This window comes from Pantoea sp. EABMAA-21, assembly GCF_030053335.1.
GTDB classification, from domain to species: Bacteria; Pseudomonadota; Gammaproteobacteria; order Enterobacterales; family Enterobacteriaceae; genus Pantoea; species Pantoea communis.
This window is the reverse complement of sequence record NZ_JASGBX010000012.1, coordinates 1-115,343: the sequence shown is the minus strand read 5'-3', so window position 1 is coordinate 115,343 and position 115,343 is coordinate 1. Positions and strand designations below refer to the sequence as shown.

102 protein-coding genes, 3 tRNA genes and 1 pseudogene (1 of these 106 running past the window's edge) are annotated in these 115,343 nt (G+C 54.7%); 56 read left to right on the top strand and 50 right to left on the bottom strand.

Annotated elements, in window-relative coordinates:
* The 5 genes in view from cheY to QMZ65_RS17690 are tightly spaced (at most 6 nt apart) and all read left to right on the top strand, a layout consistent with a single transcriptional unit that may run on beyond the window.
* On the top strand, positions 1–22 hold the end of the coding sequence (gene cheY, locus QMZ65_RS17710; protein ID WP_034826392.1) for a chemotaxis response regulator CheY. Its footprint begins 365 nt before the window's first position; only the last 22 of its 387 coding nucleotides appear in the window; the start codon falls outside the window, past its left edge; the stop codon is at positions 20–22.
* Between the two features lie 5 nt (positions 23–27).
* The gene (cheZ, locus tag QMZ65_RS17705) at positions 28–666 is read left to right on the top strand and encodes a protein phosphatase CheZ (RefSeq protein ID WP_034826394.1); all 639 of its coding nucleotides are present in this window, start codon (positions 28–30) and stop codon (positions 664–666) included.
* Positions 667–672: 6 nt separating this feature from the next.
* Positions 673–1,824, top strand: a complete 1,152-nt coding sequence (flhB, locus tag QMZ65_RS17700) for a flagellar biosynthesis protein FlhB (RefSeq protein ID WP_097118234.1) — start codon at positions 673–675, stop codon at positions 1,822–1,824.
* On the top strand, positions 1,817–3,904 hold the full coding sequence (flhA, locus tag QMZ65_RS17695; protein ID WP_211729341.1) for a flagellar biosynthesis protein FlhA: 2,088 nt from the start codon (positions 1,817–1,819) through the stop codon (positions 3,902–3,904). The genes flhB and flhA overlap by 8 nt, the downstream gene beginning before the upstream one ends.
* A complete protein-coding gene (locus tag QMZ65_RS17690; protein ID WP_160833930.1) occupies positions 3,904–4,311 on the top strand; it encodes a flagellar protein FlhE in 408 nt (135 codons plus the stop codon). Before flhA ends, QMZ65_RS17690 begins: the two co-directional genes overlap by 1 nt.
* 218 nt (positions 4,312–4,529) lie before the next feature.
* On the opposite strand, the gene QMZ65_RS17685 is transcribed toward QMZ65_RS17690, so the two are convergent.
* Positions 4,530–4,614, bottom strand: a tRNA-Leu gene (locus tag QMZ65_RS17685).
* A 266-nt stretch (positions 4,615–4,880) separates the two neighbouring features.
* Between QMZ65_RS17685 and QMZ65_RS17680 the strand changes: the two genes are divergently transcribed.
* Positions 4,881–5,393, top strand: a complete 513-nt coding sequence (locus QMZ65_RS17680) for a YjjA family protein (RefSeq protein ID WP_283216436.1) — start codon at positions 4,881–4,883, stop codon at positions 5,391–5,393.
* A gap of 215 nt (positions 5,394–5,608) precedes the next feature.
* Here QMZ65_RS17680 and pdxR read toward each other — a convergent pair whose 3' ends face one another.
* Positions 5,609–6,985, bottom strand: coding sequence for a MocR-like pyridoxine biosynthesis transcription factor PdxR (gene pdxR / locus QMZ65_RS17675; RefSeq protein ID WP_283216435.1), 1,377 nt, complete (start codon positions 6,983–6,985; stop codon positions 5,609–5,611).
* A gap of 169 nt (positions 6,986–7,154) precedes the next feature.
* On the opposite strand from pdxR, the gene QMZ65_RS17670 reads away from it, so the two are divergent.
* From QMZ65_RS17670 to QMZ65_RS17650, 5 genes are all read left to right on the top strand, one after another.
* Entirely contained in the window at positions 7,155–7,595 is a 441-nt protein-coding gene (locus QMZ65_RS17670) for a GNAT family N-acetyltransferase (protein ID WP_283216434.1), read from the top strand.
* Positions 7,592–8,197: an FMN-dependent NADH-azoreductase gene (locus QMZ65_RS17665; RefSeq protein WP_283216433.1), complete on the top strand. Its 606-nt coding sequence runs from the start codon at positions 7,592–7,594 to the stop codon at positions 8,195–8,197. Before QMZ65_RS17670 ends, QMZ65_RS17665 begins: the two co-directional genes overlap by 4 nt.
* A 14-nt stretch (positions 8,198–8,211) precedes the next feature.
* Positions 8,212–8,691, top strand: a complete 480-nt coding sequence (locus QMZ65_RS17660; RefSeq protein ID WP_097118227.1) for a carboxymuconolactone decarboxylase family protein — start codon at positions 8,212–8,214, stop codon at positions 8,689–8,691.
* Between the two features lie 95 nt (positions 8,692–8,786).
* Positions 8,787–9,422: a Mic1 family protein gene (locus QMZ65_RS17655; RefSeq protein ID WP_034826425.1), complete on the top strand. Its 636-nt coding sequence runs from the start codon at positions 8,787–8,789 to the stop codon at positions 9,420–9,422.
* A gap of 82 nt (positions 9,423–9,504) precedes the next feature.
* Positions 9,505–10,182 (top strand): MarC family NAAT transporter, encoded by a 678-nt coding sequence (locus QMZ65_RS17650; protein ID WP_034826427.1) that lies wholly within the window; start codon positions 9,505–9,507, stop codon positions 10,180–10,182.
* 30 nt (positions 10,183–10,212) lie between these two features.
* On the opposite strand, the gene QMZ65_RS17645 is transcribed toward QMZ65_RS17650, so the two are convergent.
* From QMZ65_RS17645 to QMZ65_RS17635, 3 genes are read right to left on the bottom strand one after another with little or no spacing between them, the layout of a single operon-like run.
* Positions 10,213–11,469: a c-type cytochrome gene (locus tag QMZ65_RS17645; RefSeq protein ID WP_283216432.1), complete on the bottom strand. Its 1,257-nt coding sequence runs from the start codon at positions 11,467–11,469 to the stop codon at positions 10,213–10,215.
* Positions 11,470–11,473: 4 nt separating this feature from the next.
* Positions 11,474–13,243, bottom strand: a complete 1,770-nt coding sequence (locus QMZ65_RS17640; RefSeq protein WP_034826431.1) for a GMC family oxidoreductase — start codon at positions 13,241–13,243, stop codon at positions 11,474–11,476.
* Positions 13,244–13,282: 39 nt separating this feature from the next.
* Positions 13,283–14,014, bottom strand: coding sequence for a gluconate 2-dehydrogenase subunit 3 family protein (locus QMZ65_RS17635; protein ID WP_038649342.1), 732 nt, complete (start codon positions 14,012–14,014; stop codon positions 13,283–13,285).
* Between the two features lie 533 nt (positions 14,015–14,547).
* Here QMZ65_RS17635 and QMZ65_RS17630 point away from each other — a divergent pair.
* The 3 genes from QMZ65_RS17630 (at position 14,548) to QMZ65_RS17620 (ending at position 19,175) form a co-directional block, all read left to right on the top strand.
* Positions 14,548–16,119, top strand: a complete 1,572-nt coding sequence (locus QMZ65_RS17630; RefSeq protein ID WP_283216431.1) for an ABC transporter substrate-binding protein — start codon at positions 14,548–14,550, stop codon at positions 16,117–16,119.
* A 117-nt stretch (positions 16,120–16,236) separates the two neighbouring features.
* Positions 16,237–17,739, top strand: a complete 1,503-nt coding sequence (locus QMZ65_RS17625; RefSeq protein WP_283216430.1) for a helicase HerA-like C-terminal domain-containing protein — start codon at positions 16,237–16,239, stop codon at positions 17,737–17,739.
* A gap of 158 nt (positions 17,740–17,897) precedes the next feature.
* Positions 17,898–19,175 (top strand): DUF445 domain-containing protein, encoded by a 1,278-nt coding sequence (locus tag QMZ65_RS17620; RefSeq protein ID WP_283216429.1) that lies wholly within the window; start codon positions 17,898–17,900, stop codon positions 19,173–19,175.
* Positions 19,176–19,244: 69 nt separating this feature from the next.
* On the opposite strand, the gene lptG is transcribed toward QMZ65_RS17620, so the two are convergent.
* Positions 19,245–20,321, bottom strand: coding sequence for an LPS export ABC transporter permease LptG (lptG, locus tag QMZ65_RS17615; RefSeq protein ID WP_034826451.1), 1,077 nt, complete (start codon positions 20,319–20,321; stop codon positions 19,245–19,247).
* Positions 20,321–21,421 (bottom strand): LPS export ABC transporter permease LptF, encoded by a 1,101-nt coding sequence (lptF, locus tag QMZ65_RS17610; RefSeq protein WP_283003811.1) that lies wholly within the window; start codon positions 21,419–21,421, stop codon positions 20,321–20,323. Before lptF ends, lptG begins: the two co-directional genes overlap by 1 nt.
* A gap of 267 nt (positions 21,422–21,688) precedes the next feature.
* Between lptF and pepA the strand changes: the two genes are divergently transcribed.
* The 4 genes from pepA (at position 21,689) to QMZ65_RS17590 (ending at position 27,291) form a co-directional block, all read left to right on the top strand.
* Positions 21,689–23,200: a leucyl aminopeptidase gene (pepA, locus tag QMZ65_RS17605; RefSeq protein WP_034826455.1), complete on the top strand. Its 1,512-nt coding sequence runs from the start codon at positions 21,689–21,691 to the stop codon at positions 23,198–23,200.
* Between the two features lie 201 nt (positions 23,201–23,401).
* A complete protein-coding gene (locus QMZ65_RS17600; protein WP_097118221.1) occupies positions 23,402–23,863 on the top strand; it encodes a DNA polymerase III subunit chi in 462 nt (153 codons plus the stop codon).
* Between the two features lie 2 nt (positions 23,864–23,865).
* Positions 23,866–26,721 (top strand): valine--tRNA ligase, encoded by a 2,856-nt coding sequence (locus QMZ65_RS17595; protein ID WP_283216428.1) that lies wholly within the window; start codon positions 23,866–23,868, stop codon positions 26,719–26,721.
* Positions 26,722–26,784: 63 nt separating this feature from the next.
* Positions 26,785–27,291 (top strand): GNAT family N-acetyltransferase, encoded by a 507-nt coding sequence (locus QMZ65_RS17590; RefSeq protein ID WP_374754031.1) that lies wholly within the window; start codon positions 26,785–26,787, stop codon positions 27,289–27,291.
* 33 nt (positions 27,292–27,324) lie between these two features.
* Here QMZ65_RS17590 and miaE read toward each other — a convergent pair whose 3' ends face one another.
* The gene (gene miaE, locus QMZ65_RS17585) at positions 27,325–28,086 is read right to left on the bottom strand and encodes a tRNA isopentenyl-2-thiomethyl-A-37 hydroxylase MiaE (RefSeq protein ID WP_058959433.1); all 762 of its coding nucleotides are present in this window, start codon (positions 28,084–28,086) and stop codon (positions 27,325–27,327) included.
* Positions 28,087–28,145: 59 nt separating this feature from the next.
* The gene (gene rraB, locus QMZ65_RS17580; protein ID WP_034826466.1) at positions 28,146–28,568 is read right to left on the bottom strand and encodes a ribonuclease E inhibitor RraB; all 423 of its coding nucleotides are present in this window, start codon (positions 28,566–28,568) and stop codon (positions 28,146–28,148) included.
* 163 nt (positions 28,569–28,731) lie between these two features.
* Here rraB and argF point away from each other — a divergent pair, with 163 nt between their 5' ends.
* The 4 genes from argF to ridA all read left to right on the top strand — a co-directional run bounded on the left by argF (position 28,732) and on the right by ridA (position 31,847).
* Entirely contained in the window at positions 28,732–29,739 is a 1,008-nt protein-coding gene (gene argF / locus QMZ65_RS17575) for an ornithine carbamoyltransferase (RefSeq protein WP_058959434.1), read from the top strand.
* A 232-nt stretch (positions 29,740–29,971) separates the two neighbouring features.
* Positions 29,972–30,907: an aspartate carbamoyltransferase gene (gene pyrB / locus QMZ65_RS17570; protein ID WP_034826472.1), complete on the top strand. Its 936-nt coding sequence runs from the start codon at positions 29,972–29,974 to the stop codon at positions 30,905–30,907.
* Between the two features lie 10 nt (positions 30,908–30,917).
* The gene (gene pyrI, locus QMZ65_RS17565) at positions 30,918–31,382 is read left to right on the top strand and encodes an aspartate carbamoyltransferase regulatory subunit (RefSeq protein ID WP_034826475.1); all 465 of its coding nucleotides are present in this window, start codon (positions 30,918–30,920) and stop codon (positions 31,380–31,382) included.
* 78 nt (positions 31,383–31,460) lie between these two features.
* Positions 31,461–31,847 carry a 2-iminobutanoate/2-iminopropanoate deaminase gene (gene ridA, locus QMZ65_RS17560; RefSeq protein WP_283216427.1) on the top strand — a complete coding sequence of 129 codons (387 nt, stop codon included), beginning with the start codon at positions 31,461–31,463 and terminating at the stop codon, positions 31,845–31,847.
* Positions 31,848–32,027: 180 nt separating this feature from the next.
* Here ridA and QMZ65_RS17555 read toward each other — a convergent pair whose 3' ends face one another.
* Entirely contained in the window at positions 32,028–34,412 is a 2,385-nt protein-coding gene (locus tag QMZ65_RS17555; RefSeq protein ID WP_097118218.1) for a beta-N-acetylhexosaminidase, read from the bottom strand.
* Between the two features lie 272 nt (positions 34,413–34,684).
* On the opposite strand from QMZ65_RS17555, the gene nrdD reads away from it, so the two are divergent.
* The gene (gene nrdD, locus QMZ65_RS17550; protein WP_058959436.1) at positions 34,685–36,823 is read left to right on the top strand and encodes an anaerobic ribonucleoside-triphosphate reductase; all 2,139 of its coding nucleotides are present in this window, start codon (positions 34,685–34,687) and stop codon (positions 36,821–36,823) included.
* Positions 36,820–37,284 (top strand): annotated as a pseudogene (nrdG, locus tag QMZ65_RS17545) (anaerobic ribonucleoside-triphosphate reductase-activating protein); the annotation flags it as partial. The gene nrdD and the pseudogene nrdG, both read left to right, overlap by 4 nt.
* On the opposite strand, the gene QMZ65_RS17540 reads toward nrdG, so the two are convergent.
* Both QMZ65_RS17540 and QMZ65_RS17535 read right to left on the bottom strand, forming a co-directional pair.
* Positions 37,279–38,316 (bottom strand): permease, encoded by a 1,038-nt coding sequence (locus QMZ65_RS17540; RefSeq protein WP_160833912.1) that lies wholly within the window; start codon positions 38,314–38,316, stop codon positions 37,279–37,281. The pseudogene nrdG and the gene QMZ65_RS17540 overlap by 6 nt on opposite strands.
* 127 nt (positions 38,317–38,443) lie before the next feature.
* On the bottom strand, positions 38,444–38,884 hold the full coding sequence (locus QMZ65_RS17535; RefSeq protein ID WP_058959439.1) for a YhbP family protein: 441 nt from the start codon (positions 38,882–38,884) through the stop codon (positions 38,444–38,446).
* 80 nt (positions 38,885–38,964) lie between these two features.
* On the opposite strand from QMZ65_RS17535, the gene QMZ65_RS17530 reads away from it, so the two are divergent.
* Positions 38,965–39,252 (top strand): GIY-YIG nuclease family protein, encoded by a 288-nt coding sequence (locus tag QMZ65_RS17530; protein WP_058959440.1) that lies wholly within the window; start codon positions 38,965–38,967, stop codon positions 39,250–39,252.
* Here the strand turns inward: QMZ65_RS17530 and QMZ65_RS17525 are convergent.
* Both QMZ65_RS17525 and ubiT read right to left on the bottom strand, forming a co-directional pair.
* The gene (locus tag QMZ65_RS17525) at positions 39,236–39,742 is read right to left on the bottom strand and encodes a GNAT family N-acetyltransferase (protein ID WP_034826492.1); all 507 of its coding nucleotides are present in this window, start codon (positions 39,740–39,742) and stop codon (positions 39,236–39,238) included. The two genes, QMZ65_RS17530 and QMZ65_RS17525, sit on opposite strands and share 17 nt — an antisense overlap.
* Complete coding sequence (ubiT, locus tag QMZ65_RS17520; protein ID WP_058959461.1) at positions 39,736–40,260, bottom strand: ubiquinone anaerobic biosynthesis accessory factor UbiT; 525 nt, start codon at positions 40,258–40,260, stop codon at positions 39,736–39,738. Before ubiT ends, QMZ65_RS17525 begins: the two co-directional genes overlap by 7 nt.
* A gap of 203 nt (positions 40,261–40,463) precedes the next feature.
* Between ubiT and ubiU the strand changes: the two genes are divergently transcribed.
* The 3 genes from ubiU to QMZ65_RS17505 all read left to right on the top strand — a co-directional run bounded on the left by ubiU (position 40,464) and on the right by QMZ65_RS17505 (position 43,479).
* Positions 40,464–41,459 carry a ubiquinone anaerobic biosynthesis protein UbiU gene (gene ubiU, locus QMZ65_RS17515; RefSeq protein WP_283216426.1) on the top strand — a complete coding sequence of 332 codons (996 nt, stop codon included), beginning with the start codon at positions 40,464–40,466 and terminating at the stop codon, positions 41,457–41,459.
* Positions 41,460–41,468: 9 nt separating this feature from the next.
* On the top strand, positions 41,469–42,353 hold the full coding sequence (locus QMZ65_RS17510; RefSeq protein ID WP_097118212.1) for a U32 family peptidase: 885 nt from the start codon (positions 41,469–41,471) through the stop codon (positions 42,351–42,353).
* Between the two features lie 115 nt (positions 42,354–42,468).
* Positions 42,469–43,479: a luciferase-like monooxygenase gene (locus QMZ65_RS17505; protein WP_034826498.1), complete on the top strand. Its 1,011-nt coding sequence runs from the start codon at positions 42,469–42,471 to the stop codon at positions 43,477–43,479.
* A 3-nt stretch (positions 43,480–43,482) separates the two neighbouring features.
* On the opposite strand, the gene QMZ65_RS17500 is transcribed toward QMZ65_RS17505, so the two are convergent.
* Positions 43,483–44,400, bottom strand: coding sequence for an AraC family transcriptional regulator (locus QMZ65_RS17500; protein WP_097118211.1), 918 nt, complete (start codon positions 44,398–44,400; stop codon positions 43,483–43,485).
* A gap of 183 nt (positions 44,401–44,583) precedes the next feature.
* On the opposite strand from QMZ65_RS17500, the gene QMZ65_RS17495 reads away from it, so the two are divergent.
* Positions 44,584–45,330: an SDR family NAD(P)-dependent oxidoreductase gene (locus tag QMZ65_RS17495; RefSeq protein ID WP_058959444.1), complete on the top strand. Its 747-nt coding sequence runs from the start codon at positions 44,584–44,586 to the stop codon at positions 45,328–45,330.
* 68 nt (positions 45,331–45,398) lie between these two features.
* On the opposite strand, the gene QMZ65_RS17490 is transcribed toward QMZ65_RS17495, so the two are convergent.
* The 17 genes from QMZ65_RS17490 to rlmE all read right to left on the bottom strand — a co-directional run bounded on the left by QMZ65_RS17490 (position 45,399) and on the right by rlmE (position 63,441).
* Positions 45,399–47,282: a DEAD/DEAH family ATP-dependent RNA helicase gene (locus QMZ65_RS17490; RefSeq protein WP_097118209.1), complete on the bottom strand. Its 1,884-nt coding sequence runs from the start codon at positions 47,280–47,282 to the stop codon at positions 45,399–45,401.
* A gap of 16 nt (positions 47,283–47,298) precedes the next feature.
* A complete protein-coding gene (gene yrbN, locus QMZ65_RS25380; RefSeq protein WP_100229640.1) occupies positions 47,299–47,355 on the bottom strand; it encodes a protein YrbN in 57 nt (18 codons plus the stop codon).
* Positions 47,356–47,458: 103 nt separating this feature from the next.
* The gene (gene nlpI, locus QMZ65_RS17485) at positions 47,459–48,343 is read right to left on the bottom strand and encodes a lipoprotein NlpI (protein ID WP_008104288.1); all 885 of its coding nucleotides are present in this window, start codon (positions 48,341–48,343) and stop codon (positions 47,459–47,461) included.
* 129 nt (positions 48,344–48,472) lie between these two features.
* A complete protein-coding gene (gene pnp / locus QMZ65_RS17480) occupies positions 48,473–50,608 on the bottom strand; it encodes a polyribonucleotide nucleotidyltransferase (protein WP_097118208.1) in 2,136 nt (711 codons plus the stop codon).
* 311 nt (positions 50,609–50,919) lie between these two features.
* Positions 50,920–51,189 carry a 30S ribosomal protein S15 gene (gene rpsO, locus QMZ65_RS17475; RefSeq protein WP_034826514.1) on the bottom strand — a complete coding sequence of 90 codons (270 nt, stop codon included), beginning with the start codon at positions 51,187–51,189 and terminating at the stop codon, positions 50,920–50,922.
* Between the two features lie 135 nt (positions 51,190–51,324).
* Positions 51,325–52,269, bottom strand: a complete 945-nt coding sequence (gene truB / locus QMZ65_RS17470; protein ID WP_058959446.1) for a tRNA pseudouridine(55) synthase TruB — start codon at positions 52,267–52,269, stop codon at positions 51,325–51,327.
* On the bottom strand, positions 52,269–52,676 hold the full coding sequence (gene rbfA / locus QMZ65_RS17465; protein WP_034826517.1) for a 30S ribosome-binding factor RbfA: 408 nt from the start codon (positions 52,674–52,676) through the stop codon (positions 52,269–52,271). Before rbfA ends, truB begins: the two co-directional genes overlap by 1 nt.
* A gap of 66 nt (positions 52,677–52,742) precedes the next feature.
* Positions 52,743–55,433: a translation initiation factor IF-2 gene (gene infB, locus QMZ65_RS17460; protein ID WP_034826524.1), complete on the bottom strand. Its 2,691-nt coding sequence runs from the start codon at positions 55,431–55,433 to the stop codon at positions 52,743–52,745.
* A gap of 17 nt (positions 55,434–55,450) precedes the next feature.
* Positions 55,451–56,938 carry a transcription termination factor NusA gene (gene nusA, locus QMZ65_RS17455; RefSeq protein WP_034826526.1) on the bottom strand — a complete coding sequence of 496 codons (1,488 nt, stop codon included), beginning with the start codon at positions 56,936–56,938 and terminating at the stop codon, positions 55,451–55,453.
* Positions 56,939–56,962: 24 nt separating this feature from the next.
* The gene (rimP, locus tag QMZ65_RS17450) at positions 56,963–57,415 is read right to left on the bottom strand and encodes a ribosome maturation factor RimP (protein ID WP_034826528.1); all 453 of its coding nucleotides are present in this window, start codon (positions 57,413–57,415) and stop codon (positions 56,963–56,965) included.
* A gap of 212 nt (positions 57,416–57,627) precedes the next feature.
* A tRNA-Met gene (locus QMZ65_RS17445) sits at positions 57,628–57,704 on the bottom strand.
* A 59-nt stretch (positions 57,705–57,763) separates the two neighbouring features.
* Positions 57,764–57,850 (bottom strand) — tRNA-Leu (locus QMZ65_RS17440).
* Between the two features lie 46 nt (positions 57,851–57,896).
* On the bottom strand, positions 57,897–58,232 hold the full coding sequence (gene secG, locus QMZ65_RS17435) for a preprotein translocase subunit SecG (RefSeq protein WP_034826531.1): 336 nt from the start codon (positions 58,230–58,232) through the stop codon (positions 57,897–57,899).
* Between the two features lie 217 nt (positions 58,233–58,449).
* Complete coding sequence (gene glmM / locus QMZ65_RS17430) at positions 58,450–59,784, bottom strand: phosphoglucosamine mutase (protein ID WP_034826534.1); 1,335 nt, start codon at positions 59,782–59,784, stop codon at positions 58,450–58,452.
* 3 nt (positions 59,785–59,787) lie between these two features.
* Complete coding sequence (gene folP / locus QMZ65_RS17425; protein WP_283216425.1) at positions 59,788–60,621, bottom strand: dihydropteroate synthase; 834 nt, start codon at positions 60,619–60,621, stop codon at positions 59,788–59,790.
* An 85-nt stretch (positions 60,622–60,706) separates the two neighbouring features.
* Positions 60,707–62,638, bottom strand: coding sequence for an ATP-dependent zinc metalloprotease FtsH (gene ftsH / locus QMZ65_RS17420; protein WP_034826538.1), 1,932 nt, complete (start codon positions 62,636–62,638; stop codon positions 60,707–60,709).
* 173 nt (positions 62,639–62,811) lie between these two features.
* Positions 62,812–63,441, bottom strand: a complete 630-nt coding sequence (gene rlmE, locus QMZ65_RS17415) for a 23S rRNA (uridine(2552)-2'-O)-methyltransferase RlmE (RefSeq protein WP_034826540.1) — start codon at positions 63,439–63,441, stop codon at positions 62,812–62,814.
* 126 nt (positions 63,442–63,567) lie between these two features.
* On the opposite strand from rlmE, the gene yhbY reads away from it, so the two are divergent.
* Positions 63,568–63,861 (top strand): ribosome assembly RNA-binding protein YhbY, encoded by a 294-nt coding sequence (yhbY, locus tag QMZ65_RS17410; RefSeq protein WP_034826542.1) that lies wholly within the window; start codon positions 63,568–63,570, stop codon positions 63,859–63,861.
* A gap of 128 nt (positions 63,862–63,989) precedes the next feature.
* On the opposite strand, the gene greA is transcribed toward yhbY, so the two are convergent.
* Positions 63,990–64,466 carry a transcription elongation factor GreA gene (gene greA / locus QMZ65_RS17405; RefSeq protein WP_034826545.1) on the bottom strand — a complete coding sequence of 159 codons (477 nt, stop codon included), beginning with the start codon at positions 64,464–64,466 and terminating at the stop codon, positions 63,990–63,992.
* A 246-nt stretch (positions 64,467–64,712) separates the two neighbouring features.
* Between greA and dacB the strand changes: the two genes are divergently transcribed.
* From dacB to pmrB, 3 genes are read left to right on the top strand one after another with little or no spacing between them, the layout of a single operon-like run.
* A complete protein-coding gene (dacB, locus tag QMZ65_RS17400) occupies positions 64,713–66,146 on the top strand; it encodes a serine-type D-Ala-D-Ala carboxypeptidase (protein WP_058959462.1) in 1,434 nt (477 codons plus the stop codon).
* The gene (pmrA, locus tag QMZ65_RS17395) at positions 66,146–66,808 is read left to right on the top strand and encodes a two-component system response regulator PmrA (RefSeq protein WP_034826547.1); all 663 of its coding nucleotides are present in this window, start codon (positions 66,146–66,148) and stop codon (positions 66,806–66,808) included. Before dacB ends, pmrA begins: the two co-directional genes overlap by 1 nt.
* Positions 66,805–67,863, top strand: a complete 1,059-nt coding sequence (pmrB, locus tag QMZ65_RS17390; RefSeq protein ID WP_283216424.1) for a two-component system sensor histidine kinase PmrB — start codon at positions 66,805–66,807, stop codon at positions 67,861–67,863. Before pmrA ends, pmrB begins: the two co-directional genes overlap by 4 nt.
* On the opposite strand, the gene QMZ65_RS17385 is transcribed toward pmrB, so the two are convergent.
* Positions 67,860–70,133, bottom strand: a complete 2,274-nt coding sequence (locus QMZ65_RS17385; RefSeq protein ID WP_283216423.1) for a TonB-dependent siderophore receptor — start codon at positions 70,131–70,133, stop codon at positions 67,860–67,862. The two genes, pmrB and QMZ65_RS17385, sit on opposite strands and share 4 nt — an antisense overlap.
* 260 nt (positions 70,134–70,393) lie before the next feature.
* Here QMZ65_RS17385 and fes point away from each other — a divergent pair, with 260 nt between their 5' ends.
* Entirely contained in the window at positions 70,394–71,605 is a 1,212-nt protein-coding gene (gene fes, locus QMZ65_RS17380) for an enterochelin esterase (RefSeq protein ID WP_097118202.1), read from the top strand.
* A 32-nt stretch (positions 71,606–71,637) separates the two neighbouring features.
* Entirely contained in the window at positions 71,638–75,552 is a 3,915-nt protein-coding gene (locus QMZ65_RS17375; RefSeq protein WP_283216422.1) for an enterobactin synthase subunit F, read from the top strand.
* 208 nt (positions 75,553–75,760) lie between these two features.
* Here QMZ65_RS17375 and QMZ65_RS17370 read toward each other — a convergent pair whose 3' ends face one another.
* Genes QMZ65_RS17370 through fepD form a run of 3 tightly spaced genes read right to left on the bottom strand, consistent with a single transcriptional unit; the run spans position 75,761 to position 78,524 of the window.
* Positions 75,761–76,558, bottom strand: coding sequence for an ATP-binding cassette domain-containing protein (locus QMZ65_RS17370; protein WP_058959455.1), 798 nt, complete (start codon positions 76,556–76,558; stop codon positions 75,761–75,763).
* The gene (gene fepG, locus QMZ65_RS17365; RefSeq protein WP_283216421.1) at positions 76,555–77,538 is read right to left on the bottom strand and encodes an iron-enterobactin ABC transporter permease; all 984 of its coding nucleotides are present in this window, start codon (positions 77,536–77,538) and stop codon (positions 76,555–76,557) included. Before fepG ends, QMZ65_RS17370 begins: the two co-directional genes overlap by 4 nt.
* On the bottom strand, positions 77,535–78,524 hold the full coding sequence (fepD, locus tag QMZ65_RS17360; protein ID WP_283216420.1) for a Fe(3+)-siderophore ABC transporter permease: 990 nt from the start codon (positions 78,522–78,524) through the stop codon (positions 77,535–77,537). Before fepD ends, fepG begins: the two co-directional genes overlap by 4 nt.
* Positions 78,525–78,663: 139 nt before the next feature.
* Here fepD and entS point away from each other — a divergent pair, with 139 nt between their 5' ends.
* Positions 78,664–79,914 (top strand): enterobactin transporter EntS, encoded by a 1,251-nt coding sequence (gene entS, locus QMZ65_RS17355; protein WP_283216419.1) that lies wholly within the window; start codon positions 78,664–78,666, stop codon positions 79,912–79,914.
* Here the strand turns inward: entS and fepB are convergent.
* Positions 79,909–80,874, bottom strand: a complete 966-nt coding sequence (gene fepB / locus QMZ65_RS17350) for a Fe2+-enterobactin ABC transporter substrate-binding protein (RefSeq protein WP_097118198.1) — start codon at positions 80,872–80,874, stop codon at positions 79,909–79,911. The two genes, entS and fepB, sit on opposite strands and share 6 nt — an antisense overlap.
* Positions 80,875–81,050: 176 nt before the next feature.
* Between fepB and QMZ65_RS17345 the strand changes: the two genes are divergently transcribed.
* From QMZ65_RS17345 to QMZ65_RS17325, 5 genes are read left to right on the top strand one after another with little or no spacing between them, the layout of a single operon-like run.
* A complete protein-coding gene (locus QMZ65_RS17345) occupies positions 81,051–82,232 on the top strand; it encodes an isochorismate synthase (protein WP_045833015.1) in 1,182 nt (393 codons plus the stop codon).
* Between the two features lie 10 nt (positions 82,233–82,242).
* On the top strand, positions 82,243–83,859 hold the full coding sequence (locus tag QMZ65_RS17340; RefSeq protein WP_283216418.1) for a (2,3-dihydroxybenzoyl)adenylate synthase: 1,617 nt from the start codon (positions 82,243–82,245) through the stop codon (positions 83,857–83,859).
* A 19-nt stretch (positions 83,860–83,878) separates the two neighbouring features.
* Entirely contained in the window at positions 83,879–84,733 is an 855-nt protein-coding gene (locus tag QMZ65_RS17335) for an isochorismatase family protein (protein WP_097118195.1), read from the top strand.
* Entirely contained in the window at positions 84,730–85,488 is a 759-nt protein-coding gene (gene dhbA / locus QMZ65_RS17330; RefSeq protein WP_283216417.1) for a 2,3-dihydro-2,3-dihydroxybenzoate dehydrogenase, read from the top strand. The genes QMZ65_RS17335 and dhbA overlap by 4 nt, the downstream gene beginning before the upstream one ends.
* Position 85,489: 1 nt before the next feature.
* Positions 85,490–85,906 (top strand): hotdog fold thioesterase, encoded by a 417-nt coding sequence (locus tag QMZ65_RS17325; RefSeq protein ID WP_058962126.1) that lies wholly within the window; start codon positions 85,490–85,492, stop codon positions 85,904–85,906.
* A gap of 146 nt (positions 85,907–86,052) precedes the next feature.
* On the opposite strand, the gene cgtA is transcribed toward QMZ65_RS17325, so the two are convergent.
* The 3 genes from cgtA to rplU form a co-directional block, all read right to left on the bottom strand.
* Complete coding sequence (cgtA, locus tag QMZ65_RS17320; protein WP_034826592.1) at positions 86,053–87,228, bottom strand: Obg family GTPase CgtA; 1,176 nt, start codon at positions 87,226–87,228, stop codon at positions 86,053–86,055.
* Between the two features lie 249 nt (positions 87,229–87,477).
* Complete coding sequence (gene rpmA / locus QMZ65_RS17315) at positions 87,478–87,735, bottom strand: 50S ribosomal protein L27 (protein WP_003851093.1); 258 nt, start codon at positions 87,733–87,735, stop codon at positions 87,478–87,480.
* Positions 87,736–87,750: 15 nt separating this feature from the next.
* Positions 87,751–88,062, bottom strand: a complete 312-nt coding sequence (gene rplU, locus QMZ65_RS17310) for a 50S ribosomal protein L21 (protein ID WP_034826596.1) — start codon at positions 88,060–88,062, stop codon at positions 87,751–87,753.
* A 254-nt stretch (positions 88,063–88,316) separates the two neighbouring features.
* Between rplU and ispB the strand changes: the two genes are divergently transcribed.
* Positions 88,317–89,288, top strand: coding sequence for an octaprenyl diphosphate synthase (gene ispB, locus QMZ65_RS17305; RefSeq protein ID WP_038649473.1), 972 nt, complete (start codon positions 88,317–88,319; stop codon positions 89,286–89,288).
* Between the two features lie 272 nt (positions 89,289–89,560).
* On the top strand, positions 89,561–89,842 hold the full coding sequence (locus QMZ65_RS17300; protein ID WP_058962127.1) for a helix-turn-helix domain-containing protein: 282 nt from the start codon (positions 89,561–89,563) through the stop codon (positions 89,840–89,842).
* A gap of 65 nt (positions 89,843–89,907) precedes the next feature.
* Here QMZ65_RS17300 and murA read toward each other — a convergent pair whose 3' ends face one another.
* The 7 genes from murA to mlaF all read right to left on the bottom strand — a co-directional run bounded on the left by murA (position 89,908) and on the right by mlaF (position 94,685).
* Positions 89,908–91,167 carry a UDP-N-acetylglucosamine 1-carboxyvinyltransferase gene (murA, locus tag QMZ65_RS17295; RefSeq protein WP_283216416.1) on the bottom strand — a complete coding sequence of 420 codons (1,260 nt, stop codon included), beginning with the start codon at positions 91,165–91,167 and terminating at the stop codon, positions 89,908–89,910.
* Between the two features lie 44 nt (positions 91,168–91,211).
* Positions 91,212–91,469 (bottom strand): BolA family iron metabolism protein IbaG, encoded by a 258-nt coding sequence (ibaG, locus tag QMZ65_RS17290; RefSeq protein WP_034826599.1) that lies wholly within the window; start codon positions 91,467–91,469, stop codon positions 91,212–91,214.
* 114 nt (positions 91,470–91,583) lie between these two features.
* Entirely contained in the window at positions 91,584–91,889 is a 306-nt protein-coding gene (gene mlaB, locus QMZ65_RS17285; protein WP_034826600.1) for a lipid asymmetry maintenance protein MlaB, read from the bottom strand.
* Positions 91,890–91,891: 2 nt separating this feature from the next.
* The gene (mlaC, locus tag QMZ65_RS17280) at positions 91,892–92,521 is read right to left on the bottom strand and encodes a phospholipid-binding protein MlaC (protein WP_097118192.1); all 630 of its coding nucleotides are present in this window, start codon (positions 92,519–92,521) and stop codon (positions 91,892–91,894) included.
* A 14-nt stretch (positions 92,522–92,535) separates the two neighbouring features.
* Entirely contained in the window at positions 92,536–93,078 is a 543-nt protein-coding gene (mlaD, locus tag QMZ65_RS17275) for an outer membrane lipid asymmetry maintenance protein MlaD (protein WP_034826604.1), read from the bottom strand.
* A 4-nt stretch (positions 93,079–93,082) separates the two neighbouring features.
* Positions 93,083–93,865 carry a lipid asymmetry maintenance ABC transporter permease subunit MlaE gene (gene mlaE / locus QMZ65_RS17270; RefSeq protein WP_034826606.1) on the bottom strand — a complete coding sequence of 261 codons (783 nt, stop codon included), beginning with the start codon at positions 93,863–93,865 and terminating at the stop codon, positions 93,083–93,085.
* A gap of 4 nt (positions 93,866–93,869) precedes the next feature.
* Positions 93,870–94,685: a phospholipid ABC transporter ATP-binding protein MlaF gene (mlaF, locus tag QMZ65_RS17265; RefSeq protein ID WP_034826608.1), complete on the bottom strand. Its 816-nt coding sequence runs from the start codon at positions 94,683–94,685 to the stop codon at positions 93,870–93,872.
* A gap of 227 nt (positions 94,686–94,912) precedes the next feature.
* Here mlaF and QMZ65_RS17260 point away from each other — a divergent pair, with 227 nt between their 5' ends.
* From QMZ65_RS17260 to npr, 11 genes are all read left to right on the top strand, one after another.
* The gene (locus tag QMZ65_RS17260; protein ID WP_034826610.1) at positions 94,913–95,896 is read left to right on the top strand and encodes a calcium/sodium antiporter; all 984 of its coding nucleotides are present in this window, start codon (positions 94,913–94,915) and stop codon (positions 95,894–95,896) included.
* A 13-nt stretch (positions 95,897–95,909) separates the two neighbouring features.
* Positions 95,910–96,890 (top strand): arabinose-5-phosphate isomerase KdsD, encoded by a 981-nt coding sequence (gene kdsD / locus QMZ65_RS17255; protein WP_034826612.1) that lies wholly within the window; start codon positions 95,910–95,912, stop codon positions 96,888–96,890.
* Between the two features lie 13 nt (positions 96,891–96,903).
* On the top strand, positions 96,904–97,470 hold the full coding sequence (kdsC, locus tag QMZ65_RS17250) for a 3-deoxy-manno-octulosonate-8-phosphatase KdsC (RefSeq protein WP_097118191.1): 567 nt from the start codon (positions 96,904–96,906) through the stop codon (positions 97,468–97,470).
* Positions 97,467–98,045, top strand: coding sequence for an LPS export ABC transporter periplasmic protein LptC (gene lptC / locus QMZ65_RS17245; protein ID WP_034826617.1), 579 nt, complete (start codon positions 97,467–97,469; stop codon positions 98,043–98,045). Before kdsC ends, lptC begins: the two co-directional genes overlap by 4 nt.
* Positions 98,014–98,568, top strand: a complete 555-nt coding sequence (gene lptA / locus QMZ65_RS17240) for a lipopolysaccharide ABC transporter substrate-binding protein LptA (RefSeq protein WP_034826619.1) — start codon at positions 98,014–98,016, stop codon at positions 98,566–98,568. The genes lptC and lptA overlap by 32 nt, the downstream gene beginning before the upstream one ends.
* A 5-nt stretch (positions 98,569–98,573) precedes the next feature.
* Positions 98,574–99,299 carry an LPS export ABC transporter ATP-binding protein gene (lptB, locus tag QMZ65_RS17235; protein ID WP_034826621.1) on the top strand — a complete coding sequence of 242 codons (726 nt, stop codon included), beginning with the start codon at positions 98,574–98,576 and terminating at the stop codon, positions 99,297–99,299.
* 48 nt (positions 99,300–99,347) lie between these two features.
* On the top strand, positions 99,348–100,781 hold the full coding sequence (gene rpoN, locus QMZ65_RS17230; RefSeq protein WP_034826625.1) for an RNA polymerase factor sigma-54: 1,434 nt from the start codon (positions 99,348–99,350) through the stop codon (positions 100,779–100,781).
* A 21-nt stretch (positions 100,782–100,802) separates the two neighbouring features.
* The gene (gene hpf / locus QMZ65_RS17225; protein ID WP_034826627.1) at positions 100,803–101,090 is read left to right on the top strand and encodes a ribosome hibernation promoting factor; all 288 of its coding nucleotides are present in this window, start codon (positions 100,803–100,805) and stop codon (positions 101,088–101,090) included.
* Between the two features lie 162 nt (positions 101,091–101,252).
* Positions 101,253–101,735, top strand: coding sequence for a PTS IIA-like nitrogen regulatory protein PtsN (ptsN, locus tag QMZ65_RS17220; RefSeq protein ID WP_176505766.1), 483 nt, complete (start codon positions 101,253–101,255; stop codon positions 101,733–101,735).
* Positions 101,736–101,787: 52 nt separating this feature from the next.
* A complete protein-coding gene (gene rapZ, locus QMZ65_RS17215; protein WP_038649498.1) occupies positions 101,788–102,642 on the top strand; it encodes an RNase adapter RapZ in 855 nt (284 codons plus the stop codon).
* Complete coding sequence (npr, locus tag QMZ65_RS17210) at positions 102,639–102,911, top strand: PTS phosphocarrier protein NPr (RefSeq protein ID WP_034826632.1); 273 nt, start codon at positions 102,639–102,641, stop codon at positions 102,909–102,911. Before rapZ ends, npr begins: the two co-directional genes overlap by 4 nt.
* A gap of 6 nt (positions 102,912–102,917) precedes the next feature.
* Here the strand turns inward: npr and mtgA are convergent, their stop codons facing one another.
* Both mtgA and arcB read right to left on the bottom strand, forming a co-directional pair.
* On the bottom strand, positions 102,918–103,640 hold the full coding sequence (gene mtgA / locus QMZ65_RS17205) for a monofunctional biosynthetic peptidoglycan transglycosylase (protein ID WP_058962132.1): 723 nt from the start codon (positions 103,638–103,640) through the stop codon (positions 102,918–102,920).
* 878 nt (positions 103,641–104,518) lie between these two features.
* Complete coding sequence (gene arcB, locus QMZ65_RS17200; protein WP_058962133.1) at positions 104,519–106,873, bottom strand: aerobic respiration two-component sensor histidine kinase ArcB; 2,355 nt, start codon at positions 106,871–106,873, stop codon at positions 104,519–104,521.
* An 885-nt stretch (positions 106,874–107,758) separates the two neighbouring features.
* Here arcB and QMZ65_RS17195 point away from each other — a divergent pair.
* Positions 107,759–113,290, top strand: coding sequence for a glutamate synthase-related protein (locus QMZ65_RS17195; RefSeq protein ID WP_283216415.1), 5,532 nt, complete (start codon positions 107,759–107,761; stop codon positions 113,288–113,290).
* 66 nt (positions 113,291–113,356) lie between these two features.
* A complete protein-coding gene (locus QMZ65_RS17190) occupies positions 113,357–115,111 on the top strand; it encodes a sulfite reductase subunit alpha (RefSeq protein WP_283216414.1) in 1,755 nt (584 codons plus the stop codon).
* Positions 115,112–115,343 lie beyond the last annotated feature (232 nt).

Here is a 115,343-nt window from a genome sequence, read left to right as displayed (position 1 = left end):
AATCTTTGAAAAACTGGGGTAATCAGCATGAACTCACCCACGGATATGCCGAGTGAAAACCCGAAAGATCTGTTTATACGTATCGGGCATCTCACACGCCTGCTGCGTAACAGCATGGCTAATCTGGGTCTGGAGCAGACCATCTTTGAGGTGGCCGATGCGTTTCCCAATACGCGTGACCGCCTGCGTTACGTGGTGAGTAAAACCTCGCAGGCGGCCGATCGCGCCCTGACCAGCGTCGAGGCCGCGCGCCCGCTACAGCTGGCTTTGAGCGATGACGCCAGCGCACTGAGCGATCGCTGGGATCGCTGGTTTGCCGATCCGCAACCGCTGGATCAGGCGCGCGAGCTGGTGCACGACACCCGCGCTTATCTGCAAAGGGTGCCTGATTTAACCCAACAGACCAATGACGAACTCACCGAGATCATGATGGCGCAGGATTTTCAGGATCTCACCGGCCAGGTGCTGAACAGCCTGATGCAGGTGATCGATACCGTGGAGCGCGAGCTGATCAGCGTGTTAGTCGAGAACATGGGCGATCGTGATGCGCCTGAGGATCCGAGCGAAGTGCAGTTGAAGAACGGGCCGCAAGTCGATCCCCACGCTCAGGGGATCGCCGCTTCACAAGAGCAGGTGGATGATCTGCTGGACTCGCTGGGTTTCTGATGCGTCATGGCTGAAGAGAGCGACAACGAGAAGACCGAGGATCCCACACCCGAACGCATTAAAAAGTCACGGGAAGAGGGACAGGTTCCGCGATCGCGCGAACTGACCACGCTGGCCATGCTGCTGGTGGGTTGGGGATTGATGGCGATCGGTGGCAGTCAGCTGGCGCGAAAGCTGCAGCAGTTGATGCACAACGGACTGGCGTTTGATCGCCTGCTGGTGCGCGATCCGCAGCATATGCTGGATCAGGCCGCATCCTTACTGGGGATCGCTATGCTGGCGCTGTTGCCGCTGGTCGGCGGGTTGTATCTCACCGCGCTGACGGCGCCGGCAATCATCGGTGGCCTCAACCTCAGCGGCAAGGCGATCAAGTTCAATCCCAAAAAGCTCAACCCGCTGTCGGGCCTCAAACGTCTGTTCTCTTCACAGATGCTGTCCGAGATGGTGAAAGCGATCCTTAAAGTCTTACTGGCGGCGACCGGCGGCGGTCTGTTCCTGATGCTGAATAAAAGCCAGTTGGTCGCGTTGATGTTTGAACCCCTCAACATGGCGCTTAACGATATCAGTCAGTTACTGATGCTGTGCATGCTGATCATCATCCTGTCGCTGATCCCGATGGTGATTTTCGATGTGGTGTATCAGCTGTGGAGCAACTGGAAAAAGCTGCGTATGAGCCGTCAGGACGTGAAAGATGAGTTCAAAAAACAGGAAGGCGATCCGCTGCTGAAAGGCCGTATTCGCCAGTTGCAGCGCCAGATGGCGCAGCAACGACAAATGGCTGCCGTGCCTGACGCCGATGTGGTGGTGAATAACCCAACGCACTACTCGGTGGCGCTAAAATATCAGGAAGGCAGCATGGGCGCGCCGGTGGTGGTGGCGAAAGGCAGCGGCCTGATTGCCCTGCGCATCCGCGAACTCGCCGCTGAGAACCGCATCCCGATGCTGGATGCTCCACCACTGGCACGCGCCTTGTATCGCCATTGCGAGACCGGCGCCCCCGTGCCAACCGAACTGTATAACGCCGTGGCGGAAGTGCTGGCGTGGGTTTACGGCCTGCGCCGCTGGCGCAAAGGCTACGGCAACCCACCGTCACGCCCGATGAATTTGCCGGTCCCGGAAAAACTGGATTTTGCCCAAGAGAGTGAGAGTGATGGCTAATATCGCCACAAAATTACGTTTGCCGACGCTGAAAGAGACACAGTGGCAGGTGCTGGCCGGGCCGGTGTTGATCATGACCATCCTCGCGATGATGATCCTGCCGCTGCCGACCTTCGTGCTGGATCTGCTGTTTACCTTCAATATCGTACTGTCGATCATGATCCTGCTGGTGGCGATGTTTACGCAGAAGACGCTGGAGTTCTCGGCGTTTCCCACCGTGCTGCTGTTCTCCACCCTGCTGCGCCTGGCGCTGAATGTCGCCTCGACGCGCGTGATTCTGATGCAAGGCCACACCGGCTCAGATGCGGCGGGCCAGGTGGTGGAAGCCTTTGGTCATTTCCTGGTGGGCGGCAATTTCGCCATTGGCATTATCGTTTTTATCATATTGATTATTATAAACTTTATGGTGATTACCAAAGGCGCCGGACGTATCGCTGAAGTCGGCGCGCGTTTCACACTGGATGGCATGCCCGGTAAACAGATGGCGATCGACGCCGATCTCAACGCCGGTTTGATCGGCGAAGACGAAGCCAAGCGCCGTCGCAAAGAGGTGACGCAGGAAGCGGACTTTTATGGATCGATGGACGGTGCCAGTAAATTTGTGCGCGGCGATGCGATTGCCGGACTGATGATCATGGCGATCAACATTATTGGCGGCTTGATCATCGGCGTGATGCAGCATGACATGACCATGGGCGGGGCGGGTGAGACTTACACGCTGTTGACCATTGGCGATGGCCTGGTGGCACAGATTCCAGGGCTGGTGATCTCCACCGCAGCGGGCGTGGTCGTCACGCGCGTGGTCAACGATCAGGATGTGGGCGAGCAGATGGTGGGCCAGCTATTTACCTCTCCGCGCGTGCTGACGCTGGCCGCCGTGGTGATTGGCTTGCTCGGGTTGATTCCCGGCATGCCGAACATCGTTTTCCTGCTGTTTACCGCCCTGTTGCTCGGATTAGCCTGGTGGCTGCGCGGCCGCGCCCTGCAGCAACCGGCAGCCGGTGCTTCGCCCGTGACGCGGGCAGAGAGCGAGGCTGCGCAGGTCAACGAAGCGAGCTGGGCTGATGTTCAGCTGGAAGATGAGCTTGGACTGGAAGTCGGTTATCGCCTGATCCCGATGGTCGATCATGAGCAGCAAGGCCAGTTGCTGACGCGCGTGCGCGGTATCCGCAAAAAATTCGCCCAGCAGATGGGCTTCTTACCCCCTGCAGTGCATATCCGTGACAACCTTGATTTGCCGCCAACTCGCTATCGCATTTTGCTCAAAGGCGTTGAGATCGGCCACGGCGAGATCCAGCCCGACCGCTGGATGGCGATCGATCCCGGCTGCGCCGAAGGTGAGATTCCCGGCACGCCGTGCATCGAGCCCACCTTTGGCCTGCCCGCGTTGTGGATCGACGAGGTGCAGCGCGAACTGGCGCAAACGCTGGGCTATACCGTGGTCGACCCGAGTTCCGTGGTCGCCACCCATCTTAATCATCTGATCTCGACCCATACCGAAGAGCTATTTGGCCGTCAGGAAGCGCAGCAGTTGCTGGACCAGCTCAGCAAACATGCTCCGAAACTGGTGGAGGATCTGATCCCCGCCGTCATCAGCCTGACCTTGCTGCACAAGGTGTTGCAGAACCTGTTGGCAGAGCGCGTGCCGATCCGCGATATGCGCACTATTATCGACACGCTGGCGGAGTTTGCTACGGCCAGCAGCGATGCCGATGAACTTACTGCCCGCGTGCGAGCACGTCTGGCGCGCGCCATTACACAGCAGTGGTTCCCCGGCGAGGAGGACATTCAGGTCATTGGGCTGGATGTGTCACTGGAGCAGCTGCTGGTACAGGCCACGCAAAGCGGCAGCGCCATTGAGCCGGGCATTGCCGAGAGCCTGATGAAACAGACCGAACAAGCGCTGATGCATCAGGAAGGATTAGGTGCGCCGCCGGTGCTGCTGGTGAATCCGGCGCTGCGCCTGATGCTGTCGCGCTATCTGCGCCGCATGTTCCCGCAGATGGCGGTGCTCTCAAGCCAGGAGATCAGCAGCCAGCGCAACGTGCGGATGACGTGGCTGATTGGGGGTAAAAGCTGATGCGATGCTGGATGTGGTTTGGGCTGCTGTTATTCTCGCCGCTGGCGCTGGCTGCGGAAGGATCATGGAGCAGCCAGAGCTTTGGCGGCGTGATCACTCAGGGTAAACAAGTGTTTAAAAGCCGTCCGGTACAGCCTGTCGTGCCACCTCCTGCGGGCGCGATGGCCAGGCATCTGGCATGGCGCATCGCCGTCGATGGGCCCGTACCCATGGGGTTTCAGGTACAGGTCTGCGGTGGCGGTCGCTGCGTGAAGCTGCCGGGATTGCGTGGAGAGATGGCCCTGCCGCATGGCTTCCCGGCTGGCGGACCGTTGTGGTTTGAGTATTTTTCAGCGGTGCGCGGCACGATAGCGCCAGCGGTTACGGTGTTGAGTAATCAGGTGACGGTGGGGTATTGGGTGCGGTGAAATCGATGCTAACTATCTGAGTAAAATAATTTAAATCATCTGAGATATTACTGTTTAAGGCTCATACCTTCCATATGAATCAACAATAAAAAAAACATTGAGTTATATGTTTTCGTTACAGGATTATTGAAGATTTTTTCGTTTAGAGGGAGTGTGTATTAGTGAATTTCAGACACAAAAAAAGCCGCTCGTAAGCGACTTAATTTTGCATCAATCGATGGTGCCGAAGGTCGGACTCGAACCGACATGTATCTCTACGGTTGATTTTGAATCAACTGCGTCTACCGATTTCGCCACTTCGGCACTGAAGAGGATGCGGAAAACGTTGGCGATTATACCGTTACAAACAGAGTGCGCAACACTAATCGACAGCGCTTTGCGCTAAGCGTTGAAAAAACCAGCACTTCGCAGGTTCTGGGGGGCAAACACGGCAGCACAAGTGCCCTTTCGGCGCTTTCCTGTGCAGATTCCAGAACATTCCCAAACTCCCGCCACTTCGGAACTTTCCGTGCTTACGCCTCTCTTAACCAAAACTGACAACGTCAGATGTATAAAACAAAGAGGTTGAGATGAACAAAGCAACACAACGCATCATTTTGGGATTGGGTATCGCGGCAGCACTGACAGCAGGCAGTGCATCGGCGGCGAGTTGGCAGGATCAGCTGAGCAGCGCGGCATCGCAGTTATCTCAGCAAAACAGCGGCTCTACCACCAGCAACACGCAGAACGGCGGTCTGTCGCTCTCTTCGCTGAGCGGTTTACTGAATGGTGGTGACAAAGCGGTTAGCTCCAACAGCATGACCAACGCCGCAGGCGTGATGTCCTACTGCGTGCAGCACAACGTGGTGGATAACAATGTTTCATCAGTGAAGGATCAGGTGCTGAGCAAGCTTGGCCTGAGCAGCCCCGCCGCACAAGAGCAGAAAACCGATTATCAGCAGGGTCTGCAGGGCTTGCTGAACACCGGCAACGGTCAGCAGCTGAATCTGCAGAGTCTGAGCAACTCGCCGATGGGTGAGAAACTGAAGACCAAGGCCTGTGACGTGGTGCTGAAACAAGGCAAAAAATACATCGGCATGTAATTCCCGCCCTACTTCGGGTTGCAGGTGCGTTGGCGGCTTTCGTTCCCCCGCATCGCTTACTGAGTAAGTGCATCGGGCGTCTCTCGATAGCCGCCGTTCTGCATCCGGAATGATAGTGGGTGAAGTAACCATGAATAAGACGCGAGCTGTCCCTCGCGTCTTATTTACTATTGATGGGGAGCGCAATAAATTGCGCCGCTAGGGCCATTAATCCATCAGCTCATCAACCCGTTAGTTTCTTCTACCACCCTGCCCAGCACATCCACCGCCTGCTCAAACGATCGAATATTGGTGTAACCGATCACCAGCCCGTAGCGTTTTTGGGTTTGTGTATACCAGCCAGAAAGCGGTAACACCCGCAGCTGATGACGCTGCCAAATCTCCGCCAGTGCCACATCCTGAATACCTCGCCGCAGGAAGGCCACGATATGCATGCCACCATCAGTGAGTTCAAAGTCAAACAGCTGCGGGAAACAGTGCTGTAGCGCATCCAGCATCATGCGGCGGCGCTGCTGGTAGAGAATCCGCATCTTCTTGATATGGCGATAGAAGTGTCCATCACTGAGGAATTGCGCGAGGATTTTCTGCGGTAGCAACGGCAAACCGGTTTCGAGGATTTCACCCAGCTCGCGGAAGCGTTCAATGGTCTGCTGCGGCATCACCAGATAACCCACGCGCATCGCGGGCATCATGGTTTTGCTGAAAGTGCCGGTATAGATCACCCGATCGTGCACATCAAGGCTTTTTAGCGCCGGGATCACTTTGCGCGTGTAGTGAAACTCGCCATCGTAATCATCCTCAATGATCCAGCTGCTATTCTGCTGCGCCCACTCCAGCAATTGATGCTTGCGGGGTAATGATAACGTCACCGCAAGCGGGCTCTGATGGGTTGGCGTGACGACCGCGAAGCGTGCGTCTGAGTGATAACGCAGGAGGAAATCCACGTCGAGACCTTCACGATCCACCGGTACATAGTGCAGATTCGGTGCGATGCGCTTTAACAGTTTCTGCCCAAAGAAATAGCCCGGGTCTTCAAACAGCACTTTGTCGTGAGGATGGGCCAGCACGGCCAGGATGAGGCGCAGGTTGGCACGATAACCGGTGGTGATAAAAATCTGCTCCGGCTGGCAGTTGAGCCCGCGCGAAATATTGAGATAGCTGGCAATCGCCTCACGCAATGGCTGGTAGCCCATGATGGCGGGCATGATCATTTCATCGGGCCGCAACGTTCGCGCCGCCTTTCCGGAGATCAGCAGCCACTTCTTGTGCGGGAACTCATCCAGTGCCGGAATACCCAGCCGCAGCTCGCCTTTACTTTCAATCACCGGACGTTCGAGCGGTGTGGAAGGTGGCGCCGCGTTGACCACAGCGGCTTCGCCGAGATTCAGTGCAGGGTTCACACGTGTGCCCTTCGCGCCCTGGCTGACAAAGTATCCCTCTCCAATGAGGATCTCATAGGCGGCCTCCACGGTTTTACGCGCGACTTGTAGCTCACTGGCTAACACGCGGATCGCGGGCACCCGATCGCCCGGCTTTAAGCTCCCTTCCAGGATCTGCTGGCGATAGCGAGCGTAAATTTCTTTGTAACCCATCTGTCTTCCTTCATCACGATGAAGTGCACATGAATGCGCCCCTGAAGAATGAGCGCACGTCACAGCAGCATAACCATGTCCTACCTGTTTTCTCCTATATTGACCCTTTTTCCTTCGACATAGAAGTTTAAGATGTTCCCATCAACCCGACAACCGCTTGCAGGCTGCTATGAAGATTGTTCATTACCAAACGTCCACCGAGCTGGCCTGCTGCTATGCATTGATGCGCGAACTGCGTTTCAAACTGAAGGATGAAGCTGCGTTTGTGGCGCAGGCACAGCGTCAGCAATTACAGGGCTATCGGCTGGCGGGTATCGAACAGGGTAGTAAACCGGTGGCGCTGGCAGGCTATCGACTGCTGGAAAACTTTATTCATGGCCGTTTTTGCTACATCGATGATTTGGTGACTTGCACCAGCACTCGCAGCCAGGGTTTGGGAGCCGCGCTACTGCACGGTCTGGCGCAGCAAGCACGGGAACAAGGCTGTGGCCGCATCGTGCTCGACACCGCGCTGAGCAATCAACGGGCACAACAATTTTATCAACGCGTCGGTTACCACGCGTTGGGACTGCACTTTTATCGCGATCTCGCTGAGGGAGAAAATTCATGAAACTGCTGCATATTCAGGTCAGCCCGGATCTGGCCGGTTCGGCCTCACGTAACGCCTCGGCGCGTTTGGTGGAGAAGCTGCGCGCCCAGCATAGCGATCTCGAAGAGACAGTACTGGATCTGGCGCAGCACCCGTTGCCACACCTGGATGCCTTCACCATTGGCGCGTTCTTTACCCGCCCGGAGGATCGTAACGATGCACAGCGTGCTGCCATTCAGACTTCCGAAAAAATGGTGGATCAGCTGTTCGCCTGCGACACCCTGGTTATCTCGTCGCCGATGTGGAACCTCGGTTTGCCGTCGGTGCTGAAAGCCTGGTTCGACCATATCACCCGCGCCGGGCGCACCTTCGCCTTCACGCCGGAAGGCACCAAAGTCGGTCTGGTGAGCGGCAAGAAGGTATACAGCGTGGTCGCCAGCGGCAGCGTATTTGCCCACGGCCCGTTTATGCAGGATGACCAGTTCACGCCTTACATCCGCGTGGCACTGGAATACATCGGCATCACCGATGTGGAATTTATCCGCGTGGACGGTACGCACGATCCCGTCAGCCGCGACACCGCATTACCCCAGGCTCTGCAAGCTATTGACCGCTTATTTTGAATGAGGAAAATATCATGACTTCACGCGTTAACCATTTTAAAACCGCGCCAGCACTGGCCAAATCCATGTCTGATTTCTCTAACACCGTGGCGAATACCGCGCTGGAGAAGTCACTGAAACACTTGATCGATATCCGTGCTTCGCAGCTCAATCACTGTGCCTTCTGCTTCGATATGCATGTGAAGCAGGCGAAAATTGATGGCGAGCGTGAACTGCGTCTGCATCACGTTTCTATCTGGCGTGAATCTCCGCTGTTCAGCGCACGTGAGAAAGTCGCTTTTGCTCTGACCGAAGCGCTGACCCGCATTGGTGAACACGGCGTGGATGAAGCGCTGTACGGTGAAGTGCGTGAACATTTCTCTGAAGGCGAAATCAGTGAGCTGACCTTCAAGATTGCTGCCATCAACACCTGGAACCGCCTGATGATTTTGTCGCAGATGGCGCCGGGTGCTCTGGACAGTGCTTACGGCCTGGATCGTGCTGATTTGCGTTAATTTTTACCGCCAGTAGCGCTTGCTGCTGGCGATGTCATGTTCATCTGCGCTGCCTGACGCTATAGTGAGATTTTGCACCACACAGGACAGCGCGCATGAAAGGCATCAATATTGCGATTTACTTCGATCCCGACCTGATTCACATCAGCGTTCATCAACAGGATGACAGCTATCTCAGCCACCACTTCAGCTACGATGACAGCGTCATTGAAGAGATCTATCAGTGGCTGGAGCAGTTTACGCCTAATCGCACCCACATTTGCCTGATTGAGCACGATACTGCCGACATCCTCGCCGATGAGCTGGTCGATAACGGCTATCACGTCCATCAGGTGACGCAGCACGATCTCCTGAACTGGTTTGCCAGCGAGCCTCCTGCAGAACCCGATGGTTCGCCAGTGCGTGCCCTGCTGCGCTATCTTGAAAACGAAAACCCGTCTGAATATCAGTCTCGCACCCCACAGATCGAAGCCTTAATGGATATGCTGGATGAGCTGGACGATCTGGAAGGCGTGGATGAAGTCGAAGATGAGGACAACCTGCCGGATGACGTACTGCGTTTGATGAAGCAGAAGAAAATCACCGCCAACCAAGCCGCAGAGCGTTTGCTGCCCGACGTCAATGAACGCATTCGCGAACACCTGATAAGCTACCCTGAGCTGATGACGCCCGAACTGCTGGAAGATTTCTTCCCGGAGTTGCTGGAAGCGTTAGAAACGCCAAAACATTGATGCATTTTGCATACGCGCGCTAAATTGTGCCGCGACGCGCCTCTAAGGTGTGTCGCGATGCCACTGGAACTCGGGGAAAACCATGCTGGAACTGTTTAAAGCCATCGGGCTGGGATTGGTGGTGCTGTTGCCGCTGGCCAACCCGCTGACCACGGTGGCGCTGTTTCTCGGTCTTGCGGGAGACATGAATTTCCAGGAACGCAATCGCCAGGCCATGCAGGCTTCGATTTACGTGTTCCTGATTATGATGGTGGCGTGGTACGCCGGGAATGCGGTGCTGCACACCTTCGGCATCTCGATCCCTGGTCTGCGTATGGCAGGAGGATTGATCGTCGCCTTTATCGGTTTTCGCATGTTGTTTCCGGCAAAACCCGTCGGCCACTCCGTTGAAGCCCGGCATAAACAGGATGAAATCGACGCCACCGATGCGAATCGTGAATCGGTAAATATCGCCTTCGTGCCGCTGGCGATGCCCAGTACGGCCGGTCCGGGCACTATTGCGATGATCATTAGTTCGGCTTCCACCGTAAAAGCGGGTGTCGATTTTCCTAACTGGGTGGTAAACGTGGCGCCGGTGCTGACCTTTTTGTCGGTCGCTGTGATTTTGTGGATTTCGCTGCGCAGTTCGGGTGCCATCATGAAGCTGGTCGGTAAAGGCGGGATTGAGGCAATTTCGCGGTTGATGGGCTTTTTGCTGGTGTGTATGGGCGTACAGTTTTTGATTAACGGCGTGTTAGAAGTGGTACGGACTTTTCATTAAAGAGAGTGCGGCCCGAAGGCCGCACCCGATTTACTCTGCTTTCAACGTCTTGCGCACATCCGCAACCTGATCTTTGGTCACGGCTGGGGCATTGTTACTCCAGCCCTGACGGATAAAGGTCGCCAGCTGCGCCACTTCATCATCCGTCAAACGCTTGCCAAAGCCCGGCATCGCGAGGGTTGACGGCGCCTTCTCGGTCGATGGCTGCTGCGCACCGGCAAGAATGGTATGGATCAAGCCGGTAGGATCTTTGGCATTCACAATGGTGGCCTGATCCAGCTCCGGGAAGATACCTGGCGCGCCTTTACCGGTCACGAAGTGACAGGCACCGCAGTTATCGATGTACAGACGCTCACCTTCCGTCAGGTTTTTCGCTGCGGTCAGTTTGGCTTCTGTCGCCTGCTGCTTCTGCACGTTGTACGCCTGCAGCGGTGGATTGCCGCCGATAAATTTCAGGTACGAGGCAATGGCTTTCAGATCGGCATCCGTCATGTGCGAGCTGGAGTGCTCAATCACTGACTTCATCTCACCGCCTACCGCCGCTTTATCGTTACGACCGGTTTGCAGGTAATCGACGATCTCCTGCTCGCTCCAGCGCGGTAAGCCACGCAGTGACGGCACATCCCAGTTGTTCAGGCTACCACCGGCGAGGAACTTGTCGTCACCGCTGTCCAGCGCTTTCTCGTTCATACCGAGACCGCGTGGCGTATGGCACGAGCCACAGTGACCGAGGCTTTCCACGATGTAAGCACCGCGATTCACTTCTTCAGATGCGCCGCCAATCGGCTGGAACGGCTTATCAGAAGTGAATGCCCAGTTCCAGAAGCGCATGCCCCAGCGCTGGCTGAACGGGAAGCTCAGTTTGGTCTCTTCCGGCTGCTCACTGCTCGGCTTCACGCCCTTCATGAAGTAGACATACAGCGCATGCATGTCTTCATCACTGATTTTGGCGTAATCCGGGTATGGCATCGCCGGGTAAAGGCGTGAACCATCCGGCAGCACACCTTTGCGCACCGCATCAGAGAACTGCTGCTCGCTGTAGTTGCCGATGCCGTGCTCTTTGTCCGGCGTGATGTTGGTGGAGAAGATGGTGCCGAGATTCGACTCAATCGCCAGACCACCCGCATAATCCGCTTTGCCCGACACGGTATGGCACGCCATACAGTCGCCAAGACGAGACAGATATTCCCCCTGCTTGATCAGCGCGGCTTCATCTTCCGCATGAGCCTGTACCGCAAAGCTTCCCAGCAGCACGGCGTTAGCGATTAACAATGATTTTAATTTCATGTGCTTATGCCTGTACCAATGGACCTGGGTTTTTCAGATAGTGTTCTTTGATCGCCTGCGCCGCCATCAGGGTAATCGCACCGATGGTATCGGTCGGGTTCGCCTGGAAGTTTTGCGGGAAGGCGTTACCGCCCGGTACAAACACGTTATGCACATCCCAGCTCTGCAGGTACTTGTTCAGCGCAGAAGTTCTTGGGTTATCGCCCATCACCGCGCCGCCCACGTTGTGCGTGGAGACGTATTTAGTGAGGTCAAAGTCCGCGCCCATCGGCAGGAAGCTCATGCTCATGCTGTCTGGGTTCAGCTCTTTGGCGATATCGCCAACGATGCCTTTCAAATGCTGCTGCAGCTTAAGTTCGTTCTCTTTCCAGTTGAACGTCATACGCAGCAGCGGCTGACCGCGATGGTCGGTGTAGTGCGGATCCAGATCCAGATAGATATCGCGATACGACTGGCAAGTTGTCGTGATGCTGATCTTCATGGAATGGTTGTACCACTCTTCCAGACCCTCTTTGTAACCCATGCCCCAGGCTGGCGTGCCTTTTGGCAGTGCAGCAGCCATTGGCGTACCGGTGGCTTGCGAGCTGTGGATCTTCGCGCCGCCGAGGAAGCCGAGGCCTGGGCCATCGAAGTTGCCTGGTGAGATGTCGTTGAACATCTGGCCGGTGGCGCCTGCGGTGGCGTAGGAGTTGAAGTTCTTATCTTTGAAGAACAGGGTTGCGCCGCCGTTGGACAGGAACGCATAGTTACGACCTACCACACCTTCTTCAGTGATCGGGTTGTACGGTTTGCCGATACCGGACAGCAGCATCAGACGCACGTTGTACAGCTGGAAGCTGGACAGCACGACGATTTTGGCTGGCTGGAACACTTCATTGCCATCTGCATCGAAGTAGAGAACGCCCTTCGCGGTTTTACCATCGTCGTGCAGCACCACTTTGTACACTTCCGCATGCACTTCGTAGGAGAAGTTCGGCAGACGCTTCAGTGCATCCATCACGGCAGTTTGCGGTGAGGCTTTGGAGTAGTTCAGGCACGGGTATTTCGAGCAGTAACCGCAATAGTTACACGGCGCGATCTGGTTGCCGTACGGGTTTTTCCACGCGCGAGATACGCACGCAGATGGGTTCGGGAACGGGTGATAACCCAGCTTGGTGGCCGCTTCTTTGAACATCACGTTGTTCAGCGTGTCTTCCAGCGCTGGTAGCGGATAGGGTTCAGAACGTGGGCCTTCGAACGGATCGCCGCCTTCCAGAATCTGACCGCGCAGGTTGCCGGTGTTACCCGACTGACCGCAAATCAGCTCAAACTTATAGTAATACGGCTCGATCTCTTCCCACGTGAAGGGGAAATCCATCACGCGCATATCATCCTGCAGCACGCCCGGCTTGTAGGCCTGATCGACGTAAGTTTTCAGTTTGATATCAGTTGGGGTTGGACGAATCAGTACCGCCGTCCAGTGCATACCTGCGCCGCCGACACCGGTACCCGGTGCGAAAGCGCCCCATTTACGGGTTGGCAGTGCGGTCTGGCTCATGTTGTAACGCACGGTGACCGCCACTTCTTTCGGCGTAGCGAACACTTTGTTGCGCACGTTATAGGCGTATTCATCAGCCGGTTTCGGGTAAGCAAAATCCGGGTAGTCACGCTCGCCGCCGCGCTCTAACGCGCGCACTTCCAGCCCGGCCAATGCCAGTTCGATACTCATCAACGAGCCGGCCCAGCCGAGGCCGCAAACGACGACGTCGACTTCTTTCTTTGTAATCTGTGCCATGTTAATCCTGTCTCACATACCAAATACGGGGGTGTCGGCTTATGCGCGCTCACCCAAGAGGCTGACCGGTCCCAGCGGGTACGGCACGTTGTGCTGCTTCACCCATTCGGTGAAGCTGGCGCGTGCGCCTGGGAAGCCAATCGCAATCCAGGCTTTCATGCCCTTATTGCCGCCATACATCGGATCGGCGAGGTAGCCGTGTTTGGTATCTGCCAGTAACTGACCAAAGAACTGCGAGGCTTTCAGGTTCGGTTCACCCATTGCCGGGAAATCGATACCGTCATTTTTATTGACCTTGGTCAGCACCGCGTCTTTCTCTTCCAGCGTCAGTTCATGGAAGGATTTTTTGTAGGTGCTCTGCGTCCACTGTTCCACCAGCTTGATGCCTGTGCGATACAGCTCTTGCGGGGTGTAAGGGATCTGATAACCCATGGTGGCTGGCGCGTGCACGTCGAACGGACCCTGCATGTAAATTTCGCCGCCGAACTCAGGGCTATGGAGTTGCTGATCGATAAAGATCGGCACGTTAGTTTCCAGTGCACCTGGCGCTTTGCCTTTACCACCGGCCGGAATCAGACGATCGGTCGCGGCCAAAATAAACTGCCACTCCTGAGCGCTGAAAAAGATCGGTTTGTAATCGGCGAGTTCCGGTGCTGCCATTTCCGCAGCTTGCGCCGCAGTTAATCCCTTAAATACCAGGTCGCTTAATGGCAAAGCCAATAACGACCCAAGCAAAAACTTACGTCTGGTGGTCGGTTTATTTAGAAGCATGGCGCGACGACTCTCACTTGCTAAGAAAGATAATTATTTTTGTTAATGGCTTTATAAATCGGTAAATAACCTGGCAATCTTAGGGATATAGATATTTCTGAATGTAAGAATCAATGTTCGGATGTGTTTTGATGAGAAACCATCATGATGTTGAATTTAGGTTAATGGCAGGTAAAGGGCTTTCGGAGGGTGAATTGGACTTTTAACCGTACAATTGCTGTGTTTCTAGCAAGTCTGGATGGGCAAATGACCAAAATTGATCGCGCAAGGAAATAATTGCTCAATTCAATCGATAAAAATAAATCATACTTCCATACAAGAGAATTATTCTCATTAATAACATCTTATTTACTTAATTGACCAGTACATGAACGATCTATTTCCTGGAAATGACAGGCGGCGCACAAAATAAGTGAAATAATCGATGAATGTTATCATTTGTTAATTTCCGGCACAGCTCAGAACAAACCGGCATTTTGCCTGAGCGGCAGCAGCGATAGAGTCAATTTATCTATCACTCAGGAAAACAATAAATGCGTGCATTGATTTTGTTGGTCACTTTATGGAGTAGTGCATTCGCCGTGCAGGCTGCGACGCCGAAAGACACGCTGGTGGTTGCCGTACCGCTGGATGGCATTATCAGTTTCGATCCCGCGGAAAGCTTTGAAACCGTCAGTAACAGCGTACAGCGCAATATCTATCAGACGCTGGTGCAAGCCGACCGCGATACGCCACAGAAACTGGCACCGCTGCTGGCGACATCCTGGCAAAGTGGCAGTACGCCGCACAGCCTGGTGTTTGACATTAAACCGGGTGCCCGCTTCTCCAGCGGCAATGCGGTGACGCCGCAGGATGTGATTTTCTCACTGTCGCGTGCTGTGCAGTTGAACAAAGCACCCTCTTTTATTCTCGCCGAGTTTGGCTGGACCAACGAGAACATCGCCAGCCAATTTAAAGTGCTGAATGATCATCAGCTGGAGATTCAATGGCCCGCGCAGATTGGTCAGGATTTGGCGCTGCGCCTGCTCACCGCACCGGTAGCCTCGGTGGTGGACAGTAAAACCGTGCAGCAGCATGCGGTGAATAACGATCTCGGCAATGGCTGGCTGCACACCAACACCGCAGGCAGCGGCGCGTTTACGATTCAGCAGTATGTGCCACAGCAGGCGCTGGTGCTGAGCGCCAACCCGCAAGCTAATCCGCAGCCACACCTAAAGCGTATTTTGCTGAAAGGCGTGGCCGATGCGGGTGCGCGTCGCCTGCTGATTCAGCAAGGCGATGTCGATGTCGCTTATCAACTCGGCCCCGATCAAATCGATGCGCTAAAGAGCGATAAGCACCTGCACATTGCGGCGTTCCCTTCGAGCCTGGTGTATTACCTGGGCTTCAATACGCAGAACAAAGCGCAGCCCGCATTGGGTAATCCGGCCCTATGGGAAGCGGCGCGCTGGTTGGTGGATTACCAGTCCATCTCACATGATTTGCTGAAAGGTCAGTACCGCATTCATCAAAGCTTCCTGCCGCAGGGCTTTGATGGCGCGCTGGAGGACCAACCGTTCCATTATGATGTGGCAAAAGCCAAAGCGATTTTAGCCAAGGGCGGGATTAAACCGGGCAGCAAGTTTGCGCTGACGGTGATCAATCAGCCGCCGTACATTGATGTTGCCCAGGCGCTGCAGGCCAGCTTTGCCAAAGCGGACGTGCAGATTGAGTTGCAGCCGGTGGCGGAATCCGAGCTGTGGAGCAAGATGCGCGGCCGCGATTTCCAGTCGATCTTTATCTACTGGGGCGCGGATTACGTTGACCCGAATACCAATGCCAGCGCCTTTGCTTACAACGTGCCGGGCGGCTCGAAAACATTGGCGTGGCGTGTCGGCTGGGAGATTCCGGAACTCAGCGCCAAAACACGTGCCGCAGCAGGCGAAAGTGATGCCGCCAAACGCCGTGCGCTTTACACCGACCTGCAAAACACCGTGCAGCAGAACTCTCCGTTTGTGGTGATGCTGCAGGGCGCGCAGCAGGTGGCGGTGCGGAACAACGTCAATCATGTGCAGCAAGGGATTGGCGTGAGCTTGCTGTTCTTTGATGTGGTGCAGAAGCAATAGATCCTGTTGATGGGGGGATGGCTTCCCCCATCAACACTTTCAGTACAATCTTCATCCTTCCCCTCGCATCGCTTGCTATTCTTTCTGGCATAACCTGTTGCCTGCGAGTGAAAAAATATGACCACCCCATTGCTGATTGCTCAAACGCCTGACATCCAGTTATCCCTGCTTTCCAATATGGCGAACCGCCACGGCTTAATCACTGGTGCCACCGGCACCGGTAAAACCGTGACGCTGCAAAAAATCGCCGAGTCCTTCTCCAATATCGGCGTGCCGGTGTTTATGGCCGACGTCAAAGGCGATCTCACTGGCGTGGCGACCGCCGGTGAAGGCTCGGAAAAGTTACAGGCGCGGTTGGAAAAGATTGGCGTGACCGACTGGCAGGCACAGAAAAATCCGGTGATGGTGTGGGATATTTTTGCCGAGAAAGGCCATCCGGTGCGTGCCACCGTTTCCGACCTTGGCCCGCTGTTGCTGGCGCGCTTGCTCAACCTCAATGAGGTGCAATCGGGCGTGCTGCAAATCATCTTCCGCATCGCCGACGATCAAGGGTTGTTGCTGCTGGATTTCAAAGATCTGCGCGCCCTGACGCAATACATCGGCGATAACGCTAAATCTTTCCAGACCCAGTACGGCAACATCAACAGCGCCTCGGTGGGGGCGATTCAGCGCGGTTTGCTGGCGCTGGAACAGCAAGGCGCTGAACACTTCTTCGGCGAGCCGATGCTGGATATCCGTGACTGGATGCGTTGTGACAACGAAGGCAAAGGTTTCATCAACATCCTTTCCGCCGAGAAGCTGTATCAAATGCCGAAACTCTATGCCACCAGCTTGCTATGGCTGCTGGCGGAGCTGTACGAGCAGTTGCCCGAAGCGGGCGACCTCGATAAACCGAAAATGGTGTTCTTCTTTGATGAAGCACATCTGCTGTTTACCGATGCGCCGCCGGTGCTGCTGGAGAAAGTGGAACAGGTGATCCGTCTGATTCGATCCAAAGGCATCGGCGTCTATTTCGTTACGCAGAATCCGTCGGATATCCCTGATAACGTGCTCGGTCAGCTAGGCAATCGCGTGCAACACGCCCTGCGCGCCTTCACGCCGAAAGATCAAAAAGCGGTGAAAAGCGCCGCTGAAACCATGCGCGCCAATCCGGCATTCAATACCGTGGAGGCCATTCAGGCGCTGGGTACTGGCGAGGCGCTGATTTCGTTCCTCGATGAAAAAGGCAGCCCGTCGATGGTGCAGCGCGCCATGGTGATTGCGCCCGGCTCGCGCATGGGGCCAATAACGCAGGATGAGCGCAACGGCCTGATCAATAACTCACCGCTGTACGGAAAATACGACACCGAAGTGGATCGCGAATCCGCGTTTGAGATGCTGCAAAAAGGGGTGCAAGCCGCGCCGCAGCAGGCCGATGCGCCGGAAGCCAAAGGCAATAATGTCGAAGTTGATGATGGCATTCTCGGCGGGTTGAAAGACATTCTGTTTGGCACCACCGGACCGCGCGGCGGCAAGCGCGATGGCGTGGTGCAGAGCGTGGCAAAAAGCGCGGCGCGCCAGGTCACCAACCAAATCATTCGTGGCGTGCTGGGAAGTTTGATGGGCGGCCGTCGTCGATAACACACTGAAAATAATTATCTTCCTCCGCGGCGCTATGTATGGCGCGGGCATCAGCAACGCTGCAGTGACACCTGCGCGCCGCGACATTAATGACGCTGATTGAATAGGTGCAATGATTCGCACCGCCGCCCTAAGGTGTGGTCTGCTAAGATCGTTATATGGATAAATATCAACAACTCAAACGGAGCAAGCGTCTGGCGCTCGCATTGCTGCTGGTTGCCGCAGCGACTTTTGTCGTGACGCTGTTTCTGCCACCCAATTTTTGGGTGCTTGGTCTCAAGGCCATTGCTGAAGCGGCGATGGTCGGTGCGCTGGCCGACTGGTTTGCGGTGGTCGCGCTGTTTCGTCGCGTGCCGGTGCCGTTCATCTCGCGGCACACGGCGATTATTCCGCGCAATAAGGATCGCATCGGGGAGAATCTTGGCCGCTTTGTGCAGGAGAAATTTCTCGATACCGATTCGTTGCTGGCGCTGATTCGCCGCCACGATCCCTCGCAGATGCTGGCGCACTGGCTCAACACGCCGGGCAACGCCGATCGCATTGGTCGCCATCTGTTGCAGGTAATGCGCGGCTTCCTTGATCTTACGGATGATGAACGCATCCAGCGCTTCCTGCGCCGGGCCGTGCATCGTGCATTGGATAAGGTCGATCTCACCCAATCCAGCGCGTTGTTACTGGATAGCCTGACCAAAAACAATCGTCATCAGGAACTGCTGGATGCGGCAGTGCAACAGTTGCTGCGTCTGCTGCACAAGCCTGGCACGCGTGAGTTCATCGCAATTCAGATTGTGCGCTGGCTGAAGCGGGAACATCCCATCAAAGCCAAAATGCTGCCGACGGAATGGCTGGGTGAGCACAGTGCTGACCTGGTGGCCAATGCAGTGGACTCGATTCTGGATGAAGTGGCGCTGGATCAGGGCCATGAATTCCGCCTCGGTTTTAATCGCGCAGTTCAGCGGTTAATTGAGAAGCTAAAAACCGACCCCGTAATGGCCGAACGTGCCGAGGTGATCAAAAACTGGCTGAAAGAGGATGAGTCGCTGAATCGCTATATCGGCGAGCTATGGCAGGATCTGCGTAGCTGGCTGAAGGCCGATCTTAACAGTGAAGATTCTCGCGTGCAGGAGCGCGTGCGTCTTGCCGCGCTATGGTTCGGTGAAACGCTGGCAGCAGATGAAGCGCTGCGTATCTCGATGAATCAACATCTGGAAGATGCCGCCCGCAGCATTGCACCAGAGTTCGCCGAATTCCTGACGCGCCACATTAGCGATACCGTGAAGAGCTGGGATGCGCGGGAGATGTCGCAACAGATTGAGTTGAACATTGGCCGCGATCTGCAGTTTATCCGCATTAACGGGACGTTGGTGGGTGGCACCATTGGGTTGGTATTGTACTTGTTGTCGCAGCTGCCGGCTCTGATTCATACTCTGAAGTAATAAAAAAGCCGCCATCGTGATGGCGGCTTCTGTGAGTTTTGGTGATAGCAGCAGGCTATCCCTGAACCATCAACTGCGCTTCATCAGCAGGTACAAGCTGATGGCAAAGAACGCGGCGCTCGGCAATAGCGCCCCCAGAATCGGCGGGATGCCATACACCAGACTCAGCGGACCGAAGATCTGATCCAGCACGTAGAACAGGAAGCCGAAGCTGATCCCCGTGACCACGCGCACGCCCATCGACACGCTACGCAGCGGACCAAAGATAAACGACAACGCCATCAGCATCATCACCGCCACGGAAAGCGGCTGGAAGATTTTACCCCACATGTTCAGCAGATAACGCCCTGACACCTGGCCACTCTGCTTAAGGTATTTGCTGTAGTTGTACAGACCGCTAATGGACAGCGCATCCGGATCCAGCGCCACCACGCCAAGCTTGTCAGGCGTCAGGTTGGTTTTCCACTCCCCGCCCAGACTTTGCGAACCGGTAATCTGTTTCGCATCACTCAGGTTGGACTCATCTACCTGCGACAGCTGCCACAACTTTTTGTCCTTGTTCCAGGTCGCACTGGCGGCATAACGCACGCTGAGCAGACGACGCTGGTCGGTGAAGGTGTAAATGCTGACGCCATCAATCTCATTGTCGCCTTTGATGCGTTCGATGTAGATAAAGTCATGGCCGTCTTTCGCCCACAGCCCATTCTGCGTCGACATCAGCGAGCCGCCGTACAGCTGCTGCGCACGGTAGTTACGCGCCATCTGCTCGCCCTGCGGTGCCACAAATTCGCCGATAGCCATGGTCAACAGCACCAGCGGAATCGCGGTTTTCATCACCGCCAGCGCCACCTGCATACGGGTAAAGCCCGATGCCTGCATCACCACCAGCTCGCTGCGCTGCGCTAGCGTTCCCAAGCCCAACAATGCACCCAAGAGTGCGGCCATCGGGAAGAAGATCTCAATATCTTTTGGTACGCTGAGCAGCGTGTAGTAACCGGCGTCGAGCGCGGTGTAAGCGCCCTGCCCGGTTTTACGTAGCTGATCGACAAATTTGATGATGCCCGATAGCGACACCAGCATGAACAACGTCAGCATGATGGTGTTGAAGATGGTTTTGCCGATATAGCGGTCAAGGACCTTAAACATTACTGCGATCCTCCACGACTAAAGCGACCACGAATACGTCGCATCGGTACCGTATCCCACAGGTTCAACATCACGGCCAGCGCCAGATAAGCCAGGTTCACGACCCACATCCAAATCGCGGGATCGAACTTGCCTTTCGCTGCGTTAGAACGTAACGAACTCTGCAGCAGGAAGAAGATCAGATACAGCAGCATCGCAGGCAGCATTGACAGCACACGCCCCTGACGAGGGTTGACCACGCTGAGTGGCACCACCATCAACGCCATCACCAGCACCGCAAACACCAGCGTTAGACGCCAGTGGAACTCGGCCTGGAACTGCGGCGTTTTGTGTTGGTACAGCGTGCTAATGCTCGCCTGATCGGCATCATTCGGATCGAGCGTGGCTTCTTTATAGCCCACCAGCGCCTGGTAGTTGGTGAAGTCGGTGATGCGGAAATCGCGCAGCATCGCAGTGCCCTCGAAGCGCGTGCCTTTATCCAGCGTCACCACTTGTGAGCCGTCTTTGCGCTGCTCCATATGACCGCTGTCAGCCAGCACCACGGATGGGCGCGCATTACCTTTTGGACGCAGCTGCGCCAGGAACACGTTACCAAACGTGTTGCCTTTGACGTTCTCGACAAACAGCACGGTATTACCGTCGCTGGAGGTCTGAAACTGGCCCGCTGCCAGCGCCGCTGCGCCAGGGTTGGCTTTGGCATTTTGTGTGACTTCATCCTGGTAACGCGATGACCATGGCCCTAACCAAAGGACGTTGACCGCTGCGACCGCTGAAGTCAGCAGCATCAGGATCATCGCGGCCTTGACCAGCACGCTTTTCCCCAGGCCGCAGGCATGCATCACCGTGATCTCACTTTCGGTGTACAGCCGCCCAAGAGTCATTAAAATCGCCAGAAACAAGCTTAGGGGCAGGATAAGTTGTGCCATTTCAGGCACGCCAAGTCCTAACAATGTCAGAACCAGATTTGTTGGGATCTCGCCATCCACCGCTGCACCCAAAATCCTGACTAACTTCTGGCAAAAGAAGATCAGTAGCAGGATGAACAGGATAGCCAGCTGGCTTTTGAGCGTTTCCCGAACCAGATATCTAATGATGATCACGCTTAGTACGCCTGTGATAACTTGTCTTTTTGCAGGAAAATCGCTAGTTTCAACGCTTATCAGCCATTTTTCTTCATCAATGGCCGTCATCGTAGCTAAAATAGTATGACGAACGCGTTAGGGTGGTGAAAAAACAACACATTGCCACCACATCTCATTATGACCGTCGGCGTTAAATTGTCATGGCGCCGCTAAAAATAATGGGTTACGAACGCGCTACATTCTAACGACAGCTAAGGCCGTTGTCTTTAAGATTCAGGAGAGTGCATGGAGTTCAGTGTAAAAAGCGGTAGCCCGGAAAAACAGCGTAGCGCCTGCATTGTTGTAGGCGTTTTCGAACCGCGCCGTTTGTCACCCATTGCTGAACAGCTGGATAAAATCAGCGACGGCTACATCAGCGCCCTGCTGCGTCGCGGTGAACTGGAAGGCAAAGTCGGTCAGACATTGCTGCTGCACCATGTGCCTAACATCCTGTCTGAACGTATCCTGTTGATCGGCTGCGGTAAAGAGCGCGAGCTGGATGAGCGCCAGTACAAACAGGTGATTCAGAAGACTATCAATACGTTGAACGACACCGGTTCGATGGAAGCGGTGTGCTTCCTGACCGAACTGCATGTTAAAGGGCGCAACACCTACTGGAAAGTCCGCCAGGCGGTTGAAACCTCAAAAGAAGCGCTCTACAACTTCGATCAGCTGAAAAGCAATAAAGTTGAACCGCGCCGTCCACTGCGCAAGCTGGTGTTCAACGTGCCAACCCGTCGTGAACTCACCAGCGGTGAACGTGCGATTCAGCATGGTTTGGCGGTGGCAGCGGGCGTCAGAGCCGCCAAAGACCTCAGCAATATGCCGCCAAATATTTGTAACGCCGCGTATTTGGCGTCGCAGGCGCGTCAGTTGGCGGATGCTTACAGCAAAAATGTCACCACGCGTGTCATCGGCGAACAGCAGATGAAAGAGCTGGGCATGAACGCGTATCTGGCGGTCGGGGCGGGCTCACACAACGAATCGCTGATGTCGGTAATTGAGTACAAAGGCAGCACCGATCCTGAAGCGCGTCCAATTGTGCTGGTGGGTAAAGGCCTGACCTTCGATTCCGGTGGTATCTCGATCAAACCTGCCGATTCGATGGATGAAATGAAGTACGACATGTGCGGCGCGGCGTCCGTGTACGGCGTGATGCGTATGGTGGCGGAACTCAATCTGCCGCTGAACGTCGTCGGCGTACTGGTGGGTTGTGAGAACATGCCGGATGGTCGTTCGATGCGTCCAGGCGATGTGCTGACCACCATGTCAGGCCAGACTGTTGAAGTGCTGAATACCGATGCGGAAGGCCGTCTGGTGCTGTGCGACGCGCTGACTTACGTGGAGCGCTTCGAGCCTGAAGTGGTGATTGACGTCGCGACCCTGACCGGTGCCTGCGTGATTGCACTGGGCCATCACGTCAGCGGTTTGATGTCGAACCATAATCCGCTGGCGCACGAGCTGATCAGCGCCTCAGAACAAGCAGGTGACCGCGCGTGGCGTCTGCCGATGGCAGATGAGTATCAGGAGCAGCTGGAATCCAATTTTGCTGATATGGCAAACATTGGCGGCCGTCCCGGCGGTGCCATCACTGCAGCCTGTTTCCTGGCGCGTTTTGCGCGTAAGTTTAACTGGGCGCACCTGGACATCGCAGGTACCGCATGGCGTTCTGGCAAGGCCAAAGGCGCCACCGGCCGCCCGGTTCCGCTGCTGTCGCAGTTCCTGTTGAACCGCGCAGGATTGAACGGCGACGATTAAAGCCGAGCAAAAAATACACACAAATAATTCGAGGTGCAGGAAGGCGGCAAACGAGAGAGTCCCGATGAGCTTACTCAAGTAAGTGATTCGGGTGAACGAGAGCAGCCAACGCATCTGCAGCTCGAAGTATGAAGTGTATAGACGTATGAACTCATGGGGCGCAAAATGCGCCCCACTGTCATTAATGGAAATAAGCTTGCCATGAAAAACGCCACTTTCTATGTGATGGAGTCGGAAAGCGCCAGCGACGGCCTGAGCGCCATCGAAGCACTGGTGTGCGATCTGGCCGAAACACGCTGGCGTGACGGCAAACGCATTCTGATTGCCTGCGAGAATGAAGACCAAGCTAATCGTCTGGATGAAGCGCTCTGGCAGCGTCCCGCCAACGCCTTTGTGCCGCACAATCTGGCCGGTGAAGGCCCGCGATACGGCGCACCGGTGGAATTAGCCTGGCCACAGCGTCGCGGCAGTTCCCCGCGTGACCTGCTGATTAGCCTGCTGCCACAGTTCGCAGATTTTGCTACTGGTTTCCATGAAGTGATAGACTTCGTACCTTACGAAGAATCCCTAAAACAACTGGCGCGCGACCGCTATAAAGCCTATCGCAGCGTTGGTTTCCAATTGAATACGGCGACGCCACCTCCGCCGCAAACGACAGTGTAGAAATGGAAAAGACATATAACCCGCAAGATATCGAGCAGCCGCTCTACGAGCACTGGGAACAGCAGGGCTACTTTAAACCGAATGGCGACACCAGCCAGGAAAGCTTTTGCATCATGATCCCGCCGCCGAACGTCACCGGCAGCTTGCATATGGGTCACGCTTTCCAGCAGACCATCATGGATACCATGATTCGTTACCAGCGTATGCAGGGTAAAAACACCCTGTGGCAGGCAGGTACTGACCATGCCGGTATCGCGACGCAGATGGTGGTTGAGCGCAAGATCGCCGCTGAAGAGGGCAAAACTCGCCAGGATTACGGCCGTGATGCTTTCATCGACAAAATCTGGCAGTGGAAAGCAGAGTCTGGCGGCACTATTACCCGTCAGATGCGTCGTCTTGGCAACTCCGTGGATTGGGAGCGCGAACGCTTCACCATGGATGAAGGCCTGTCGAATGCGGTGCGTGAAGTCTTCGTGCGCCTGTATAAAGAGAATCTGATTTACCGTGGCAAACGCCTGGTGAACTGGGATCCAAAACTGCGTACCGCTATCTCCGACCTGGAAGTGGAAAACCGCGAGAGCAAAGGCTCAATGTGGCATATCCGCTACCCGCTGGCGGATGGCGTGAAAACCGCAGAAGGCAAAGATTATCTGGTGGTCGCCACCACTCGTCCGGAAACCCTGCTGGGCGATACCGGCGTGGCGGTGAACCCGGAAGATCCGCGCTATAAAGATCTGATCGGTAAAGAACTGATCCTGCCGCTGGTGAACCGTCGCATTCCGATCGTTGGCGATGACCATGCGGACATGGAAAAAGGCACCGGCTGCGTGAAGATCACCCCAGCGCATGACTTCAACGACTATGAAGTCGGTCGTCGTCACAAGCTGCCAATGATCAACATCCTGACCTTTGATGGCGATATCCGCGAGCGTGCGGAAGTGTTCGACACCAACGGTGAAGTCAGCGACGAATGTGCCGATGAGATCCCAGCGCAGTTCCAGAAAATGGAGCGTTTCGCGGCGCGTAAAGCCATGGTGGCTGCGGTTGATGAACTCGGCCTGCTGGATGAAATCAAACCACACGATCTGACCGTGCCTTACGGCGACCGTGGCGGCGTGGTGATCGAGCCAATGCTGACCGACCAATGGTATGTGCGCACGGCACCACTGGCAAAAGTTGCGGTAGAAGCGGTCGAAAACGGCGACATCCAGTTTGTGCCAAAACAGTATGAAAACATGTACTTCTCATGGATGCGTGACATTCAGGATTGGTGCATCTCGCGTCAGCTGTGGTGGGGACATCGCATCCCGGCTTGGTATGACAACGACGGCAACGTCTATGTCGGCCGTACTGAAGCCGAAGTGCGTCAGGAAAATAACCTGGCTGACGTTGTGGTACTGCGCCAGGACGACGACGTGCTGGATACCTGGTTCTCATCAGGTCTGTGGACCTTCTCGACCCTTGGCTGGCCAGAGAATACCGAAGCACTGCGTACCTTCCACCCAACCAGCGTGCTGGTGAGTGGCTTCGACATCATTTTCTTCTGGATTGCGCGCATGATCATGCTGACCATGCACTTCATCAAAGATGAAGACGGCAAGCCACAGGTGCCGTTCAAAACCGTGTATATGACCGGTTTGATTCGTGATGAAGAAGGCCAGAAGATGTCCAAGTCGAAAGGCAACGTCATCGATCCACTGGATATGATCGACGGCATTTCGCTGGAAGACCTGCTGGAAAAACGCACCGGTAACATGATGCAGCCGCAGCTGGCTGAGAAGATCCGCAAGCGTACCGAGAAGCAGTTCCCGGACGGCATTGTGGCTTCCGGCACCGATGCCCTGCGCTTCACCCTGGCGGCACTGGCCTCAACCGGTCGTGACATCAACTGGGATATGAAGCGTCTTGAAGGTTATCGCAACTTCTGTAACAAGCTGTGGAACGCCAGCCGTTTCGTGCTGATGAACACCGAAGAGCATGATTGCGGGCAGAACGGCGGCGAACTGAAGCTGTCACTGGCCGATCGCTGGATTCTGACCGAATTCAACAGCACCGTGAAAGCCTATCGTGAAGCGCTGGACAGCTATCGCTTTGATATCGCTGCCAACATCCTGTACGACTTCACCTGGAACCAGTTCTGTGACTGGTATCTGGAGCTGACCAAGCCTGTGATGAGCAACGGCAGCGAAGCGGAGTTGCGCGGCACGCGTAATACGCTGGTTACCGTGCTGGAAGCGGTGCTGCGTCTGGCGCACCCAATCATTCCTTACATCACCGAAACCATCTGGCAGCGTGTCAAAGGTCTGAAGAACATCGATCACGACACCATCATGCTGCAGCCGTTCCCGCAGTTTGACGCGGCAAAAGAAGATGCGGAAGCCAAAGCGGATATCGAGTGGATCAAGCAGGCGATCGTGGCAGTGCGTAACATCCGTGCTGAAATGAACATCGCACCGGGTAAACCGCTGGATGTGCTGCTGCGTGACTGCTCGCCAACCGCGCAGCGTCGTGTCGATGAGAACCGTAGCTTCCTGTCACGTCTTGCGCGTCTGGAAAGCCTGACCATTCTGCCTGCGGGCGAGAAAGGTCCGGTCTCGGTCACCAAGATCGTCGAAGGCGCTGAGTTGCTGATCCCAATGGCGGATCTGGTCAACAAAGAAGCCGAGCTGGAGCGTCTGGCGAAAGAGTTGACCAAGCTGGATGTCGAGATTGAGAAGATCCAGGTCAAACTGGCGAACGAAGGCTTTGTTGCACGTGCACCGGAAGCGGTGGTGGCGAAAGAGCGCGAGCGCATCGTTGAGCTGGAACAATCAAAAGCAAAACTGATTGAACAGCAGGGCGTGATTGCGGCATTGTAAGCGCATCAGTCCAATTGCTAAATCATAGCCGGGCACTGCCCGGCTTTTTTACACCGGAAGAAAATGATGACCACCGCTACGCCACTGAATTTACAGGTGCGCCCGATTGTTGCGGCCGATAATCCGCTGATTGCGCAAGTGATCCGTGATGTCTCCGCAGAGTTTGGCCTGACCGCCGACAAAGGCTACACCGTGTCCGATCCGAATCTGGATCGCCTGTTCGAGTTGTACAGCGAAGCGAACAGCGCTTACTGGATCGTCGAGCATGAGGGACGTGTTGTGGGCGGCGGCGGCGTGGCACCTTTGGCGTGTAGCGCACCGGACATCTGCGAATTGCAGAAGATGTACTTCCTGCCCCAAGTGCGCGGTTTAGGGCTGGCGCGTGCGCTGGCGTTGCGGGCGATGGAGTATGCGCGTCAGCAGGGTTTCCGTCGCTGCTATCTGGAAACCACCGGCACGCTAACCCGCGCGATTAAGCTGTATGAATCACTGGGATTTGAGCTGATTGATAACGCGATGGGTTGTACCGGGCACGGCGATTGTGAAGTGCGGATGCTGAAGATGTTGTGATGTAAAAGCGGTGCGCAGATTTGCGCACCCAACTTAGTAAGCAGGTACACCGCTATGGAAACGCAGCTCACCATCCGGCTCGCTGATTAAGCGCGCTTCCGCTGCACCAAAGGCCTGTACGCGCGGTGCAATATCCTTCGCAGAAATTTGTTCCGCCAGCTTCAGGTAGTCCTGATAGTGGCGCGCTTCAGAACGCAGCAGCGAAATATAGAACTTCTGCAGCTGTTCATCCAGATACGGCGCCAGGCTGGCAAAACGCTCGCAGGATCGCGCTTCGATATAGGCTCCGCAAATCAGCTTATCCACCAGCGCTTCAGGTTCAAACGTACGGATTTCACGAATCAGCCCTTTGGCATAGCGGCTGGCAGTGATTTTGCGATACGGCAAACCCCGCGACTGCATGATTTCCCACACCTGATAAAAATGATGCAGCTCTTCTTTGATCAGCAGAATCATCATCTCGACCAAATCATCCGCCCACGGCAGTTCGTTACGCACAATGATGCTCTTGGTCAGATTTTTATGTGCGTTAATGAAGTTGCTGTCTGGCTCTTCGCGGTAGATGAAATCTTCGTACGGCTTGAGCCACGCCAGAATGGCATCGCCACTGGGTTTATCGGCTACATACTTACGAATGATAAACACCGCGGTTTGTGCCGCTTTTAACTCGCACACCATGTGATCGGTCAACAACAGCGTCAGGTTTTCCGGCTTGCGCGCTTCGTCAATCCACGCTTGTGGCGTGCGGCAGTGCAGGAAGTCATAAATGGGTTCTAACAGAGGAGCGTAATTCATCGGCGTTCTTTATCTGGCGGGGAAGTGGTTCTGGGCGGCGAGCGCCGCCCGTTTAAGACTTAGTGACGCACACCGTCGTCTTCTTCGTCGTCGATGAAATCACCATCGTCGTCTTCATCTTCCGCGTCCGGGTCTTCGAAGTAAGTGCCCCAACCGTCGTAATCAACGTTGAACTTACCGGCCAGATTCACCAGTTGCTCAACTTGTGCATCAATCAGCTCTGGCTTCAATGCGCCTTCGCTCAGGATATCCACACACATCACCGTGCCACCCTCTTCCAGCTCCAGCTCTTCTGGCTCGCTCACCTCAAAGCCCAGTTTGAAAGCCTCAACCGCGACTTTCTCCAGTGAGTCGAAGTTGTTGCAAGAGAGGTGATGCTCGATAGTGTAAAGCGCATCCGGATCGCTGCCGTCTTCCAGCAACTCTTCAATGATCAGGCGGGTTTCTTCGCGCTGTTCTTCCAGCAATGCTTCATATGCCATGTGCGTGTCCTCAAAATGTTCGACGTGAATGCAATTATTTTCCCACACTGCCTCGCGCGCCACTACACAAAACGGAAAGTTTCTTAACGTCGGGGTTGAAAATGCATATTCATACGGTTAGATTGAATTTTAATTCATTATTAGTCCCCATCTGGAGCGCTGTATGAGTCAGCTGTATTCGAGACACTTCCTGAGATTGCTGGATTTCACCCCCGCTGAAATCGCCGACCTGCTAAGTCTGGCAGGTGAATTAAAACACGCTAAGAAAAATGCTACCGAAACGCAGTACCTGAAAGGCAAGAATATCGCGCTCATCTTCGAAAAAGACTCGACCCGTACCCGATGCTCTTTCGAAGTTGCCGCATATGATCAGGGCGCTAACGTGACTTATCTCGGCCCAAGCGGCAGCCAAATCGGCCATAAAGAGTCGATGAAAGACACCGCTCGCGTATTAGGCCGCATGTATGATGGCATTCAGTATCGTGGCTTCGGCCAGGAATTGGTGGAAACGCTGGCGGAATTTGCCGGTGTGCCGGTGTGGAACGGATTGACCACGGAATTCCACCCGACGCAGTTGCTGGCAGATTTGCTCACCATGCAAGAACATCTGCCAGGTAAACCATTGAGCGATATGACGTTGGTATATGTGGGTGACGCACGTAACAACATGGGCAACAGCATGCTGGAAGCGGCAGCTCTGGTAGGGCTGGACCTGCGCCTGGTGGCACCGAAGGGTTGCTGGCCGGAAGAGCAGTTGGTTGAACAGTGTCGCGTTGCAGCACAGAAAACCGGTGGCAAAATCACCCTGACCGAAGAGATTGCCGAGGGCGTACAAGGTGCGGATTTCATCTACACTGATGTGTGGGTGTCGATGGGTGAAGCGAAATCGGTATGGGAAGAGCGTATCGCCCTGCTGCGTCCGTATCAGGTAAACAGCGCGATGCTGGCGCTGACCGGCAATCCACAGGTGAAATTCCTGCATTGCCTGCCCGCCTTCCATGATGATCAAACCACGCTGGGCCGTCAGATGGCTGAACAGTATGGTCTGAAAGACGGCATGGAAGTGAGTAACGAGGTGTTTGAATCGGCGCACAGCATCGTGTTCGATCAGGCCGAAAACCGCATGCATACCATCAAAGCGGTGATGGTCGCCACGCTGGGTAACCCATAAAGCAAACGTTTACCTTGCGGCGATTTCTGCTTGATGCAAATCAGTGAATGCGTATAATGCGCCACAATTTGCCGGAGGAAACATGCAACAGCGCAGCGTACAATTTGCCGCTCTACCCCGCCTGACCACAGGCGATGCCGCTGTTTCTTTCCGTCAACCATTGATCGTAAAAAAAGCCCCTTAAGCAGGGGCTTTTTTTTGTCCGCAATCCGGCAGCGCAGAGGAGAACGCTATGGCCAACCCGCTATATCGCAAGCACATTATTTCCATTAACGATCTCAACCGCGAAGAGCTGGAGCTGGTGTTACACACCGCTGCCCAGCTCAAGGCTCATCCCCAGCCGGAACTGCTGAAGCACAACGTGATCGCCAGCTGCTTCTTTGAAGCCTCGACGCGCACCCGCCTGTCGTTTGAAACCGCTATGCATCGTTTGGGTGCTTCAGTGGTGGGCTTCGCCGACGGCAGCAATACTTCGCTCGGTAAGAAAGGCGAAACGCTGGCCGACACCATTTCGGTGATCAGCACTTATGTCGATGCGATTGTGATGCGTCATCCGCAGGAAGGCGCCGCGCGCCTGGCGACTGAGTTCTCCAGCGGCATTCCAATTCTCAATGCCGGTGACGGTGCCAACCAGCACCCGACGCAAACGCTGCTCGATCTCTTCACCATCCGTGAAACCCAGAGCCGCCTCGATAATCTTAACGTGGCGATGGTCGGTGACCTGAAATATGGCCGTACCGTGCACTCGCTGACCCAGGCGCTGGCGAAATTCACCGGCAACCGTTTCTACTTTATTGCGCCGGATGCGCTGGCGATGCCGGCCTACATCACCGATATGCTGGATGAGCAGAACATAGTCTGGACGCGCCACGACACCATCGAAGAAGTGATGCCGGAACTCGACATCCTGTATATGACCCGTGTGCAGAAAGAGCGTCTCGATCCGTCTGAGTACGCCAACGTCAAAGCACAGTTCATCCTGCGCGCGGCCGATTTAGCCGGCGCACGCGACAACATGAAAGTGCTGCATCCGTTGCCGCGTATTGATGAGATCACCACTGACGTCGATAGCACGCCGCACGCCTGGTATTTCCAGCAGGCGGGCAACGGCATCTTCGCCCGCCAGGCTTTGCTGGCACTGGTACTGAATAGCGAACTGGCCCTGTAAGGAGAAACCGATGACTCACGATAATAAATTGCAGGTTGAAGCCATCAAGCGTGGCACGGTAATCGACCATATTCCTGCGCAGGTCGGTTTTAAATTACTGTCGCTGTTTCGCCTGACCGAGACCGACCAGCGCATCACCATTGGACTGAATCTGCCTTCAGGTGAGATGGGGCGCAAGGATTTGATTAAGATCGAGAATACCTTCCTGACCGATGATCAGATTAACCAGCTGGCGGTGTATGCGCCTCACGCCACGGTTAACCGTATTGATGAATACGAAGTAGTAGCGAAAATCGCTCCGACCTTACCGGACCGTGTCGAACGCGTGCTGACCTGCCCGAACAGCAACTGCATTAGCCGCAGTGAGCCAGTATTCAGCAGCTTCGCGGTGAAACAGCGTGACGATGATGTGCACCTGAAGTGCAAATATTGCGAGAAAGAGTTCGCGCGCCACGTGGTGCTCGGTCACTGGTAATCGTGCTTATCGTCCCTATAATGGGGCGAACCAATACGCGGCTGACAAAGGTCGGCTGCGCACTTTTAAGGAGAAACAATGTCTCGCGAAATCAGCACAGAAAAAGCACCCGCAGCAATTGGCCCTTATGTGCAGGGCGTGGATCTCGGCAGCATGATCATCACTTCAGGCCAGATCCCTGTTGATCCGGCGACCGGTGCCGTGGCAGATGATGTGTCTGCGCAGGCGCGTCAGTCACTGGAGAACGTGAAGGCGATCGTGGAAGCCGCTGGCCTGAAAGTGGGCGACATTGTGAAAACCACCGTGTTCGTGAAAGATCTCAATGACTTCGCCACCGTTAACGCCACTTACGAAGCCTTCTTCACCGAGCACGATGCCAGCTTCCCAGCACGTTCTTGTGTGGAAGTGGCGCGTCTGCCAAAAGACGTGAAGATCGAGATTGAGGCCATTGCCGTACATCGTTAAGTAAAGGCAATGCGCAATAAATTGCGCCGCTACAAATTTGTACTCAACTGTGGCGGCGCGATGAGTGTGTTAGAACATCACCTTAGCGACATCAATGCATGGCGTGCTCTTCACCCCCGTAGCGACGTAATTCCATGGTGTGCCATCCCCTCGTAGCGGCGTAATTGATCGCGCATCCGTTTATTTAGACGACCTCAGCAGCTTCTCTAGCGGCCTGACCAGCGCCAGCACGGTTTCATCCTGCACCTCGGCAGCGGCATCCAGTTTGGCATGCATCTCGGCCACTTCGCTGGCACCGTACGCCTGATTACGCTGCATCGCATTGACCAAATCGATGCCCATGCGGCTCAGTTGCGCCACCTGCTGAACCTGCTGCTGCAGCGGCTTGAGCTGATAGCTGCTCAGAATCAGCGGCATCACCGCGTCACTGTTGTTCTGCCAGCGCTGTAACTGCTGACGAATAACGTTGGCCGCCATGCGATCCTCGCGGTTGGCGATCAGTGCATCGACTTGTTTATCCAGTAACCGCACCGGTTCGCTTTCGGCAGGCAGTACATCCGCCAGACGATTGAGCGGCTCGAAATAGTCATAGTGCCCTGCCTGGAATTTCAGGTGCTGACGCGTGTAATACTGCGCCGGTTCCAGCACCTCCGCCAGCACGCGCAGCGGCGTGATATCGCTGGTGTTGGCCAGTCGCATCATCTGCACCTCCGCCTGCTGATGCTGCTGTAATCCCACCGACACCGTGCCCCAGCGATCCACCGCGTTTAAGCGTTGGTACATGTTGTCGCTGTCGGTGACATCCTTCGCCGACCACAGACGCTCAGCCACCACAAAGGCACGCGGCCATAAACGCGTATCAATTACCCGGCTGTTGACGTTTTCCGCCCACAGCGCTGCTTCACCGCCAATCAGGTTGTTTTGCATTTGCTCAGGCGTTGGCACTGAAGGCTGAATACCGGTCGGCACCTGTGCCAGCTTGCTGCCCTCAGCGGGATAGCGCACATTGCCCACCAGCATATAACCGGTCAGTTTGTCCTGCGTCAGAGTGACCATTGGCTGAAACGGCCCCATCCAGGTATCCACGCTAAAGGTCAGCTGCGTGGGCGACAGCCAGCGAATATCACTCACCATACGCCGCGCTTTGCCGCTGAAATCAATATAGCCACGCCAGCCGTTTTTAGCTTCCACCAGAGTGAAACTGCCTTTGACCGGGCTGCCCTTCAAACGCGGCATGGTGAACTGCCAGCTCTGCGCTTGCTCGTCGGCTTGAATCTGATCCTGACCCTGGAGTCCCTGCGGCCAGGGCTCGTTGCGGTAGTGGTAGGCTGCGGTTTGCGGTTGATCGAGATAGAAACCGGTTGAGAGAATGCCACGGAAATCGTGCTTCGCCACCTCACCTAACGCATCCTGCCCCTGCCAGGACTGGATCAAAATGCTGTTCGGCAGGTCCGGATGGTAAACCTCATCCCAGCCAATCATCCGGCGCTGATGCGCTTCCAGGATCTTCTCCACTCGCTGATTGAACCACGCCTGTAATGCGTGCGTGTCCTTCAGGCCATGGTCGCGCATAAACTGCTGAATCTTCGGCGAGTCGTTCCATTGGGTCGGATCCACTTCATCGCCGCCGATATGGATATAAGGATCGGGGAAGATCGCCGTAACCTCGCCCATTAGCGTATCGATGAAGGTGAAGACCGCTTCGTTGCTGGGATCGAGCAGCGGTTTAAACACGCCCCAGCCGCGTTCCATCTGGTACGGGCCCGGCGCGCTGAGCAGTTCTGGCATCGCCACCGCGATCGCCGAGGCGTGCCCCGGCACATCAATTTCCGGCACCACGCGCACGCCGCGCTGGGTGGCATAACGCACCACATCACGCATCTGTTGCTGCGTGTAGTAAAGACCGTCGCTGGCCTTCTCCTGCAACTGCGGATAGTGGCTGGAGGCAAATCTCCAGCCCTGATCATCGGTCAGATGCCAGTGGAATACGTTCATTCGCGCTGCGGCGATACCGTCAATCTGCCGCTTCACCGTTTCAATCGGCAGGAAGTGGCGTGCCGAATCGATCAGCACCCCGCGCCACGGGAAGCGTGGTTTATCGTCAATGATGACGTAGGGGATCTGCGTTCCCGTCTCATTATTCTGAATCAACTGCAGCAGTGTCTCCATGCCGCGCATCGCACCGAAACGCGTGTTGGCTTTTAGCGTCACGCCGCCGCTGTTGACCTCAAGATGATAGCTCTCATCGCTGTCCGGTTGTGGCAAGGGATCCACTGCCTGGGCAATTTGTACCTGAATGGTGGCCTGATCGCTCGGCGCACTGGCGGGCAGCAGCGGCCAACCGGTTTGACGTGAAATGCGCGCACGCCAGCGCGCTTCAGCCCCCTCCAGATGATCGCCCGTAATATGCAGCGTGAATTGCGGTGTCAGCGTCAATGCGCCGCCGCTGGCAGGCTGCACCACTTTTTGCGGCCAGGGCATTAAAGGCAGATCAGAGGCGGGGGAGGCAACAGCGGAAAAAGTCAGGGATAAACAACAGGCGAGCAGCGTTCGTTGCAGAGGCATGTAAGGCATCCTTGTAATTAAATGACGGGCCAAAAATAGGCAAAAAAAAAATCATTAAACCTGCTTCGCATCGCAAATCAAGTTGTAAAAGTTCGAAGTTTGGTCTGCTTAAAACTTTTGAAGTTTAGTCCGCTTTACCATTGTGCGGCTTTCAATCTTCGTTATGTCTTCTTTGCGGCAGGTCAAAAACAACGCAATTAATTTCAGCCAAAACACCACATATTGCGATTACACTCTGCACAAATATCTACATATAGTTTCACGGAGAGAAAATGGCGGCGGTGGTGATTAAGCGAGACGGCTGTAAAGTGCCGTTTGAAGCGCAGCGTATTGCGCTAGCGGTTCAGGCGGCGGCGCAAGCTGCTCAGATTGATGATGCGAGTTGGTGCACACAAGTCGCAGAGCAAGTGAGCCAGCGATTGTCCGATCGCATTGAGGTCGATATCCGTGACATTCAGTGCGCAGTGGAAGAGACGCTGATGGCCGGACGCTGGCCGCAGCTAGCGCGCGCGTATATCGAATATCGCCATGACCGTGATTTAGCCCGTGAACAGCGTGGCAAACTGCATCACGCCATTCGCGGCCTGGTTGAACAAACCAATGCCGCGCTGCTCAACGAAAACGCCAACAAAGACAGCAAAGTGATCCCCACCCAGCGCGATTTGCTGGCAGGCATCGTTGCCAAACATTATGCCCAGCAGCAGCTGCTGCCGCGTGATGTGGTTCTGGCGCATGAGCGCGGTGAGATCCACTATCACGATCTCGACTATTCGCCATTTTTCCCGATGTTTAACTGCATGTTGATCGATCTTCAGGGCATGTTGAACAACGGCTTCAAGATGGGCAACGCCGAAATCGAGCCGCCAAAATCCATTGCCACCGCGACGGCGGTGACAGCACAAATTATTGCGCAGGTCGCCAGCCATATTTACGGTGGTACCACCATCAACCGCATTGATGAAGTGCTGGCGCCGTTTGTGACGCTTAGTCTGGAGAAACATCGCGCCGTGGCACAGCAGTGGCAGATCCCGGATGCGGAAGCCTATGCGCGCGTGCGCACCGAGAAAGAGTGTTATGACGCATTCCAGTCTCTCGAATATGAGGTCAACACGCTGCACACTGCCAACGGGCAGACGCCGTTTGTCACCTTTGGCTTTGGTCTCGGCACCGATTGGGCCGCGCGCCTGATTCAGCAGTCGATTCTGCGTAATCGCATCGCAGGGTTGGGGAAAAACCATAAAACTGCGGTGTTCCCGAAACTGGTGTTTGCCATCCGCGAAGGGGTGAATCGTCGTCCCGGTGATTTTAACTACGACATCAAACAGCTGGCGCTGGAGTGTGCCAGCAAGCGCATGTATCCCGACATTCTCAATTACGACAAGGTGGTGGAAGTCACCGGTTCGTTCAAAACCCCGATGGGCTGCCGCAGCTTCCTCGGCGTGTATGAGGAAAACGGTAAGCAGATTCACGAAGGGCGAAACAATATTGGGGTCATAAGCCTGAACCTGCCGCGCATTGCACTGGAAGCCAAAGGCAATGAAGCTCATTTCTGGCTGCTGCTGGATGAACGGCTTGAACTGGCTAAACGGGCATTGATGACGCGCATCGCCCGGCTGGAGAAAACCAAAGCACGCGTAGCGCCGATTCTCTACATGGAGGGCGCGTGTGGCGTACGTTTGAACGCTGATGACGAAGTCGGCGCGATTTTCCGCAACGGCCGTGCTTCGATCTCGCTCGGCTACATCGGCCTGCATGAAACGCTGAACGCGCTGAGCGGCAATGAAGTCCATCCGTATGATGCGCAGCACCTGCGGGAAAAAGGTGTGGCGATTGTGCAGCGACTGCGTGCTGCTGTGGATGCGTGGAAAGACGAGACCGGCTACGGTTTTAGCCTGTACAGCACGCCAAGCGAGAATCTCTGCGATCGCTTCTGCCGGCTCGATGCCGCCGAATTTGGTGTGGTGCCGGGCGTCACCGACAAAGGCTACTACACCAACAGCTTCCACCTCGACGTCGAAAAGAAAGTAAATCCCTACGACAAGATCGATTTTGAAGCGCCCTATCCCGCCATCGCCAATGGCGGCTTCATCTGTTACGGCGAATACCCCAATATTCAGCACAACCTCAAGGCACTGGAGGATGTGTGGGATTACAGCTATCACCGCGTGCCCTATTACGGCACCAATACGCCCATCGATGAGTGCTACGAATGCGGCTTTACGGGTGAATTCAGTTGCACCAGCAAAGGCTTTACCTGTCCGTGCTGTGGTAACCACGATCCGGCACGGGTTTCCGTCACGCGCCGTGTTTGTGGCTATCTGGGCAGCCCCGATGCGCGCCCCTTTAATGCCGGCAAGCAGGAAGAAGTACAGCGTCGCGTTAAACATCTGGATACCGGACAGTTAGGATGATGCGTATTCATCGCTATTACGCCGTCGATATCGTCAACGGGCCGGGCACGCGCTGCACGCTGTTTGTTGCCGGGTGCGAGCATCAGTGTCGCGGCTGCTACAACCAAAGTACCTGGCGCCTCGATTCCGGTGATCCCTTCACGCTGGAGATGGAAGAGCAGCTGATTGCCGATCTCAAGGATCAGCGCATTCCGCGCCAGGGGTTGTCGCTCAGCGGCGGCGATCCCCTGCATCCGCACAATGTGCCGCACATCCGTCGTCTGGTGAAACGCGTGCGGCGTGAATGCCCGGACAAAGATATCTGGCTGTGGACCGGCTATGAGATGGCGGAACTGAGCGCGGCACAGCGTGAAGTGGTGGATGAAATTGATGTGCTGATCGACGGGCGGTTTGTGGAAGCGGAGAAAGATGCGCGGCTGCTATGGCGCGGCAGCCGCAATCAGAAGATCTGGTATTTACGTCAGCCACAGGGCGATCGTACCGAGGATCATACCGCTCAGCGCCACGCCAATCAGCGCGATCCACAGCGCGCGCGCCGGGAAGGCACGGTGCAGCATCAGTAGCGATGGCACACTCACGGCGGGTAAGGTTACCAGCAGCGCCAGCGCAGGCGCGATCCCCATGCCCGCCAGCATCATGGTCTGTACAATGGGAATTTCTGCAGCGGTGGGAATGACAAACAAACAGCCCGCTATCGCCATCAGCATCACCCAAAACAGCGTGTTGCCCACTGCGCCATCGGCATGCGGGAACAGCCAGACTCGCGCAGCACCCAATAACAGCACGGCAACGATATACAGCGGGATGGTGTTCCAGAACAGCCGCCACATCACGCGCAGCCAGCGAGTCAGAAACGGCTGCTCGCTGTCGGCAGCCATCACCATGGGCGCGGCAATGGTTTGTTCTGGCACGCTACGCTGCACCAGCGATGCAATGCCTGGCACCATGATCACGCCCGCCACCAGCCGAATCGCCGCGAAGTGCCAACCCAGCACAAATCCCATAAAGATTAGCGTGGCGGGATTTAATAGCGGATTGGCCAGCCAAAAGGCCATCGCCGCCCCGCTGGATACCTGCGACTGACGCAAACCCGCCGCCACCGGCGCGGCACAACAGGTGCACATCATCCCCGGCAAGCCTAAACCGGTGCCGATCAGCGTCGATCCAAACCGCGAGTTGCCCATCAGGCGCAGCAGCCAGTTGCGTGGGATCAGCACCTGTACCAGCGATCCCAAAATCACACCCAGCACTGCGGCTTTCCAGACGGCGAGGAAGTAAACCATCGCGTAATCCAGCGCCGCGCGCCACGGTGAATCCGCGGCATTCGCCAAAATGGATATGCCGATTGAATGGGTTTCAGCCGCTGTGAAGGCTTTGCCGTAATAGGGCTGCCATTTGACGTACCACAGGCCAATGACGACGACGGCGAGGAACAGCAAGGGTTTCCACCATGCGAAGCGCGCCGCTGGTGCAGAAGATGCAAGTTGGGTCATAGCAGATTCCGTATTCTACAGAATAACGAATGCCGCACCGGGAAGTGAGGCGGTTAATCCATAGTGTTATTCAGGTTATTGGAATCTGCTACGCAAAGTTAGCGTAAGTTTGATCGGGCGCGGAAAATTAACTTTCGCCGGTTTTATCGCGCTGCCAAAGGATTTTTTTGCCGAAGCCCAGCGCGTTGTCAGTCATCTTCAGCTCATCCAACATAATCTCCCACAAGGGTGCCTGAACCTTGCGGGCAATCGGATAACGTTTCTGGTAGGCATGCCGCGCCTGCGCTTCACGCTCTCCAGTAAGCTGCTGAATACGGCCACTGTACTGCACGCCTTTGATTAGCAACACGGTTTTCGGCTGGCCGTTAACCGTCCCCGCCACGCGCGGATTAGCTTGCATAAGGGTGCCGTGTCGCGTATCGGGTTCGGTCATCAACCAAAACGCCATTCGTGTTTCATCCAGCACGTAAAAGCAGTTGGCACACCACAGATCGTCGCCATGACTGGCGCACAATGACAGGGCACGCTGTTTTTTAAGAAAACGAATAAGATGAGAATGGTCAGACACAATGCAACTCCATGGGGCAGATAGCGAGGCTAGCCTAAGCGCGCTACACTGCCCAACAGCCATTGAACAGGAAAAGTCATATGCAACAGGGCTGGCAGCTCTATATGCTGCAAACCGCCGCCGGGATGCTTTATACAGGCATTACCACAGATGTTCATCGCCGCCTGCAGCAGCATCAATCCGGGAAAGGTGCGCGCGCATTGCGTGGCAAAGGTCCGCTGACGCTGGTGTTTAATTGCGATGCAGGCGACCGATCAGCCGCTTCTCGTCTGGAGTATCAGGTGAAGCAACTCAGCCGCACGCAAAAGCTGCTGCTGGTATCGCAGCAGCCTTCATGCCTAAATGCGTGGTTTAATCGAAACGATTAAAAGGTTCGGAGAAAGCGATTAATCCTTCTGCGCCCGTAAATGCATCATCCGCTAATTTATACACCTGAAATGCCGCTTCACTGCCCAGCCAGCGACAGTGCAAGCCGTGACGTGCCGCCGGTTCGAAGCCCAACGGGTTGTAGAATTCGGGATCGCCCAATACCACCACCGCGCTGTAGCTGAACTCGTTCAGAGAATCGAGCCCTTCATACACCAGCTGTTTGGCAATGCCCTGCTTGCGCACGGATTCATCCACCGCCAGAGGCGCCAGCGCCACCCAATTGCGGTCTTCACCTTGTAAGGTCACCGGGCTAAAGGCGGCATAACCTAATACCTGCCCTTCATCATCCGTGGCCACTACACCTAGCGTTAATAAACCATCTTCACGCAGCTGCTGCACCAGTTCAGCCTCGGCGGAGGTCGCAAAACTACGCTTCAATAAGCTGTCGATGCCCGCCGCATCCACACCAATTTCAGTACGAATCAACATGAGATCCCCGCGCGCGCCTCAGCGGCCTCCGCGTCCTGTTTCATTCCTGCCTCAACAAAGGCAGCCAGCTGCTGCAACCCCGTGCGCAAAGACGTGGGCATGGCCTCCAGTTCAATGGCATCCATCAAATTCTTCACCTCCAAACCCAGCTCCGTGTCGCCCTCAATCACCAGACGGCGTTGGAAGAACAACATATCGGGGTCTGCTTTGCGTGCTGCCACCAGCAACAAGTCGTTGGCTTCACCGCGGAACCAGACATCTGCCTCGGCGTCGCGTGAAACGGTCAGGCGTCCATTCTGCAAGGTGGTGATCCAGCGCAGATTCACATCTGCAATCTCAATCCCAAGAAAGCGCCCTTCCAGAAAGTCTAACTCACCTTCAGACAAAGCATGACGAAATTGCCAGTTTAAGAGTTGTTGCAAAACCACTTTTTTTACAGGGAATGGGGTGAATGAAATAGGTAAGGCAAGGAATTCTGGGCCTTTTTTCACCATCAGGCCGCGTAAGCGCGAAAACATCATCAACAATCCCTTCAGAAAATTTTACCTATATTGCCACATCCAGGCGCCCTCGCCTCCACTGAGATCAAGGAAATTGCGGAAGAATTGATTAAATAATCTTCACTCTGCATGCTGACTGACGCTTTCACTGCCTTAAATCAACATTCACGCCTGTCGCCTTCCCTACACTTTAACGCTTCGGAATTCGGGGGAGGAAATGTATGGAACTGCTGTGTCCAGCGGGGAATTTACCTGCGCTGAAATCGGCGGTGGAGCATGGCGCCGATGCAGTGTATGTCGGTTTGAAAGATGACACCAATGCCCGCCACTTTGCTGGCCTTAATTTTACTGACAAGAAGCTGGCAGAAGCGGCGCGCTTCCTGCACCAGCATCGCCGCAAGCTGCACGTGGCCATCAATACCTTTGCCCATCCTGATGGGATGAATCGCTGGCAAACGGCCATTGATGTGGCGGCGCAGAACGGCGCAGATGCCTTGATTCTCGCCGATATCGCTACGCTGGAGTATGCCGCGCAGCGTTATCCGCAGGTGGAACGCCACCTTTCCGTGCAAGCTTCGGCGACAAATTTGCAGGCCATCCACTTTTACCATCGCCATTTCGATCTCAGCCGCGTGGTGTTGCCGCGCGTACTGTCGATGCATCAGGTTAAACAGCTGGCGCGTGAAACACCGGTGCCGCTGGAAGTCTTTGCCTTTGGCAGCCTGTGCATTATGGCGGAAGGCCGTTGCTATCTCTCCTCCTGGCTGACGGGGGAATCACCCAACAGTGCGGGTGCCTGCTCGCCGGCAAAATTCGTGCGCTGGCAGCAAACGCCGCTGGGGATGGAATCACGCCTGAATGAAGTGCTGATTGATCGTTACAGCGCCGATGAGAGCGCCGGTTATCCCACGCTGTGTAAAGGGCGCTATGAAGTGGATGACCAGCGCTATCACGTGCTGGAAGAACCCACCAGCCTGAATACCTTATCGCTGTTGCCGGAGTTGCTTCGCGCCAATATTGCTTCGGTAAAAATTGAAGGCCGCCAGCGCAGTCCGGCTTATGTGGCGCAAGTAGCAAAAGTGTGGCGCCAGGCGATTGATCGCTGCATGGCCTCGCCCGAGCAATTCGAGGTGCAGGAACCCTGGATGCGCGCGTTGGGCGAACTTTCTGAAGGTAGCCAGACCACGCTCGGTGCCTATCACCGCAGCTGGCAGTGAGGAGATGCTATGAAATATGCCATCGGGCCGGTGCTGTGGTACTGGCCAACGGAAACGCTGGAACGCTTTTATCAGCAGGCTGCCGTCAGCTCTGCTGACATCATCTACCTCGGCGAAGCGGTATGCAGTAAACGTCGTGCAACCTCATTCCAGCAATGGATGGAATTAGCACGCCACCTGGCACAACACCGTAAACAGGTCGTGCTCAGCACGCTGGCGCTGTTGCAGTCGCCTTCGGAAGTCAAAGAGCTGCGGCGCTATGTGGAGAACGGTGAGTTTTTGCTGGAAGCCAACGACATCGGCACCGTTAACATGGCAGCCGAACGTAAGCTGCCGTTTGTCGCCGGGCCAACGCTTAACGTCTACAACGCGCAAACGCTACAGTTGCTGCTCAAAGAGGGTATGACGCGCTGGTGTTTACCGGTCGAGATGTCGCGCGACTGGCTGATTCAACTGTTGCAGCAGTGCGATGCCGCAGGCCTGCGCGACAAGTTCGAAGTGGAGGTATTGGGCTATGGCCATCTGCCGCTGGCGCTGTCGGCACGCTGCTTTACCGCCCGTTCCGAAAATCGCGCCAAAGATGACTGTCAAACTTGCTGTATTCACTATCCCACTGGTCGCCGCGTGCTGTCACAGGAGGGCCAACAGGTGTTTGTGTTGAATGGCATCCAGACCATGAGCGGCTACTGTTATAACCTTGGTAACGATTTGGCCGGCATGCATAACTGGATCGACATCGTACGCCTCTCGCCGCAGGATGAAACCACGCTAACAGAGGTTGCTCGCTTCCGTGCGAACGAAGCCGGTGAAGCGCCGCTGATGATGGCGCGCGGCAGTGAATGCAATGGTTACTGGCGTCGTTTAGCGGGTATGGCGCTTGAAGGCGGACGGTAAAGGCACATTCCGGCTATATTCCTGCTGTTAATAGCAGTTTTAATATGGGTAATGATGCGTAATACTGACTGGCGCAGGTCTGATAACACCTGCGCCATCATTATCTGGAGTGCCCATGTCTGAGAAAAAAAACGTTCGCCTGTCCGTGCTGGATCTTGCACCTATCCCGCAAGGTTCTGCTGCGCGCGAAGCTTTCCACAATTCGCTGGCGCTGGCGCGTCAATCTGAAGCCCTTGGTTTCCATCGTTACTGGCTCGCTGAGCACCACAACATGACCGGTATCGCCAGTGCGGCAACCTCCGTGTTGATTGGCTATCTGGCCGCGAATACCGAAACTCTGCGCCTCGGATCTGGCGGTATTATGCTGCCCAACCACGCACCGCTGGTGATCGCTGAACAGTTTGGTACGCTCGAATCCTTATACCCTGGCCGTATTGATTTAGGGCTGGGCCGTGCGCCAGGTTCTGACCAGCGCACCATGCTCGCACTGCGCCGCCATCTCTCCAGCGCCCAGGCGGACAGCTTCCCGGAAGATGTAGCAGAACTGATTCGTTGGTTTGATGCCGAAGAGGGTGAGCATCCTCCGGTACAACCGGTACCGGGTTTAGGCTTAAAGATTCCAGTCTGGTTATTGGGTTCCAGCCTCTACAGCGCACAACTGGCTGCACAGCTCGGCTTGCCGTTCGCCTTTGCTTCCCACTTTGCACCGGACCTGTTGTTCCAGGCTTTGCATCTCTATCGTGAGAAATTCAAGCCTTCTGCGCGTCTGGCGAAACCTTATGCCATGGTGTGCGTCAACGTGGTCGCGGCGGATAGCGAGCGCGATGCGCGCTTCCTGTTTACCTCGATGCAGCAGCAGTTTATTAATCTGCGCCGGGGCAAACCGGGCCCGCTGCCAGCTCCTGTCGAAAACATGGATAACCTCTGGTCACCATCAGAGCAGTATGGTGTGCAGCAGGCGTTGAGCATGTCGATTGTCGGTGACAGCGATAAAGTGCGTCAGGGGCTGGCTGCGCTGATGCGCGAAACGCAGGCCGATGAAATCATGGTTAATGGCCAGATTTTCGACCCGCAAGCCCGTCTGCGTTCCTTCGCACTGGCGATGGAAGCGGCACGCTCGCTGTAACGTTTACTGCTGTGGGGTCAATCCTTCTGGCCCCACAGCCACCATACGCACATCACGAGCCGGCGATTGCCCGTAAAAACGGCTGTATTCACGGCTAAACTGCGAAGCGCTCTGATACCCCACGCGATACCCTGCGGTTCCCGCATCTAACTTATCAATCAACATCAAACGCCGCGCTTCGTTAAGACGTAACTGCTTTTGATACTGCATTGGTGTCATGGCCGTGACCGATTTGAAATGATGGTGCAGCGACGAAATACTCATGCCCACGCTACTGGCCAGTTGATCCATCTTGAGCGGCTGATGAAAGTTTTCACGTAGCCAGCGTGCCGCGCGCGCCACTTTGTTGCCCGGCCGCTCCGTCAACGCCATGTTGAGGATGCGAGGTCCTTCCGGCCCGGTAAGGAGTCGATAGAAAATCTCTTGCTCAATTAACGGTGCCAGCGCTGGAATATCCTGAGGTTGATCCAACAGCTCAATCAGGCGGATCACCGCATCGACTAACGGCGGGGCCACTTTGTGCACAGTGATACCACGTTCGTTGGTCACCGCTGCGCCGATCTGCTGCAACGGGAAATGTTCGAGGTAGTGCATCAGGCGCGTTTCGTTGATGGTGATCCCGACGCCCAGATTCGGTTTTTCCTCCGTGGCCTGTACCACGCAGGATTGCACCGGCATATCCAGCGTCACCAGTAGCAGATCGCCCGGCCCGTAATGCATCACGTCTTCACCCATGCGCAATGCCTTTTGCCCTTGCGCCACCAGTGCAAAGCTGGCCCAGGTCGCAATATGCGACAGGCTCGTGGGTTTGGAGCTTCGGCCAAATGAGAGAAAATCGATGGGGCTGAAGTGACGGCCATCTTCCGGGGTATGGCGCGCAATCATCGCCACCAACTGCTGCCACTGTTCCTGATGAATCATGCGTTGCGCACTCCGCGATGAGAAATCACTGTGTATCTATTCTCGCTTTTCCCCGATGCGGCGCCTAGTCCTTGAGCCACACTTTTGCAGGATCGTGCAAAAAGCTTGCAGGATTGCGCTACCGCAAAATTGTATGGACAGCGCATGCTTACCCTTCCCCGAATTCTCAGGTGGAGAGACACAATGAAAGCACTTGAAGGCAAAATTGCGCTGGTAACGGGCGCGTCGAAAGGCATTGGCGCCGCCATTGCTATGACTTTCGCGGCGGCCGGTGCTCGGGTCGTGGTTAACTATCGACAGGATGAAGCGGGCGCGGCAGATGTGGTCACTGACATCTGCGAGCTGGGCAGCGACGCCATCGCCGTTCAGGCCGATATCTCACGCGAGGCCGATGTGCAGCGTCTGTTCGCGCGCAGCATCGAGCAGTTTGGCGCGCCGGATATCGTGGTCAATAATGCTGGCATCTTCCATCACGGTGACTTTGCCGAGCTCAGCCTTAGCGAAATGCAGCAGCAACTCAATGTGAACCTGTTAGGTACAGTGTTAGTGTGCCAGCAGGCGGCAAAACACTTCCCTGCGCGGGGTGGATCGATCATTAACCTGAGTGCGCTTCACAGTAAGCAGAGCACGCCTGGCTCAGTGCTGTGGGCCGCGACCAAAGGCGCAATCGATACCTTAACGCAAGGTCTGGCGCGTGAGCTTGGGCCGCGTAATATCCGCGTTAATGCGTTAGCACCGGGCATTATCCTGACTGAAGGCTTGCTGGCCGCGAAGAAGATGAATCCAGATGTTAAGGCGAAACTGATCGCCGCGACGCCGCTAGGCCGATTTGGTCTGCCAGAAGATGTGGCACAGGTTGCCCTGTTTCTGGCATCAGAAGAGTCAGCCTACGTGAGTGGAGAGCGGGTGTTGATTGCCGGCGGCGTGTAACGTTTAATTTACGAGCATAAAAAAAGGGACGCCGCGGCGTCCCTTTTTACTATTTAGCGTTTTATCGCTTACGCGTCACGACGACGTGGTGCAGAAGCACCTTCTGGACGTGGGCCACGACCGCCTTCACGGTTGAAGCGTCCGCCTTCACGGCCACCTTCACGACGTTCAGAGAAGCGACGTGGTGCACCTTCGCCACGCGGAGCGCCATTACCACGACGCTCGCCATCACGACCGCCTGGACGACGTTCACTACGCTCGAACGCAGGAGCATCACCCATCAACTGCATGTTCATCGGCTTGTTCAGGATGCGCGTGCGAGTGAAGTGCTGCAGAACTTCGCCCGGCATACCTTTAGGCAGCTCGATGGTTGAGTGCGTACCAAACAGCTTGATGTTACCGATGTAACGGCTGCTGATGTCGCCTTCGTTAGCAATCGCGCCCACGATATGGCGAACTTCAACACCATCATCACGGCCCACTTCAATGCGGTACAGCTGCATTTCGCCAACGTCACGACGTTCGCGACGTGGAGCGCCATCACGGTCACCGCGGCTTTCGCGTGGACCACGTGAGTCACGTGAATCGCGACGATCATCGCGGTCGCGGAACTCACGACGTGGTGGGCGTGGTGCTTCTGGTGGCAGAATCAGTGGACGTTCGCCCTGTGCCATTTTCAGCAGTGCTGCGGCCAGTGTTTCGAGATCCAGATCTTCGCCCGGCTGCATTTTGCTCAGCAGTGCACGGTACATATCCAGATCGCTGCTTTCCAGCTGCAGCTGTACTTTGGCGGCGAATTTAGCCAGACGGCGCTCGCTCAGCAGTTCTGCATTTGGCAGTTCAACTTCTGGAATAGTCAACTTCATGGTGCGTTCGATGTTACGCAGCAGACGACGCTCGCGGTTCTCAACGAACAGCAGCGCACGACCCGCACGACCCGCACGACCGGTACGACCGATACGGTGAACGTAAGACTCAGCATCCATTGGGATGTCATAGTTAACAACCAGGCTGATACGCTCAACGTCCAGACCACGTGCTGCAACGTCGGTCGCGATCAGGATATCCAGACGACCATCTTTCAGGCGCTCCAGTGTCTGCTCACGCAGAGCCTGGTTCATGTCACCGTTCAGTGCTGCGCTGTTATAGCCGCTGCGCTCCAGCGCTTCAGCCACTTCCAGCGTAGCGTTTTTGGTACGCACGAAGATAATGGCAGCATCAAAGTCTTCCGCTTCCAGGAAACGCACCAGCGCGTCAGTTTTACGGCCATAAGCGGTCCAGTAAGACTGAGAAATGTCAGGACGCGTGGTCAGGCTTGACTGAATGCGCACTTCCTGTGGATCTTTCATGAAGCGTTTGGTGATACGACGAATCGCTTCTGGCATGGTCGCTGAGAACAGCGCGGTCTGATGACCGTCTGGGATCTGCGCCATGATGGTTTCAACGTCTTCGATGAAGCCCATACGCAGCATTTCATCAGCTTCGTCCAGCACCAGGCCGCGCAGGTTAGACAGATCTAACGTGCCGCGTTTCAGGTGATCCAGCAGACGACCAGGCGTACCTACGACAACCTGTGGTCCCTGGCGCAGTGCGCGCAGCTGAACGTCATAACGCTGGCCGCCGTACAGGGCAACCACGTTCACGCCACGCATGTGTTTAGAGAATTCCGTCATCGCTTCAGCAACCTGAACAGCCAGTTCACGGGTTGGAGCCAGCACCAGGATCTGTGGTGCGCGGACGGATGGATCAATGTTGTTCAGTAACGGCAGGGAGAATGCCGCTGTTTTACCACTCCCGGTCTGCGCCATACCCAGCACATCACGGCCCGCCAGCAGGTGAGGAATACACTCAGCCTGGATTGGGGATGGCTTTTCGTAGCCCATACCGTTCAGTGATTCGAGGATGTCAGCGTTCAGGCCAAGGTCAGAAAAAGTGGTTTGAATATCAGTCATGTAGTACACGTGCCTCTTAGATTGCGGCGGCCAGTCTACATAACTCGTCGTGAAAATTTTCAGTCATTTTCATCAAAAAGTGTGAACCGGCTCAAATTAGAAGTTTTGACGAACAGAAAAGCCCTCACCTCGAAGATGATGACTTTACAAGTATTCAGGCAATAAAAGTTCGTCAGCTATTGCTGGTCAGATTCTGATAAATCGTCTTGTGTCTGGCCGAGTTGCGCCAGTTCCAACAATGCGTATCGGTGCTCAACAAAGTTGTTAACATTGTTAGCGACCGCCAGTTTGAACAACGCTTTCGCGTCGTCCTTCTCCCCCAGACTTAGGTAGTACTTACCTAAATAGAAGTTGGTTTCACTGAGATGTTCAGCGAGCGAGGTGTTATCCGTTGCGTCCGCCTTGAGACGTTCCATCAGCGTTTTTTCACTGATGTCGCCAAGGTAGAACTCGACAATATTCCATCCCCATTGGTCCCGGACCGCTTTGTCATGTCGCTGTCTCAGCGTGACTTTGGCCTTGTCGGCATCCATATCGCTTTCAACGAGATAGAGCCAAAGGCTGCGGAAAGGATCGTTAGGATCGTCTTGATAAAACGCCAGCAGATCATCTTGCGCTAACTTGTATCGACCGCCGTAATAGAGGGCGATACCACGGTTTAAATGCGCATAATTGTAAGTTGGATCAAGCTCAAGTACAGAATCAAACGCTTCATAGGCAGCATCAAAATTGCCTGCCTGCGTTAAGTATATACCGAGGTAGTTAAACACCTCAGGCATATCCGGTCTTATAGACAGCGCTTGCGAGAAATCGTTCCGCGCTAATGCCCTCAGACCCAAACTATCATACAACACTCCGCGCTCATATAATAGCTGTGCGCGTTCATCATCGGTCAGGGCACGACTGGCAAGAATTTGTTCCATTCGCGCCAGGATCACCTCTTGCTGCAGTGTGGGCTGCAAAGGTACTGCCAAAACTTCGTTCTTACGCCAATTGGAGTTGCTGCATCCTGCCAGCGTGATAGCTGTCGCAACAAAACACCAGCGCAAAAAAGGCTTCATTTCCCACTCCCGAATACAAACATTGGGATAACCATCCTGTCATCCGCCTGCTGTGCACAAGGATTCCCGCCCTCGCGATGATCCAAATACCTCTCCCCAAATTGCAGGGAGAGGCCAATCAGTAAACGCTTACTCGGCGTCAGATGCATTCGTTGCAGCAGGGGTTTCTTCCGCTGGTTTCTGCTCTGTCGCTTCTTTGATGCTCAGGCGTACGCGGCCCTGACGGTCCACTTCCATCACTTTCACTGGAACTTCCTGACCCATCTGCAGATAGTCGGTCACTTTCTCAACACGCTTATCAGCGATCTGAGAGATATGGACCAGACCTTCTTTACCGCCGCCGATTGCCACGAAGGCACCGAAATCAACGATACGCGTCACTTTACCAGAGTAGATACGACCCACTTCGATTTCAGCGGTGATCTCTTCGATACGACGAATCGCTTCCTTCGCTTTGTTGCCGTCGGTTGCTGCGATTTTCACGGTGCCATCATCTTCGATTTCGATGGTGGTGCCGGTTTCTTCGGTCAGCGCACGGATAACAGAACCGCCTTTACCGATAACATCTTTGATCTTGTCAGAGCTGATCTTGATGGTATAGATACGTGGTGCGAACTCAGAGATTTCCTGACGTGGGGTGCTGATGGCCTGCTCCATCACGCTCAGGATGTGCAGACGCGCGCCCTTAGCCTGATTCAGTGCAACCTGCATGATCTCACGGGTGATACCTTCAATTTTGATATCCATCTGCAGTGCAGTGATACCGTCGCGGCTACCCGCTACTTTGAAGTCCATATCGCCGAGGTGATCTTCATCGCCCAGGATGTCAGACAGAACCACGAAGTTTTCGTCTTCTTTAACCAGACCCATCGCAATACCGGCTACGGCTGCTTTGATCGGTACGCCTGCGTCCATCAGTGCCAGAGAAGCACCACACACAGAAGCCATTGAAGAAGAACCGTTAGATTCGGTGATTTCTGACACCACACGGACGGTGTACGGGAACTCTTCCTGCTTCGGCATCACTGCCAGCACGCCACGCTTCGCCAGACGGCCGTGACCAATTTCACGACGCTTCGGTGAGCCAACCATGCCGGTTTCGCCCACTGAGTATGGAGGGAAGTTATAGTGGAACAGGAAGCTATCAGTACGCTCGCCCATCAGCTCATCCAGGTTCTGCGCATCACGGGCGGTACCCAGTGTTGCGGTAACCAGTGCCTGCGTTTCACCACGGGTGAACAGAGAAGAACCGTGAGTACGTGGCAGCACGCCAGTACGTACATCCAGACCACGGATCATATCTTTTTCGCGGCCATCGATACGTGGCTCACCACGGATGATACGGCTACGCACGACGCTCTTCTCGAGATCGTGAACGATGTCAGCGATTTCGCCAGCATCCAGCGTTTCGTCTTCAGCCTGAAGGGCAGCGATAGTCGCGTCTTTAACTGCGCCAACCTGAGTGTAACGCTCTTGCTTATCAGTGATGCGGTAAGCATCAGCAATACCGGCTTCTGCCAGTGCAGCAACACGTGCAATCAGTGCATCGTTCGCTGGCTCTGGCTGCCAGTCCCAACGTGGTTTGCCTGCTTCAGCAACCAGTGCGTTGATGTTTTCGATAACAACCTGCTGCTGATCGTGGCCGAACACCACCGCGCCCAGCATCTGGTCTTCTGTCAGTACTTCTGCTTCAGATTCAACCATCAGAACCGCGTTCTGAGTACCTGCAACCACCAGGTCCAGACGTGAAGTTTTGATTTCATCAGCGGTTGGGTTCAGAACGTACTGGTCATTGATATAACCCACACGTGCTGCACCGATTGGGCCGTTGAATGGCAGGCCTGACAGCGCCAGCGCGGCAGATGCGCCGATCATCGCAACAATGTCCGGGTTAACCTGTGGGTTAACAGACACAACGGTCGCAATAACCTGCACTTCGTTGATGAAACCTTCCGGGAACAGTGGACGCACTGGACGGTCAATCAGACGAGAAATCAGGGTTTCGCCTTCGCTTGGACGGCCTTCACGACGGAAGAAGCTACCCGGGATACGACCAGCAGCGTAAGTACGCTCCTGATAGTTAACCGTCAGCGGGAAGAAATCCTGACCTGGTTTGGTTTTTTTCTGGCCAACAACAGTCACGAATACCGCGGTGTCGTCCATGCTCGCCATAACTGCTGCAGTGGCCTGGCGCGCCATCATGCCGGTTTCCAGCGTGACGGTATGCTGACCATATTGGAATTTGCGTACGATCGGGTTCAGCAAAATTTAAGTCCTTAAATACGAGGGGCAGAGCACTTTTGAGCTCGCCGGGGTTTACCGATCTTTAGTTGCATCCTCGCGACTAATGACAATCTTCAACCGCTCATGCGGTAAAGCCTCTCATTAGCCGCGCGAAACGCTGCAAGCAAAGATCACTCTCAGCAACAATACATGAGTTTGGTACGGAATGCTGCGGATTGCTCGAAAAAAGGGGCCATAAAGGCCCCCTTTTCGCGAAACTCGCACAAATCTGATCGTCAGATGCGCTTTTCTGCATAGTGCATGTGCTACATCGTTGATCAAATTCTTCAGACTTAGCGACGCAGACCCAGGGTTTCGATCAGGCTGGTGTAACGTGCAACGTCTTTACGCTTCAGGTAGTCCAGCAGCTTACGACGCTGAGATACCATGCGCAGCAGACCGCGACGGCTGTGGTGGTCTTTTTTGTGCTCAGAGAAGTGACCCTGCAGGTGGTTAATCTGAGCAGTCAGCAGAGCAACCTGAACTTCAGTTGAACCGCTGTCGTTAGCACCACGACCGAATTTAGCAACGATCTCTGCTTTAGCTTCTACGCTTAGAGACATAATAAACTCCGAAATAATAAATGAATGGTTGGGTGCCGATCTCTAATTCAGCAGCCCGCTTTAAAAGCCGCGCTATTCTACTCTTCGCCTGATTGCAACGCAAATGCGCCGTTAGCTCAAACGTGAATGTGTTGATTAGGCGGGAAACTCGACCACCAGACGACGCGGCGCCACGCGTCCATCCTCAGCGATTTCTGCCATGCCGATAAATTTATGTTCTTCACCTTCGGTAACACGCACCAATCCCTGTTCAGGCGCATTCGCCACCTGCACCGGCATCCCCTGTTTGAAATAAGCGGCGACAGAGGGCAGCAAATTGACGATCGGGAACTCCTCCGCAGGGCTATCCATTGGCAGCAGCAGTGCATCCAGTGCACGGTAGTCTGGCGTTTCTGCTGCGTTGGCTTCAGCCGCCATCGCCTGCAACTGCTCAAAGGTGATCATGCGATCAATCGGATACTTTGCCACCTGCAAACGACGCAACATAATCACATGTGCGCCGCAGCCGAGCTTCTCGCCGAGGTCATCGATGATGGTGCGAATATAGGTGCCCTTGGAAACGTGAATTTCCAGCTCCAGCTCATCCCCTTCCCAGCGAATAAACTGCAGTTCAAACACGGTGATCGGTCGTGCTTCACGCGGTACGGTAATGCCTTCACGCGCGTATTCATACAGCTTGCGGCCCTGGTACTTCAACGCAGAGAACATGGTGGGTACTTGTAAGGTGTCACCACGGAAGCTCTCCAGCGCCGCATCAAGCTGGGCTTGATTGAAGGTCACCGGGCGCGTTTCGACGATATTGCCATCAGCGTCTGAGGTATCGGTACGCTCGCCGAGGCGGGCAATAACGCGATAGCGTTTATCGGAATCGAGCAGGAACTGCGAGAACTTCGTCGCTTCACCGAGGCAGATCGGCAGCATGCCTGTTGCCAGGGGATCAAGCGCACCCGTGTGACCCGCTTTGTTAGCATGGAACAGACGCTTCACTTTCTGCAGCACATCGTTCGAGGATGCGCCCTGATGCTTATCCAGCAAAAACACACCGTGGACGTCGCGACCGCGACGACGAGGACGACTCATTAGTCCTCCTTGTCATCTTCCGCCGGGCTTTCGCCACGACGCTCAACGTCACTTTTGATCACGTTGCTGACCAGGTTAGACATGCGCATGCCTTCGATCAGCGAGTTGTCATAGAAGAAGGTCAGTTCAGGTACGATACGCAGACGCATCGCTTTCCCCACCAGAATACGGATATAACCTGAGGCTTCTTTCAGCGCCTTCAGACCATTTTTTACCGCATCTTCATCCTGGTCATTCAAAAAGGTCACGAAGACTTTGGCATACGCCAGGTCGCGCGACACTTCTACGCCGGATACCGTTACCATCATGCCGAGGCGCGGGTCTTTAATTTCACGTTGCAGGATAATTGCGATTTCTTTCTGCAGTTCCTGAGATACGCGCTGTGGGCGGCCAAATTCTTTTGCCATTTTTTCTTTCTCCCAAATAATTCGGGAGGCCAGAGGCCTCCCAAATTGCAACACATCAAGTGATGATCAATCGATGGTGCGTTTAATTTCAATCACTTCAAAGACTTCGATCATGTCACCAACGCGAACGTCGTTGTAGTTCTTCACGCCGATACCACACTCCATGCCGTTACGCACTTCGTTGACATCGTCTTTAAAGCGACGCAGAGATTCCAGCTCGCCTTCGTAAATCACCACGTTGTCGCGCAGTACGCGAATCGGGTTGTGACGTTTGATGTTGCCTTCGGTGACCATACAGCCAGCAATGGCGCCAAATTTCGGTGACTTGAACACGTCACGCACTTCGGCCAGACCAATGATCTGCTGTTTGAATTCCGGTGCCAGCATGCCGCTCATGGCTGCTTTTACTTCGTCAATCAGATTATAGATAACGGAGTAGTAGCGCAGGTCCACGTTTTCAGCGTCAATCACGCGACGCGCAGAAGCGTCAGCACGGACGTTAAAGCCGAGAATGATGGCGTTGGAAGCCGCTGCCAGGGTCGCGTCGGTTTCGGTGATACCACCCACGCCCGAACCGATAATCTTCACCTTCACTTCGTCGGTGGAGAGTTTCAGCAGCGAGTCGGAGATCGCTTCCACCGAACCCTGTACGTCGGACTTCAGCACGATGTTCAGCTCGGACACTTCGCCTTCGGTCATGTTGGCGAACATGTTCTCCAACTTCGACTTCTGCTGACGCGCCAGTTTCACTTCGCGGAATTTGCCCTGACGATACAGTGCAACTTCACGTGCTTTCTTCTCATCACGCACAACAGTCGCTTCATCACCCGCTGCTGGCACACCAGACAGACCGAGGATTTCCACTGGAATGGATGGACCCGCTTCCAGCACTTCACGACCCAGTTCGTCACGCATCGCACGGACACGGCCGTATTCGAAGCCGCACAGTACGATATCGCCTTTGTTCAGCGTACCTTCACGCACCAGCACGGTCGCAACCGGGCCACGACCTTTGTCGAGGAAGGATTCGATGACCACGCCGCTCGCCATACCTTCACGAATGGCGGTCAGTTCCAGAACTTCAGCCTGCAGCAGAATCGCATTCAGCAGGTCATCAATACCGGTACCCGCTTTCGCAGAGACGTTAACGAACATGTTTTCACCGCCCCACTCTTCCGGAATGATTCCGTACTGGGTCAGTTCATTCTTCACGCGATCCGGGTCTGCTTCTGGCTTATCAATCTTGTTCACTGCAACCACAACCGGCACTTTGGCCGCTTTGGCGTGCTGGATGGCTTCGATAGTCTGTGGCATCACGCCGTCATCGGCAGCAACCACCAGAATTACGATATCCGTTGCCTGCGCACCACGTGCACGCATCGCGGTAAACGCGGCGTGGCCCGGGGTATCCAGGAAGGTTACCATACCGTTGTCAGTTTCAACGTGGTAAGCACCGATATGCTGTGTAATACCGCCAGCCTCGCCTGAAGCGACTTTGGTTGAGCGGATATAGTCCAGCAGCGAGGTTTTACCATGGTCAACGTGACCCATGATAGTGACCACCGGAGCGCGTGACTCCTGCGCTGCATCGGTATCACGATCGTCCATCACCGCTTCTTCCAGTTCGTTCTCGCGGCGCAGGATCACTTTGTGACCCATTTCTTCCGCAACCAACTGGGCTGTTTCCTGGTCGATGACTTGGTTAATGGTCGCCATTGCGCCCATTTTCATCATCGCTTTGATAACCAGTGAACCTTTCACCGCCATTTTGTTTGCCAGCTCGGCAACAGTAATGGTTTCGCCGATGATCACATCACGGTTAACAGCCTGAACGGGTTTGTTGAAGCCCTGCTGCAGTGCGCTTGGCTTACGGTTTTTACCACCTTTACCACCACGGAACTGCGCACGCGCTTCTTCGCGATCAGTTTTCGCTTCAGAATGCTTGTTGCCTTTTTTGGCTGGGCGCGCTGCTTTGGTGGTACGCGCACGTCCACGTCCGCCTTCTACTTCGCGGTCGTTTTCGTCTTCAGCCTGACGGGCATGAGTGGAAGTGGTGACATGGTAGTCGCCTTTGTCTTCTTCCTCTGGTTTTTCCCATTCAGCTGATTTCTCTTCAGCCAGGCGGCGGGCTTCTTCTGCCACACGGCGAGCGTCTTCTTCCAGCTTACGGCGTGCTTCTTCCTCCGCTTTGCGTTTCAGATCAGCCGCTTCGGCTTCACGACGCGCCTTATCAGACTGCGCAGCCTTGGTTACTTCATCGGTAGGTTGATTAGTCACTTTCTCATTTTCCGCTGCTTCACGCTTGGCCTTTTCAGCGGCTTCGCGCTTGGCTTTATCTTCGGCTTCACGTTGCGCTTTTTGTTCAGCTTCGCGACGGGCTTGTTCTTCTGCCTCGCGACGCGCCTGCTCTTCCGCTTCACGCTGCGCCTCGGCTTCAGCTTCTGCCTGAGCTTGCTCAGACTCAGCATCACCTTTCACGTATGTGCGTTTTTTGCGGACTTCGATTTGCACCGACTTACTTTTACCCCCGGTGACGGGAATATTCAAGGTGCTGCGCGTTTTGCGCTGTAATGTCAGTTTACTTGAACCGGTCTGACCGTGCTCACGATTCAAATGGGACAGTAAGGTTTCTTTCTCTTGCTGGGACACCGCATCGTTTTCAGACTTGCGGATCCCTGCGTCAGCAAATTGCTGTACCAGGCGATCGACCGGAGTCTGAATTTCGGCGGCCAGCGATTTTACGGTTACATCTGTCATGCTGTTCCTTCCTGTTATTACGCGTCATCGCCGAACCAGCAGATATTACGTGCAGCCATAATCAGCGCACCGGCCTTCTCATCATCCAGCCCTTCAATATCTGTCAGATCGTCAACACCTTGCTCAGCGAGATCTTCCAGCGTGCAAACGCCTTTGGACGCCAGGCGATACGCCAGCGCACGATCCAGGCCCTCAAGATTCAGAAGATCCTCAGCGGGCTCCTGATTACCAAGGCTCTCTTCTTTCGCTAATGCCAGGGTGGTCAACGCATTTTTTGCTCGTTCACGCAGGGCTTCAATGGTCTCTTCGTCGAGGCCGTCGATTTCCAGCAACTCGTTGATTGGCACATAAGCCAATTCTTCCAGCGAAGAGAAGCCCTCTTCCACCAGTACGGTGGCGAACTCTTCGTCGATGTCGAGATGTTTAGTGAACATATCGATCGCTGCGTGGGCTTCAGCCTGATGCTTAGCCTGCAGATCATCGACGGTCATCACGTTCAGTTCCCAACCGCTCAGTTGGGAAGCCAGACGCACGTTTTGGCCGTTACGGCCGATCGCCTGAGCCAGATTACCGGCTTCAACAGCGATATCCATGGTGTGATTGTCTTCATCCACCACAATTGACGCCACATCGGCTGGCGCCATGGCGTTAATGACGAATTGTGCCGGGTTATCGTCCCACAGCACGATATCAATACGCTCGCCACCCAGCTCGCTTGATACAGCCTGGACACGCGCACCGCGCATACCCACACAAGCACCGACCGGATCAATACGTTTATCGTTGGTTTTCACCGCGATTTTAGCGCGTGAACCTGGATCGCGCGCTGCCGCTTTGATCTCGATAACTTCTTCACCGATTTCTGGCACCTCAATGCGGAACAGTTCGATCAGCATTTCTGGCTTAGAACGGGTGACGAACAGCTGTGCACCACGCGCTTCCGGACGAACAGCGTACAACACGCCGCGAATACGGTCGCCTGGGCGGAAGTTTTCACGTGGCAGCATATCTTCGCGTCCGATCACGGCTTCAGCATTGCTGCCCAGATCGAGTGAGATGCTGTCGCGGTTTACTTTCTTCACCACGCCGGTGATGATTTCACCTTCGTGTTGACGGAACTGATCAACCACCATCGCGCGTTCAGCCTCACGGACTTTCTGCACGATAACCTGTTTAGCGGTTTGGGTGGTGATACGGTCGAAGGTGACAGATTCGATCTGATCTTCAACGTATTCGCCCAGATTGAACGCTTCGTCTTCAAAGCGGGCCGCATCCAGCGTAATTTCACGAGTCGGCTGTGTTACTTCTTCCACAATTTGCCAGCGACGGAAAGTATCGAAATCACCGCTGCGACGGTCAATGCTGACGCGCACTTCGATCTCTTGCTCATACTTCTTTTTAGTCGCAGTGGCCAAAGCGCTCTCAAGCGCTTCGAAGATTTTCTCACGTGGCAGGGCTTTTTCGTTAGAAACGGCTTCTACTACAGCTAAGATCTCTTTGTTCATCCTGGTTAGCCTCAATCCGGACTTTTAAAAGTGGGGGACCAGGTTCGCTTTCTGAATATTACTCAGCGCGAACACCTCATCGTTACCCTCAACGGTTACCGTGATCATCTCACCTTCCACGGATTTGATGATCCCCTGCCATTTACGGCGGTTCTGTACGGCCATACGCAGTGTCAGGCTCACCTCATCACCGGCGAAACGTGCATAGTGTTCAGCAGTGAAAAGAGGACGCTCGAGACCTGGCGAGGAGACTTCAAGGTTGTAAGCCACCGTAATGGGATCTTCCACATCCATTACCGCGCTGACCTGGTGGCTAACATCGGCACAATCATCAACATTGATACCATTCTCACTATCAATATAGATGCGCAAAGTCGATGTGCGACCGCGAACGAATTCGATACCGACCAATTCGTAGCCAAGCGCTTCTACTGGAGCGGTGATCAAATCAGTCAATTTTTGCTCTAATGTGGACAAGCCCACCCCCAAGACATAAAAAAAGGGCCTATAGCCCAGTATTGCGATTCCTGATAACAAAAAACCCCGAAAATTCGGGGCTTTTTATCACTGGACCCTGTACGCCGCAGAGCGGCATCGGCACACAATCCAAAAGAATTTTTTTCAAAAAAACACTGAGGATGCGTCCGTCGATGCATACAGTATATTTGAAAAAGAACTCTAAGGGAAAGTGGTTGCGGGGGCCGGATTTGAACCGACGACCTTCGGGTTATGAGCCCGACGAGCTACCAGGCTGCTCCACCCCGCGTCCGAAAACGTGGCGAATAATACGCCGACCTTGCTAAAAAAGCAAGTTTTACTGAGATTTGGTACCGAGGACGGGACTTGAACCCGTAAGCCCTTTCGAGCACTACCACCTCAAGGTAGCGTGTCTACCAATTTCACCACCTCGGTACTGCACTGACTGCGACGTTATGTTGCCGCTAAAGCATTGACGATGTTACTGCGGGATATCATTGCCCGGGGTTGCCGGTTTAGCTGGCTGAGTCTGCTGTTCAGACTGAGCTGGCGCAGTGAGGTTTTCCCACTCGCTTCCTTTAGAAGACTTATTCGTGTTCAGATTGCCCAGAATCAAGCTGATGATGAAGAACAGGGTCGCCAGTACTGCAGTCATACGTGTCATGAAATTACCAGACCCGTTTGAACCGAACAGTGTACCAGAGGCGCCTGCACCGAATGAGGCTCCCATATCAGCGCCTTTGCCTTGCTGAAGCATGATCAGACCCACGAGGCCAATCGCAACAATAAGGAAAACAACTAACAGAGCTTCGTACATAATCAACCTGTTTCCTTGCGCGTTATCCGCACAGTTAAAGCTTCACCAATATTGACGGGGAGTATCGTCATCACCCATCAGAAGCGGGTGTGAATACTAACCAATGGGACATACCTCTGCAAGCGCAATTTTCACGAACCTTATTGATTGCGGAAAAAAGCGCCAGGATGGTGATTTAACAGGCGGAAAGTCGAAATCTCGCCGCCTGTTAACACGCTTAGACCGCTTTCACCGCATCAGCAATTTTATGCGCCAGCTCGGTGACTAACGCTTCATCTTCACCCTCGACCATCACGCGAATCAGCGGCTCAGTGCCCGATTTACGCAACAGCACACGACCGCGCCCTGCTAGCGTTTTCTCCACTTCAGCGCTGACAGCCTTAACGCTCTCGGATTCAAGGGGATCATGACTGCCGCTGAAGCGCACATTCACCAGAATCTGCGGCAGCATTTTCATGCCACTGCACAAATCATGCAGACTCATGTGATTACGCACGATAGCAGTAAGTACTTGCAAACTTGCCACGATACCGTCGCCAGTGCTGATTTTATCCAACAGAATGACATGCCCGGAGTTTTCAGCCCCCATGCGCCAGCCCTTCTCCTGCATTTTTTCCAGCACGTAGCGGTCACCCACTTTGGCACGTGTGAAAGGAATACCCAGCTGTTTCAACGCCAGTTCCAGCCCCATATTACTCATCAACGTACCCACCACCCCGCCGCGCAGTTGCCCCTGACGTAAGGCTTCACGTGCAATGATGTAGAGAATCTGGTCACCATCGACCTTCATGCCCAGATGATCCACCATCATGATGCGGTCACCATCGCCATCGTAAGCAAGGCCCAAATCGGCCTTCTCTTCCAGCACGCGCTGCTGCAGCATGCGGAGATCGGTTGCGCCGCACTCTTTGTTGATGTTCATGCCATCGGGCTGCACGCCAATCGCAATCACTTTGGCACCTAATTCACGCAGCACATTAGGCGCAATGTGATAGGTCGCACCGTTGGCGCAATCCACTACGATTTTCAGACCGTTAAGACTTAACTCGCTCGGGAATGTGCCTTTACAGAACTCGATATAACGACCAGCAGCATCAACGATACGGCTGGCGCGCCCCAACTCAGCGGACTCAACGCAGGTCAGTGGCTTCTCTAACTCAAGCTCGATGGCCTCTTCCACTTCATCCGGCAATTTAGTGCCTTCTGCAGAGAAGAATTTGATGCCGTTATCGTCGAAGGGGTTATGCGATGCAGAGATCACGATACCGGCTTCTGCACGGAAGGTACGCGTCAGATAGGCAATCGCGGGGGTTGGCATAGGCCCGGTAAAGGCCGCCGACAAACCAGCAGCAGCCAGGCCCGCTTCCAGCGCCGATTCCAGCATGTAGCCAGAAATACGCGTATCTTTACCAATTAATACCTTACGTGATCCAGAGCGCGCCAGAACCTTACCCGCAGCAAAACCCAGCTTTAGGACAAAATCAGGGGTAATCGGTGCTTCACCGACCTTGCCACGAATACCATCTGTACCGAAATATTTACGATTACTCATGCTTTATCCTTTTGCTCTCCGTGTCGCTTCAACAATACGCATCGCTTCGACAGTCTCTTTCACATCATGCACGCGAATAATTTGTGCGCCCTGCATAGCGGCAATCACCGCACAGCTCAGGCTGCCGGTCAGACGCTGCGTCGGGCCGACATTTAACAGCTGGCCAATCATCGATTTGCGCGACATTCCGACCAATAGTGGTAAGCCAAAATGGTGGAAATGGCTGAGTTCAGCCAGCAGTTGATAATTGTGGTTGAGATTCTTACCGAAACCGAAGCCAGGGTCGAGCAACAGATTCTCTTTTTTAATGCCTGCCGCTTCGCAACGTGCAATCTGTGCCTGGAAGTAAGCGTCCACTTCACCCACGATATTCTGATATTCAGGTGCTTGCTGCATAGTGCGCGGTTCGCCCTGCATGTGCATCAGGCATACCGGCAGACCGGTCTCCGCTGCCGCTGCCAATGCACCCGGTTCTGACAGTGAACGAATATCATTAATGATGTGAGCACCCACTCGCGCCGATTCACGGATCACCTCTGTCTTTGAAGTATCAACAGAAATCCACACTTCAAAACGCTGGGCGATAGCTTCAACCACCGGAATCACGCGTGCTAACTCTTCATCTACGCTGACTTCATCGGCTCCTGGCCGCGTAGATTCCCCGCCGACATCGATGATGGTTGCGCCCGCATTCACCATCTCATTGGTATGGGTCAGCGCATCCACCAATGTGTTGTGTGTTCCGCCATCAGAGAAGGAGTCCGGCGTGACATTCAAAATACCCATCACATGGGGAAACGACAGATCGAGATGGGAATCACGGGCGAACAACTTCATGGCGGGAATCTCCTTGGGAATCACGGTATCACTGAATGTAAAAAACCCCGGACCGGCCGGGGTTTTTGCTGAGGTTTGTGGCCTCTTACTTGTCGAGCTGTTCTGACATGGTGTTGCCAGGATTTGGCGTACGCGGTTCATCAACCGGACGTGGCGCCTTTGGCGTCCCATTGTTGTCCGATGAACTGCTGCTGCCTGAATCATCCCAACCTGCTGGTGGGCGAACTTCACGACGAGCCATTAAGTCATCAATCTGTGGCGCATCAATGGTTTCATACTTCATCAGCGCGTCTTTCATCGCGTGAAGGATGTCCATGTTCTCACCCAGCAGAACACGAGCACGCTGGTAGTTGCTGTCGATCAGGTGTTTAACTTCCTGGTCGATGATGCGTGCTGTTTCATCTGACATGTGTTTCGCCTTAGCCACAGAGCGGCCGAGGAACACTTCGCCTTCTTCTTCAGCATACAGCAACGGACCTAACTTCTCGTTGAAGCCCCACTGCGTCACCATGTTTCGCGCCAGGTTAGTGGCGACTTTAATGTCGTTAGATGCACCGGTAGAAACGTGTTCTGCGCCGTAGATGATCTCTTCCGCCAGACGACCGCCATACAGCGTTGAGATCTGGCTTTCAAGTTTCTGGCGGCTGGCGCTAATCGCGTCACCTTCTGGCAAGAAGAAGGTCACACCCAGCGCACGTCCACGCGGGATAATTGTCACTTTATGCACCGGATCGTGTTCCGGTACCAGACGACCAATAATCGCATGGCCCGCTTCGTGGTAAGCGGTGGATTCTTTCTGCGCTTCCGTCATCACCATGGAGCGACGTTCTGCACCCATCATGATTTTGTCTTTCGCTTTCTCGAACTCAACCATCGAGACCACACGCTTGTTGCCACGTGCAGCAAACAGTGCCGCTTCGTTGACAAGGTTAGCGAGGTCAGCACCCGAGAAGCCCGGCGTACCACGTGCGATGATCGCTGCATCGATGTCAGTGGCCAGCGGCACACGACGCATATGCACTTTCAGAATCTGTTCACGACCGCGGACATCTGGCAGACCGACCACAACCTGGCGGTCAAAACGACCTGGGCGCAGCAGCGCGGGGTCAAGTACGTCTGGACGGTTAGTTGCGGCGATAACGATGATGCCTTCATTACCTTCGAAGCCATCCATCTCAACCAGCATCTGGTTCAGCGTCTGCTCACGTTCATCATGACCACCGCCTAAACCGGCGCCACGTTGACGGCCTACAGCATCGATTTCATCGATAAAGATGATGCAAGGCGCGGCTTTCTTCGCCTGCTCGAACATGTCACGCACACGAGATGCACCGACACCCACGAACATTTCAACAAAGTCAGAACCGGAGATAGTGAAAAACGGTACTTTTGCTTCGCCAGCAATCGCTTTAGCCAGCAAGGTTTTACCGGTACCCGGAGGGCCGACCATCAGGACGCCTTTCGGGATCTTACCACCCAGTTTCTGGAAGCGGCTTGGCTCGCGCAGATATTCAACCAGTTCACCCACTTCTTCTTTCGCTTCATCGCAACCTGCGACATCAGCAAACGTGGTCTTGATCTGGTCTTCGGTCAGCATGCGGGCTTTACTCTTGCCAAAGGACATCGCGCCTTTGCCACCGCCGCCCTGCATCTGCCGCATAAAGAAGATCCAAACGCCAATCAACAGCAGCATTGGGAACCAGGAGATGAAGATGGAAGCCAGCAGGCTTGGCTCTTCTGGTGGTTCGCCAATCACTTTGACGTTTTTGGTCAAGAGGTTATCAAGCAACTTTGGATCGTTGACAGGAATGTAAGTCGTATATTTATTACTGTCTTTTTTGACAACGTTAATCTCACGCCCGTTAATACGTGCCTCGCGGACCTGATCCTGGTTCACTTCCGACAGGAAGGTTGAATAATCAACCCTACGGCCATTCGACTCGCTGGGCCCAAAGCTCTGGAAGACAGACATCAGCACGACCGCGATGACTAACCAGAGAATCAGGTTTTTCGCCATGTCACTCAAGGGATTAACCTCATATTACAACGGTGTTAACAGACAGCGTAGGGTACTATATATCCTTCAGACCTGGAATCGCGGCGCTGATGATTTTACTGCTTTTCACTGAAACTCAGAATTACACATCAGAGTAAACGCAGTTCGCCTTGCTTTGATTCCGGTACCGAGAGCTATAGTTTGCGCCCTGTCGCCACAATGTACACTTCACGCGAACGTAAACGAGAAGCGTCTGGCTTACGAATTTTCACTTTCGTAAATAGGGAGCGAATTTCCCGCAGGTATTCCTCGAAGCCATCTCCCTGAAACACTTTCACTACAAAACTGCCGCCAGGCGCCAGGATATCCCGACACATTTCCAGCGCCAACTCTACCAAATACATCGATCGTGGAATATCAACCGCAGGTGTACCACTCATGTTCGGCGCCATGTCAGACATAACAACTTGCACCTTTTGATCACCTACTCGCTCCAGCAATGCGTTCAGCACTGCCTCTTCACGAAAGTCGCCCTGTAAAAAATCGACACCGACGATCGGGTCCATGGGAAGCAAGTCACAGGCAATAATACGACCGTTCGATCCAATCTGTTGTACCGCATATTGCGACCAACCGCCGGGCGCAGCACCCAGATCTACCACTGTCATGCCGGGTTTGAAAAGCTTGTCACCCTGCTGAATTTCGTCCAGTTTAAACCAGGCGCGCGAACGCAACCCCTTTTTCTGTGCCTGCAACACATATTTATCGCTAAAGTGTTCCTGTAGCCAGCGACTGGAACTGGCCGAACGCTTTTTACCCGTCATAATTTTTCCAATTAAATCTTCATCGTAGCGATAAATCAGTACGCAATGAGTCGCGTTGATTTGGCGATATACCCGAGATGGCGGTAGAATGAACCGTTTTCAATCCCTGAGTAAGTAAAAAATACGATGAATCTGAGTACCAAACAAAAACAGCACCTGAAAGGCCTTGCCCATCCACTGAAGCCCGTTGTTATGCTGGGCGGTAATGGCTTGACCGAAGGCGTGCTCGCCGAAATCGAACTGGCGCTCGAGCATCACGAATTGATCAAGGTGAAAATTGCCTCTGAAGATCGTGAAACCAAGCAGCTGATCGTTGACGCTATCGTACGTGAAACAAAAGCTTGTAACGTACAGGTCATCGGCAACACGCTGGTGCTGTATCGCCCTGCAAAAGAGCGCAAAATTACTCTGCCACGTTAATTAAGCCGTAAAGGCTGCCATGACGGGCAGAGAAAGTGCCATGCTCCTGCATGGGATAAAAGGCCGCTATGCGGCCTTTTTCCTTTCTTTACAATATGCGGCTACACATTTCAAAGCGTAGCAATATCTTAAAGGTATTCCACCTTTAACACTTCATATTCCACATCGCCGCCCGGTGTCTTCACAATCGCAACGTCGTCTGCTTCTTTTCCAATCAAACCACGCGCCATCGGCGAGTTCACTGAAATCAGGTTTTGTTTGAAGTCAGCTTCATCATCACCCACGATGCGGTAAGTGAATTCTTCGTCCGTATCCACATTCAAAATGGTCACGGTAGCACCAAAAATCACGCGGCCGGTTTTGGGCATCGTCGTGATATCAATCACCTGAGCGTTGGAGAGTTTGGCTTCAATCTCCTGAATACGGCCTTCGCAAAAACCCTGTTCTTCACGGGCAGCGTGGTATTCGGCATTTTCTTTTAGATCGCCATGCTCACGGGCTTCGGCAATAGAGGCGATGATGCGCGGACGCTTCACGGTTTTCAGTTCGTTCAGCTCTTCACGCAGGCTCTCAGCGCCTTTCAACGTCATCGGAATCTGATTCATTTTGGCTCCTCGTCATCTATCCTGGTTAACGGCGTCATCCTGACCGGTGACAGCAGAAAACAGCTTCTGCGGCGCGTTACCTCTTTTCACAAGCAAAAGAAGCCTGACCCGGAAAGCTTTCCGGGTCAGGTTCGGTTTTGCATTTTGATACGTATTTTACCCCAGAGTTCCCTGTGGGTCATCGTTTACTTTGCACCGCCTCGGGAAGTAGTATTGACGCCTTCACCCGTCAGTTACCGCGAGATTATGCGATTTTCACGACTTGTTACCGGATTAACCTGTGCGTTTATGCTGCAGGCACAAGCAGCCCCCGTTGAAGAATACATGCAGTATTTGCCAGACGGCGCAAACCTGGCGCTGATGGTACAAAAAGTGGGCGCATCAACCCCGATAATCGACTATCACGGCAAACAGATGGCATTGCCGGCCAGTACCATGAAGGTGATTACCGCGCTGGCGGCCCTGCTGGAACTCGGTCCGGACTTCCGTTTTCAAACCACGATGGAAACCAAGGGTGCAGTCAGCGATGGCACGCTCAATGGCGACTTAGTGGCGCGCTTTGGTGGCGATCCGACACTGAGCCGTCAGGATCTGCGCAACATGGTGGCGGCCCTGAAAAAGCAGGGCATTACGCATATCAAAGGCAATCTGGTGATCGACACCTCCGTGTTCGCCAGCCACGATATGGCACCCGGCTGGCCGTGGAATGACCTGACGCAGTGCTTCAGCGCCCCACCTGGGGCGGCCATTGTCGACAAAAACTGCTTCTCAGTCTCGCTCTATAGCGCCACCACGCCGGGCGAAAACGCCTTTGTGCGCATTGCGTCCTATTATCCGGCACATATGTTCAGTCAGGTGCGTACCATTGGCCGCAACAGTGGTGATGGGCAATATTGCGAACTGGATGTGGTGCCAGGCGAACTGAACCGCTACACGCTGACCGGCTGCATGCGCCAACGCGCCGAACCCTTGCCGCTGGCGTTTGCGGTGCAAGATGGTGCCGCCTGGGCGGGCGAAATCCTCAAGGCCGAACTGCGTGCCGCGGATATCGATTACAGCGGCCATTTAGTGCGTCAGACGCAGGTTACCTCACCGGGAACCGTGCTCGCATCGACGCAATCCGCGCCGCTGCACAATCTGCTGCACACCATGCTGAAGAAATCGGACAACATGATTGCGGATACGGTGTTCCGCACCATCGGCCATCACTATTTCAACGTACCCGGCACGTTCCGCGCCGGTTCTGATGCGGTACGCCGCATACTGCGTGAAAAAGCGGGCGTCGATCTCGGCAACAGCATTCAGGTCGATGGTTCAGGCCTGTCGCGTCACGATTTAATTGCGCCAGATACCATGATGCAGGTACTGCAATACATTGCGAAAAACGACTCAACGCTGAACTATATTTCGATGCTGCCGTTGGCGGGTTATGACGGCACGTTGCAATATCGTGGTGGCCTGCATGAAGCCGGACTGGATGGCAAAGTGTCAGCAAAAACCGGTTCGCTGCAGGGCGTTTATAATCTGGCTGGATTTATTACCACTTCCAGCGGTGCACGTGTCGCCTTTGTGCAGTATCTTTCTGGTTATGCGGTGCCGCCTGAAGATCAGAAAACGCGGCGCATTCCTCTGGTACGCTTTGAAAGCCGCCTCTACTCGGATATCAACAAAAACAACTAATGAAATTGCTGATCGTTGAAGATGACGCGCTGTTGCAATCGGGCCTGGCTCAGGCCCTTAGCGCACAAGGATATGCTGTTGACTGCGCGAGTACTGCTGCAGAGAGTAATGCTTTCTTACGCAGTGGGCAGTACAGCCTGATCGTTCTGGATCTGGGTTTACCGGATCGCGATGGTGCCACGCTGCTGCGTCAGTGGCGGCGCGATGGCATCAACGTACCGGTGTTGATCCTGACGGCGCGTGATGCACTGGAGGATCGCGTGGATGGCCTGGATGCCGGTGCCGACGATTATCTGGTCAAACCTTTCGCGCTGGTTGAACTGCAGGCACGCGTGCGTGCACTGATTCGTCGTTTTCAGGGCCACAGCGATAATTTGCTGCAACAAGGTGATCTCACCCTCAATCTCAGTTCGCAGCAGGTTTTGCTGGAAGAGCGTCCACTGGAAATTACCCCAAAAGAGTTCGCACTGCTGACGCGCCTGTTAATGCGTGTCGGTCAGAACGTCCATCGCGAAACGCTGCAGCAGGATCTCTATAGCTGGAATGACGATCCCGGATCTAACACCTTAGAAGTTCATATCCACAATCTGCGCCGTAAGCTCGGAAAAGATCGTATTAAAACCGTGCGTGGCGTCGGCTACCGCCTGGAAGTGCGCGAATGAACAGCATGCGTCAGCGGTTACTGATTATGCTGGCGCTGATTCTCCTCACCTGCCAGGTGATGAGCGCCATCTGGTTATGGCATGAGAGTCGCGAACAGATCAGTTTCCTGGTCAACGAAACGCTGTCTGCTCAGGCGCGTAACGACCGCGTCGAGAATGAGATCCGTGAAGCCATCGCTTCACTGCTGTTGCCTTCACTGGTGATGATCGCTCTGACGCTGCTGCTGTCATTCTGGGCGATTAACTGGATCATTCGTCCATTACGATCCCTGCAGGATAGCCTCGCCCATCGCTCTGCCGATAATCTCACCCCGCTGCCGGTTTATTCAGAAATGGATGAAATCGTTGCCGTGACCACCTCCATTAATCAGCTATTTTCGCGGCTCGACCACACGCTACAACAGGAACGCCTCTTCACCGCCGATGCCGCGCATGAATTGCGTACCCCTTTGGCCGGTTTACGTCTGCACCTTGAACTGCTGCACCAGCAGAACGTGCCGCAGAGTGAGATGCTGATTGAACGTATCGACCAGTTGATGCACACCGTGGAGCAACTACTGATGCTGTCGCGAGCCGGCCAGGCGCTGGCAGGCGGTCACTATCAGCAGTTGCTGTGGCAAAAAGACATCATGCAGCCGCTGCAGCCGGAAATGGCCGAACTTTATGCACAGCGACAGCAAACACTGCAGTGGCCGCACGGCAAAGATATTCCGCAACAGGGTGAAGCCGTGTTGCTGCGCCTGATGCTGCGTAATCTGCTGGAAAACGCCTCACGCTACAGCCCGGAAGGCAGTGAAGTGAAGGTGAATATGCAGCAGGACAAGCAGCAGGTGATTATCGAGGTGTGGGATCAGGGGCCGGGCATTGAGGCCGATGCGGCAGAAGAACTGACGCAAGCCTTCCGCCGTCGCGATCAGCGTTACGGTGGCAGCGGATTAGGTCTGAACATTGTGCTGCGCATTGTACAGATGCACCGTGGCAGGCTGGAGCTGGTCAACCGTAAAGATAGCAGCGGGCTGATTGCCCGCTGCTATTTACCGCATCAACTGCTTTAGAAGTGAGTGTTGAGGCTCATGTAGTAAGTACGGCCTGATTCGTTATAAGTATTGGCACCCGCACCGTACAGGTAGGCGCCTGTTGTGGCGTTACCGGTGGTTTGCGCATTACCTTCGCGGAAGTGACGCTTATCAAACAGGTTGTCGATACCCAGGGTGACGCTGGCGTACTTATTCACATCATAAGTCCCGCTCAGGCCAATGATAGAGTAAGGACTCACTTTTTCGGCCGCGCTTCCCGTCACCGGTTGACCTTTGTAGTCATACTTTTTCGGTGTTTGCGTGCCGTACCAGGTCAGGGTGGTTTGCAGCGACAGATCCTGCGTTGCCTGCCAGCTCAGCGTCGAGTTCAGAGTGTATTCCGGGATGATCGACAGACGATCCCCAGTTTCCTTGTTCTTACTCTGCAGCATGTAGGTGAAGTTGTTGTTCCAGCTGACGCTATCCGAGAACGGCACATTCACCGTACCTTCCAGCCCTTCCACCACCGCTTTCGGTACGTTTTCCCACTTGTAGATATCCGTGGTGCCGTTTGAGGCTTTACCGACGGCTGCGTAACCCGCTTCAATCTTGTTGCGGTAATCGTTACGGAACCAGGTCAGACCCGCCTGATAGCCTTCGTGTTTCCACTCCAGTCCAATCTCTTTGTTGAAACTGTTTTCGGCTTTCAGGTCTGGGTTACCTTGCAGATAACAGGCACCGGTGCTGGCAGCACAGCCCTGACCGTTGCTGTACAGCAGGTAGTTCGGGTTAGTCTGGTACAGGCTTGGCGCTTTATAAGCCAGGCCCGCCCCCATCTTCAGTGTGAAGTCATCACCCAAACCTTGCGACAGGTTCAGAGACGGGCTCCAGTTGTTACCCACAATCGAGTGATGATCGAAACGCAGACTCGGCGTCAGCATGGTGCTGTCGGTCAGTTCCAGGTTGTCTTCAGCGAACAGCGAGAAGATTTCCGCCTGCGAATACGGGCTACGACCGGTATTCGACACGCCAGGTACAGAACCATAGTTAGCAGCCTGAGTGGTTGAAGAGGGATCCTTCATGCTCTGCTGGTTCCATTCGGCGCCCAGCGTTGCCGTCTGATTAATCAGCCACTCAAACGGAATGCTAACTTCGCTGTGCAGCAAAATATCGTCTAACTGAATGGTGTTGAAACCATCGTTAGAGAAGATACCTTCCGTACCGCCCGCCAGACCTTCATTGATACGGGTGTTACGGGTTTTCTCATAGCGCGCATAGGTATTGGTGCTGACACCGTTATCCCAGGCACCGGTCCATTTCAACGAGATATTCTGGCGATACAGGCGGTTAGTTTCATCGCCATAGAGGCTTTTCACCAGCGCACTGGTGTTGGTGTTCTGCGTATCGCCTGCGTAAAGGTTGCCTTGACGGCTGTAACCCGCTTGCAACTCCAGGGTTTGCATCGGAGCAAATGCCCAGCTCAGTAACGCATTGATATCTTTATTGACCGAGCCTTCACGACCAGAAGGATAACTGCCCGCATACGTACCGGTACGCGCTGCCGCATGGCCTTCGTTGATGTCATAAGCATCGGCCTGGGTTTTCGCTAAGCCACCGTACAAGCGGAAGTTGAAGTCATCACCCAGCGGCCCTTCGAGGCTGAAGTTAGTGCGTTTGGTCGCGCCTTCCGATTTGTGTTCCGGCGCATTGAAGTAGGTATTCCACGAACCGTGCCACTGCTGATCGGTATATTTCCTGGTGATAATGTTAACCACACCGCCTGCTGCGCCGTTACCGTAACGCACCGCGGCCGGGCCACGAATCACATCAATGCGTTCGATCATTTCTGGCGGCACCCAGTTGGTATCACCGCGCGTATCACGCTCACCACGCCAGCCCAGACGTACGGAGTTGCGACTGGTGATCGGCATACCATCCACCATAATCAGGGTGTTTTCCGGGCCCATGCCGCGAATATCGATCTGGCGATTGTTACCGCGCTGGCCACTGGTGGAGTTACCGGTCAGGTTAACGCCCGGCATGGTGCGAATAATTTCAGAGACATCACGTGCAGGCGGATGCTTTTTAATTTCATCTGCAGTGATGGTGGAAACGCCGGGTGCCTGCAGGTTTTGCTGCTGGGCGGTCACCATCAACGTGCCGCCGTTCATCGATTCGGCGTCGGTAGTGGATTGGCTGCTGGTCGTCTTGCTGGAAGTGTCTGCTGCCCAGGCGCTGCCGGAGAGCAGTGAGGCGCTCAGCCCCAGTTCAATCAAAATAGCTAATGATAATCGTGAGTAACGCGTCATTGTTTTTCATTCCTGGATGGCCAGTAAAATGCCGTTGGATTCTTAACTGGCGAGCCGGTGAGAATATCCCTGTCCTTATCGCGCCCAGTTCCAGACCTGGCAGTGCCATCCGTTGCGTAACCTTCCAGGAAGGAAAGAGCCAGGCGGAACGAGCGTGCTCTTTTGAGCGGAAACACCCTATTGCAAATGCAAATAGTTATCAATAGTATTAATTATTAATCTTATGTAAATCTTTCCCTACACAGTGACTGGCAGCCCCTATGACCTGGCGAAATGATGTAACCGGTAGCGAAGCCTGGTGGCAGGAGCAACAAACTCAGGGTATTCCGCGAATTGACCCTCAGCAGGATGGCACCTGCCTGGTGACCTTCTTCTGGCGCGATCCCCAAGGCAGCGAAAAAACGTCAGCGACTCAGCGTGTATGGATCAACATCACTGGCGTGACCGATCACCACCAGAAACGTCCACCGCAGTCATTGGTGCGCGTAACGGGTACCGATGTGTGGTACTGGCAAACTGCGCTGCCATCAAACTGGCGCGGCAGCTACTGCCTGATGCCCGATGAGCAGGCAACCGACTTTAGCGGTGAAGCGGACATGTATGCCTTGCGAAACTGGTGGCGTGACAAATTCCCCACGGCGAAGGCCGATCCCCTGAATACACTGCGCGGCTGGGCCGGTGGGCGTGGCATGGGCGTTTCGCCGCTGCATCTCCCGCAGGCCCCTGACCAGAAAATCTGGCAAGCCGTGGATGATGGCAGCGCATCGGCTGTTTCTTTGCAACAATATCAGTGGGATAGCGCGTTACTAAGTAACAGTCGCAAAGTGTGGATTTATGCCACCGGCGAATCCGATAACGCGCAACGTCCACTGGCCATTCTGCTGGATGGGCAGTTCTGGGCGAATCAAATGCCGATTGCCGGGCCATTGCAGCAACTTACTGACGCAGGGAAACTCCCACCTGCCGTTTATCTGTTAATTGACATCATCGATCGTGAACACCGTAGTCGTGAACTGCCCTGTAATCCGCAGTTCTGGCAAGCCGTGCAGCAGGAGTTACTGCCGCAGGTGGCGCAATGGGCACCCTATCGCCAACAGGCAGATAGCACGCTGGTGGCTGGACAAAGTTTCGGCGGCCTGGCATCGGTGTTTGCCGCGCTGCATTTCCCGGAGACGTTTGGCAATGCACTAAGCCTCTCCGGATCATTCTGGTGGCCCGAACGTGGCAACCCATACGGCTGGCTGTTGCAGGCGCTGGATAGCGGCCTGGCACCGAAACAGCCGCTGCGTTTCTGGCTGGAGGCAGGTAAACGTGAAGGCCTGATTCTGCAAGCCAATCAACAATTAGAACAAAAACTTACCGCTGCCGGCTATCAGGTAAATTACCTGCCGGTGGAGGGCGGCCATGACGCACTATGCTGGCGCGGTGGTCTGCTCGACGGTCTGCAAGCCCTGTGGCGCAATCCGACTTAACTTCATCACGCAGGACGCAAACCGGAGCACAGATGTCTGAATCTCTGATGAACAAAACCATGACCGACCAACACACCTTGCCCTTAGTGGCAGCCCAGCCCGGCATCTGGATTGCCGACCAGCTGACCCAGCACCACAATGCATATGCAGTAGCGCACTTTGTCGAATTGTCCGGCGCCATCGACACAGACCTGCTCGCGCAGGCCATCGTGGCTGGCATGCAGGAAGCCGATACGCTGAATATGGCGTTTGCCGAAGTCGAGGGCGAAGCACTGCAGTGGCTGCAACCGCAGACGTTCAGTGCGCCAAAAATCGTGGATTTGCGCGCTGAACCCGATGCGGCCACCAAAGCCCGCGCGTTAATGCGTGAAGACATGAACGGTGATCTACGCGTATTGAGCGGCGCCCCTTTATGGCATCACACACTGTATCGCATTGGCGATCAGCACTGGTTCTGGTATCAGCGTTATCACCATTTAGTGGTGGATGGTTTCAGCTTTACCGCCATCACTCGCCGTATTGCTAACCTTTACACTGCCGCCGTGCAGCAGCAAGAGGCCGAGCCGACGCCGTTTATCCCGTTTAGCGAAGTCGTTGAAGAGTACCAGCGTTATCAGGAATCCTCTTCATTCACGCGCGATGGTGATTTCTGGCGCGAAAAAGGCGCAGCGCTGCCCTCACCGGCTTCGCTATCATCGCTGCCGCTGGCGGGACAAAGCGCGACCACCGATCTGCTGCGCCACAGCGTGACGCTCGATCGCAGCACCTTCCAGAAGCTGGTTAATCAGCATCCACAATCCAGCGCTGCTGACCTGGCCTTTGCGCTGGTGGCGCTGTGGCTGGCGCGACTCAGCGGACAAAATGATTTCGCCGCTGGATTCATCTTTATGCGCCGCATCGGATCCGCCGCGCTGTGTGCCACCGGTCCGGTGATCAACGTGCTGCCGATGGCCGTGCATTACGATCCCACCCAGCCTCTGAGTGCGCTGGCTGCCCAGCTGGCAGGTGAAGTGAAGAGAATGCGCCGCCACCAGCGTTATGACGCGGAACAGGTGCAGCGCGATCTTGGACGTTTGGGCGATGGTGACCCGCTGTACGGTTCGGTGATCAACCTGAAGATGTTTGACTATCAACTCGATTTTGCTGGCGTTGAAGGCATAACCCATCAGCTGGCATCAGGCCCGGTGCGCGATCTGGAAATCGCTATCTACATTAGCGAACAGGGTGAACTAACGCTGGAGTTGCTGGCGAATGCGGAGCGCTATAGCGAATCGACGCTGATTCGCCACGCCAGCCGTTTTGCTTTGCTGCTGGATCAGCTGGCGGAGCAACCACAGCGTGCGTTGGGTGAACTGGATCTGCTAACCACAGAAGAGCACGTACAAATTGCCGGTATCAATCAGACCGCGCACCCTGTTCCTGCAGAAACGCTGGCCTCACTGTTGGCGCAACAGGCCGCGCGTACGCCTGATGCCCCGGCGCTGGCTGATGCGACGCACCAGTTAAGCTACCGTGAGATGCAGCAGCAGTTGTATGCTCTGGCAGCGGATCTTAGTGCAGCGGGCGTCCAGCGCGGCGATATCGTCGCAGTGGCATTGCCGCGTTCAGTGCAGCTCTCACTGGCACTGCAGGCGATAGTGTCGCTCGGCGCGGCCTATCTGCCGCTCGATACCGGCTACCCCGACGAACGTTTGCAGCTAATGCTGGAAGATGCCGCCCCCAAAACGCTGATCACCTCAGTGGAATTGAGCGCCCGCTTTAGCGCTATCGATTCTGTTAAGCAGCTGCACTTTGATGCGCTCTATACCGCGCCAGACGCGCCACCACCTGCCAGCGCGCCGACACCACAGGATGGCGCTTACATCATCTACACCTCAGGATCTACCGGGCGTCCGAAAGGCGTATTGGTCGGTCATGAAGCGATCGTCAACCGCCTGTTGTGGATGCAGGATCGCTATCCGCTGCAAGCCGACGATGTGGTATTGCAGAAAACCCCAAGCAGTTTCGATGTATCCGTATGGGAATTCTTCTGGCCGCTGCTGGTAGGCGCGCAACTGGTGATGGCACCGCCGGAAGCGCACCGCGATCCGGAAGCCCTTCAGCAGTTGTTTGCGCGTTACAAAGTGACTACCACGCACTTTGTCCCTTCGATGCTGGCCGCCTTTGTCGCGGCGCTGGACAGTGCGCCAGCGATTGCCTGCTGTGGCAGCTTACGTAACGTCTTCTGTAGCGGTGAAGCGCTGCCGACCGATCTGTCGCGTGAATGGGAAAAACTGACGCAGGTGCCGCTGCACAATCTTTACGGCCCGACCGAAGCGGCGGTAGATGTCAGCTGGTATCCGGCGTTTGGCGAAGCGTTGGCAGCCGTTGAAGGGGCCAGCGTGCCGATTGGTTTCCCGGTGTGGAATACCGGATTACGCATCCTTGATGCGCGTATGCAGCCGGTGCCGCCGGGTGTGGCGGGCGATCTTTACTTAACCGGCTTACAACTGGCACACGGCTATCTTGGCCGCCCGGATCTGACCGCCAGCCGCTTTATCGCCGATCCTTTTGCCGCTGGCGAACGCATGTACCTAACCGGTGACGTGGCGCGCTGGCTGGATAACGGCGCGGTGGAATACCTCGGACGCAGCGACGATCAGCTGAAGATCCGAGGCCAGCGTATCGAACTCAACGAAATCGATCATGTGATGAGCGCACAGCCCGGTATCGAGCAGGCAGTCACGCACGCAGTGGTACTCGGCGGTGCCGCTGCACAAGGCGGTGACGCGCGTCAGCTGGTGGGTTACGTCGTCGCAGAGCACGTTGTCGATGGCGACGCGCTGCGTGATGCACTGGCGCAACGGCTGCCTGCACATATGGTGCCGGTGGCGATTGTGCAACTGGATGCCTTCCCGCTGAGCAGCAATGGTAAATTGGATCGCAAAGCCTTACCGCTGCCAAAAAATGCAGCTGACAGCGTGGGCCGTGAACCGCATCCCGGTCTGGAAACCCAATTGGCGCAGGCTTTCTGCCAGTTGCTGGCGCGTGACACCATCAGCGCCCAGGATGATTTCTTCGCCCTCGGTGGCCACTCGTTGCTGGCGATGCGCTTAGCTGCCCAGCTGCGCCGCGAACTGCAACAGCCGGTTTCGGTAGGGCAGATTATGGTGGCTTCAACGGTGGAAAAACTCGCCCGGTTGCTGAGCGATACACAATCGCATCAGCAGGCAGGTTTTGAAGCCGTTCTGCCGCTGCGTCAGGGCAACGGTCCGACACTGTTCTGCTTCCATCCGGCGTCGGGTTTTGCCTGGCAGTTCAGTATTCTGCAGCGCTATCTCGATCAGCGCTGGTCGCTGGTGGGGATTCAGTCGCCGAATCCCCAGAGCCCGCTGAACCAAAGCGCGCATCTCGACGAGGTGTGTGATGCGCATCTGCAAACCTTACGGAACGTGCAGCCGCACGGACCGTACTTCTTCCTCGGTTATTCGCTGGGCGGCACGCTGGCGCAAGGTATTGCGGCACGACTGGAAGCGGCAGGTGAAGAGGTAGCCTTCCTCGGCCTGCTCGATACCTGGCCACCGGAAACGCAGAACTGGGATGAAAAGCGTGGCGAGAATGTGCTGGATCCGGCGGTGCTGGAAGAGGTGAATCGCGAGCGCGAGCAGTTTATCGCTGCCCAGCGCCATCAGGCGGGCGAAGAGATGCGCGCGATGTTCGATACCATCGAAGCCAACTACGCCAGTTCGGTGCGTCTGTTGGCCACCGCGCGCAGTGCGCGTTTCAACGGTCGCGCCACACTGTTCCTCGCCGAGCAGACGCAGCAGCCCGGTCAGGATGCGCGTCGCGCCTGGGCACCGTATGTCGGTGAGTTAGAGGTTTGGCCGATGGATTGTGCACACGTGGAGATTATTTCCCCGCAGATGTTTGAGCAGATTGGCCCGCTGTTGCAGCGGATATTAGGCTAGCGTCAGCCGATTTCCGGGAGGTCGAAAGGCCTCCCGGCGATAAACTTCTCTGCCTTTTACAGGGCGTTGAGATCAAGCCTCACTGCAATCAACCTGCCTGCCCTGTGCAGGGCGCTGCGTTAAGACCTCCCGACACGATGCTCCACTGTGGTGTGCCGGTCACAGCATTTAGATTCCCGCGATAACAGGCTTTGTGCAGCCAGACCGCTTACTTTCCTCTTCCCAGCGGCACGATCATTGGCGTGTGCGCCACCGGATCTTCCACAATCACGCAGCGCAAACCGTACACCTGTTCAATCAACGCGGGTGTTACGATCTCTGCGGGCTTGCCTTCGGCCAAAATTTTGCCGTGACGCATGGCGATCAAATGGGTGGCATAACGGCAGGCGTGATTAAGATCGTGCAACACCACCACCAGCGTGCGGCCATGCTGCTGATTCAACTCCTGCATCAGTTCCAGCAGTTCAATCTGATGGGTGATATCCAGCCAGGTGGTCGGCTCATCCAGCAATAACAGCGGGGTTTGCTGCGCCAGCACCATCGCAATCCATACGCGCTGACGCTGCCCGCCGGACAAGGTATCCACCGGCTGCTGCGCCAAATCCGCCACGCCGGTTGCCCGCATCGCGCTTTGCACCGCCTCTTCATCTTCACTGCGCCAGCGGCCAAACAGCGCTTGATGCGGGTAACGCCCACGTGCCACCAGTTCGGTAACGCTGATGCCCGCCGGTGCGTTGGAACTCTGCGGCAGCAGCCCAAGTCGACGCGCCACCTCTTTGGTCGGATAACGCGCTATCGCCTCACCATCCAGATACACCTCGCCTTTCAGCGGAGTATTAAGGCGGCTCAGGGTGCGCAGCAAAGTGGATTTACCGCAGGCGTTGGGGCCGATAATCACTGTCAGCTCACCTTCCGGGATCGCCACCGACAGGTTTTCTGCCACCACTTTCTTGTCGTAGCCGAGCGTCAGGCCTTCGCCATACAGCCGTGAAGGGATATCGATCATTGGCGTCGCGCCTCCCGCACCAGTAACGCAATCAGATAAAGTCCACCGAGGCTGACGGTAATCACGCCAACCGGTAATTGATAAGGCAAGAACAAATGCTGCGCAGCAAAATCAGCCGCAATCAGCAACAGTGCGCCACACAGCGCCGCCAGCAGCAGCGCGCCTTTCTCGCCGCCGCCGAGTCGACGCGCGATTTGTGGTGCCAGCAGCGCAATAAAGGAGATCGGCCCCACCAGCGCAGTGGACGCCGCCGTCAACACTACGCCAATCAGCATCAGCAGTAGCCGACTGCGCTCCACCGGCACGCCGAGCGCACTGGCGGTATCATCGCCCATCTCCAGCAAACGCATCCGTCGTGTTAGCATCGCCATCAGCAGCAGCGACAGCATCAACACGCCAATCACCGGCGGCGTTTTCGCCCAGGTGATGCCGTTAAGTGAACCGGCACTCCACAATCCGGCACTGAGCGCGGACTCTAGCGAAGCACTGATAATCAGCCAGGCATTCAGTGCCATCAGCAACGCGCGCACGCTGATACCAACAATAATCAGGCGGAAGGTTTCTACCCCGTTGCGCCAGGCAAACAGATACACCAATGCCGCCGTACCGATACCACCAACCAACGCTGCACCGGTCATGGCGGCGATGCCCTGATTGAACAGCACCAGTGCCACCAGCACGCCGCTGTAGGCACCGGTGTTGAAACCGAGAATATCCGGGCTGCCGAGCGGGTTGCGCAGCAGTGACTGGAAAATCGCGCCGCTGACGCCCAGTGCCGCGCCAATCAGCAGCGCCATTAGCACACGCGGCAGTCGCCACTCTAAAACGATCAGCTTGACGTTGCTGGCACCGTGTCCCGCCAGCACTTGCCAGAATTGCTTAGCACCAATCGGCAATGCGCCTCGCGTCATCGCCAGATACGCCAGCAGTGCGCATCCGAGCAACAACCACGTGGTATGTAATCTAACCCGACGCGTCATAACGCACCTCGCCCGAGTTTACGGCGCACCAGCACAATCAACACCGGTGCACCCAACATCGCCGTGACGATGGAGACGCGCAGTTCGCCCGCCACCAGCAGTCGTCCCAGAATATCCGCTGCCAGCAACAGAATCGGGGTAATGATCGCCGTGGCGGGCAGCATCCAGCGGTGATCGTTGCCGACCATCCAGCGTGCAAAATGCGGCGTCATCAGTCCGATAAAAGCAATCGGCCCCACTGCCGCTGTCGCCGCACCACACAACAACGCAATCGCCACTAAACCAAGCAGTTGCGTGCGCACCACCCGCGTGCCCAGCGCGGTCGCCATATCGCCGCCCATGCTTAAACTGTTCAACGCCTGCGACAAATAGAGTGCCACTCCGCTGCCGATTAGCACGGCCGGGAACAGCGTACGCAATACAGTGAAATTGCGGATATCCAGCGAGCCGCTGTGCCAGAAACGCAGATGATCATAAATATCGGGATTGAGCAGTGACAGACCAGACGTCAGGCCATCCAGCACCGCGCCCAGCGCTACGCCGGCTAACGTCAGGCGTACCGGATTGACTCGCCCGCCGCCAATCGCCCCCGTCATCGCTACCAGCAATGACGCCAGCAGTGCACCGGCAAACGCGAAGCCGAGCCAATCGAGGGGAGAATCCGCGCCAAACAGCGCAATGCCGATCACCACCGCAAACCCGGCACCTGCGTTAACGCCGAGAATGCCCGGATCGGCCAGTGGATTGCGCGTCAGGCTTTGCATCAGTGCGCCCGCTAACCCGAGGGCGACACCCGCCAGCAATCCGGCCAGGGTGCGCGGCAGGCGTGCATCACGCACAATCACGCACTCAGCGTTGTTACAGTCTGAGGTAAGAGAATGATAAACATCGGAAATGGGTATCGATTTTGCCCCCAGCATCAAGCTGAGCGCGATGAGGAGCAAAAGCAGAATCCCTGAGCCTGCTAATGCACGGATCTGGCGCATCGTTCTAAACCTTCACTGTTCAACGTCGTCGCATGCGCAACGCAATTTGATAATGGTTATCGTTATTACTCGCGTTTGCCTATGTTACCATGACTCGCCTCGCGGACGATGAGGAAAATTGGTGCAAAAAGGCGAACAAATGAACAAATCTTCCCACTTTATCGATCTCTCCCTGCTGAAAACCCATGCGGCATTTCGCGCAGTATTTATTGCCCGATTCATCTCGATTGTCGCATTAGGCATGCTCGCCGTGGCGGTGCCAGTGCAGATTCAGCAGATGACGCACTCCCCGCTTTTGGTGGGATTGGCCGTCACCCTCGCCGCATCCGGTATGTTTATTGGTCTGCTGACCGGCGGGGTGTTAGCCGATCGCTACGAGCGTAAGAAACTGATTTTGCTTGCCCGATCCACCTGCGGCTTGGGCTTTATCGCGCTGGCGATTAACGCTGCGCTGCCGCAGCCTTCACTGATTGCGGTGTATCTGCTGGGATTCTGGGATGGCTTCTTTGGCGCGATTGGCGTCACGGCGCTGCTGGCGGCCACACCGGCGCTGGTGGGGCGCGAAAACATTATGCAGGCCGGCGCCATCACCATGCTGACGGTGCGTTTTGGCTCCATCCTCTCGCCAGCCATTGCCGGACTGGTCATTGCGCACGGCGGTGTAATGTGGAACTACGGCTTAACCGCGTTTGGCACACTGATTACCGTACTGACGCTGCTGAAATTACCGCAACTCCCGCCGCCACTTCAGCCGCGTGAACATCCGCTGAAGTCGCTGGCCGCCGGGGTGCAGTTCCTGTTTGCCAGCCCGATTGTCGGCATGGTGGCGCTGATAGGTGCTCTGGTCACTCTGGCCAGCGCAATTCGCGTGCTCTACCCCGCTCTCGCACCACATTGGTCAGTGAGTGCTAACCAGCTTGGCATGCTCTACGCAGCCGTGCCTCTGGGTGCCGCCATCTGCGCGTTCACCAGCGGTAAACTGAAACATGCAGCCCGACCGGGACAGCTGGTGCTGGGCAGTGCGGTGGCCGGATTTATCGCGCTGGGATTATTCAGTCTGATGCCCAATCTGCCGCTGGCGCTGCTGTGTCTGGTGGCGTTTGGTTATTTCAGTGCCATCAACAGTCTGGTGCAGTACGCGATGATTCAACTGCTGACGCCAGACCATCTGCTGGGCCGCATTAACGGCTTGTGGACCGCGCAAAATGTCACCGGAGATGCGATCGGTGCGGCGATGATTGGGGCCATGGGATCGTGGTTATTGCCGCCACAGGCTGCCGCCGCGTTTGGTTTTGCGGCAGCGCTGTTGGGGGTTGTGATGTGGTGTGTAATGGGCCGTTTACGTCGTTATGCGCCGCCAGCCCCTGAGCTGGCGGAGCAGGCATCATGATTTAACGAACAGTTTCTCCAGACGCGCCAGCAGATTGCTGGCGCTGTAGTAATCCAGACGGAACGAATCGACGCCAAGCGGGAATACCTGCTTATCCTTAACCGCCGCGTTTTGCGCGAGAAACGGATTGCCGATCACCGACTGCGTGGTTTTGTCATCAGCCGCAAACAGCAGGAAGGTTTTGCCCGTCAAACCGCTTCCCACATTCTCACCCGACAGCTGAATGATGTCTTTACGCTGGCCCATGCTGTGGCCTTGCTGCACGCTGGCGGGTGGAACGGCGAGGGTAAAGCCAAGTTGCTCCAGCAGTTTGCCCTGCGCTGACTCCGTGGTCCACACGTTGACGGCACGCCCATCGCCGTTCCACACCAAGGCAGACACGGGCTGCGGCGGTAAGGTGATGGCTTTTTTCAACGCTGCTTCACGATCGTCAAAAGCCTTCACCCGCTGTGCAGCCTGCGCTTCGTGACCGGTTGCCTGGCCTAGCAGCGTCACCACATCCTGCCAGCTCTTGTCGTCGTAATTCACCACCAGCGTCGGTGCGATGGCGGAAAGCTGGCTGGCGAGTTTAATCGCAGAATCATTACCTGTGGCGCTCACCAGAATCAGGTCTGGTGCTTCTGCGGCCACCGCTTCGGCACTCGGCTCGCCAATATAGAGACGTTTTACATGGCGCTGTTTTGCCACCTCACCCCATTGACGGAAAAAACCCTGATCGTCGGCCAGACGGCTGTTCGGAGCGGTCGCACCGGAGGCCACCACCGGTGCATCAATTGCCAGCAATGATCCAGTTAAGGTGACGCTGGTTGAAACAATACGCTGCGGAGCTTTGTTTAAGGTAATTGAACCCTTTGCCCCCTGCACCGTGCGCGGCCATCCCTGTTCTGCCTGTGCGAGCCCTGTGAAAGTCTGGAAAATAAACAACAGGGCTGTCAGTCCCAATAAACCGCATTTATTCATAAGTTTTGGTCCACCTTTTAGCTTATTGCACGGCTCGACGTCACCTTCCGATTACGCCTAATCATGCGGGAAATCCCGCGAATGGATTGACTCTTTTGTCCAATCGACGTAGGTTACAGGCCCATAATAAAAATGATAATCATTCTTAATAATCTTATCATTTATAGGTGAAAATTATGGTGGAATCATCCATGTTTGAAAATGCCTTATTAGAGGATTTTTCTGCGTTATGTCGTGGGTTCCTCTTTACCTCGCCGTGGCGAAGCCTCGCGACTCAAGGCTGCTATACCACGATAACCACCTCTGTGGCAGACGCTGCATCATTGCAGGGTGATTTTCAACTTCAGCTGCATCAACATTTTGCGGCGGCAAAACAACAAGGCATTGAGAATCCGATCCTGGTGGGTGCGATTCCGTTTGACGTGAGTCAGCCTGCGGCCCTGTTTATTCCTGAAACGTATCAAACTTTTCATCGTGCCGACCTACAGAATGCGCTGCCTGCGGCTGCCAGTGAGCTGCCGCAGGTACGTCGTCGCGTGGCGGTGCCGGATCACGATGTCTTTACCCAAATGGTGGCCGATGCGGTGACAGCAACGCAACGCGGTGACCTAGATAAAGTGGTGCTGTCGCGCCTGATGGATATTGTCACCGAACAGCCAGTGGATACCGCGGCACTGATGCAACGCGTCATTGCGCAGAATCCGAATAGCTATCACTTCCATCTGCCGCTGCCACAAGGCGGTGCACTGGTGGGGGCCAGCCCGGAGCTGATGCTGCGTAAGCAGGGCCGCGATTTTAGCTCATGCCCGCTGGCGGGCTCAGCACGTCGTGATCACCACGATAGCCAACAGGATCAGGCAGCGGGCAATACGCTGATGGACTCCAGCAAAGATCGTCATGAACACCAGTTGGTCACAGATGCGATGCGCGATACGCTGCAACCGCGCAGTCGCCTGCTGTCCGTGCCGACGGTACCGTCATTGATCACCACCGCGACCTTATGGCACCTCGCGACGCAAATCGATGGTGAGGTACAGGATGATCGTGAGAACGCCTTGTCGCTGGCCTGCCTGCTTCATCCGACCCCCGCATTAAGCGGCTTCCCACACCAGCGTGCTCAGCAGCTGATTCAGCAATTAGAGCCTTTTGATCGTCAGCTGTTTGGCGGCATTGTGGGATGGTGTGACAGTGAAGGCAACGGCGAATGGGTGGTGACAATTCGTTGTGGCACCGTGCACGGTGCACGCGTGCGACTGTTTGCGGGCGCAGGCATCGTTGCCGATTCCCAACCTGAATCAGAATGGCGCGAAACCGGCGTGAAGCTGGATACCATGTTGCGCGCTTTTGGACTGCAATAAAGGAAAGAGCATGAGCATTCCCTATACCCGCTGGCCTGAAGATTTGGCTGCGCGCTATCGCGAAAAAGGCTATTGGCTCGATGTGCCAATGACCGATATCCTGGCGCGTCATCAAGAGAATGATGCAATCGCGGTCATCGACGGCGATCGTCAAATCAGCTATCGCGAGCTGAATCAGCTAACCGATAACCTCGCGGCAGCCCTGCAGCGCCGTGGCCTGCAACAGGGTGATACTGCGTTAGTGCAGCTAGGCAACGTGGCGGAGTTTTACGTCACGGTCTTTGCGCTGTTTAAACTGGGCGTAGCATCCGTCTTCGCGCTGTATAGCCATCAGCGCACCGAGCTGACCGCCTATGCCGCGCAGATTGAGCCTAAACTGCTAATTGCCGATCGCAGTCACGCGCTGTTTGGCGATGACACCTTTATTGGTGCGCTTTGTGCCGCTCAACCGTCACTGCAGCAGATCATCCTGCGTAATGACGGTGATAAAGAAAACACTCTCGAAGCTTTGATGGCGGAAGCGGCAGGCGATTATCAGCCCACGCCGAGCGCCGCTGATGAAGTGGCGTTTTTCCAGCTCTCCGGCGGCAGCACCGGTACGCCGAAGCTGATCCCACGCACGCACAACGATTACTATTACAGTATTCGCGCCAGTGATGAGATCTGCGAAGTCACGGCTGACACGCGTTATCTGATCGCCCTGCCCGCACCGCATAACTTCGCCATGAGCTCACCGGGTTCACTCGGCGTGTTTTATGCCGGGGGCCAGGTGATCCTCGCCGCAGATCCCAGCGCTACGCTGTGCTTCCCGCTGATCGAGAAGCATCAGGTTACCGATACCGGTCTGGTTCCACCCGCAGTGAGCCTGTGGCTGAAGGCGATTCAGGAATGGGGTAGCAACAAGCAGCTGGCTACGCTGCAGCGCATTCAGGTCGGCGGCGCGAAGCTCGGCGAAACCTTGGCGGCACGCATCCAGAGCGAAATTGGCTGCCAATTACAGCAGGTGTTTGGCATGGCCGAAGGCCTGGTGAACTACACCCGCTTTGGCGATGACGAGAAAATCGTGCTGACCACTCAGGGCCGACCGATTTCTGAAGATGACGAAGTCTGGGTGGCGGATGAACACGGTAATGCGCTGCCGCACGGCACGGTGGGTCGCCTGATGACACGCGGTCCGTACACCTTCCGTGGCTACTACAAAAGCCCGGAACACAATGCCGCCAGCTTTGATGCTAACGGCTTTTACTGCTCCGGCGATCTGATTGAGATCAACCCGCAGGGTTACATCACCGTGCAGGGCCGCGAGAAGGATCAGATCAACCGTGGCGGCGAGAAGATCGCCGCAGAAGAGATCGAGAATTTGCTGCAGCGCCATCCGGATGTGATTCATGCCGCGCTGGTGTCGATGACTGATGAACTGATGGGTGAAAAAAGCTGCGCCTTTATTGTTGCCAGCCAGCCGATCAAAGCGGTGGCGCTGCGCCGTCATCTGCGCGATCTCGGTGTCGCCGAGTTTAAATTACCCGATCGTATTACCTGCGTAGATGCCCTGCCACTGACCCCGGTTGGCAAGGTGGATAAAAAACGTTTACGCCAACAGCTTGCTGACCAACAAGCGCAAGCCTGAACCTATTCCGGAGATTGTAATGGCTATTCCAAAACTCAATTCTTACGCGCTGCCTGCCGCCACTGAACTGCCGACCAACAAGGTGAAATGGACCGTTGAGCCACAGCGTGCTGCCCTGCTGATCCATGATATGCAGGCTTATTTCCTGAATTTCTGGGGCGAGAACAGTCCGCTGATCGATCAGGTTGTGGAGAACATTGCCCGCCTGCGCGCCTATTGCAAAGCGCAAGGTATTCCGGTGTTCTACACCGCGCAGCCCAACGAGCAGAGCGATGCCGATCGCGCACTGCTCAACGACATGTGGGGACCAGGCCTGAATAAGCATCCGGATCAACAGAAGATCGTAGATACACTGGCGCCAGATCAGGACGATCAGGTGTTAACCAAATGGCGTTACAGCGCCTTTGTCCGCTCGCCGCTGGAATCGATCCTGCAGGAGATGGGCCGCGATCAGCTGATCATTACCGGCGTTTACGCCCACATCGGCTGCCTGACCACCGCCACTGACGCCTTTATGCGTAACATCCAGCCGTTTATGGTGGCGGATGCGCTGGCCGACTTTAGCCGTGAAGAGCACATGATGGCACTGACCTACACCGCTGGCCGCAGCGGCAAAGTGGTGATGACCGCCGATCTGATGCCGCTGCCGCTGAGCAAAGACGATCTGCGTGCGCTGATTCTGCCGCTGCTGGAAGATGACGATGTGCCAGAAGATGATGAAAACCTGATCGACTACGGCCTGGATTCCGTACGCGTGATGGCGCTGGCGGCGCGCTGGCGCCAGGTGCACAACGACATCGATTTCGTTAGCCTGGCAAAAAATCCGAGCATTGATGGCTGGTGGGCACTACTGTCACGGACGCCTGCCAAATGAGTGCCTCTTTCGACTTTAACGGAAAAATCGTCTGGGTAACCGGCGCGGGTAAAGGCATTGGTTACCACACGGCGCTGGCATTCCATCAGGCCGGCGCACTGGTGATCGGCTTCGATCTGCGTTTTGAGCAGCCCGACTACCCGTTTGCCACTCAGGTTCTGGATGTAGCGAATGCGGCGGAGGTGAAAGCCGTGTGCCAGCGTCTGCTGGCTGAGCAGCCTCGTCTGGATGTGCTGGTCAACGGCGCCGGGATCCTGCGCGTCGGCAGTACCGAAGCACTCGCATTCGAAGACTGGCAGGCGTGTCTGGCGGTGAACGCCGGTGGCGCCTTCAATATGTTCCAGCAAACGCTGCCGGTATTCCGCCAGCAGCGCGCGGGGGCGATTGTTACCATCGCTTCTAACGCGGCTCACGCGCCACGTCTCGGCATGTCCGCTTATGGCGCTTCCAAAGCCGCACTACGTAGCCTGTGCCTCACCGTCGGTCTGGAAATGGCACCGTTTGGCGTGCGCTGCAACATCGTTTCACCGGGTTCAACCGATACCGATATGCAACGTAGCCTGTGGCATACGCCGGAAGCAGAGCAGGAGATGATCAACGGCTTCCCGGATCAGTACAAGTTGGGGATCCCACTGCGTAAGATCGCGAAACCGCAAGAGATCGTGAACAACGTTCTGTTCCTGGCCTCAGATCTTGCCAGCCACGTGGTGCTGCAGGATATTGTGGTCGACGGTGGCGCAACGCTGGGATCCTGATATGGCAATCTGGAAACGATCGGTTGATCTGGCAACCTTAAATACCCTGGGGGATAACTCGCTGGTGTCGCACGTCGGCATCGTGTTCACGGTGATTGGCGACGATTACCTTGAGGCAACTATGCCAGTGGATACCCGCACGCAGCAGCCGTTTGGCCTGCTGCACGGCGGTGCGTCAGTGGTGCTGGCGGAATCGATGGGATCGATTGCCGGTTATCTGAGTGTGGAAGAGGGAAAAAGTGTGGTGGGGATTGAGGTCAGTGCCAGCCATCATCGCGCGGTGAGCAGCGGTGAAGTGCGCGGCATCTGCCGTCCTTTGCACCTTGGCGCACGCAACCAGAGCTGGGAAATTGAGATTCGCAATGGACGCGATCAACTGTGCTGCACATCGCGATTGACGGTGGCGGTGCTGGGGTAATTTTCCGCGACGGCCCTCACCTCCTTATTCCAGGGGGCAGAATCATCGCGCCGGATTGCTGCACACGATGCCCTTTCATCGGGAGATGAAAATGGCACTCAGCAGCCATAAAAAAAGCGGCCAATTGGCCGCTTTCTGTTTTGCGATTAACGCTGGTAAATGATTTCGACGCCTTCGTCGTCTTCCTCGTCCCAGTCGTCATCCCAATCGTCGTCTTCTTCCACTTCCTGAGCGGTTTCCATGGCTTCGCGGTGATAATCATCCCACATGAAGGCCACTTTCTCCGGCTCTTTCGCTTCTTCTTCCGCTTCTTTCGGGTTCTCGATGATGAAGGTCATCACGTCCCAGCAGAGATCTTTCACGCCGTCATGGCTGGCCGCAGAAATCAGGTAGTATTTGTCTTCCCAGCCCAAAGCTTCCACAACCGCTTTAGCGCGGCTTTCCGCTTCTTCACGGTCCAGCAGGTCACATTTGTTAAACACCAGCCAGCGTGGCTTCTGGAACAGCTTCTCGCTATATTTTTCCAGCTCACCCAGGATGATGCGGGCGTTTTCGACCGGATCGGATTCATCGATCGGCGCAAGGTCGATCAGGTGCAACAGTACACGGCAACGCTCAAGGTGCTTCAGGAAGCGAATCCCCAGACCGGCACCATCCGCTGCGCCTTCAATCAGGCCCGGGATATCGGCGACGACGAAGCTCTTTTCGTTGTCCATGCGCACTACACCAAGGCTTGGCACCAAAGTAGTAAACGGATAATCCGCCACTTTTGGTTTAGCCGCAGACACGGAGCGAATAAAGGTCGATTTACCGGCATTCGGCAGACCAAGCATACCGACATCAGCCAGCAGCATCAGCTCCAGCTGCAGGTCACGCTTCTCGCCCGGCGTACCCATGGTCTTCTGACGTGGGGAACGGTTAACCGAGGATTTAAAACGCGTATTACCCAAGCCGTGCCAGCCGCCTTTCGCGACCATCAGCTTCTGCTCGTGGCGCGTCATGTCACCCAGCGTTTCGCCAGTACCCTGGTCAATCACGCGGGTACCGACAGGCACCTTGATAATGATGTCTTTGCCGCGTTTACCGGTGCAATCACGGCTCTGGCCATTTTGACCACGTTCGGCGCGGAAAGATTTCTCGAAGCGATAGTCGATCAGGGTATTCAGGTTTTCATCCGCCAGCAGGTAAACATCACCGCCGTCACCGCCATCGCCGCCGTCCGGGCCACCGCGTGGAATGTATTTTTCGCGGCGGAAGCTGACGCAACCATTACCGCCATCGCCTGCAACCGCAAGGATCGTCGCTTCATCTACAAACTTCATTTTATTTCTCCGTCACGCTATCGTTCGCGGCGACTAAAGCACAGCAAACGGGTCCGCCAGGGTCTTCTGCGCTGACCGGCGGCGGATAATACAAGACTGGCAAAGCCAGGAGTACATAAATTGTACAGCAAACTGCGCGTTTTGGTCAGAGGGAATCCCGCAACCTGCGGCAGAATGTAAAAAGCCCCGCAAAGCTGCGGGGCCTTCAATTCGTGTGTTCAGACGTTAACCGTCTGCGTCACAACAACCTTACTCAGCAACGATGCTGATGTACTTACGGTTGTTAGGACCTTTAACTTCGAATTGTACTTTACCGTCTGCGGTAGCAAACAGGGTGTGGTCACGACCACAACCTACATTGGTACCTGCGTGGAATTTGGTGCCACGCTGACGAACGATGATGCTACCTGCCAGAACAGATTCACCACCGAAACGCTTAACACCCAGACGTTTTGCATTGGAGTCGCGACCGTTACGAGTCGAGCCACCAGCCTTTTTATGTGCCATTTGTCAGATCTCCTCTTACGCGCCGATCACAGTGATTTTCACATCAGTGAACCACTGACGGTGACCAGCTTGCTTACGGTAGTGTTTACGACGACGAAACTTAACAATCTTAACTTTCTCGCCACGACCGTGAGCAACAACTTCTGCCTTGATCACACCGCCTGATACCAGTGGCGCGCCGATTTGCACGTCTTCGCCATTTGCAATCATCAGAACCTGGTCGAACTCAATGGTTTCGCCGGTTGCGATGTCCAGCTTTTCCAAGCGAACGGTCTGACCTTCGCTTACTCGGTGTTGTTTACCACCACTTTGGAAAACCGCGTACATATAAAACTCCGCTTCTGCGCATGCCTTTCTATTCATCAGGCGGCGCGATAAATATTCACAATAGGGCGCGAATTCTACGCAAATCTCCAGCAGAAGACAAGTGCACTTTGCACTCTCTTGCAGAAAAAAAGCGCAGGACGAATGCAAACGTTTCTCAGCCCGATTTTTCAAGTACAATCAGTAACAGATTACCTGAACTCACGCTGGGTAAAAGCGCTTACCATGCAAAATACGAGTCAAAGCTGAACAGACGAATGAACTTAGAACAGATTAATGAATTAACCGCGCAGGACATGGCGGCCGTCAACCAGACCATCCTCGACCAGCTGAATTCAGATGTCTCACTGATTAATCAGTTGGGTTACTACATCATCAGCGGCGGAGGCAAACGTATCCGGCCCATGATCGCGGTGCTCTCGGCACGTGCGCTGAACTACCAGGGATCGCTACATGTCACCAATGCGGCGCTGATCGAATTTATCCACACGGCGACTCTGCTGCACGATGATGTGGTGGATGAATCCGATATGCGCCGTGGCAAAGCCACTGCCAATGCCGCGTTCGGTAATGCTGCCAGTGTGCTGGTGGGGGACTTCATCTACACCCGCGCGTTTCAGATGATGACCAGCATGGGATCCTTAAAGATCCTCGCGCTGATGTCTGAAGCAGTGAACGTGATTGCGGAAGGTGAAGTGCTGCAGCTGATGAACTGCAACGATCCCGATATCACGGAAGAGAGCTACATGCGCGTCATCTACAGTAAGACCGCGCGCCTGTTTGAAGCGGCTTCTCAAGCCTCCGCGATTCTGGCTGAAGCCACGCCGGCGCAGGAAAAAGCGCTGCAGGATTATGGTCGCTATCTGGGTACCGCTTTCCAGTTAATTGACGATTTGCTGGATTACAGTGCGGATGGCGAAACCCTGGGTAAAAATACCGGTGATGACCTGAGCGAAGGCAAGCCGACACTGCCGCTGCTCCATGCCATGCACAACGGTACACCAGAGCAAGCTCAGATGATCCGCAAAGCAATCGAAGAAGGCAACGGTCGCCATCTGCTGGAACCGGTACTGGATGCCATGCAACAAACTGGCTCGCTGGAATGGACGCGCAAACGCGCTGAAGAAGAGGCGGATAAAGCCATTGCTGCTCTGCAGGCCCTGCCAGAAACGCCGTGGCGTAGTGCACTCGAAGCATTGGCCCACATGTCAGTGCAGCGTGATTTCTGATTGCTATTACGGGGCGGCATAGCCCCGTTTTCTTTCCTGCCTCACCCGTATTCTCCCCCTGCTTTACTTCCCAGCGCTTCACCTGACTGCCCATTACATTCCTTGCATCGCTTTTGCGAAAGAGAGCTCAGTTTAATGCGAGGCCAAAACAATTACTGGAAGCTTATGGAAATTATTTGCTATAAGATTTTTGTTTTTTCCTAATATCTCTGTATTGGATACGCCCGTTGCGGCAGAGACAACGCAATAACATGGACAAGGAGCAGGACGTTATGAAAGCAAGGAAACAGGATTGGCATCCCGCAGATGTGATTGCAGCACTGCGTAAAAAAGGCACATCAATGGCTGAATTGTCACGCAATTCGGGGCTGAACTCGTCCACACTCTCCAACGCACTTTCCCGCCCCTGGCCCAAAGGAGAGTGGTTGATCGCTGACGCGATCGGTGTACATCCCGCCGAGATCTGGCCAACTCGCTATTATGATCCCATTACATCGCGCTTGCTGGATCGCAAAAAACGTATTCGATCCCCCAGGGTTCGGCAGGAGATCTGAGATCCAGGACATAAAAAAACCAGCCACGTTATCGTGACTGGTTATCATCAAACGTTGAGTCAGCGTTATTCGCCGCTGACGCGCTCGATATTGGCACCCATGGCCTTCAGTTTATCTTCGATGTGCTCATAGCCACGGTCGATATGATAAATACGGTCCACAATGGTGGTGCCTTCCGCGATGCAACCGGCCAGTACCAGGCTCGCAGAGGCGCGCAGGTCGGTTGCCATCACTTGTGCACCTGACAGCGTCTCAACACCGTGGCAAATCGCAGTGTTGCTTTCGATTTCCGCGTGACCGCCCATACGAATCAGCTCAGGGATGTGCATGAAACGGTTTTCGAAGATGGTTTCGGTGATCACGCCTGTGCCTTCCGCCACCATGTTCAGCAAGGTGAACTGTGCCTGCATGTCGGTTGGAAAACCTGGGTGTGGTGCAGTACGGACGTTAACTGCCTTAGGGCGCTTACCGTGCATATCGAGGCTGATCCAGTCTTCACCGGTTTCAATCTCGGCACCCGCATCACGCAGTTTTGCGAGTACCGCATCCAGCGTATCGGGCTGGGCTTTATGGCACACCACTTTACCGCGGGAAATCGCAGCAGCGACAAGGAAGGTACCGGTTTCGATACGATCCGGCAGAACGCGATACACACCGCCACCCAGACGTTCTACGCCTTCGATGATAATTTTATCTGTGCCTGCACCGCTAATTTTTGCGCCCAGCGTGTTGAGGAAGTTTGCCGTATCGACAATTTCCGGCTCACGCGCGGCGTTTTCAATAATGGTCGTGCCAGTGGCAAGCGTTGCCGCACTCATGATGGTCACGGTCGCGCCAACGCTGACTTTGTCCATGACGATATGCGCGCCTTTCAGGCGGCCATTAACGGAAGCTTTGACGTAACCTTCTTCCAGTTTAATTTCCGCACCCAGTTGCTCAAGGCCAGTGATGTGCAGATCAACCGGACGTGCACCAATAGCACAGCCGCCTGGCAATGAAACCTGACCCTGACCAAAACGCGCCACCAGCGGACCCAGTGCCCAAATCGAGGCACGCATGGTTTTCACCAGATCATACGGTGCGCTGAAGACGTTAACTTCGCGAGCATCAACGTGAACCGAACCATTACGCTCAACGCGCGCACCCAGCAAATTTAGCAGCTTCATGGTGGTATCGATATCACGCAGCTTCGGCACGTTCTGAATTTCAACCGGCTCTTCTGCCAGCAGCGCAGCAAACAGAATTGGCAGCGCAGCATTCTTCGCCCCGGAAATGGTCACTTCACCACTTAAACGGGTGGGGCCTTGCACACGAAATTTGTCCATTAACGGCTCTCAATTATCTATCAACAAAACAACCTGTGAGGCGCTTAGAAACCGTTGAGTTTACGGTCGCGCGCCCACTCGGTTGGGGTATAAGTTTTGATGGAAACCGCATGAATACGGTTATCCGCAATGTATTCCATCAGCGGCGCATAAACAGCCTGCTGTTTTTTCACACGACTCAGTTCACCGAACATCTCACCCACCGCGATCACCTGAAAATGACTGCCGTCGTTGCTGAGAACATGTACTTCATCTAATGGCAGCGCCTGCATCAGCACGGCCTGAACTTCACTATTTTCCATCGCTCTTTGCTTCACATAATAATAATAAGGCGGATATCTTAGAGGAAAGCGCCTGACTCTTAAATACGCAAAAGCCCCTGAATAAATCAGGGGCTTTTGGCGATGACTACGTTATCAGGCGATTTTTTCCGCAGAAACAATAATCTGCTGCAGGTTATACAGCGCAATTAATGACTGGAGTTTGTCGTTGATACCGGTGAAAAGTGGCGTGCTACCTTGTGCCCGCGCGATCTCGCGCAGGTGGACTAACAAAGCCAGTCCCGCTGAATCCACGCGCTCCAGCGCCGCGACATCAATGGTCGCGATATCCACCATGGCGGTTTCACGTTCATGCCACAATGATAGCAGGGTATCGCGATCCAACATGCCGCTTAAAGATAGCGTGCTGGCATTGCGCTGCCAGCGTAACGGTTCGCTCATGCTTACTGTTTATCCAGAGTGATAGGCTGCGCTGCGTAAGTTTTCAACTGCGCGGTCAGACCATCAATGCCCTTAGTACGCAGCAAATCACTCCACTCATTTTGTTTGGTCGTGATCATGCTGATGCCTTCAGCCACCATATCATAGGCCTGCCAGTTGCCGGTCTGGCTGTTCTTGCGCCATTGGAAATCAAGGCGCACAGGCGGACGGCCGTTCGGATCCAAAATAGTCACGCGAATCGCCACGATGTTAGCATCGCCAATCGGCTGCGATTGCTGAATCTGGTAGGTTTGGCCGTGGTACAACGCCAGCGCCTGGCCATAAGCCTGAGCCAGATAATCGCCAAATGCCGCAAAGTAAGCGTCACGCTGTGCCGGAGTAGCCTCACGATAATAGCGGCCCAGCACCAGCGCACCCGCGTACTTGATCTGTACATACGGCAGCAACTCCTGACGCACCACCTCACGCAGATAGTTAGGATCCTGCTTGATTTTAGGTTGCTCGTTTTTCAAGCGGGTGAAGGTCTTCGCCGCCGCTTCATTCATTAATTTATAAGGATCGCTCTGATCCGCTGCATTGGCCGCCAGCGGCACAATCGCCAGCATGGCAATCATCAGGAAACGTTTGAACATCGTGTTTTACCTCTCTATTCCGTTGTAGCAGGTGCTGCCGGAGCAGGCGCACTCTCGGTGCCCTGCTTTTGATTATCGTTTTTGTTATCGCCGCTCTTGTAGAGGAACTGGCCGATCAAATCTTCCAGCACCATCGCGGATTTGGTGTCACGCAACGTGCCGCCATCTTTCAGCATTGCCGAACCCAGTTCTGGATCGTCAAAGCCTAAATTCAGTGCGAGGAACTGTTCACCCAGCAGACCTTGCGTGCGAATGGCCAGCGAGCTGGTGTCCGGGATTTTGTCAGCATACTGATCGCTGATGTCCATGGTGACACGCGGTGACAGCGTTTTATCATCCAGCGAAATATCCGTTACTCGACCAATCACCACACCACCAATTTTCACCGGTGAGCTGACTTTTAGGCCGCCAATATTATCGAAAGTGGCATACAGCTTCCATGTCGGTTCGGTGCCAAGTGACTTGAGATCGGCCACGCGCAGGCTGAGGAATAACAGTGCCAACAGTGCTGCCAGCATGAAGACGCCAACCCAGATTTCGTTTTTCTTGCTTTGCATTGCATCAATTCCCAAACATCAGTGCTGTCAGCACAAAGTCCAAACCGAGTACCGCCAGTGAAGCATGCACTACGGTACGCGTTGTCGCCCGACTAATCCCTTCCGAGGTCGGGATGGCATCATAGCCATTGAACAGCGCAATCCAGGTTACCGTCACGGCAAAGACTGCGCTTTTAATGATGCAGTTGATGACATCGGTGCGAAAATCCACGGCATTTTGCATCGCTGACCAGAAGAAGCCCGGATCGATGCCTTTCCAGCCCACGCCCACCAACGCCCCACCGGCAATACCGACTGCCGTAAAGATCAAGGCTAGCAGCGGCATGCTGATAAACCCTGCCCAGAAGCGCGGCGAAACCACGCGACGCAGCGGATCAACGGCCATCATTTCCATGCTGGAGAGCTGTTCGGTGGCTTTCATCAAACCAATTTCTGCCGTCAGGGCTGAACCCGCGCGTCCTGCAAACAGCAATGCCGTGACCACGGGACCCAGTTCGCGCAGCAGCGACAAGGCCACCAGCATGCCGAGACTGGTTTCAGCGCTGTAGGTCGTCAGCACCAGATAACCCTGCAGGCCCAGCACCATACCAATGAATAAACCCGAGACCACAATGATCAGCAGCGACAGCACACCCACGCTGTACAGCTGTTTTACCAGCAGTGGCGCGTGGCGGCGGAAGGCAGGTTTACCCACCAGCGCATGAAACAGCATCAGGCCTGCACGGCCAAACGCCGCGCAAGTATTAATTCCCTGACGTCCAAGTGACGCCAGCGCCTTTAGCAACATCAGTTTACGTTCTCCCTGCACGAGTCAGATCGCTGAGGTAATCCCCGGCAGCGAAGCGGAATGGCACTGGACCGTCCGCATGACCCTCAATAAACTGGCGCACGCGCGGATCGGGATTTTCCCGCAACTCCGGCGCACTGCCCTGGGCAATAATCTTTTGACCGGCAACAATATAGGCATGGTCAGCAATGCTCAAGACCTCTGGCACATCGTGTGAAACCACAATGCAGGTCACACCTAACGAGTGGTTCAATTCATCGATCAATTTCACCAGCACGCCCATGGTAATCGGATCCTGGCCGACAAAGGGCTCATCGAACATGATCAGGTCCGGCTCCAGCGCAATCGCGCGCGCCAGTGCGGCACGGCGCGCCATGCCACCAGAAAGCTCGGCCGGCATCAGTTTAGCTGCACCGCGCAGGCCGACTGCTTCCAGCTTCATCATCACCGTGCTGTGCAGCAATTCCGGCGGTAATTGTGTGTGCTCACGCAACGGCCAGGCAACGTTATCAAAGACGTTAAGATCGGTAAAAAGTGCACCCGACTGGAACAACATGCTCATTTTTTTTCGCACTTCATACAATTTAGTGCGGGAAAGCGCTGGGATATTCTGGTCACGGAACCAAATTTCCCCTTTATCCGGTTGCAACTGACCACCAATCAGGCGCAGCAGCGTGGTTTTTCCAATCCCGGATGGCCCCATAATAGCAGTCACTTTACCCGCTGGCACGGTAAGCGAAATGTCATCAAAGATGACGCGGTCTCCGCGAGTGAAGCTGACGCCACGAACCTCAACCAGATTCGTTTTTTGCTGGATCATCGTTACCTCTTTATGCGGATCGGGCGTAATCAAAGTCGTGGATGGTAGCCTGGTAGACCACAATGCACGATAGTTTTACAGAAACTTACCCGTCAGGTGTGGCGAAAACGGCCTTAAAATTTACTTTTGCCTCTCAGACAGTCAAAATCAGCGCCTGTTTCCGCGCGCGCAATGTATTTACCTGTCGGACAAGGTTTGCCGACACACCTATCCATCAAGGATTTTTCATGTTCGTAGCCACTGCCCTGCTGTTTATTGGATTGATTTTACTGGCTTACGGTGCTGACCGTCTGGTTTTCAGTGCCGCGATCCTGTGTCGATCCTTCGGCATTCCTCCGCTGATCATCGGTATGACAGTGGTAAGCATTGGCACATCGTTACCCGAACTGATCGTTTCTTTTTCTGCAGCGCAGCATGGGCAAATGGATTTAGCTGTAGGGACGGCGCTGGGCTCAAACATTACCAATATTCTGCTGATCCTCGGCGGTGCCGCACTTTTGCATCCATTGACAGTGCACTCCAATCTGATTCGGCGCGAACTCCCCCTGATGCTGCTGGTCTCACTGCTGAGTGGCATCATGTTGTTTGATAATCACCTTAGTCGACTTGATGGCATCGCGCTGCTGCTGATTGCTTTAGGTTATCTGCTGATCGCCATTCGCATCGCCCGCCGCGCAGAGCGGGATAACAACGATACGTTAACGCGCGAACAATTGGCTGAACTGCCGCGCGATGAAGCTGGCAATACCGTGGCCTTTCTGTGGCTGGCGGTGGCGCTGATTATTCTGCCGATGTCAACGCGGATGGTGATCGATAATGCCACCGTGTTTGCCGACTATTTTGGTGTCAGCGAGCTGGTCATGGGTCTGACGTTGATTGCCGTCGGCACCAGCCTGCCTGAACTGGCTACCGTATTGGCGGGTGCATTGAAAGGTGAAGACGATATCGCTATCGGTAACCTGATTGGCGCTAATATCTTTAATCTGGCCATTGTGCTGGGCCTGCCCGCGCTGGTGCACCCCGGCAGCGTTGATGCACACGCTTTCGCACGAGATTACTGGGTGATGCTAGGTGTCAGCGTGCTGTTCGCCCTACTTTGCCTGTTACGCAAACGCCGGATTGGCCGCGTAGCGGGCTCTCTTTTGTTATCGGGATTTATTGCGTGGGTTCTGTGGCTGTGGCTCAGCCCTGCGCTCATCACAAGTTATTAAGGACGGACTGACCATGTCACATCAGCAACCGGTTTTTGATTACCAACAGGCAGGTAAAGCGGTACTGCGCATCGAACGCGAAGGGCTGGAGCAGCTCGATCAGTATATTAATGCCGACTTTAGCCGCGCCTGCGAAATGATCATTGCCTGCCGTGGAAAAGTGGTGGTGATGGGCATGGGCAAATCCGGTCATATTGGTGCAAAAATGGCAGCGACTTTTGCCAGTACCGGTACGTCTTCATTCTTTGTTCATCCTGGCGAAGCGAGCCATGGTGACCTCGGCATGGTGACAGCAAACGACGTGGTGATCGCTATCTCTAATAGTGGCGAATCGAACGAAATTCTGGCCCTCATCCCGGTCCTCAAGCGACAGAAAGTGCCGTTGATTTGCCTCACCAGCCGTCCGGAGAGTGCCATGGGGCGTGCCGCTGACGTGCATTTATGCGTGAAGGTTCCACAGGAAGCGTGCCCGCTTGGTCTGGCACCGACCTCCAGTACTACCGCCACGCTGGTGATGGGCGATGCGCTGGCGGTTGCCCTGCTGGAAGCACGTGGCTTTACTCAGGAAGACTTCGCGCTCTCACATCCCGGTGGCGCACTGGGCCGCAAACTGCTGCTACACGTCAGCGATATTATGCACAGTGGTGACGAGATCCCACACGTCAGCCGCGATGCGTCGCTGCGGGATGCGTTGCTGGAAATTACGCGCAAAAACCTCGGCCTGACGGTGATTGTTGACGACCTGATGAAAATCGAAGGCATTTTCACTGATGGCGACTTACGCCGCATCTTCGATATGGGTATCGATTTCCAGTCAGCCAGCATTCAGGATGTGATGACGCGCGGCGGGATTCGCGTGCGCCCGAATATGCTGGCTGTCGACGCACTGAATCTGATGCAAAACAAAAACATCACTGCGGTGCTGGTCGCCGATGACGATCGTCTGCTCGGTGTGGTACATATGCATGACATGCTGCGCGCTGGCGTAGTTTGAACAGGAACAAATAATGAGTGTTGAAACCACGATGATCGATACCTGCTATGGCCCGGTGAGTGCCGATGTAATGGCTCGGGCGGCGCAGATTCGCCTGCTTATTTGCGATGTCGACGGTGTGATGTCTGACGGCGTGATTTACATGGGCAACAACGGCGAAGAATTGAAAGCCTTTAACGTCCGTGATGGCTATGGTATTCGCTGCCTGCTGACCTCTGATATCGAAGTGGCTATTATTACTGGCCGCAAAGCGAAGCTGCTGGAAGATCGTTGCCAGACGCTCGGCATTACGCATCTTTATCAGGGACAATCAGATAAGCTTTTGGCGTGGCGTGAACTCCTGGATAAACTGTCATTATCTGCTGAACAAGTGGCTTACATCGGCGATGATTTGATCGACTGGCCTGTGATGGCGGAGGCCGGTTTGAGTGTGGCCGTCGCCGATGCCCACCCCGTGTTATTACCTCGTGCACACTACGTCACCCGTATTGCCGGTGGCCGTGGTGCGGTACGTGAACTCTGCGATCTGATTTTGATGGCGCAGAACAAATTTGAGGATGCCAAAGGGCAATCAGTATGAGTAAGAGCAGGCGTTGGATAACGCTGATTTTGGCCTTGATCGCCCTGGTGCTGATCGGCTGGAATCTCACCAACCAGGACGATAGCGAAGCGCCGGTGGCGACCAATAGCCAGGAGCCAACCTATACCAGCGAGAAGTCCCATTCTGTGGTATACAACCCCACGGGCGCGCTGGCGTACAAACTGATCTCGGATAAAGTGACTTACTTTGCGGCAGATGAGGTGAGCTGGTTCGATAATCCGGTTGCAACCACGTATGATGAAAATAAAGTGCCCACCTGGACTATACGTGCCGATAAGGCAAAGCTGACCAAAGATCGTATGCTGTATCTATATGGTCACGTCGAAGTGAATACCCTGACCCAGGATTCTCAACTTGAGCGCATTATTACCGATACGGCTCAGGTTAATCTGGTCACCCAGGATGTGACATCTGACGATCAAGTCACCCTATTTGGCCGCAGTTTTAATTCCACTGGCATGAAGATGCGCGGCAATTTACGAACCAAGAATGCCCAGCTGCTTGAAAAGGTCAAAACTTCCTATGAAATCCAAAATGAACAAAAACAGCCTTAAGTTGTTGTTGGTAAGCGCCTTACTGGCGACCAGCCTGCCCGCGCTGGCCCTGACGGGAGACTCTGACAAACCCGTTAATATTGATTCGGTGAATCAGGCGCTGGATCTGCAAGGCAACGTAGCGACCTTTACCGGCAATGTCATTGTGACCCAGGGTTCAATCAAAATCACCGCTGACAAAGTGGTGGTCACACGTCCAGGTGGCGACAGTAAAAAAACTATCGTGGATGCCTACGGCGCTCCCGCCACTTTCTACCAGATGCAGGATAACGGCAAACCCGTGCAGGGCCACGCCTCAAAACTGCATTATGAGCTGGCGAACGATTTCGTTGAACTGACGGGCAATGCCTTCATTCAGCAGCTGGACAGCAACATCAAAGGCGATCGCATCACTTACCTGGTGAAAGAGCAGAAAATGCAGGCCTTTAGCCAGGGCGAAAGCAAACGCGTCACCACCGTACTGGTGCCGTCGCAGTTGCAGGACAAAAACGGCTCGTCCACGAGCCCTAAAAAGAGTAACTGATCGCTATGGCCACATTAGTCGCTGAAAACCTGGCGAAAGCCTATAAAGGCCGCCGCGTGGTGGAAGATGTCAGCCTGCAGGTAAAATCTGGCGAGATTGTCGGCCTGCTGGGTCCAAACGGTGCCGGCAAGACCACCACATTCTATATGGTTGTCGGGATTGTGCCGCGTGATGCAGGCCGCATCGTGATCGATGACGAAGATATCAGTATTCTGCCGCTGCATGCGCGAGCGCGCCGGGGCATTGGCTATCTGCCGCAGGAAGCGTCAATCTTCCGCCGTCTAAGCGTGTTCGACAATCTGATGGCGGTGTTGCAAATCCGCGATGATTTAACGGAAGAGCAGCGTCAGGATCGTGCCAATGAGTTGATGGAAGAGTTCCACATTGAGCATCTGCGTGACAGCATGGGGCAGGCGCTTTCCGGTGGTGAACGCCGCCGTGTTGAAATCGCTCGCGCTCTGGCAGCCAACCCCAAATTTATCCTGCTGGATGAACCTTTTGCCGGTGTTGACCCGATCTCAGTCATCGATATCAAAAAAATCATCGAACACCTACGCGATAGCGGCCTTGGCGTGTTGATCACCGATCACAACGTGCGTGAAACGCTTGCGGTGTGCGAACGTGCTTACATCGTGAGCCAGGGACATCTGATCGCGCATGGCACGCCGGATGAAATTCTTGCAGATGAGCAGGTTAAACGGGTTTATTTGGGCGAAGAGTTCAGACTCTGATAAGGTGTCGTTATTCACGACATTTGCTTAGGAAATTCAAGCAGAATTATGAAGCAAGGTTTGCAACTCAGGCTCAGCCAACAGCTGGCGATGACCCCACAGTTGCAGCAGGCCATTCGTCTGCTGCAACTCTCTACGCTTGAACTCCAGCAGGAACTGCAACTGGCGCTGGAAAGCAATCCGCTGCTTGAGCAAACCGATCTGCATGAAGAAGTAGATTCACGTGAGCATCAGGAGAGCGACTCGTTAGACACACGTGAAGCCCTCGAACAGAAAGAGATGCCCGAGGAGCTTCCACTCGACGCCACCTGGGATGAAATCTACACCGCGGGAACGCCTTCTGGCACGGGTACCGATTACCAGGATGATGAGCTGCCGGTTTATCAAGGTGAAACCACCCAGTCACTGCAGGACTACCTGATGTGGCAAGTGGAGCTCACGCCGTTTACGGATACCGACCGCGCGATTGCCACTTCAATTGTCGACGCCATTGATGACACGGGCTATCTCACCGTTTCCGTCCAGGACATCTGCGACAGCATTGGTGATGAAGAGCTGACGCTGGAAGAGGTTGAAGCGGTGCTGAAGCGTGTTCAGCGCTTTGATCCTGTCGGTGTCGGTGCACGTGATCTACGTGACTGCTTGCTGGTGCAACTTTCACAATACGCTGCCGATGCGCCAATGCTGGCAGAAGCGCGGTTGATCGTCAGTGAACATCTGGATCTGCTGGCCAACCACGATTTTCGCAGCCTGATGCGTGTAACACGCCTCAAGGAAGAAGTGCTGAAAGACGCGATGCTGCTGATTCAGTCACTCGATCCCCGTCCCGGCCAATCGATCAACACCAGCGAACCCGAGTATGTGATTCCTGATGTACTGGTGCGTAAAACCAGTAAGCGCTGGACCGTTGAATTGAATTCAGACAGCTTGCCGCGCCTGAAGATCAATCAACATTACGCCGCGATGGGCGGTTCCGCACGTAACGACAGCGACAGCCAATTCATTCGCAGTAATTTGCAGGAAGCCAAATGGCTGATTAAAAGCCTCGAAAGCCGCAACGACACACTGCTCAAAGTGACGCGTTGTATTGTCGAGCAGCAGCAGGCGTTCTTTGAACAGGGCGAGGAATACATGCGGCCGATGGTGCTGGCAGATATCGCCCAGGCCGTGGACATGCATGAATCCACCATTTCCCGTGTGACCACGCAAAAGTACCTGCACAGCCCGCGTGGCATCTTTGAATTAAAATATTTTTTCTCCAGCCATGTGAATACCGAAGGCGGTGGCGAAGCCTCTTCCACGGCTATCCGTGCCCTGGTGAAGAAATTGATCTCCGCGGAGAACCCCGCAAAACCCTTGAGCGACAGCAAACTCACCTCCATGTTATCCGATCAGGGCATCATGGTGGCGCGACGTACGGTTGCTAAATATCGCGAGTCTTTATCTATACCGCCATCAAACCAGCGTAAGCAGTTGGTTTGACCGAACGAAGAAGGAAGACCTATGCAGCTAAACCTGACCGGACTGAATGTTGAAATCACTGAACCGCTGCGCGAATTTGTAAATAGCAAATTTGCCAAACTGGAACACTACTTTGATCGTATCAATCAGGTTTATATTGTTCTGAAAGTGGAGAAGGTGACGCAGATTGCGGAAGCAACACTGCACGTCAACGGCGGAGAGCTGCACGCCACAGGGGAAGCGGAAGACATGTACGCGGCCATCGACGGGTTAATCGACAAGCTTTCCCGTCAGCTGACCAAACACAAAGACAAACTGAAAAAACACTAACCTTCATGCTTGCAGAGTGCTGACCGATTCGGCACTCAGAGCGCAAATGGGGCGGGTTAACCGCCCCGTTTTGTCATCTGCGCAAGCGCCAACGGGAGACTCGCCATTGTGCTATGAATGGCGTTAACCTTGCGGCTATGTGAACTCGCAAGTGAAACGATGATGAACAACGATCTGACACTGGAATTGAGCTCGGTCCTCTCACTGGACTGTACCCGTAGCGGCGTACACTGCCAGAGTAAAAAACGCGCGCTGGAAATTATCAGCGAGCTGGCAGCGAAGCAGCTCAATCTGCCGCACCAGACACTATTTGAAGCCATTCTGACTCGCGAACGTATGGGCAGTACTGGCATTGGCAACGGTATCGCCATTCCGCATGGCAAGCTGGAGGAGGATACGCTGCGCGCCGTTGGCGTATTTATCAGCCTCGACCAACCGATCGCCTTTGACGCCGTGGACAATCAGCCGGTTGATCTGCTGTTTGCTCTGCTGGTGCCTGCAGACCAGTGCAAAACCCATTTGCATACGCTGTCGCTGGTCGCTAAACGTCTGGCAGACAAAACCGTCTGCCGCCGTTTGCGTGCGGCACAGAGTGATGAAGAACTCTATGCCATTATCACAGAAGCTCAGGAAGAACACTCTTAAGCGACAGACACATTTACCGGCCTATTCGTCGGTTTAAAACGGGAGAAATGTGATGGTGCTGATGATCGTTAGCGGTCGGTCAGGCTCAGGAAAATCGGTCGCACTGCGTGCCCTGGAAGACATGGGATTTTACTGTGTCGATAATCTACCCGTGGTGCTGCTACCGGAATTAGCGAACACCCTAACAGAGCGCAATATTTCGGCGGCCGTCAGCATTGATGTGCGCAACATGCCTGAATCGCCGGAGGTGTTTGAAACGGCGCTCAACAATCTGCCGGATTCGTTTTCACCACAGTTACTGTTCCTGGACGCCGATCGCAACACGCTGATACGGCGTTACAGCGATACTCGCCGCATCCATCCGCTCTCCAGTAAAAACCTGTCACTGGAAAGCGCGATTGATGAAGAGAGTGATCTGCTGGAGCCTTTGCGTTCGCGGGCAGACCTGATCATCGATACGTCCGAAATGTCGGTCCATGAGTTGGCTGAAATGCTGCGTACGCGCCTGTCAGGCAAACGTGAGCGTGAGCTGACCATGGTGTTTGAGTCCTTCGGCTTCAAACACGGCATTCCCATTGATGCCGATTACGTCTTCGATGTGCGTTTCCTGCCAAACCCGCACTGGGATCCCAAGCTGCGTCCGATGACCGGGCTTGATCGTCCTGTTGCGGCTTTCCTCGACCGCCACACTGAAGTACATAACTTCATTTACCAGACGCGCAGCTATCTGGAGCTGTGGTTGCCGATGCTGGAAACCAACAACCGCAGCTATCTAACGGTCGCGATTGGCTGTACCGGGGGGAAACACCGTTCGGTTTACATCGCCGAACAGCTGGCAGATTACTTCCGTTCACGCGGCAAAAATGTGCAGTCTCGTCATCGCACTCTGGAAAAACGTAAATCATGACCGTGAAGCAAGTCGTTGAGATTCGCAATAAGCTGGGCATGCATGCGCGCCCGGCAATGAAACTGTTCGAGTTGGTGCAGAGTTTTGACGCAGAGGTACTACTGCGCAATGAAGCCGGTACGGAAGCCGAAGCCAGCAGCGTGATTGCGCTGTTGATGCTCGACTCCGCGAAAGGCGGCCATATCGAGATTGAAGCCAGCGGTCCGCAGGAAGTCGAGGCGCTGGCTGCGGTGATTGAGCTGTTCGAAGCCGGGTTTGACGAAGATTAATTGCTGTTAATGCAATTTGTAACGCGCGAGGAAACCTTCCCCACCTAACTGACGCATCTGGCGTATTATCCACTGCTGGCGCATTCGTATATACCCGGAAGGTGCATCAGCGCGGAAGCGAATCGGGTTTGGTAGTACCGCCGCCAGCAGCGCCGCTTCAGAAATCGTCAGACGACTGGCTGGTTTGTGGAAGTAGCGCTGTGAAGCCTCTTCCACACCAAACACGCCGTTGCCAAACTCCGCAATATTCAAATATACCGTCAGAATGCGGCGTTTGGTCCACACGGTTTCGAGTCCAACGGTTAAACCGGCTTCCAGCCCTTTTCGCACCCAGCTGCGGCCATCCCATAAGAACAGGTTTTTTGCGGTCTGCTGCGACAGCGTTGAGGCACCACGCATCTGTTCTGAGCCATCGTTATCCAATACTTTTTGTATCGCATCGACATCAAAGCCCCAGTGCTCCGGAAATTTTTGATCTTCAGAAGCGATCACGGCCAGCGCCATCCACGGAGAAATCTCATCCATGCTGACCCAATCGGAGTGCGCCACATAGTCGAACCGACCACTGAACCAGGCGCCCAGTTGACGCTCCACCATCACCGCAGAAAACGGCACTGGTAAAAAGGCAAAGATCACGATGCCTGCCAGCCAAATTCCCAACCACGCAAGCAGCACTTTAGCAATCAGCACTTTAAGGCGTTGCCCCATTTTCCCTTTACTCTTACTCATGCAATTTTCTCTTACCTGTTCCCTGCATTAATCAATCACCCCGGTCACAATTTTGATTACCTGTAATCCTGGGCAAAACTTTACCGCTTATCCCGTGAAAGTTAGAGATGAAGTTATTACCTGCGTCATCATCGTTCGTCTATTAGAGCCAATCACATCAAGCACTTCCATTATGAGGGAATCGGTTCCATGGTGAAAAACCCAGCAAAACCCTTACAATCGGATACTTCATACAAAGTGATAAAGATCACGTTTAAACTTTCACAATACTTAACAATAAAATTTCAAAGCGTTTGAATAAGCGCACTGATGAGCGCAGCCGTTTCAATAAACGTGGCTGAAATCGCGTCAACATCATCATGATTAGCCCTGACAATGGTAAAGGATTTAGCCTTCCGTTTGGTTTACATTGCACCGCAAAAGCTTAAACTGGAACTTTCAGCAGAGGGTTTCCAAAACGTTTTGGATAACCCACCAGAACTACCTTATTTGTTACCTAATATCAGCATGTTAAGTTCAATCAACTCTGATTTTTCGACTGATTAGGAATTTCAGTGCAGCTGTCAGGCTTTTCCTGCTTCAGGCTGAAGGAAATTCAGGCAAAAAGCAGAACAATTGGTCAAAAATAGTGCAATACGGCAAAGAAATTAATTCCTTGCTTGACTGTGTCAGCAAATTAATGTTTTCTGTATTTAATCGCTGCTCAACTTCACACAATTTAATGAATCTTGTCACAAGCGTTGGCGAATTTGTTAAGGTGATTTCGAAGCGTTAACCAATACCATACTGTTGCTGATCTATTCGACTTCTAACGATAGCAGCAGTACCCATTTCCCTGGTGTTGGCGCAGTATTCGCGCACCCCAGTTTCGACTGGGGTCATTTTTTTCTGGCGTCCGAAGATTTTTCCCTTTCAGCTACCCACTCGCGTAACACGTTAACGTCATGCAGCCACTCATGTTTTAATTCGTCGATCCACTCCTGCACGTTGTCCCACCATGCTGGCAGTTCCGGTGACTGTATCTGTTTCGCCAGTTTCTGCAGATGCAACAGTCCTACTGAGCCCGCAGCACCCTTAATTTTATGCCCTTCTTCCGCAATCCCTTTTTGATCGCGCGCCATCATGTTGGAATCCAGCACGTCGAGATAGCCCGGCATCATCTGTTCAAACATCGTCAGGCTTTGTGTAATCAATCCTGGGCCGACCAATTCGATATACTGTTCCAGCATCTCCACATCGAGCAGCATGCGCGAGTGTACGTCTGAGGACGTCTGAATCTCTTCTTCCGGTTCGCCCTGGTAATCCCAGAACTTTTTAATCATCGCCGTTAAGGCCGGCACCGCCAGCGGTTTACTCAGCACATCATCCATACCGGCGTCGAGATACTCTTTTTTATCTTTCAGCACGTTGGCGGTCAGTGCCACCAGCGGCGGCAGCGCCATGCCAGCATGGCGTTGGTGAATAGCGCGCGACACATCCAATCCGGTCATATCCGGCAGTTGAATATCCAGCAACACCAGATCAAATTCCTGCGGATCAAACATCGCCAGCGCTTCAGTGCCGGTCATCGCCACTTCCACACTGCATCCCAGTTTCTCCAGTACCGAGCGCGCCACAATGACGTTCAGTTCAATATCTTCAACCAGTAATACGTGCAGCGCCGGCAGTGGCATGCTGTCGTCGAGATCTTCGTCTTCCACCTCATCGGCCACACGAGGTGCATTTATCTCGACCACAAAGCATGAGCCCTGCCCCGGCGCACTACTCACGCTAATATCGCCGCCCATCGCCTGTGCCAGACGCCGAGAAACCGCCAAACCAATACCGGTACCGGTGGCGGGTTTTCCGCCGTGCTGATCTTTTACCTGGTAATACATGGCGAAGATCTTGTCCTGCTCTTCCTGCGGAATTCCCATGCCAGAATCCTGCACTTCAAAGCGCAGCGTTTCGTCCTGGTGATAGGCGACCCGCACCACAATCTCACCCTGCTGGGTGAATTTCACCGCGTTACCGATCAGGTTCCATAAAATTTGACGCAGGCGCGTGCCGTCAGCAGAGATGATGTGCGGCAATGGCAGCTCTGGCGCCATCACGAACTTCAGTCCTTTCGGCTGCGCCAGTAACCCGGAGAGGTTTTCCAGATCGGCCAGGAAACCGGTGAAGTCGAGTGGCTGATTATCCAGCTGCACTTTGCGGCGCTCAATTTTGTCCACTTCAATCACGTCATTAAAGATGTTGCCAAGCGTGATGGCCGAGACATGGATGGTTTTCAGGTACTTCAGTTGTTCCTGATTGAGATCGGTGTCCAGCAGAATGCGGCTCAAGCCGACAATGCCATTCAGCGGCGTACGCAGTTCATGGCTGATGGTTGAAATAAAGGTGGTCTTCTCACGGCTGGCATTCTCCAGCGCGTCCTGATAACGCTTACGCTCAGTAATATCGCGACCAAAGCCCATCAGGCCGCTGCGTTTACCGACGCGATCGTAATACGGCACTTTGCGGATTTCGAAGCAGGCTTTGCGCCCATCAGGATATTGCAGCCACTGTTCGTACGTCAGGGAGACGTTATGGCGGAATACCTTTTCATCCGTCTCCAGCACCTTGGAGGCGGCATCTTCATCGTAAATGTCGCGCGGCGTCAGGCCAATCAGTTGCTTCTCGCTCATGCCGGTTAGCAACTCCATCGCACGGTTACAGCCCGAGAACTGCTTGTCGATGTTGCGATAGAATACCAAGTCCGGTGAGGCATCGAGGAAGGAGCGTAAGAAAGAGGATTGCTGTTCCAGCTCGATTTGCGCCTGTTCACGACGCGCCATCTCTTCGCGCAGTTTATCCATCACCTGCTCGCGGGCCTGCTCCGCTTTGATACGATCGTTAATTTCCTGATTCAGCTGAGCGATGGTCTCTTTCATTTGCTGATTAAGTTCAAGATCGCGTGTGCGCATCTCTTCCAGCTTATCGACCAGCTTTGTCAGGCGCTGGCGAGACTCTTCCAGCTGATCAACCACCACCGAGAGAAAATAGACGGCCCAGGGCGTGATTAAGAGACCAAAGAACACCGATCGCACCACATCGATACTCTCAACATGGCCACGCAGTACCATGGTGACCGCCATCTGCACCACCATCGCCAGCACCACCAGTGCTGAAGCTAACAGTAGTGAGAAACGCACCAGCCCAAGCTTGACCATCAAATCAACGTAGTACTGCGCTAAAAGACGAATCTGTTTCATCACGAGCTCCCTGAACGAAATCTGGCTCATGATAGCGTAATTATCGCGGCACTGCGCCGACTCAGCGTGTCATTGCCTGCTGACTTTGCCTCATTATGGTGCATCGCAGCGCCTTTTCGCCGATGTTCGCGTCGTTATGCGTAAAGCGCTTGACTAAATCTGCCAACTGAATAATCTGGAGGGCCGCGCTTTTGCGACCCTTTTGTCACATCCCGTGCTATTCCGCCTCCCGGCAGCCATTTCATCTGATGGTTGCGTCTTGTTATTGCATATTCATTCAACTTTAGCGCCATTTTACTCACAATCAGCTTGATTAATTTTACTAATGACAGCCCTATTTTGATTCAAATATGACGCCATAAGAAAAACAGATACATGCTGTGCGTGAAACCGCCCCAACAGAATTTTATGCTGATGGAATGCAGTTATTCAGCATTGATTAGATATCTGAGGCGTACCTCACAGTGAGACGGCTCACACTTCATAGGGGAATCAGAATCGTCAGATTGACAGTTATTTACGTAATAAATTGTTCATAATCATAGTGTTAATTGGTAAAACAGCCGATTAACCGCAACAAAGCTGGCTATTTGACCTGAGTTCGCTTTCCCGATAAGTTGGAATTCCGCTGGATGCTTTCCAGTCGGGACTGTGTCTCGGCATATCTATGCAGCAAGAAACTCCCTCTGGATGCAAGTTATCTCCCGTAAGAGACCGGAAGTAAGAGCAGCTCATCAAGGACGAGACCATACTCTCTTGAGAGCCTTTGCTCGGTATTGCGACGTCCGCGTTTAAGCGGCGAAAACGAATTTGATACAGCACGCAGCGGTGCTCTGTGCTTGAAATAATGCAGGTAATGTCAAAAGCAGTTTAAGGAGACCCTCAATGTCCACTCAAAAACCTCATCCCTATGGTTTGTATGATCCCTCAGCCGGTAGTGATAGCTGTGGTGTTGGGTTTATTACCCGTAAGGACGGCGAGCAGACCCATGAGATCCTGCAGATGGCCCATAGCGCACTGTGCACGGTACCGCACCGTGGCGGCATGTCTGCTGAGGGCGTGGGCGATGGCGCAGGTGTCAACGTCGACCTTTCTCTGAACTTCTTCCGTAAAGTCACCGGCCAACCGCTGGAAGCCGGTCGCTTTGGCGTCGGTAACTTCTTCGTGCCAAAAGATGCCGAGCTTCGCGCGAACGCTGAGCGTCTGGTGGAAGAAACCCTCGCTGCCCATAACTTCCCTGTGCTGATGAAGCGTGATATGCCGCTGGACGGCAGCGTGACGCGTCCAGCCGCTCTGCAATTCCAGCTGCCGATTGTGCAGTGGATCTTTGCGGCTCCGCAGGAAGTCACCGAACAACTCGAGTTCGAGCGCCACATCTATCGTGCGCTGCTGGACATCGAAGCGCGTGCCTTTACTGAAAGCGAATTCGGCGGTCTCTATCCGCTGTCGCTCTCTTCACGCACTCAGGTATTTAAAGCACGCCTGAACTCTAATGAAGTGATTCCGTACTTCAAAGATTTGACCGATGCCGATCATCAGGTGCGCGGGCTGTTCTTCCATACCCGCTTCTCGACCAACACCGATCCGCACACCACCATGGCACAGCCGTTCCGTCTGATGGCGCACAATGGTGAATTGAACACCGACCGTAAGAACCGTATCGCTGAAGCGGCGCTGATGCTGGCGCGCGGTAAGAAAATCGTGCGTCCGAAAGGCCAGTCCGACAGCTCGCGTCTGGACCAAAGCATTCATAGCCGTTTGATGGAAGATAACCTCGACCTGATCAACGCCGTCGTCTCAATGATGCCACCAGCGTGGGAAAACGACACCTCACTGTCAAATGAAGTGCGCGCCATGCTGGAGTACTTCTCTCTGTATGAAGAGAAGAACGATGGCCCGGCAGCGTTGATCTTCGGTAATGGCGAAGTGATCGGGGCACGCCTTGACCGCCTGGGTCTGCGCCCATTGCGTTCTGTCGAAACCGCTGAATACATCGGTGCGATGTCAGAAGCGGGTCAGATTGCCTTCCCACCGGAAAGCGTACTGCGTCGTGGCCGTATCGAAGCGGGCGGCATGCTCTATTACGATCACAAAGAAAAACGCTCTTACACCACGGTGGAAGCGCTGGAAAAACTGGCAGCAGAGAAAGATTACCTTTCACTGCTGAGCGCGGCTCGCGTGGACCTGCACGATCTGCCGGAGATTCAGGCAGAGCAGCTGGGCTCACCGCTTCGCTATCGTGGCGACCTCAAAACCTATCAGCGTTTTGTGGCGTACTACTACAACCAGGAAAGCTTCAAATTCATGATGGACCCGATGCTGCAAACCGGCGCTGAGAAGATCTCGGCGATGGGTTACGGCAACGCCATCAATGGCCTGTCCGACCACGAAGGCGGCATGGCGCACTACTTCTCACAACGCTTTGCTCAGGTCACCAACCCGCCGCTGGATTCTATCCGCGAAGCGGACGGCATGACGCTGCGCGTGGCACTGGGTGCAAAACCGCACCTTGGCCGCAGCAAAGGTCAGCAGGTTATCGTGCCAACGCCGATCCTGACACACCTCGATATGCTGCGTCTGCGTGAGCAAACCATCGCACCTTATGCGCGTTTCGAGATGCTGTATGAGCCGGTCATCGGCAAAGATATCGTCAGCCGTGCCGCCAACGCCAAAGCGCTGGAGAACGCCATTGATAATCTTGCACAGCAGGTCGTGGATTTCGCACGCCAGCAGGGCGGCATTGCGGTAATCACCGACCGCCACATCTCTTCAACTCACGCGGCGATTCCTATGCTGCTGATGGTCTCTGCCATCAACCAGCGTTTGGTGCAGGAAGGTCTGCGTCTGGATGTTTCTCTGGTGGTAGAAAGCGGCCAGAGTATCTCCTCTCACCACATTGCAGCCACTTTAGGCTTTGGTGCGTCAGCGGTTTACCCGCTGGGCGTACAGATGCGCGCGGAAGAGAAATATGGCGAAGGCGAAGAAGGTAACAAAGCCTTCAAACGCTATGCCAAAGCCGCCGAAAAAGCCTTGATGAAGACCATGGGTAAAGTGGGTCTCTGTACCGTTGAGAGCTACAGCTGTGGTGAATTCTTTGAACCTAACTTCCTGAATACCGACGATCCGGTTCTGAAGAAGTACTTCCCGAATATCAAAACCCCTGTGGGTGGCGCGGGCTTCCCGGCTATCGCTCAGATGGCGGTTGACTGGCATCAGAGTGCGCTGAAAATCCAGGGCGAGGCAGAAGTGCCACTGCTCGGCTTGTTCAAAGAGCGTGCGGAAGGTGCAGGTCACTCTTACGGCACCATCGCCGTGCGTACCTTTATTGATATGACGGAACAGCCGATTCGCTTCGCGGACAAAGCACGCGAAGAGGACAATTTCATCCGTCTGATGACGCTGGCCAAACTGGACAATGCCTTCAGCATTAAAGCTGACGCATTCAAAGACAGTAGCTTCGAACGCATCCCGAACGAGGTCATTGACTCACTGGCGATCACGCCGGATTACCGTCAATTCTCTAGCCTGATGCACGCCGAGCGTAAACGTCGTCCTGCTGCGCTGCGTGACATCCTCGCGCTGCCGTGTGATTTGACCCACGTTGATAGCGAAGCGGAGTTTGGTCGTAAACTCGGCCGTTACTCACTGGTCAACAACGGTTTTGCTACCCGTGGATTGAAGTGTGAAGCGGTGGAAGGCAGCCTGAACCAGTTCGAGCTGCGCCTGATTGATTCAATCGCGGGCCTGAAGCCAGAAGATGAACGTCTGGAAGCGCTGGCACGTGCACTGAAAACCCGCTTTAGCGACGACATCGAAAGCAGCAGCGTGGCCGGCGGTGTATTGCACATCACCGCTTACGGTAAAGCGGCAGATTATCTGTCACTGATCTTTACCGCATTGCCTTCGCTGCCACTCGAAGAGATCCAGCCGGCACACGAAATTACCCGTACTTTCGCCTCAGGTGCGATGAGCCACGGTGCGTTGGTGGCACCTGCACATGAAGCGGTAGCGCACGGCACTAACATGGTCGGCGGCATGAGTAACTGTGGTGAAGGTGGCGAGCACTATTCCCGTCACGGCACCATCCGCGCGTCACGCATTAAGCAGCTGGCGTCAGGCCGATTCGGCGTGTGGGCGGCTTATCTGGCCGATCCGATGCTGGAAGAGCTGGAGATCAAAATCGGTCAGGGCGCGAAACCAGGTGAAGGCGGACAGCTGCCTGCACCGAAAGTGACCGTGGAGATCGCCGCCGCGCGTGGCGGTACGCCGGGTGTTGAGTTGGTTTCACCCCCACCGCACCACGATACCTACTCCATCGAGGATTTGGCGCAGCTGATCCACGACTGTAAGGCAGCGCGCGTGCGCGTTATCGTGAAACTGGTGTCTTCAGAAGGCATCGGTACCATCGCGGTGGGCGTGGCAAAAGCTGGCGCAGACGTCATTAACGTGGCAGGTAACACCGGTGGTACTGGTGCGGCCTCGGTCACCAGCCTGAAATACACCGGACGCGTTGCCGAAATCGGTATCGCGGAAGTGCATCAGGCGCTGTGCGCGAATGGCCTGCGTGACAAAGTGCAGCTGCGTTGCTCCGGTGCACAACAAACCGGTAGCGATGTGATCAAATCTGCCCTGCTCGGTGGCGACAGCTTCGAGTTCGGCACCACTGCGCTGATGATGCTGAAATGCGTAATGGCGAAAAACTGTAACGTTAAATGCCCGGCCGGTTTAACCACCAACGCCGAAGCCTTTGATGGCGATCCGCGTCAACTGGCACAGTACTTCGTTAATGTAGCGCAAGAAGTGCGTGAATTCCTCGCACGCCTCGGCCTGCGTTCACTGCGCGAAGCACGTGGCCGTTCTGACCTGCTGCACCTGATGGATCATCCACTGGAAGTCGGCAAGCTGGATCTGCGTGCGATGTTGACCGTGGTGCCAGAGCAGAAAATCGCGAAGCCGGTCTATCTGGAAAAAGATTTTGAGCTGGATGATGGCTGGGTTGAAGAGCTGAAAACACAGCTGATCGACCAGGCGAGCCGCGATATCGCGCTCGGCGCAGGCATTACCCTGAACAACCGTAACAAGAGCGTGGGCGGCCAGTTGGCCATCGACATCGAGCGCATGCTCAACCACGAACTGTCTGCTGAACAACGTGCTGCACTGCCAGCGGTGTTCAAAGACGATCGCGGCCGTCATTATCTGGCACCGCGCACGGTGAATATCCACACCAGCGGTTCTGCCGGTCAGTCATTCGGTGCCTTCTGCAACGATGGTATGCAGATGAAGCACTACGGCACCTGTAACGATGGCGTAGGTAAAGGTCAGTGCGGTGGCGAGCTGGTGGTGATGTCACCGGGTGGCGGCGCTCAAGACAGCGACGGCAACGTGCTGATCGGTAACTTCGCGCTGTTTGGTGCGACCGGCGGCCGTTTGTTCGTACAAGGCCAGGCGGGCGACCGTTTCGCGGTTCGTAACTCCGGTGCAACCGCAGTCGTCGAAGGTGTCGGCGATTTCTGCTGCGAATACATGACCAATGGCGCAATTCTGAACCTCGGCACCTTTGGTAAAGGTTTCGGCAACGGCATGAGCGGTGGCTTTGCTTACCAGTATGATCCATACGGCGCACTGGCAGGACACGCAGCGGGTGATTCCGTGCTTTTCGGTTCAATCGCTGACGAAGATGAATTGGCGCAGGTTCACAAGCAAGCCGTGCTGACCATGCTGAACTGGCACCTGGAAGCCACTAACTCGCCGCGCGCAGCCTGGCTGCTGGAGAATTGGGAAACCGAGTGCCACCACTTTGTCTACGTGATGCCGCGTTCACTGCTGCTGTATCAAGATGGTGGCGAGATCCTAAAAGCGAAATCACGTAAGGATCTGCTGGAAGAGCTGTCAACCTCACTGGCTGCACATCAGGTTGCCAAATTCAAAGCGGCCTGGCGCACGGGTAAAACCATTGCGGATGGCGCCGTACCGGCTTACGGTGCGACCGATACGGCAGAAATGTTCGTGTTGCTCAACAACTACACCGTGCTGAGCTTCGCGCAGCAGCTGGCGCTGGGCAAACTGCCGAAAGGCACGCCTGTTGAAGATGCTGCGGTTGAGAAAGCGGTTCGTAACCTGCTGATGACCGAAGATTTTGCGCTGGTGAGCAAACTGCAACGCCATGCACGCTCAGCCATTGAGAGCTACAGCGATGACGAACTGGCGAGTCTGATTGCAGCAAAACGTATGTCCGATTACAAAGCAGCATTAACGCAACGCAACATTCGCTCCATGGACAGCCTGGCGACTTATGGCTGGATCATTTATCAGGATGCCCGTAACCGCGAGGTGCTCGGCCATCTGCCTGATTTCGAAGAGCTGTTTGCGCGTGCTGCACTGCCAGAAATCGCCGCTGCTGTCGGGAAACTTTCCTGATAGCAGCACCAATGAATGTGTGTATATTGACTGAACATCACGAAACGGGTTTGAGTACAGATATCCATGAAGATTCCTTACATTCCTGAAGATGCGCCATTTAACGGCGAACAGAAATACTGGCTGGCGGGTTTTCTCGCCGGTCTCCACTCGCGCCTGTTGGTATTAGAAGATAAGCAGACGGCACCTGCCGCCGGTGGCACCACCAATACTCAGCTGCACATTCTGTTCGGTTCACAAACCGGCAACGCAGAAGCGCTGGCACAAACCGCGGCTAAAGCGGCACGAGCCAAAGGCTTGGTGCCTGTGGTTCAGGCTCTGGGTGAAGTGGACCTGGACGTGTTCGCGACCATGCGTCATGTGCTGATTGTCACCTCCACCTACGGTGAAGGCGAAATGCCGGACAACGCACAGCTGTTCTGGCAGGCACTCTCTGCCAGCACCGCGCCACGCCTGGAGCAGATGCACTTTGCCATCCTGGCGATTGGTGATACCGGTTACGATGGCTTCTGTCAGGCCGGTAAGTTCTTCGATATGCGTCTGGAACAGCTGGGTGCAAAACGTGTCTTTGACCGCATCGATTGCGATATCGACTTCGAAGAGCCGTCGAGTGCATGGATTGGCGATGCAATGCCACAATTTGCCGCCAGTGCGGGCAGCAGTGGCACGGTATTAGAGAGCGCGCCAGAAGCGCCTGTCATTCCAGGTAGCAACAAACAGAACCCTTACGCGGCTGCATTGGCGACCAACAAGCGTCTCTCAGGCGAATCATCGGCGAAAGATATTCGCCACTTTGAATTCGACCTCACCGACAGCGGCCTGAAATATGAAGCCGGTGATGCGTTGGGTGTCATCCCAGTGAACGATGCTGAACTGGTTAGCCTGCTGTTAAGCGAGCTGAAAGCCGATTACGAAACGCCAGTACCTGGCTTTGACCGTAACCTCGGCGACCTGCTGACCTATCAGTTCGAAATCTCTGAGCCATCGCGCAAGCTGATTGAGTGGGTAGGCCAGCACACTGCCAACCAGGAACTGCTGCACGTATTGCAGCACGACGATAAAGACACTCTGGCTAACTGGCTGTGGGGCAAAGACACACTGGATCTGCTGCAGCTTGAGCTGAAGCGCACTCTGTCTGTACCAGAGTTCGTGGCGATGCTGCGTCCGTTGCAGCACCGTGCGTACTCCATCTCTTCCAGCTCCAAAACGCATCCGAATCAGGTGCACCTGACAATTGCTTCCGTGCGCTACCACAGCGGTGGCCGTGAGCGTAAAGGCGTATGTTCAACCTACCTGGCTGAGCGCGTGCGCCGTGGCGAGAAGCCAGCTATCTTTATTTCGCCAAACAAAGCGTTCCGCGTGCCGGCTAACGGCAATGCTCCGCTGATTATGGTTGGACCTGGCACCGGTATTGCCCCGTTCCGTGCCTTCCTGCAGGAACGCCAGTCAACCGGCGCTGAAGGTAAGAACTGGCTGTTCTTCGGGGATCAGCATCAGGAACACGACTACATTTATGAAGATGAGCTTAACGGCTGGCAGCAAAGCGGTCTGTTAACACATCTCGACCTGGCATTCTCACGCGATCAGGAAGAGAAGATCTACGTGCAGAATCGTATGCTGGAAAAAGGCGCTGAGCTGTATGCCTGGCTGCAGGATGGCGCGTACTTCTATGTTTGTGGCGATGCTTCGCGCATGGCGAAAGATGTGGATGCAGCGCTGTATGAAGTGGTGCGCCAGTTTGGTGGACTCTCTAGCGAACGTGCAGCGGCTTACATTGACCAGTTGAAGAAAGATAAGCGCTATCTGCGTGACGTCTACTAAGGCCCAAAAAAAGGAAGCTAATGAGCTTCCTTTTTTACATCTGCTGTCGCGGCACGATGAATCGCACCATGTAAACGCGGTTCAGATGCGCGATCAATCGCGCCGTTATTGAGAAATGCTTCCATAAAAAAACGGGCCAATTGGCCTAATCCCGATCAGTTAAGCCTGACTGGCATTTTTTCTTCTGGCTGTCGGATATTTATAGGGTCTCTCTTTCACCACCCTTGGGAAC

Coding starts and splice junctions, on each gene's coding strand:
- cheZ (WP_034826394.1), top strand. CDS start 28: ATGAACTCACCCACGGATATGCCGAGTGAAAACCCGAAAGATCTGTTT.
- flhB (WP_097118234.1), top strand. CDS start 673: ATGGCTGAAGAGAGCGACAACGAGAAGACCGAGGATCCCACACCCGAA.
- flhA (WP_211729341.1), top strand. CDS start 1,817: ATGGCTAATATCGCCACAAAATTACGTTTGCCGACGCTGAAAGAGACA.
- QMZ65_RS17690 (WP_160833930.1), top strand. CDS start 3,904: ATGCGATGCTGGATGTGGTTTGGGCTGCTGTTATTCTCGCCGCTGGCG.
- QMZ65_RS17680 (WP_283216436.1), top strand. CDS start 4,881: ATGAACAAAGCAACACAACGCATCATTTTGGGATTGGGTATCGCGGCA.
- pdxR (WP_283216435.1), bottom strand. CDS start 6,985: ATGGGTTACAAAGAAATTTACGCTCGCTATCGCCAGCAGATCCTGGAA.
- QMZ65_RS17670 (WP_283216434.1), top strand. CDS start 7,155: ATGAAGATTGTTCATTACCAAACGTCCACCGAGCTGGCCTGCTGCTAT.
- QMZ65_RS17665 (WP_283216433.1), top strand. CDS start 7,592: ATGAAACTGCTGCATATTCAGGTCAGCCCGGATCTGGCCGGTTCGGCC.
- QMZ65_RS17660 (WP_097118227.1), top strand. CDS start 8,212: ATGACTTCACGCGTTAACCATTTTAAAACCGCGCCAGCACTGGCCAAA.
- QMZ65_RS17655 (WP_034826425.1), top strand. CDS start 8,787: ATGAAAGGCATCAATATTGCGATTTACTTCGATCCCGACCTGATTCAC.
- QMZ65_RS17650 (WP_034826427.1), top strand. CDS start 9,505: ATGCTGGAACTGTTTAAAGCCATCGGGCTGGGATTGGTGGTGCTGTTG.
- QMZ65_RS17645 (WP_283216432.1), bottom strand. CDS start 11,469: ATGAAATTAAAATCATTGTTAATCGCTAACGCCGTGCTGCTGGGAAGC.
- QMZ65_RS17640 (WP_034826431.1), bottom strand. CDS start 13,243: ATGGCACAGATTACAAAGAAAGAAGTCGACGTCGTCGTTTGCGGCCTC.
- QMZ65_RS17635 (WP_038649342.1), bottom strand. CDS start 14,014: ATGCTTCTAAATAAACCGACCACCAGACGTAAGTTTTTGCTTGGGTCG.
- QMZ65_RS17630 (WP_283216431.1), top strand. CDS start 14,548: ATGCGTGCATTGATTTTGTTGGTCACTTTATGGAGTAGTGCATTCGCC.
- QMZ65_RS17625 (WP_283216430.1), top strand. CDS start 16,237: ATGACCACCCCATTGCTGATTGCTCAAACGCCTGACATCCAGTTATCC.
- QMZ65_RS17620 (WP_283216429.1), top strand. CDS start 17,898: ATGGATAAATATCAACAACTCAAACGGAGCAAGCGTCTGGCGCTCGCA.
- lptG (WP_034826451.1), bottom strand. CDS start 20,321: ATGTTTAAGGTCCTTGACCGCTATATCGGCAAAACCATCTTCAACACC.
- pepA (WP_034826455.1), top strand. CDS start 21,689: ATGGAGTTCAGTGTAAAAAGCGGTAGCCCGGAAAAACAGCGTAGCGCC.
- QMZ65_RS17600 (WP_097118221.1), top strand. CDS start 23,402: ATGAAAAACGCCACTTTCTATGTGATGGAGTCGGAAAGCGCCAGCGAC.
- QMZ65_RS17595 (WP_283216428.1), top strand. CDS start 23,866: ATGGAAAAGACATATAACCCGCAAGATATCGAGCAGCCGCTCTACGAG.
- QMZ65_RS17590 (WP_374754031.1), top strand. CDS start 26,785: ATGATGACCACCGCTACGCCACTGAATTTACAGGTGCGCCCGATTGTT.
- miaE (WP_058959433.1), bottom strand. CDS start 28,086: ATGAATTACGCTCCTCTGTTAGAACCCATTTATGACTTCCTGCACTGC.
- rraB (WP_034826466.1), bottom strand. CDS start 28,568: ATGGCATATGAAGCATTGCTGGAAGAACAGCGCGAAGAAACCCGCCTG.
- argF (WP_058959434.1), top strand. CDS start 28,732: ATGAGTCAGCTGTATTCGAGACACTTCCTGAGATTGCTGGATTTCACC.
- pyrB (WP_034826472.1), top strand. CDS start 29,972: ATGGCCAACCCGCTATATCGCAAGCACATTATTTCCATTAACGATCTC.
- pyrI (WP_034826475.1), top strand. CDS start 30,918: ATGACTCACGATAATAAATTGCAGGTTGAAGCCATCAAGCGTGGCACG.
- ridA (WP_283216427.1), top strand. CDS start 31,461: ATGTCTCGCGAAATCAGCACAGAAAAAGCACCCGCAGCAATTGGCCCT.
- QMZ65_RS17555 (WP_097118218.1), bottom strand. CDS start 34,412: ATGCCTCTGCAACGAACGCTGCTCGCCTGTTGTTTATCCCTGACTTTT.
- nrdD (WP_058959436.1), top strand. CDS start 34,685: ATGGCGGCGGTGGTGATTAAGCGAGACGGCTGTAAAGTGCCGTTTGAA.
- QMZ65_RS17540 (WP_160833912.1), bottom strand. CDS start 38,316: ATGACCCAACTTGCATCTTCTGCACCAGCGGCGCGCTTCGCATGGTGG.
- QMZ65_RS17530 (WP_058959440.1), top strand. CDS start 38,965: ATGCAACAGGGCTGGCAGCTCTATATGCTGCAAACCGCCGCCGGGATG.
- QMZ65_RS17525 (WP_034826492.1), bottom strand. CDS start 39,742: ATGTTGATTCGTACTGAAATTGGTGTGGATGCGGCGGGCATCGACAGC.
- ubiT (WP_058959461.1), bottom strand. CDS start 40,260: ATGTTTTCGCGCTTACGCGGCCTGATGGTGAAAAAAGGCCCAGAATTC.
- ubiU (WP_283216426.1), top strand. CDS start 40,464: ATGGAACTGCTGTGTCCAGCGGGGAATTTACCTGCGCTGAAATCGGCG.
- QMZ65_RS17510 (WP_097118212.1), top strand. CDS start 41,469: ATGAAATATGCCATCGGGCCGGTGCTGTGGTACTGGCCAACGGAAACG.
- QMZ65_RS17505 (WP_034826498.1), top strand. CDS start 42,469: ATGTCTGAGAAAAAAAACGTTCGCCTGTCCGTGCTGGATCTTGCACCT.
- QMZ65_RS17500 (WP_097118211.1), bottom strand. CDS start 44,400: ATGATTCATCAGGAACAGTGGCAGCAGTTGGTGGCGATGATTGCGCGC.
- QMZ65_RS17495 (WP_058959444.1), top strand. CDS start 44,584: ATGAAAGCACTTGAAGGCAAAATTGCGCTGGTAACGGGCGCGTCGAAA.
- QMZ65_RS17490 (WP_097118209.1), bottom strand. CDS start 47,282: ATGACTGATATTCAAACCACTTTTTCTGACCTTGGCCTGAACGCTGAC.
- nlpI (WP_008104288.1), bottom strand. CDS start 48,343: ATGAAGCCTTTTTTGCGCTGGTGTTTTGTTGCGACAGCTATCACGCTG.
- rpsO (WP_034826514.1), bottom strand. CDS start 51,189: ATGTCTCTAAGCGTAGAAGCTAAAGCAGAGATCGTTGCTAAATTCGGT.
- truB (WP_058959446.1), bottom strand. CDS start 52,269: ATGAGTCGTCCTCGTCGTCGCGGTCGCGACGTCCACGGTGTGTTTTTG.
- rbfA (WP_034826517.1), bottom strand. CDS start 52,676: ATGGCAAAAGAATTTGGCCGCCCACAGCGCGTATCTCAGGAACTGCAG.
- infB (WP_034826524.1), bottom strand. CDS start 55,433: ATGACAGATGTAACCGTAAAATCGCTGGCCGCCGAAATTCAGACTCCG.
- nusA (WP_034826526.1), bottom strand. CDS start 56,938: ATGAACAAAGAGATCTTAGCTGTAGTAGAAGCCGTTTCTAACGAAAAA.
- secG (WP_034826531.1), bottom strand. CDS start 58,232: ATGTACGAAGCTCTGTTAGTTGTTTTCCTTATTGTTGCGATTGGCCTC.
- glmM (WP_034826534.1), bottom strand. CDS start 59,784: ATGAGTAATCGTAAATATTTCGGTACAGATGGTATTCGTGGCAAGGTC.
- folP (WP_283216425.1), bottom strand. CDS start 60,621: ATGAAGTTGTTCGCCCGTGATTCCCATCTCGATCTGTCGTTTCCCCAT.
- ftsH (WP_034826538.1), bottom strand. CDS start 62,638: ATGGCGAAAAACCTGATTCTCTGGTTAGTCATCGCGGTCGTGCTGATG.
- rlmE (WP_034826540.1), bottom strand. CDS start 63,441: ATGACGGGTAAAAAGCGTTCGGCCAGTTCCAGTCGCTGGCTACAGGAA.
- yhbY (WP_034826542.1), top strand. CDS start 63,568: ATGAATCTGAGTACCAAACAAAAACAGCACCTGAAAGGCCTTGCCCAT.
- greA (WP_034826545.1), bottom strand. CDS start 64,466: ATGAATCAGATTCCGATGACGTTGAAAGGCGCTGAGAGCCTGCGTGAA.
- dacB (WP_058959462.1), top strand. CDS start 64,713: ATGCGATTTTCACGACTTGTTACCGGATTAACCTGTGCGTTTATGCTG.
- pmrA (WP_034826547.1), top strand. CDS start 66,146: ATGAAATTGCTGATCGTTGAAGATGACGCGCTGTTGCAATCGGGCCTG.
- pmrB (WP_283216424.1), top strand. CDS start 66,805: ATGAACAGCATGCGTCAGCGGTTACTGATTATGCTGGCGCTGATTCTC.
- QMZ65_RS17385 (WP_283216423.1), bottom strand. CDS start 70,133: ATGACGCGTTACTCACGATTATCATTAGCTATTTTGATTGAACTGGGG.
- fes (WP_097118202.1), top strand. CDS start 70,394: ATGACCTGGCGAAATGATGTAACCGGTAGCGAAGCCTGGTGGCAGGAG.
- QMZ65_RS17375 (WP_283216422.1), top strand. CDS start 71,638: ATGTCTGAATCTCTGATGAACAAAACCATGACCGACCAACACACCTTG.
- QMZ65_RS17370 (WP_058959455.1), bottom strand. CDS start 76,558: ATGATCGATATCCCTTCACGGCTGTATGGCGAAGGCCTGACGCTCGGC.
- fepG (WP_283216421.1), bottom strand. CDS start 77,538: ATGACGCGTCGGGTTAGATTACATACCACGTGGTTGTTGCTCGGATGC.
- fepD (WP_283216420.1), bottom strand. CDS start 78,524: ATGCGCCAGATCCGTGCATTAGCAGGCTCAGGGATTCTGCTTTTGCTC.
- entS (WP_283216419.1), top strand. CDS start 78,664: ATGAACAAATCTTCCCACTTTATCGATCTCTCCCTGCTGAAAACCCAT.
- fepB (WP_097118198.1), bottom strand. CDS start 80,874: ATGAATAAATGCGGTTTATTGGGACTGACAGCCCTGTTGTTTATTTTC.
- QMZ65_RS17345 (WP_045833015.1), top strand. CDS start 81,051: ATGGTGGAATCATCCATGTTTGAAAATGCCTTATTAGAGGATTTTTCT.
- QMZ65_RS17340 (WP_283216418.1), top strand. CDS start 82,243: ATGAGCATTCCCTATACCCGCTGGCCTGAAGATTTGGCTGCGCGCTAT.
- QMZ65_RS17335 (WP_097118195.1), top strand. CDS start 83,879: ATGGCTATTCCAAAACTCAATTCTTACGCGCTGCCTGCCGCCACTGAA.
- dhbA (WP_283216417.1), top strand. CDS start 84,730: ATGAGTGCCTCTTTCGACTTTAACGGAAAAATCGTCTGGGTAACCGGC.
- QMZ65_RS17325 (WP_058962126.1), top strand. CDS start 85,490: ATGGCAATCTGGAAACGATCGGTTGATCTGGCAACCTTAAATACCCTG.
- cgtA (WP_034826592.1), bottom strand. CDS start 87,228: ATGAAGTTTGTAGATGAAGCGACGATCCTTGCGGTTGCAGGCGATGGC.
- rpmA (WP_003851093.1), bottom strand. CDS start 87,735: ATGGCACATAAAAAGGCTGGTGGCTCGACTCGTAACGGTCGCGACTCC.
- rplU (WP_034826596.1), bottom strand. CDS start 88,062: ATGTACGCGGTTTTCCAAAGTGGTGGTAAACAACACCGAGTAAGCGAA.
- ispB (WP_038649473.1), top strand. CDS start 88,317: ATGAACTTAGAACAGATTAATGAATTAACCGCGCAGGACATGGCGGCC.
- QMZ65_RS17300 (WP_058962127.1), top strand. CDS start 89,561: ATGAAAGCAAGGAAACAGGATTGGCATCCCGCAGATGTGATTGCAGCA.
- murA (WP_283216416.1), bottom strand. CDS start 91,167: ATGGACAAATTTCGTGTGCAAGGCCCCACCCGTTTAAGTGGTGAAGTG.
- ibaG (WP_034826599.1), bottom strand. CDS start 91,469: ATGGAAAATAGTGAAGTTCAGGCCGTGCTGATGCAGGCGCTGCCATTA.
- mlaB (WP_034826600.1), bottom strand. CDS start 91,889: ATGAGCGAACCGTTACGCTGGCAGCGCAATGCCAGCACGCTATCTTTA.
- mlaC (WP_097118192.1), bottom strand. CDS start 92,521: ATGTTCAAACGTTTCCTGATGATTGCCATGCTGGCGATTGTGCCGCTG.
- mlaD (WP_034826604.1), bottom strand. CDS start 93,078: ATGCAAAGCAAGAAAAACGAAATCTGGGTTGGCGTCTTCATGCTGGCA.
- mlaE (WP_034826606.1), bottom strand. CDS start 93,865: ATGTTGCTAAAGGCGCTGGCGTCACTTGGACGTCAGGGAATTAATACT.
- mlaF (WP_034826608.1), bottom strand. CDS start 94,685: ATGATCCAGCAAAAAACGAATCTGGTTGAGGTTCGTGGCGTCAGCTTC.
- QMZ65_RS17260 (WP_034826610.1), top strand. CDS start 94,913: ATGTTCGTAGCCACTGCCCTGCTGTTTATTGGATTGATTTTACTGGCT.
- kdsD (WP_034826612.1), top strand. CDS start 95,910: ATGTCACATCAGCAACCGGTTTTTGATTACCAACAGGCAGGTAAAGCG.
- kdsC (WP_097118191.1), top strand. CDS start 96,904: ATGAGTGTTGAAACCACGATGATCGATACCTGCTATGGCCCGGTGAGT.
- lptC (WP_034826617.1), top strand. CDS start 97,467: ATGAGTAAGAGCAGGCGTTGGATAACGCTGATTTTGGCCTTGATCGCC.
- lptA (WP_034826619.1), top strand. CDS start 98,014: ATGAAATCCAAAATGAACAAAAACAGCCTTAAGTTGTTGTTGGTAAGC.
- lptB (WP_034826621.1), top strand. CDS start 98,574: ATGGCCACATTAGTCGCTGAAAACCTGGCGAAAGCCTATAAAGGCCGC.
- rpoN (WP_034826625.1), top strand. CDS start 99,348: ATGAAGCAAGGTTTGCAACTCAGGCTCAGCCAACAGCTGGCGATGACC.
- hpf (WP_034826627.1), top strand. CDS start 100,803: ATGCAGCTAAACCTGACCGGACTGAATGTTGAAATCACTGAACCGCTG.
- ptsN (WP_176505766.1), top strand. CDS start 101,253: ATGAACAACGATCTGACACTGGAATTGAGCTCGGTCCTCTCACTGGAC.
- rapZ (WP_038649498.1), top strand. CDS start 101,788: ATGGTGCTGATGATCGTTAGCGGTCGGTCAGGCTCAGGAAAATCGGTC.
- npr (WP_034826632.1), top strand. CDS start 102,639: ATGACCGTGAAGCAAGTCGTTGAGATTCGCAATAAGCTGGGCATGCAT.
- mtgA (WP_058962132.1), bottom strand. CDS start 103,640: ATGAGTAAGAGTAAAGGGAAAATGGGGCAACGCCTTAAAGTGCTGATT.
- arcB (WP_058962133.1), bottom strand. CDS start 106,873: ATGAAACAGATTCGTCTTTTAGCGCAGTACTACGTTGATTTGATGGTC.
- QMZ65_RS17195 (WP_283216415.1), top strand. CDS start 107,759: ATGTCCACTCAAAAACCTCATCCCTATGGTTTGTATGATCCCTCAGCC.
- QMZ65_RS17190 (WP_283216414.1), top strand. CDS start 113,357: ATGAAGATTCCTTACATTCCTGAAGATGCGCCATTTAACGGCGAACAG.